At 62.1% G+C, this 113,067-nt stretch carries 94 protein-coding genes, 6 tRNA genes and 8 pseudogenes (2 of these 108 running past the window's edge); 63 read left to right on the top strand and 45 right to left on the bottom strand.

Annotated features, from left to right (window positions below; translation table 11 throughout):
- The 3 genes from fdhF to C4Q26_RS03005 all read left to right on the top strand — a co-directional run.
- Positions 1 to 1,142 carry the 3' end of a formate dehydrogenase subunit alpha gene (fdhF, locus tag C4Q26_RS03015; protein WP_104882702.1) on the top strand. It extends 1,738 nt beyond the left edge of the window, so 1,142 of the gene's 2,880 nt are visible here — the last part of the coding sequence; its start codon lies beyond the left edge, outside the window; the stop codon is at positions 1,140 to 1,142.
- Complete coding sequence (locus C4Q26_RS03010; RefSeq protein WP_023379609.1) at positions 1,139 to 1,342, top strand: formate dehydrogenase subunit delta; 204 nt, start codon at positions 1,139 to 1,141, stop codon at positions 1,340 to 1,342. Before fdhF ends, C4Q26_RS03010 begins: the two co-directional genes overlap by 4 nt.
- A gap of 163 nt (positions 1,343 to 1,505) precedes the next feature.
- Complete coding sequence (locus tag C4Q26_RS03005) at positions 1,506 to 3,317, top strand: ABC transporter ATP-binding protein/permease (RefSeq protein WP_104881985.1); 1,812 nt, start codon at positions 1,506 to 1,508, stop codon at positions 3,315 to 3,317.
- Positions 3,318 to 3,350: 33 nt separating this feature from the next.
- Here the strand turns inward: C4Q26_RS03005 and C4Q26_RS03000 are convergent, their stop codons facing one another.
- Positions 3,351 to 3,980, bottom strand: a complete 630-nt coding sequence (locus C4Q26_RS03000) for an SOS response-associated peptidase family protein (protein ID WP_104882701.1) — start codon at positions 3,978 to 3,980, stop codon at positions 3,351 to 3,353.
- Positions 3,981 to 4,082: 102 nt separating this feature from the next.
- On the bottom strand, positions 4,083 to 5,312 hold the full coding sequence (locus C4Q26_RS02995) for an MFS transporter (RefSeq protein ID WP_104882700.1): 1,230 nt from the start codon (positions 5,310 to 5,312) through the stop codon (positions 4,083 to 4,085).
- 364 nt (positions 5,313 to 5,676) lie between these two features.
- Between C4Q26_RS02995 and C4Q26_RS02990 the strand changes: the two genes are divergently transcribed.
- The 5 genes from C4Q26_RS02990 to C4Q26_RS02970 all read left to right on the top strand — a co-directional run bounded on the left by C4Q26_RS02990 (position 5,677) and on the right by C4Q26_RS02970 (position 10,834).
- A complete protein-coding gene (locus C4Q26_RS02990; protein WP_104882699.1) occupies positions 5,677 to 7,917 on the top strand; it encodes a TonB-dependent siderophore receptor in 2,241 nt (746 codons plus the stop codon).
- 115 nt (positions 7,918 to 8,032) lie between these two features.
- On the top strand, positions 8,033 to 8,320 hold the full coding sequence (locus tag C4Q26_RS02985) for a hypothetical protein (protein ID WP_023379614.1): 288 nt from the start codon (positions 8,033 to 8,035) through the stop codon (positions 8,318 to 8,320).
- Positions 8,317 to 9,837, top strand: a complete 1,521-nt coding sequence (locus C4Q26_RS02980; RefSeq protein ID WP_023379615.1) for a PepSY domain-containing protein — start codon at positions 8,317 to 8,319, stop codon at positions 9,835 to 9,837. Before C4Q26_RS02985 ends, C4Q26_RS02980 begins: the two co-directional genes overlap by 4 nt.
- Complete coding sequence (locus C4Q26_RS02975) at positions 9,834 to 10,166, top strand: DUF3325 domain-containing protein (RefSeq protein ID WP_104882698.1); 333 nt, start codon at positions 9,834 to 9,836, stop codon at positions 10,164 to 10,166. The genes C4Q26_RS02980 and C4Q26_RS02975 overlap by 4 nt, the downstream gene beginning before the upstream one ends.
- Positions 10,167 to 10,294: 128 nt before the next feature.
- On the top strand, positions 10,295 to 10,834 hold the full coding sequence (locus tag C4Q26_RS02970; RefSeq protein ID WP_027906782.1) for a histidine phosphatase family protein: 540 nt from the start codon (positions 10,295 to 10,297) through the stop codon (positions 10,832 to 10,834).
- A 15-nt stretch (positions 10,835 to 10,849) separates the two neighbouring features.
- On the opposite strand, the gene C4Q26_RS02965 is transcribed toward C4Q26_RS02970, so the two are convergent.
- The 4 genes and pseudogenes from C4Q26_RS02965 to C4Q26_RS02955 all read right to left on the bottom strand — a co-directional run bounded on the left by C4Q26_RS02965 (position 10,850) and on the right by C4Q26_RS02955 (position 14,734).
- The gene (locus C4Q26_RS02965; RefSeq protein ID WP_023379618.1) at positions 10,850 to 11,635 is read right to left on the bottom strand and encodes a sulfite exporter TauE/SafE family protein; all 786 of its coding nucleotides are present in this window, start codon (positions 11,633 to 11,635) and stop codon (positions 10,850 to 10,852) included.
- Between the two features lie 190 nt (positions 11,636 to 11,825).
- On the bottom strand, positions 11,826 to 12,566 hold the full coding sequence (locus C4Q26_RS28650; protein ID WP_371919410.1) for a methyl-accepting chemotaxis protein: 741 nt from the start codon (positions 12,564 to 12,566) through the stop codon (positions 11,826 to 11,828).
- A 162-nt stretch (positions 12,567 to 12,728) separates the two neighbouring features.
- Positions 12,729 to 13,712, bottom strand: a pseudogene (locus C4Q26_RS28645) (cache domain-containing protein); the annotation flags it as partial.
- Positions 13,713 to 13,855: 143 nt separating this feature from the next.
- Complete coding sequence (locus C4Q26_RS02955) at positions 13,856 to 14,734, bottom strand: LysR family transcriptional regulator (RefSeq protein ID WP_023379620.1); 879 nt, start codon at positions 14,732 to 14,734, stop codon at positions 13,856 to 13,858.
- 102 nt (positions 14,735 to 14,836) lie between these two features.
- Between C4Q26_RS02955 and C4Q26_RS02950 the strand changes: the two genes are divergently transcribed.
- On the top strand, positions 14,837 to 15,265 hold the full coding sequence (locus tag C4Q26_RS02950; protein ID WP_023379621.1) for a PACE efflux transporter: 429 nt from the start codon (positions 14,837 to 14,839) through the stop codon (positions 15,263 to 15,265).
- A 16-nt stretch (positions 15,266 to 15,281) separates the two neighbouring features.
- Here the strand turns inward: C4Q26_RS02950 and C4Q26_RS02945 are convergent, their stop codons facing one another.
- From C4Q26_RS02945 to C4Q26_RS02925, 5 genes are all read right to left on the bottom strand, one after another.
- The gene (locus C4Q26_RS02945) at positions 15,282 to 16,331 is read right to left on the bottom strand and encodes a hypothetical protein (protein WP_023379622.1); all 1,050 of its coding nucleotides are present in this window, start codon (positions 16,329 to 16,331) and stop codon (positions 15,282 to 15,284) included.
- Positions 16,332 to 16,460: 129 nt separating this feature from the next.
- The gene (locus C4Q26_RS02940) at positions 16,461 to 17,141 is read right to left on the bottom strand and encodes a GntR family transcriptional regulator (RefSeq protein ID WP_023379623.1); all 681 of its coding nucleotides are present in this window, start codon (positions 17,139 to 17,141) and stop codon (positions 16,461 to 16,463) included.
- A 16-nt stretch (positions 17,142 to 17,157) separates the two neighbouring features.
- Positions 17,158 to 17,862 (bottom strand): FadR/GntR family transcriptional regulator, encoded by a 705-nt coding sequence (locus tag C4Q26_RS02935; RefSeq protein WP_104882697.1) that lies wholly within the window; start codon positions 17,860 to 17,862, stop codon positions 17,158 to 17,160.
- A 44-nt stretch (positions 17,863 to 17,906) separates the two neighbouring features.
- Complete coding sequence (locus tag C4Q26_RS02930) at positions 17,907 to 19,217, bottom strand: C4-dicarboxylate transporter DctA (protein WP_027906784.1); 1,311 nt, start codon at positions 19,215 to 19,217, stop codon at positions 17,907 to 17,909.
- Positions 19,218 to 19,464: 247 nt separating this feature from the next.
- Complete coding sequence (locus C4Q26_RS02925) at positions 19,465 to 19,779, bottom strand: helix-turn-helix domain-containing protein (protein WP_027906785.1); 315 nt, start codon at positions 19,777 to 19,779, stop codon at positions 19,465 to 19,467.
- A 265-nt stretch (positions 19,780 to 20,044) separates the two neighbouring features.
- On the opposite strand from C4Q26_RS02925, the pseudogene C4Q26_RS28640 reads away from it, so the two are divergent.
- The 3 genes and pseudogenes from C4Q26_RS28640 to C4Q26_RS02915 form a co-directional block, all read left to right on the top strand.
- Positions 20,045 to 20,326, top strand: a pseudogene (locus C4Q26_RS28640) (PAS domain-containing protein); the annotation flags it as partial.
- Positions 20,327 to 21,118: 792 nt separating this feature from the next.
- Positions 21,119 to 21,610, top strand: a pseudogene (locus tag C4Q26_RS28635) (methyl-accepting chemotaxis protein); the annotation flags it as partial.
- Positions 21,611 to 21,622: 12 nt separating this feature from the next.
- Positions 21,623 to 23,311 (top strand): bifunctional diguanylate cyclase/phosphodiesterase, encoded by a 1,689-nt coding sequence (locus tag C4Q26_RS02915; RefSeq protein WP_104882695.1) that lies wholly within the window; start codon positions 21,623 to 21,625, stop codon positions 23,309 to 23,311.
- On the opposite strand, the gene C4Q26_RS02910 is transcribed toward C4Q26_RS02915, so the two are convergent.
- The 4 genes from C4Q26_RS02910 to folD all read right to left on the bottom strand — a co-directional run bounded on the left by C4Q26_RS02910 (position 23,312) and on the right by folD (position 31,009).
- Entirely contained in the window at positions 23,312 to 23,803 is a 492-nt protein-coding gene (locus C4Q26_RS02910) for an Lrp/AsnC family transcriptional regulator (protein WP_104884021.1), read from the bottom strand.
- Positions 23,804 to 23,896: 93 nt separating this feature from the next.
- On the bottom strand, positions 23,897 to 24,961 hold the full coding sequence (locus tag C4Q26_RS02905; RefSeq protein WP_023379630.1) for an ornithine cyclodeaminase: 1,065 nt from the start codon (positions 24,959 to 24,961) through the stop codon (positions 23,897 to 23,899).
- Between the two features lie 203 nt (positions 24,962 to 25,164).
- Entirely contained in the window at positions 25,165 to 29,997 is a 4,833-nt protein-coding gene (locus tag C4Q26_RS02900) for a dermonecrotic toxin domain-containing protein (RefSeq protein WP_104882694.1), read from the bottom strand.
- Between the two features lie 157 nt (positions 29,998 to 30,154).
- Complete coding sequence (folD, locus tag C4Q26_RS02895) at positions 30,155 to 31,009, bottom strand: bifunctional methylenetetrahydrofolate dehydrogenase/methenyltetrahydrofolate cyclohydrolase FolD (protein ID WP_023379632.1); 855 nt, start codon at positions 31,007 to 31,009, stop codon at positions 30,155 to 30,157.
- Positions 31,010 to 31,265: 256 nt separating this feature from the next.
- On the opposite strand from folD, the gene C4Q26_RS02890 reads away from it, so the two are divergent.
- The 12 genes from C4Q26_RS02890 to C4Q26_RS02835 all read left to right on the top strand — a co-directional run bounded on the left by C4Q26_RS02890 (position 31,266) and on the right by C4Q26_RS02835 (position 41,280).
- A tRNA-Arg gene (locus C4Q26_RS02890) sits at positions 31,266 to 31,342 on the top strand.
- Between the two features lie 42 nt (positions 31,343 to 31,384).
- A tRNA-His gene (locus C4Q26_RS02885) sits at positions 31,385 to 31,460 on the top strand.
- Between the two features lie 55 nt (positions 31,461 to 31,515).
- Positions 31,516 to 31,600, top strand: a tRNA-Leu gene (locus C4Q26_RS02880).
- A 55-nt stretch (positions 31,601 to 31,655) separates the two neighbouring features.
- Positions 31,656 to 31,731: transfer RNA gene (locus C4Q26_RS02875), tRNA-His, on the top strand.
- A gap of 57 nt (positions 31,732 to 31,788) precedes the next feature.
- Positions 31,789 to 31,873, top strand: a tRNA-Leu gene (locus C4Q26_RS02870).
- Between the two features lie 395 nt (positions 31,874 to 32,268).
- Positions 32,269 to 32,568: a DUF6388 family protein gene (locus tag C4Q26_RS02865; protein ID WP_027906792.1), complete on the top strand. Its 300-nt coding sequence runs from the start codon at positions 32,269 to 32,271 to the stop codon at positions 32,566 to 32,568.
- Between the two features lie 247 nt (positions 32,569 to 32,815).
- The gene (tig, locus tag C4Q26_RS02860) at positions 32,816 to 34,126 is read left to right on the top strand and encodes a trigger factor (RefSeq protein ID WP_027906793.1); all 1,311 of its coding nucleotides are present in this window, start codon (positions 32,816 to 32,818) and stop codon (positions 34,124 to 34,126) included.
- Positions 34,127 to 34,217: 91 nt separating this feature from the next.
- Positions 34,218 to 34,859 carry an ATP-dependent Clp endopeptidase proteolytic subunit ClpP gene (gene clpP / locus C4Q26_RS02855; protein ID WP_003259400.1) on the top strand — a complete coding sequence of 214 codons (642 nt, stop codon included), beginning with the start codon at positions 34,218 to 34,220 and terminating at the stop codon, positions 34,857 to 34,859.
- A gap of 108 nt (positions 34,860 to 34,967) precedes the next feature.
- On the top strand, positions 34,968 to 36,251 hold the full coding sequence (clpX, locus tag C4Q26_RS02850) for an ATP-dependent Clp protease ATP-binding subunit ClpX (protein ID WP_023379635.1): 1,284 nt from the start codon (positions 34,968 to 34,970) through the stop codon (positions 36,249 to 36,251).
- A 152-nt stretch (positions 36,252 to 36,403) separates the two neighbouring features.
- Positions 36,404 to 38,800: an endopeptidase La gene (gene lon, locus C4Q26_RS02845; RefSeq protein ID WP_023379636.1), complete on the top strand. Its 2,397-nt coding sequence runs from the start codon at positions 36,404 to 36,406 to the stop codon at positions 38,798 to 38,800.
- A 151-nt stretch (positions 38,801 to 38,951) separates the two neighbouring features.
- On the top strand, positions 38,952 to 39,224 hold the full coding sequence (gene hupB / locus C4Q26_RS02840; protein WP_011533117.1) for a nucleoid-associated protein HU-beta: 273 nt from the start codon (positions 38,952 to 38,954) through the stop codon (positions 39,222 to 39,224).
- Positions 39,225 to 39,408: 184 nt separating this feature from the next.
- Complete coding sequence (locus C4Q26_RS02835; RefSeq protein ID WP_027906794.1) at positions 39,409 to 41,280, top strand: SurA N-terminal domain-containing protein; 1,872 nt, start codon at positions 39,409 to 39,411, stop codon at positions 41,278 to 41,280.
- A 109-nt stretch (positions 41,281 to 41,389) separates the two neighbouring features.
- Here C4Q26_RS02835 and C4Q26_RS02830 read toward each other — a convergent pair whose 3' ends face one another.
- Positions 41,390 to 42,430, bottom strand: a complete 1,041-nt coding sequence (locus C4Q26_RS02830; protein WP_023379638.1) for a patatin-like phospholipase family protein — start codon at positions 42,428 to 42,430, stop codon at positions 41,390 to 41,392.
- Positions 42,431 to 42,596: 166 nt separating this feature from the next.
- Here C4Q26_RS02830 and C4Q26_RS02825 point away from each other — a divergent pair, with 166 nt between their 5' ends.
- The 3 genes from C4Q26_RS02825 to C4Q26_RS02815 all read left to right on the top strand — a co-directional run bounded on the left by C4Q26_RS02825 (position 42,597) and on the right by C4Q26_RS02815 (position 44,544).
- Positions 42,597 to 42,875 (top strand): hypothetical protein, encoded by a 279-nt coding sequence (locus C4Q26_RS02825; RefSeq protein WP_023379639.1) that lies wholly within the window; start codon positions 42,597 to 42,599, stop codon positions 42,873 to 42,875.
- 14 nt (positions 42,876 to 42,889) lie between these two features.
- The gene (locus C4Q26_RS02820) at positions 42,890 to 43,660 is read left to right on the top strand and encodes a CHAD domain-containing protein (protein ID WP_256583366.1); all 771 of its coding nucleotides are present in this window, start codon (positions 42,890 to 42,892) and stop codon (positions 43,658 to 43,660) included.
- A gap of 86 nt (positions 43,661 to 43,746) precedes the next feature.
- Positions 43,747 to 44,544, top strand: a complete 798-nt coding sequence (locus tag C4Q26_RS02815; RefSeq protein ID WP_027906796.1) for an acyl-CoA thioesterase II — start codon at positions 43,747 to 43,749, stop codon at positions 44,542 to 44,544.
- Between the two features lie 37 nt (positions 44,545 to 44,581).
- Here C4Q26_RS02815 and C4Q26_RS02810 read toward each other — a convergent pair whose 3' ends face one another.
- From C4Q26_RS02810 to C4Q26_RS02800, 3 genes are all read right to left on the bottom strand, one after another.
- Positions 44,582 to 44,950 carry an Mpo1-like protein gene (locus C4Q26_RS02810; RefSeq protein WP_023379643.1) on the bottom strand — a complete coding sequence of 123 codons (369 nt, stop codon included), beginning with the start codon at positions 44,948 to 44,950 and terminating at the stop codon, positions 44,582 to 44,584.
- A gap of 75 nt (positions 44,951 to 45,025) precedes the next feature.
- Positions 45,026 to 46,504: a methyl-accepting chemotaxis protein gene (locus C4Q26_RS02805; RefSeq protein ID WP_023379644.1), complete on the bottom strand. Its 1,479-nt coding sequence runs from the start codon at positions 46,502 to 46,504 to the stop codon at positions 45,026 to 45,028.
- An 88-nt stretch (positions 46,505 to 46,592) separates the two neighbouring features.
- Positions 46,593 to 47,390: a TatD family hydrolase gene (locus C4Q26_RS02800; RefSeq protein WP_104882693.1), complete on the bottom strand. Its 798-nt coding sequence runs from the start codon at positions 47,388 to 47,390 to the stop codon at positions 46,593 to 46,595.
- 159 nt (positions 47,391 to 47,549) lie between these two features.
- Here C4Q26_RS02800 and C4Q26_RS02795 point away from each other — a divergent pair, with 159 nt between their 5' ends.
- From C4Q26_RS02795 to greB, 4 genes are all read left to right on the top strand, one after another.
- On the top strand, positions 47,550 to 48,956 hold the full coding sequence (locus tag C4Q26_RS02795) for a transglycosylase SLT domain-containing protein (protein ID WP_104882692.1): 1,407 nt from the start codon (positions 47,550 to 47,552) through the stop codon (positions 48,954 to 48,956).
- A gap of 112 nt (positions 48,957 to 49,068) precedes the next feature.
- The gene (locus C4Q26_RS02790; RefSeq protein ID WP_023379647.1) at positions 49,069 to 49,506 is read left to right on the top strand and encodes a DoxX family protein; all 438 of its coding nucleotides are present in this window, start codon (positions 49,069 to 49,071) and stop codon (positions 49,504 to 49,506) included.
- A gap of 203 nt (positions 49,507 to 49,709) precedes the next feature.
- Positions 49,710 to 50,018, top strand: coding sequence for a hypothetical protein (locus tag C4Q26_RS02785; RefSeq protein WP_023379649.1), 309 nt, complete (start codon positions 49,710 to 49,712; stop codon positions 50,016 to 50,018).
- A gap of 78 nt (positions 50,019 to 50,096) precedes the next feature.
- Positions 50,097 to 50,573, top strand: a complete 477-nt coding sequence (gene greB / locus C4Q26_RS02780; RefSeq protein WP_023379651.1) for a transcription elongation factor GreB — start codon at positions 50,097 to 50,099, stop codon at positions 50,571 to 50,573.
- A 50-nt stretch (positions 50,574 to 50,623) separates the two neighbouring features.
- On the opposite strand, the gene C4Q26_RS02775 is transcribed toward greB, so the two are convergent.
- A complete protein-coding gene (locus C4Q26_RS02775; protein ID WP_104881975.1) occupies positions 50,624 to 53,131 on the bottom strand; it encodes an ABC transporter permease in 2,508 nt (835 codons plus the stop codon).
- Positions 53,131 to 53,814 (bottom strand): ABC transporter ATP-binding protein, encoded by a 684-nt coding sequence (locus C4Q26_RS02770; protein ID WP_023379655.1) that lies wholly within the window; start codon positions 53,812 to 53,814, stop codon positions 53,131 to 53,133. The genes C4Q26_RS02775 and C4Q26_RS02770 overlap by 1 nt, the downstream gene beginning before the upstream one ends.
- A gap of 10 nt (positions 53,815 to 53,824) precedes the next feature.
- On the opposite strand from C4Q26_RS02770, the gene C4Q26_RS02765 reads away from it, so the two are divergent.
- The 3 genes from C4Q26_RS02765 to C4Q26_RS02755 all read left to right on the top strand — a co-directional run bounded on the left by C4Q26_RS02765 (position 53,825) and on the right by C4Q26_RS02755 (position 55,854).
- Positions 53,825 to 54,430: an arylesterase gene (locus tag C4Q26_RS02765; protein WP_023379656.1), complete on the top strand. Its 606-nt coding sequence runs from the start codon at positions 53,825 to 53,827 to the stop codon at positions 54,428 to 54,430.
- A 58-nt stretch (positions 54,431 to 54,488) separates the two neighbouring features.
- Entirely contained in the window at positions 54,489 to 54,770 is a 282-nt protein-coding gene (locus C4Q26_RS02760) for a hypothetical protein (RefSeq protein WP_023379658.1), read from the top strand.
- A gap of 106 nt (positions 54,771 to 54,876) precedes the next feature.
- On the top strand, positions 54,877 to 55,854 hold the full coding sequence (locus C4Q26_RS02755; RefSeq protein WP_023379660.1) for a L,D-transpeptidase family protein: 978 nt from the start codon (positions 54,877 to 54,879) through the stop codon (positions 55,852 to 55,854).
- 137 nt (positions 55,855 to 55,991) lie between these two features.
- Here the strand turns inward: C4Q26_RS02755 and oprI are convergent, their stop codons facing one another.
- A complete protein-coding gene (gene oprI, locus C4Q26_RS02750) occupies positions 55,992 to 56,243 on the bottom strand; it encodes an outer membrane lipoprotei OprI (RefSeq protein ID WP_003259780.1) in 252 nt (83 codons plus the stop codon).
- A 506-nt stretch (positions 56,244 to 56,749) separates the two neighbouring features.
- On the opposite strand from oprI, the gene C4Q26_RS02745 reads away from it, so the two are divergent.
- On the top strand, positions 56,750 to 57,031 hold the full coding sequence (locus C4Q26_RS02745) for a GNAT family N-acetyltransferase (protein ID WP_023379662.1): 282 nt from the start codon (positions 56,750 to 56,752) through the stop codon (positions 57,029 to 57,031).
- Positions 57,032 to 57,095: 64 nt separating this feature from the next.
- On the opposite strand, the gene C4Q26_RS02740 is transcribed toward C4Q26_RS02745, so the two are convergent.
- Entirely contained in the window at positions 57,096 to 58,172 is a 1,077-nt protein-coding gene (locus tag C4Q26_RS02740; protein WP_023379664.1) for a 3-deoxy-7-phosphoheptulonate synthase, read from the bottom strand.
- Between the two features lie 236 nt (positions 58,173 to 58,408).
- On the opposite strand from C4Q26_RS02740, the gene C4Q26_RS02735 reads away from it, so the two are divergent.
- The 3 genes from C4Q26_RS02735 (at position 58,409) to cysB (ending at position 61,062) form a co-directional block, all read left to right on the top strand.
- A complete protein-coding gene (locus C4Q26_RS02735; protein ID WP_104882691.1) occupies positions 58,409 to 59,356 on the top strand; it encodes a putative 2-dehydropantoate 2-reductase in 948 nt (315 codons plus the stop codon).
- Positions 59,357 to 59,460: 104 nt separating this feature from the next.
- Positions 59,461 to 59,958, top strand: a complete 498-nt coding sequence (locus tag C4Q26_RS02730) for a universal stress protein (protein WP_023379668.1) — start codon at positions 59,461 to 59,463, stop codon at positions 59,956 to 59,958.
- Positions 59,959 to 60,087: 129 nt separating this feature from the next.
- A complete protein-coding gene (cysB, locus tag C4Q26_RS02725; RefSeq protein ID WP_023379669.1) occupies positions 60,088 to 61,062 on the top strand; it encodes an HTH-type transcriptional regulator CysB in 975 nt (324 codons plus the stop codon).
- A gap of 53 nt (positions 61,063 to 61,115) precedes the next feature.
- Here the strand turns inward: cysB and C4Q26_RS02720 are convergent, their stop codons facing one another.
- From C4Q26_RS02720 to C4Q26_RS02700, 5 genes are all read right to left on the bottom strand, one after another.
- Positions 61,116 to 61,850: a phosphoadenylyl-sulfate reductase gene (locus tag C4Q26_RS02720; protein WP_023379671.1), complete on the bottom strand. Its 735-nt coding sequence runs from the start codon at positions 61,848 to 61,850 to the stop codon at positions 61,116 to 61,118.
- A 131-nt stretch (positions 61,851 to 61,981) separates the two neighbouring features.
- Positions 61,982 to 63,325, bottom strand: a complete 1,344-nt coding sequence (pabB, locus tag C4Q26_RS02715) for an aminodeoxychorismate synthase component I (protein ID WP_104882690.1) — start codon at positions 63,323 to 63,325, stop codon at positions 61,982 to 61,984.
- A gap of 184 nt (positions 63,326 to 63,509) precedes the next feature.
- On the bottom strand, positions 63,510 to 64,490 hold the full coding sequence (locus C4Q26_RS02710) for an alpha-L-glutamate ligase-like protein (RefSeq protein ID WP_023379675.1): 981 nt from the start codon (positions 64,488 to 64,490) through the stop codon (positions 63,510 to 63,512).
- Positions 64,490 to 66,025, bottom strand: coding sequence for an inactive transglutaminase family protein (locus C4Q26_RS02705; RefSeq protein ID WP_023379676.1), 1,536 nt, complete (start codon positions 66,023 to 66,025; stop codon positions 64,490 to 64,492). The genes C4Q26_RS02710 and C4Q26_RS02705 overlap by 1 nt, the downstream gene beginning before the upstream one ends.
- Positions 66,026 to 66,030: 5 nt before the next feature.
- Positions 66,031 to 66,567, bottom strand: coding sequence for an ATP-dependent zinc protease (locus C4Q26_RS02700; RefSeq protein WP_027907724.1), 537 nt, complete (start codon positions 66,565 to 66,567; stop codon positions 66,031 to 66,033).
- Between the two features lie 293 nt (positions 66,568 to 66,860).
- Here C4Q26_RS02700 and C4Q26_RS02695 point away from each other — a divergent pair, with 293 nt between their 5' ends.
- The 6 genes from C4Q26_RS02695 (at position 66,861) to prpD (ending at position 75,186) form a co-directional block, all read left to right on the top strand.
- Positions 66,861 to 67,577, top strand: coding sequence for a GntR family transcriptional regulator (locus C4Q26_RS02695; RefSeq protein WP_023379680.1), 717 nt, complete (start codon positions 66,861 to 66,863; stop codon positions 67,575 to 67,577).
- Positions 67,574 to 68,464 (top strand): methylisocitrate lyase, encoded by an 891-nt coding sequence (gene prpB, locus C4Q26_RS02690; protein ID WP_023379682.1) that lies wholly within the window; start codon positions 67,574 to 67,576, stop codon positions 68,462 to 68,464. Before C4Q26_RS02695 ends, prpB begins: the two co-directional genes overlap by 4 nt.
- Positions 68,465 to 68,565: 101 nt before the next feature.
- Positions 68,566 to 69,693, top strand: a complete 1,128-nt coding sequence (gene prpC, locus C4Q26_RS02685) for a 2-methylcitrate synthase (RefSeq protein ID WP_023379683.1) — start codon at positions 68,566 to 68,568, stop codon at positions 69,691 to 69,693.
- 85 nt (positions 69,694 to 69,778) lie between these two features.
- The gene (gene acnD / locus C4Q26_RS02680; RefSeq protein ID WP_104881972.1) at positions 69,779 to 72,367 is read left to right on the top strand and encodes a Fe/S-dependent 2-methylisocitrate dehydratase AcnD; all 2,589 of its coding nucleotides are present in this window, start codon (positions 69,779 to 69,781) and stop codon (positions 72,365 to 72,367) included.
- Between the two features lie 75 nt (positions 72,368 to 72,442).
- Positions 72,443 to 73,633, top strand: a complete 1,191-nt coding sequence (prpF, locus tag C4Q26_RS02675) for a 2-methylaconitate cis-trans isomerase PrpF (RefSeq protein ID WP_104882689.1) — start codon at positions 72,443 to 72,445, stop codon at positions 73,631 to 73,633.
- Positions 73,634 to 73,701: 68 nt separating this feature from the next.
- Complete coding sequence (gene prpD / locus C4Q26_RS02670; RefSeq protein ID WP_023379689.1) at positions 73,702 to 75,186, top strand: 2-methylcitrate dehydratase; 1,485 nt, start codon at positions 73,702 to 73,704, stop codon at positions 75,184 to 75,186.
- 143 nt (positions 75,187 to 75,329) lie between these two features.
- On the opposite strand, the gene acnB is transcribed toward prpD, so the two are convergent.
- On the bottom strand, positions 75,330 to 77,939 hold the full coding sequence (gene acnB, locus C4Q26_RS02665) for a bifunctional aconitate hydratase 2/2-methylisocitrate dehydratase (RefSeq protein ID WP_023379691.1): 2,610 nt from the start codon (positions 77,937 to 77,939) through the stop codon (positions 75,330 to 75,332).
- 404 nt (positions 77,940 to 78,343) lie between these two features.
- On the opposite strand from acnB, the gene C4Q26_RS02660 reads away from it, so the two are divergent.
- Positions 78,344 to 78,823, top strand: coding sequence for a DUF1289 domain-containing protein (locus tag C4Q26_RS02660; protein WP_023379692.1), 480 nt, complete (start codon positions 78,344 to 78,346; stop codon positions 78,821 to 78,823).
- A 103-nt stretch (positions 78,824 to 78,926) separates the two neighbouring features.
- Here C4Q26_RS02660 and queD read toward each other — a convergent pair whose 3' ends face one another.
- Complete coding sequence (gene queD, locus C4Q26_RS02655; RefSeq protein ID WP_015269720.1) at positions 78,927 to 79,283, bottom strand: 6-carboxytetrahydropterin synthase QueD; 357 nt, start codon at positions 79,281 to 79,283, stop codon at positions 78,927 to 78,929.
- A 54-nt stretch (positions 79,284 to 79,337) separates the two neighbouring features.
- Complete coding sequence (locus C4Q26_RS02650) at positions 79,338 to 80,417, bottom strand: patatin-like phospholipase family protein (RefSeq protein WP_023379694.1); 1,080 nt, start codon at positions 80,415 to 80,417, stop codon at positions 79,338 to 79,340.
- Between the two features lie 199 nt (positions 80,418 to 80,616).
- Between C4Q26_RS02650 and C4Q26_RS02645 the strand changes: the two genes are divergently transcribed.
- The 5 genes from C4Q26_RS02645 to C4Q26_RS02625 all read left to right on the top strand — a co-directional run bounded on the left by C4Q26_RS02645 (position 80,617) and on the right by C4Q26_RS02625 (position 84,597).
- Positions 80,617 to 80,925: a PepSY domain-containing protein gene (locus C4Q26_RS02645; RefSeq protein ID WP_023379696.1), complete on the top strand. Its 309-nt coding sequence runs from the start codon at positions 80,617 to 80,619 to the stop codon at positions 80,923 to 80,925.
- Positions 80,925 to 81,239: a PepSY domain-containing protein gene (locus C4Q26_RS02640; protein WP_023379697.1), complete on the top strand. Its 315-nt coding sequence runs from the start codon at positions 80,925 to 80,927 to the stop codon at positions 81,237 to 81,239. Before C4Q26_RS02645 ends, C4Q26_RS02640 begins: the two co-directional genes overlap by 1 nt.
- Complete coding sequence (locus tag C4Q26_RS02635) at positions 81,240 to 81,908, top strand: response regulator transcription factor (RefSeq protein ID WP_027907729.1); 669 nt, start codon at positions 81,240 to 81,242, stop codon at positions 81,906 to 81,908. It abuts the gene before it with no gap.
- Complete coding sequence (locus C4Q26_RS02630) at positions 81,905 to 83,236, top strand: sensor histidine kinase (protein WP_104882688.1); 1,332 nt, start codon at positions 81,905 to 81,907, stop codon at positions 83,234 to 83,236. The genes C4Q26_RS02635 and C4Q26_RS02630 overlap by 4 nt, the downstream gene beginning before the upstream one ends.
- 215 nt (positions 83,237 to 83,451) lie before the next feature.
- A complete protein-coding gene (locus tag C4Q26_RS02625; RefSeq protein ID WP_104882687.1) occupies positions 83,452 to 84,597 on the top strand; it encodes an HPP family protein in 1,146 nt (381 codons plus the stop codon).
- Here the strand turns inward: C4Q26_RS02625 and C4Q26_RS02620 are convergent.
- Entirely contained in the window at positions 84,571 to 85,437 is an 867-nt protein-coding gene (locus tag C4Q26_RS02620; RefSeq protein WP_027907730.1) for a LysR family transcriptional regulator, read from the bottom strand. The two genes, C4Q26_RS02625 and C4Q26_RS02620, sit on opposite strands and share 27 nt — an antisense overlap.
- 180 nt (positions 85,438 to 85,617) lie before the next feature.
- Between C4Q26_RS02620 and C4Q26_RS02615 the strand changes: the two genes are divergently transcribed.
- Positions 85,618 to 87,507, top strand: a complete 1,890-nt coding sequence (locus tag C4Q26_RS02615) for a propionyl-CoA synthetase (protein WP_104882686.1) — start codon at positions 85,618 to 85,620, stop codon at positions 87,505 to 87,507.
- A gap of 177 nt (positions 87,508 to 87,684) precedes the next feature.
- Here the strand turns inward: C4Q26_RS02615 and zapE are convergent, their stop codons facing one another.
- Positions 87,685 to 88,764, bottom strand: a complete 1,080-nt coding sequence (gene zapE / locus C4Q26_RS02610; protein WP_104882685.1) for a cell division protein ZapE — start codon at positions 88,762 to 88,764, stop codon at positions 87,685 to 87,687.
- A gap of 182 nt (positions 88,765 to 88,946) precedes the next feature.
- On the opposite strand from zapE, the gene C4Q26_RS02605 reads away from it, so the two are divergent.
- Positions 88,947 to 89,372 (top strand): DUF1810 domain-containing protein, encoded by a 426-nt coding sequence (locus C4Q26_RS02605; RefSeq protein WP_023379705.1) that lies wholly within the window; start codon positions 88,947 to 88,949, stop codon positions 89,370 to 89,372.
- A 180-nt stretch (positions 89,373 to 89,552) separates the two neighbouring features.
- Positions 89,553 to 89,627, top strand: a tRNA-Gln gene (locus C4Q26_RS02600).
- 74 nt (positions 89,628 to 89,701) lie between these two features.
- Here the strand turns inward: C4Q26_RS02600 and C4Q26_RS02595 are convergent.
- The 3 genes from C4Q26_RS02595 to C4Q26_RS02585 are packed head-to-tail and all read right to left on the bottom strand — an operon-like array spanning position 89,702 to position 94,824.
- Complete coding sequence (locus C4Q26_RS02595) at positions 89,702 to 92,089, bottom strand: hybrid sensor histidine kinase/response regulator (protein WP_104881967.1); 2,388 nt, start codon at positions 92,087 to 92,089, stop codon at positions 89,702 to 89,704.
- 13 nt (positions 92,090 to 92,102) lie between these two features.
- Positions 92,103 to 92,564, bottom strand: a complete 462-nt coding sequence (locus C4Q26_RS02590; protein WP_023379707.1) for a response regulator — start codon at positions 92,562 to 92,564, stop codon at positions 92,103 to 92,105.
- 13 nt (positions 92,565 to 92,577) lie between these two features.
- Positions 92,578 to 94,824 carry an ATP-binding protein gene (locus C4Q26_RS02585; RefSeq protein ID WP_023379708.1) on the bottom strand — a complete coding sequence of 749 codons (2,247 nt, stop codon included), beginning with the start codon at positions 94,822 to 94,824 and terminating at the stop codon, positions 92,578 to 92,580.
- A gap of 279 nt (positions 94,825 to 95,103) precedes the next feature.
- Here C4Q26_RS02585 and C4Q26_RS02580 point away from each other — a divergent pair, with 279 nt between their 5' ends.
- The 7 genes from C4Q26_RS02580 to C4Q26_RS02550 all read left to right on the top strand — a co-directional run bounded on the left by C4Q26_RS02580 (position 95,104) and on the right by C4Q26_RS02550 (position 101,445).
- Positions 95,104 to 95,631, top strand: a complete 528-nt coding sequence (locus C4Q26_RS02580; protein ID WP_027907733.1) for a spore coat U domain-containing protein — start codon at positions 95,104 to 95,106, stop codon at positions 95,629 to 95,631.
- 28 nt (positions 95,632 to 95,659) lie between these two features.
- On the top strand, positions 95,660 to 96,196 hold the full coding sequence (locus C4Q26_RS02575) for a spore coat U domain-containing protein (RefSeq protein ID WP_023379710.1): 537 nt from the start codon (positions 95,660 to 95,662) through the stop codon (positions 96,194 to 96,196).
- 18 nt (positions 96,197 to 96,214) lie between these two features.
- A complete protein-coding gene (locus tag C4Q26_RS02570; RefSeq protein ID WP_023379711.1) occupies positions 96,215 to 96,745 on the top strand; it encodes a spore coat protein U domain-containing protein in 531 nt (176 codons plus the stop codon).
- A 3-nt stretch (positions 96,746 to 96,748) separates the two neighbouring features.
- On the top strand, positions 96,749 to 97,252 hold the full coding sequence (locus C4Q26_RS02565; RefSeq protein WP_023379712.1) for a spore coat U domain-containing protein: 504 nt from the start codon (positions 96,749 to 96,751) through the stop codon (positions 97,250 to 97,252).
- Between the two features lie 39 nt (positions 97,253 to 97,291).
- The gene (locus C4Q26_RS02560) at positions 97,292 to 98,068 is read left to right on the top strand and encodes a molecular chaperone (RefSeq protein ID WP_023379713.1); all 777 of its coding nucleotides are present in this window, start codon (positions 97,292 to 97,294) and stop codon (positions 98,066 to 98,068) included.
- 78 nt (positions 98,069 to 98,146) lie between these two features.
- Positions 98,147 to 100,474: a fimbria/pilus outer membrane usher protein gene (locus tag C4Q26_RS02555; protein WP_371919597.1), complete on the top strand. Its 2,328-nt coding sequence runs from the start codon at positions 98,147 to 98,149 to the stop codon at positions 100,472 to 100,474.
- Positions 100,471 to 101,445, top strand: coding sequence for a spore coat U domain-containing protein (locus C4Q26_RS02550; protein WP_023379715.1), 975 nt, complete (start codon positions 100,471 to 100,473; stop codon positions 101,443 to 101,445). Before C4Q26_RS02555 ends, C4Q26_RS02550 begins: the two co-directional genes overlap by 4 nt.
- Before the next feature lie 63 nt (positions 101,446 to 101,508).
- Here the strand turns inward: C4Q26_RS02550 and C4Q26_RS02545 are convergent, their stop codons facing one another.
- Together C4Q26_RS02545 and C4Q26_RS02540 are read right to left on the bottom strand one after the other, a co-directional pair.
- Positions 101,509 to 102,657, bottom strand: coding sequence for a M14-type cytosolic carboxypeptidase (locus tag C4Q26_RS02545; protein WP_023379716.1), 1,149 nt, complete (start codon positions 102,655 to 102,657; stop codon positions 101,509 to 101,511).
- Positions 102,658 to 102,751: 94 nt separating this feature from the next.
- A pseudogene (locus C4Q26_RS02540) lies at positions 102,752 to 103,009 on the bottom strand (hypothetical protein); the annotation flags it as partial.
- 1 nt (position 103,010) lies between these two features.
- On the opposite strand from C4Q26_RS02540, the pseudogene C4Q26_RS02535 reads away from it, so the two are divergent.
- Positions 103,011 to 103,521: pseudogene (locus tag C4Q26_RS02535) on the top strand (transposase); the annotation flags it as partial.
- Here C4Q26_RS02535 and C4Q26_RS02530 read toward each other — a convergent pair.
- The 7 genes and pseudogenes from C4Q26_RS02530 to C4Q26_RS02500 form a co-directional block, all read right to left on the bottom strand.
- Positions 103,518 to 103,928 (bottom strand): Imm44 family immunity protein, encoded by a 411-nt coding sequence (locus C4Q26_RS02530; RefSeq protein WP_023379718.1) that lies wholly within the window; start codon positions 103,926 to 103,928, stop codon positions 103,518 to 103,520. The pseudogene C4Q26_RS02535 and the gene C4Q26_RS02530 sit on opposite strands and share 4 nt — an antisense overlap.
- Before the next feature lie 372 nt (positions 103,929 to 104,300).
- Positions 104,301 to 106,634, bottom strand: a pseudogene (locus tag C4Q26_RS02525) (RHS repeat-associated core domain-containing protein); the annotation flags it as partial.
- A gap of 28 nt (positions 106,635 to 106,662) precedes the next feature.
- On the bottom strand, positions 106,663 to 108,216 hold the full coding sequence (locus C4Q26_RS02520) for an IS66 family transposase (protein WP_104882684.1): 1,554 nt from the start codon (positions 108,214 to 108,216) through the stop codon (positions 106,663 to 106,665).
- A gap of 18 nt (positions 108,217 to 108,234) precedes the next feature.
- Positions 108,235 to 108,594: an IS66 family insertion sequence element accessory protein TnpB gene (gene tnpB / locus C4Q26_RS02515; protein WP_230384521.1), complete on the bottom strand. Its 360-nt coding sequence runs from the start codon at positions 108,592 to 108,594 to the stop codon at positions 108,235 to 108,237.
- 576 nt (positions 108,595 to 109,170) lie between these two features.
- A complete protein-coding gene (locus C4Q26_RS28050; RefSeq protein ID WP_177429818.1) occupies positions 109,171 to 109,752 on the bottom strand; it encodes a DUF1963 domain-containing protein in 582 nt (193 codons plus the stop codon).
- Between the two features lie 398 nt (positions 109,753 to 110,150).
- Positions 110,151 to 110,909, bottom strand: a pseudogene (locus C4Q26_RS02505) (RHS repeat-associated core domain-containing protein); the annotation flags it as partial.
- A 159-nt stretch (positions 110,910 to 111,068) separates the two neighbouring features.
- A pseudogene (locus C4Q26_RS02500) lies at positions 111,069 to 111,287 on the bottom strand (type VI secretion system tip protein VgrG); the annotation flags it as partial.
- Between the two features lie 436 nt (positions 111,288 to 111,723).
- On the opposite strand from C4Q26_RS02500, the gene C4Q26_RS02495 reads away from it, so the two are divergent.
- Together C4Q26_RS02495 and C4Q26_RS02490 are read left to right on the top strand one after the other, a co-directional pair.
- A complete protein-coding gene (locus C4Q26_RS02495) occupies positions 111,724 to 112,278 on the top strand; it encodes a helix-turn-helix domain-containing protein (protein ID WP_104882683.1) in 555 nt (184 codons plus the stop codon).
- Positions 112,279 to 112,305: 27 nt separating this feature from the next.
- Positions 112,306 to 113,067, top strand: the 5' portion of a protein-coding gene (locus C4Q26_RS02490; RefSeq protein ID WP_027907633.1) for a glutamine synthetase family protein. It continues 585 nt past the right edge of the window; only the first 762 of its 1,347 coding nucleotides appear in the window; the start codon lies at positions 112,306 to 112,308; the stop codon falls past the right edge of the window.

The raw sequence follows: 113,067 nt of genomic DNA, 5'->3' as shown, positions 1-113,067 counted from the left end.
TGCAGGGCTCGTGCGACATGGGTTCGTTCCCCCACGAGTTGCCCGGTTACCGGCACATTTCCAACGAAACCGTACGTGCCGAATTCGAGCAAGCCTGGGGCGTGACCTTGCAACCCGACCCCGGGCTGCGCATTCCCAACATGTTCGAGGCCGCGCTCGACGGCAGCTTCAAGGCGCTGTACTGCCAGGGCGAGGACATTGCCCAAAGCGACCCAAACACTCAGCACGTCACCGCCGCGCTGCTTGCCATGGAGTGCGTGGTGGTGCAGGACATCTTCCTCAACGAGACGGCCAAGTTCGCCCATGTGTTCCTGCCGGGCAGTTCGTTCCTCGAGAAGGACGGTACCTTCACCAATGCCGAGCGGCGTATCTCGCGGGTGCGCAAGGAGATGGAGCCGCTGGCCGGCAAAGCCGACTGGGAGGCTACCGTGGCCCTGGCCAATGCCCTGGGCTACCCGATGAACTACCGCCACCCGTCCGAGATCATGGACGAGATCGCCCGCCTCACGCCGACCTTCCACCGCGTCAGCTACACCGAGCTCGACCGCCACGGCAGCCTGCAGTGGCCGTGCAACGAGGCAGCGCCCGACGGCACGCCGACCATGCACATCGACCAGTTCGTGCGGGGCAAGGGGCGCTTCATGCTCACTGGGTACGTGCCTACCGACGAGAAGGTCAACAACCGCTATCCGCTGCTGTTGACCACCGGCCGCATCCTCAGCCAGTACAACGTTGGCGCCCAGACCCGGCGCACCGCCAACGTCGCCTGGCATGATGCCGACCGTTTGGAAATTCACCCTACCGATGCCGAGAGCCGGGGCATCGTCGAGGGTGACTGGGTTGGCATTGGCAGTCGTGCGGGGCAGACGGTGCTGCGTGCCAAGGTCAGCACACGGGTAGCGCCCGGGGTGGTCTACACCACCTTCCACTTCCCCGAGTCTGGCGCCAACGTGATCACCACCGACAACTCCGACTGGGCCACCAACTGCCCGGAATACAAGGTTACGGCGGTGGAGGTGGTGAAGGTGTTCCAGCCGTCGCAATGGCAGAAACGCTACCAGGACTTCAGCGAGGAGCAGCGTCGTCTGCTCAAGGAGCGCCGCGCCGCGGAACAACCGGAGAAAGCCGAGGTACGTCGATGAGTAGTGAAAACCTGGTGAAGATGGCCAACCAGATTGCCCATTACTTCGACAGCGAACCGGATCACGCCCTGGCGGTACAGGGCGTTAGGCAGCATCTGAAAAGCTTCTGGACACCGGCCATGCGTCGGCAACTGAGCGAGTGGAACCAAGCCCATGGGGGAGAGGGCTTGGACCCGAAAGTGCGGGAGGCTCTGGCCTAGGGGAGGGAGTGCTGGTCCTGTCGCCGGCAACCCGGCTACTACAGAGGGTGTGCCGGGGTGGGGGTGGTGCGAAGATGAAATGTCCGTAATGTTTTTCTGTCGAGTCCTGGGGTAATGCTACGCTCGCGAAAACAACCCCATGCACTCGTTACGGAATTGCACCATGGACATGAACTGGCACCAGGCCTTGCAGGAGAGCCTGAGCTGGCTTGCAATCGCCTCGTTCATCACCCTTGCCTGTTTCACCGCTGCGGCCGCGCTGGCAGTGCGCTATACCCGTTGGGGCAGCCAGTTCTGGCAGTTGGCCGGCCCTTACTTCAGTTTCCGGCGCAGCTGGCGGCCTCTGCTTGGGTTCGCGCTGCTGCTGGTGCTGACCTTGTTCGCGGTGCGCCTGAACGTGCTCTTCTCGTTCTGGTACAACGGCTTCTACAGCGCGTTGCAGGCCCTGGACCAGACAGCGTTCTGGTACTTGCTCGGGGTATTCGCGGTGCTGGCCACCATCCATGTGCTGCGCTCGCTGTTCACTTATTATGTGACTCAGGCTTTCAACATCCATTGGCGAGTCTGGCTGACCGAGCGCCTGACCGGTGATTGGATGCATGGCGACGCCTACTACCGTGGGCAGTTCCTCGCCGAGCCGGTGGACAACCCCGACCAGCGTATCGAGTTGGACGTCAACGCCTTCGTGACCAATTCGGTGTCTCTGGCATTGGGTGCGGTCAGCGCGCTGGTTTCGCTGGTCGCCTTCACGGGCATTCTCTGGGGGCTGTCGGCGCCGCTGTCGGTGGCTGGGTACGAAATCCCGCGGGCGATGGTATTCGCCGTCTACGTGTATGTGATCGTCGCCACCTGGATCGCCTTTCGCCTCGGGCGTCCGCTGATTCGCCTCAACTTCCTCAACGAAAAACTCACGGCCAACTTCCGTTATGCATTGATGCGTCTGCGCGAAAACGCGGAGAACATCGCGTTCTACCAGGGCGCTCAGGTGGAGCGAGGCACGTTGCTCGGCCGCTTCACCGCGCTGATCGGCAACGTCTGGGCGTTGGTGTTCCGAACCTTGAAGTTCAGCGGCTTCAACCTGGGTATCAGCCAGGTGGCCGTGGTGTTTCCGTTCATCCTGCAGGCGCCACGGTTCTTCAGCGGTGCAATCAAGCTTGGCGATGTGATGCAGACCTCCCAGGCCTTTGGCCAGGTGCAGGATTCGCTGTCGTTCTTCCGCGAGTCCTACGATACCTTCGCTCAGTACCGCGCCACCCTCGACCGTCTGACCGGTTTTCTCGATGCCAACCAGCAGGCCAGCGAACTGCCGCAGGTCACCACGCAGGACCAGGCACACGCGCTGGACATCAGCCGGCTGCAAGTGCTGCGCCCCGACGGCCACCCCTTGATCGCCGACTTGAATCTGAACCTTCAGGCCGGCCAGGCGCTGTTGATCAAGGGGCCGTCCGGCAGCGGCAAGACCACCTTGCTGCGCGCGCTGGCAGGGCTATGGCCCTATGCCGAAGGCTTGGTCCGCAGACCCCTGGGCAATCAGGCGCTGTTCCTTTCGCAGCGCCCATACCTGCCACTGGGCGACCTGCGAACCGCCATCGCCTACCCGGCGAGCAGCGGTGCGGCGGACGATGCGCGCATGCAGCAGGCGTTGCGTCAAGTCAACCTGCCCCACCTGGCCGAGCGGCTGGACGTCAGTTGCGACTGGTCGCACATACTCTCGGTTGGCGAGCAGCAGCGCTTGGCGTTCGCCCGGGTGCTGTTCAACCGGCCCCAAGTGGTGTTTCTCGACGAGTCCACTTCAGCCATGGACGAGGGGCTGGAGCATGCGCTGTATTCATTGTTGCGCAATGAGATGCCTGACACCTTGCTGGTCAGTGTCGGCCACCGCAGTACCTTGGCCAGCTTCCACTCCCACCGCCTGGAAGTGGATGGCCATGGCGGTTGGTCGTTGATCGAACAGGAGTTGCTACCCGTCGGCTAGGGCGTGCACCTGTGGGAGGCGCCTGCCTGTAGTTCAGCGCCGCACTTGCGCTGGGTCGGTTACGGCGGACCACTCGAACTGGTCTGGCGCCAGGCACTGCACCTGCTCCGCCGGCAGCTGCGAATCGAGCCACGACCGCGCGTGTTCCGGCGCCAGCACCAGGGGCAGGGCGGTGCCGGCTCGTGGATCATGGTCCTGCGTCAGGATCACGAAACCATCGTCCTCTTCTGGCGCCAGCCCTATACGAATCTGCGTCAGCGCGGCGACGAAGATCGGAGCCCCGCTTTTCAGGCGAACGAAGTGGCACCGTCGCCCGTTAGGTGCCTGTGCATCGTCCGACCAGGCGTACCATCCGTCCGCCATCACCAGCGCTCGGGTCTGTGGCCACAAGGCATGGAAGGGCAGGCAGGCGCTGATGATCTGCAGTGGCGCGCTGATCGATGCAGGCTGGCGCTTGCCCGCCCACAGCGGTGTCCACCCCCACGGACGTGGCGTCAAGCGCAGGCCGGTGTCGCTGTCGTGCAGGATCAGCATACGAGTGCCCGGCTCGATGGTGGGGTGGCCAGGGGGCTCGTTGCTGGCGCTGTCGAGCACAGGCTGTTCGGCGCCCAGCACTCGCAGGTAGTCGGCAGGGCCCTGGTATTGGGCGAAGCACTCACACATGGGCGTTACTCCCTGAGGCGGGTGGAGCGAAGCTGGAAGGCTCCGGGGTCTGTGGCACGTTACCTCGCCGACAGTGAAGCGTTGATGATCTATGCAGCGTTTTCACTGTGAGCGCACCTGGCTGCTGAAGTGGGGCAACAGGGCCAAGCCGACCAGCGTGGCGCCGGCGAATGCGGCGCCGACCAGGAATGTGGCCCGAAAACCTGCGCCGTCCCATAACAGGCCAGCGACCACGCTGGCACCCAGCAGCGCCGCGCCGGTGAGCAGGTGGAACAGGCCAAAGGCCGTCCCACGCAGTCTGGCCGGGGCACTGTCAGCGATCAACGCACTGAATATGCCCTGCGTGAAGCCCAGGTGCAGCCCCCAGGCCACCACGCCGAGTGCCAGCCCGATCCAGCCCGGACACAGCGCCAGCAGCAGGTCGGCGATCAGCAGCAATGCCAGCCCCAGCATCAGCACCACGCGGCGGCCGCGCCGGTCGGACAGCGTACCTGCAGGGTAGGCCGAGATCGAATAGGCCAGGGCCAGGAGCACCAGCACCGCCGGTGCCCACTGCGCGGCCAGGCCCATGTCCTGAGCGCGCAGCAACAGGAAGGCTTCGCTGAAGCGGGCCAGGGTGAACAGCGTGGCCAGGATGATCAGCCGCCAGTAAGCAGACCCTAGCCGCACCAACTGGCGCAGGGCAAGCGGTGAGCGTACGGGACGCGTCTTGGGCAGGGTGTCCGGCTCGCGGACGAAGGCTATGAGGATGAACACTGCCAGGAACGCAGGCACCACCGCCACCCAGAACACCGTCTGGAAGTGACTGGAAGTCAGCCACATCACCCCGATCGCCAGCAGTGGCCCGAGCAAGGCGCCGACCGTATCCAGCGCCTGACGCAAGCCGAATGCTGCACCGCGCAGCTCTGGAGGGGTCACATCCGCCACCAGCGCGTCCCTGGGCGCCCCGCGAATACCCTTGCCGATGCGGTCGACAAAGCGCGCACCGGTCAGCCACTCAAGGCCGGTCGCCAGCGGGAATACTGGTTTGGTCAGGGCCGCGAGGGCATAGCCCAGCACCGTGAGCAGCTTGCGTTTGCCCAGCCGGTCGCTCAAGGCACCGGAGAACACCTTGGTGATCGATGCGGTGGCCTCGGCGATACCCTCGATGAAACCCACCGCAACGACCGAGGTACCAAGCACGGTCACCATGTACAGCGGCAAAAGGGCGTGGATCATCTCCGAGGAAATGTCCATGAACATCGACACGAAGCCCAGCGCCCAGACACTGCGGGGAATTTTCGGCAGTACCCGGGTGGGTCCTGAGCGTTCGGATTTTTCGGCGGCGCGCATGGTTGGCCTCGGCTTCCTACCTTCGAAACTGTAGGAGTCATTGGGCAGGTTGCAACATTGCTGGTGTGCCGGGTTGTTCATGCCAGCCGACCCGCTTTGCCGGCGCTGCGACAGTGCCCGAAAAACGTCTGGGGGCGACGCGGCGACCGTGCTCCCACTCCTGAAGCGAACATACCGAACCCCCGCTTGGCGAAGTTCCGTCACAAACATGTAAATTTCGTAAATAAGATTTAAACACATTTGAGAATCATTATATTCACCATCCCTGTTGGCCCCACACAATGCTTGCCGGGCCGAAGGGCGAGGGGCCCGTCGGCGCGCAGGCCGGGCCGTGCCTTTGCCCATGACCGCAGGAGAAGTGTCGATGCAATCCAGAACCTCACCCAACAGCCTGGCCCTGGCGTTTGTCGCGCTGGCGTCGCCGGCCATGGTGGCGACTGCGGCCGAGGCCGAACAGCAACACACCGGTGAGGTGGTGGAGGTTCCGATGGCCGACCCTGCGCTGGTGATCCAGGACACCTTGGTGACCGCCGAGCGTGAGGCACGCCAGGCGCTGGGTTCGTCGATCATCACTGCTGAAGATATCCAGCGTCACCCACCAGCCAATGACCTGTCCGACATCATTCGCCGCGAGCCGGGGGTCAACCTCACCGGCAACAGTGCCAGTGGCGCGCGGGGCAACAACCGCCAGATCGACCTGCGGGGCATGGGGCCGGAAAACACCCTGATCCTCATCGATGGCAAGCCCTCCAGTGCACGCAATGCGGTGCGTTATGGCTGGAACGGCGACCGCGACACCCGTGGCGAAACCAACTGGGTGCCGGCCGAGGCTGTCGAGCGCATCGAGATTCTTCGCGGTCCGGCTGCATCGCGCTACGGCTCCGGCGCCATGGGCGGGGTGGTCAATATCATCACCAAACGCCCCACCGAAGCGTTCAAAGGCAACGTCAACCTGTACACCCAACTGCCCCAGGACAGCGCCGAAGGGGCTAGCCAACGGACCAACTTCAACCTCAGCGGCGGGCTGACCGAAAACCTGGGGGGGCGGTTGTACGGAGGCCTGGCCAAGACCGATGCCGATGACCTGGACATCAACGCCAGCCATGCCAACAGCGCTTTGGTCGCTGGCCGTGAAGGGGTGCGCAACAAAGACATCAATGGTCTGCTGAGCTGGAAACTCAATGATGAGCATCGCCTCGAAGCCAGCGCAGGTTACAGCCGCCAGGGCAACATCTACGCTGGCGATACCATGAACAGCAACGGTGGCAGCAATGTCGAGCTGATCTCCAGCCTGTATGGCCACGAGACCAATGTCATGCAACGGAGCACCTACGACCTGACCCACCTGGGTGATTTCACCTGGGGCACCAGCAAGACCTCCCTGGCCTACGAGTACGTGCGCAACTGGCGTCTTAACGAAGGCCTGGCCGGTGGGCCTGAAGGGGCGATCAACGACACCGGGGCGGCTATGTCGCGCCTGCGCAACACCCGCCTGAGCAGCGAAGTGAACCTGCCGTTCGCCACGGGCAGCACCGAGCACGTGCTGACCCTGGGCGGTGAGTACCTCTACGAGTCGCTCAACGACCAGGGCTCGTTCCGCCCGCAGAGCTTCGACCCCAGTGGCGCGGGCAACAACGTCATCAGCGGTTTCGACCGCAGCGACTCGAAGATGACCGCCAAGAGCTATGCGCTGTTCGTCGAGGACAACATCGTTATCGGTGACACCACCGTCACCCCTGGCCTGCGTTTCGACCATCATGAGACCTTTGGCGACAACTTCAGCCCGAGCCTGAATGTGGCGCACAAGTTGACTGAGTCGTTGTCGCTCAAAGGGGGGATTGCCCGCGCCTACAAGACGCCGAACCTGTACCAGTCCAACCCTAATTACCTGCTCTACAGCCGTGGCAACGGCTGCAGCGTGCAGCAGACCAACGCCGGTGGCTGCTACCTGCAAGGCAACGCCGACCTGAAGCCGGAAATCAGCGTCAACAAGGAAGTCGGCCTGCTGTACGACCGTGGCACCTGGCGCACCAGCGCGACCTACTTTCGCAACGACTACAAGAACAAGATCATCGGCGATACCGATGTGCTCTACACCATCAACAGTGGCCGTCGTGTGACCCAATGGGAAAACGCCGGCAAGGCGCGGGTCGAGGGTATCGAGGGCAACCTGTTCGTCGAGCTGAGCCCGACGGTGGACTGGAACACCAACCTGACCTGGATGCTCGACAACGACAACCGCGAAACCGGCGAGCCGCTGTCGGTGATCCCCGAGTACACGGTCAACACCACGCTGGACTGGCGTGCCACCGACAAGCTGTCGTTCCAGGTCGCCGGCACTTACTACGGCAAGCAGAAATCGCCGACCTACAACTTCCGCACCCAGGAAGACTACGACGAACAGGCGCAGCAGGATGTCGAAGCCTACGGGTTGGTGGATGTCAGTGCCGGGTACACGTTCAACGCCAACTACAACGTGCGGGTAGGGGTGAACAACGTGTTCGACAAGCAGATCCTGCGCGGCGGCAATGCCAGCAGCTCGGGCGCCAACACCTACAACCAGCCAGGGCGCGCGTTATTCGCTTCGTTGAACATCTCGTTCTGATCATCGCCAGCAAGCCGGCCCCACACGACCCTTGTGGGAGTCGGCTTGTGGTGGTGACGAACCGCAGCGATGGGGCTGCACGCAGCCCCCTAGGAAAAACACCAAGGACCACTCGATGATCAGAGTCCCCGCCTGGCTGCAGATCCTCTCCCGCAGCTGCGCCGCGTTACTCGGCGGCTACGCCTTCAGTTACTCGGCCACCGCTTGCCTTGCCCGTCTGCTGCCGCTATCGCCCGCCGACGCGGTGATCGTCTCGACCCTGCTGGCATTCGTCCTCTACACCGGCGCCATCCTCTGGGCCTTCGCCAGCCGTGACGCCTTGCGCGCCTGGGCGCCGCTCGTCCTGGCAGCGCCGCTGGCGCTCATCGGGTTCTGGCCCCAGACACTGGAGTGGCTGGCATGAAAAACACGTTCACTCAATCCATGGCCTGGCTGCACACCTGGGCCGGGCTGATCTTCGGTTGGTTGCTGTTCGCCATTTTCGTCACCGGCACGTTGGCGGTGTTCGACGAGGAACTCAATCACTGGATGAAGCCTGAGATCCCGACCCGTAGCGTTTCCCAGGCCGATGCTGCCCGACAAGCGGTGGCCTTTTTGCAGGCGCATGAGCCGACAGCGAGCCACTGGGGTATCAGCTTGCCCACCGAGCGGGCGCCGGGGCTGCGGGTGTCCACGGGGGAGCGCCGCCATGGCGGTGGGGTGCAACTGGACCCGGCAACCGGCGAAGTCATCGAGGTCCGTGACAGCGTCGGCGGCAACTTTTTCTTCCGTTTCCACTTCACCCTCGACCTGCCGCGCAATTGGGGCATCTTCGTGGTCGGAGCCCTGGCCCTGGTGATGCTCGCCGCGCTGGTGACCGGTATCGTCATTCACAAGAAAATCTTCAAGGAGTTCTTCACCTTCAGACCGAACAAAGGCCAGCGCTCCTGGCTGGATTTTCACAACGCCAGTGCAGTGCTGTTGCTGCCGTTTCACCTGATGATCACCTACACCGGGCTGGTGATCTTCATGCTGATCTACATTCCCGCGGGCGTCGATGCGCTGTTCGATGGCAACCACCGCGCTTACTTCCAGGCCCAGGGCAATGCGCGGCTCGAACAACCCCGTGGGTTGACCAGGCAACCCGGCGAGCTGGTGGACATCGCACCCTTGCTGGCCCAGGCCGAGGCCCAGCTCGGCCCGATTGCTGGCTTGAGCATCCGTAACCCCAACACGGCCGGCGCACGTATCGAGATCCGCCCGGAGCTGGGCAACCGCATCGCCCTCAGCAAGGGCCAGGCGATGGTGTTCGATGGCGTCAGCGGCAAGCTGCTCAGCGATGTGCCTGAGCTGCGCCCTGCGCCGTTGACCCAGCGGGTGATGGTCGGCCTGCATTTCGCTCAATTCGGGGGCTACCCGATGCGCTGGCTGTACTTCGCCTGCGGGCTGGTCAGCTGCGCGATGATCGCCAGCGGCCTGGTGCTGTTCTGCGTCAAGCGCGGGCGCCAATACGCCAACAGCGGTGCCGAAGCACGCGGGCTTGGTGGGTACCGGGTTGCCGAGGTGTGCAACATCGGCTTCATCACCGGCCTGCTGCTGGCCTGCATCGGCTTGCTGTGGGCCAGCCGCTTGCTGCCAGTCGAACTGGCACTGCGGGAGCAGTGGGAAGTACGGGCGTTCTTTGGCGTGTGGTTGCTGGCGCTGCTGCATGCGGGTGTGCGCCCGGCCAAGCGCGCTTGGGTCGAGCAACTTGGCCTGGCCGCGCTGCTGTGCGCAGGCTTGGCCTCGCTCGGGGGAGTCGGCGATGCCATCCGTCTTGGCGTGGTGGTCACGGCGCTGGTGCTGGGCGGGCTTCTGGGGGCGGCGGCGTGGCGGGTGCAGCGTAAGCCGTCGGCGCCCAGGCAGGCAAGGGCAGGGCGCCTGAGGGAGATGCAAGCATGATCATGCTGGTCACAGGCGGCTTGCTGTGCGCCTACGCTGGAATGCTCGGGCTGTGCCAGGGCCTGGAGCGCCACTACAAGCAGGTCTGGCAGCGCACCTGCCCCCGGTCGCTTCGTCTGACCCTGCGCAGCGCAGGTTGGCTGGCCTTGCTGGCGAGCCTGTGGCTCTGTGCCCAGGCCTGGGGTTGGGCCATGGGACCGGTGGCTTGGTTCGGTGCGATGTCGCTGGCCGGGATGGCACTGCTGATGCTGCTGCCATACTGGCCACGGCTGGCGGTTGCGTTGGTTGCGCTGGTGCCGGTCTGGGGGCTGCTGCAGCTGTGCTTTTGAGCCGGACGCGAGGCTGCAAGCCAGTCCCTGGCGCGCTGACGCTGCCTTCCGTCACCCTGGCGGTTGCGGTAAAACATCCACAGACGTGCTAAACCAGTCTGCTCAACTCGACCCTCAAGAGATTCCCGGTGAAAGCTGTACGCCTCACACTCATTTGTCATGCCCAGACCGCGGCTCAGCGAGCGGGGCGTTTGCATCGTGCGCAGGATGGCATTCTGGACCACGCCGATCGGCCATTGACCCCTATGCCCGATGTGCGCGTGTTGACGGCACCAGAGGCACGTACCAGGGAAACGGCGGCCTGGTTGTCGGGCGCGCCTCAGGTCGAGGTCGGCCTGGCCGATTGCGACCTGGGTCGCTGGCAGGGCATGACGCTGAAGCAGTTGCAGGCCGAGCAGCCCGAGGCGCTGGCGCAGTGGCTGGAGGACCCTCGCAGCGCACCCCATGGGGGCGAATCCTTTGCCGAGGTGTGCCAGCGGGTGGGCGGTTGGCTGGAGGCGTTCGAGGGGAAGGGGGACTGGTTGGCAGTGACGCACCCTATGGTGATCCGGGCAGTGATCGTTCACCTACTGGGGTGTCCGCTGACAGCGTACCAACGCATCGATGTGTTGCCGCTGTCGCGTCTGGCGTTGAGTTACACCGGGCAATGGCGCCTGCGTCTGGCGTGACGCAGGCGCGTCAGCTCAGAACGCCAGCTTGTAGCCGATCAACAGCAGCATGCCGGCCAGGCAAGGCCGCAGCACGCGGTCGGAGATACGCCCGGTGAGGTGGCTACCCAGGTAGATGCCTGGCAGCGAGCCGAGCAGCAGGTAACCCAGCAGCGACCAGTCCATGTTGCCCATGCCCGCATGGCCTAGGCCGGCAACCAGGGTCAGCGGCACGGCGTGGGCGATCTCGGTCCCCACCAGACGGCGGGTAACCAGGAACGGGTAGAGCAGGAACAACGCCACCGTGCCCAGGGCCCCTGCACCGATGGAAGTGAGCGTGACCATCACGCCCAGCACCACGCCGGTGAGCACGGTGAGGATATTCAGGCTGCGATCGCTCAGATGGTAGTGGTCACCGGCATGGCGATTGGCGAAAGCCTGCAGGCGCGACTTGAACAGGATCGCCAGCGCGGTCAGGATCAGCACCACCGCCAGGCCTTGTTTGATCACCGCATTGAGTGCCGAGGTGTCGGTGTGCAGGGTGCTGAGAAACCACAGCGTCAGCGCGGCGGCAGGCACGCTGCCCAGGCTGAGCAGGCCGGTGATCTTCCAGTCGATGTTCCTGTTGCGGCCATGCACCCAGACACCACTGGCCTTGGTGATGGCGGCGTACAGCAGGTCGGTACCCACGGCGGTGGCCGGATTGATGCCGAACCAAAGAAGAATGGGCGTCATCAGCGAACCGCCACCGACGCCGGTCATGCCGACGATGAAACCTACAACCAGTCCGGCAATGGTGAAACCAAAAGAACCTACATCCATACGCTACTCGACTGCCCAGCTTGCCCGTTTTCGGATGCTGCCCAGCATATAGATTTTTTTATAGCCAAATAGACTTGTTCGTTATTAGGTTATAACTGCGCTGATGCAGCGGCATCCCGATGATGCAGCAAACGCCGGCAAGCCGGACCCTCGTCGAAGGGGGAGCCGCCTTGCCAGCGATGGGGCCGAATCAGATTCGGAAGCTACCCACCAGTTGCTTCAACCGCCCGGCCTGCTGGGCCAGCGCATCGCAGTGACGCAGGGTTTCATTGAGGTTTTCCACCCCTTGCTGGTTCAGTGCGTTGATCTGGGTGATGTCCAGGTTGAGGCTCTCGACCACGGCGGTCTGTTCCTCGGTGGCGGTGGCGACGGATTGGTTCATGCCGTCGATCTCGCCGATACGCTGGGTCACGCTGGCCAGCCGCTCGCCCGCCTGGTTGGCCACCTGCACGGTCTGCTCGCTGGACACCTGGCTGGTGTTCATGGTGTGGACCGCCTCGCGGGAACCGACCTGCAGGCTGGTGATCATGCGGTGGATCTCTTCGGCCGACTCCTGGGTGCGGTGCGCAAGGTTGCGCACTTCATCGGCCACCACCGCGAACCCACGTCCGGCCTCACCGGCGCGGGCGGCTTCGATGGCGGCGTTGAGTGCCAGCAGGTTGGTCTGCTGGGAGATGCCTTTGATCACATCGAGGATCTTGCCGATGTCGTCGGTACTGGCGTTGAGCGCTTCGATCTGCTCGCAGGATTCGCTGATCCGTTGCGACAGAGCGGTCATGGCGTTGATCGCTTCTTCGACCACTTCGCGACCGCCATGGGCCTGTTCGCTGGCACCGCTGGCATGCTGCGAGGCATCGGCGGCGTTGCGGGCAATTTCCTGGGTGGCGGCACCGAGCTGGTTGATCGCGGCGGCAACGCTGTTGGTGCGCATGCTTTGTTCTTCAGAACCGATGATCGAGGCGTTGGAGGCGTTGACCACCTTTTCCGACAAATCGTGTACCAGGCGAGTTGCCGAAGACACTTCGCTCATGGACGCGTGGATACGCTCGACGAAGCGGTTGAACGAGGTCGCCAATTCGCCGAATTCGTCCTTGTGTTGCACGGTCAGGCGGCGGGTCAGGTCACCTTCGCCCTCGGCGATGTCACGCATGGCGCGGCCCATGGTGGTCAGCGGGCGCATCAGCACCGGGATCAGCAGGCCCAACAGGCCGGCGATGGCCGCTACCGCGATGATCATGGCGATGACCGCCGAAGTGCGGAACTGGCCAAGCGCGGCATAGGCCTTGTCCTTGTCGATCGACAGGCCGATGTACCACTTCGCCGAGGGCAGGCCGCTGACCGGGGCGAAGGAAATCAGTCGTTGCTGACCATTGAGCGTGACATCCTGCATACCGGTGGTGACCCGCAGGCCGCTGCCGGGATAGATGTCTTTGAGGTTCTTCATCGCCTGGTCTTTGTCCGGGCTGACGATCACCTGGCCTTCGCTGTCGACGAGGAAGGCATGACCGATACCGCCGAAGTCGACCGAGTTGATGATCTGCACCAGGGTATCGAGGGTCAGGTCGCCGCCAACCACGCCCATCAGCTCGCCGTTGCCCTTGCGCTTGACCGGGGTGGCGATGGTGACCATCAGGCCACCTACGGCGCCCTGGTAGGGGGCGGTGAGGACGGTTTGCCCGGCGCTGACCGCCGCGCCGTACCAGGGGCGCTGGCGTGGGTCGTAGCCGGCAGGCATCTGTGCGTTGGGACGCTGGGTGAACGCGCCGGTAGCCTGGCCCAGGTAGGTGAAGAGGAAATTGCTCGTGTAGGACGGTTGCTCGATCAGCCCGGCCAGGTTGTCGCCAGCGCCTTGCTCGGCGATGTCCTGGGCCAGGTTCTCCAGCACCAGGATGCGCCCGCTCATCCAGTTCTGCACGCTGCTGGCAGTCAGCGCACCGGACTGTTGCACGGACGATTCGATGTTTTGGGCAATGGTGTTGCGTTGCAGGTAATCGTTGTAAAGCGTGAACAGAGCGAAGGCCAGCACCACGACGGCGCAGGCGCTGAGCAGGATCTTATGGCGGAATTTCAGGTTCATGTTTCGAGACCTTGAGCCAGTGATGGGAGGGCGCTGCGCGCTTGTGACGGGCGTGCGGACCTTTCACCTTTCATATCGGCGTGCTGGGTAAAAAATTGAAACAGTAACAGTGACTTATTGATCCTCTGTCGACGGACGGCAGGTCAGCGTGTGGCCAAGTGTTCGATCAGCATGCGAGCAGCCTGGCGCAGCGGCTGTTGCTTGCGCCAGAAGGCATGGATCGGCAGCTGCAGCTCATTGTGCGTGTTGCGAAAATTCAGGCGCACCAGGCGTCCGGCTTCGATCAGCGGGGCGACCCGGCTGAGCGGCAGATCACCCCAGCCATGGCCGGCTTCGACCATCTGCAGGGCGAGGTCGAAACTGTCGGTGTACCAATGGGTGGCACCGATCGAGGCACGCGGGTCGGCCAGCGGCAGGTCGCGGCTGCGCACCAGGATCTGGCGTACGGCAACCAGGTCCTCAAGATAATGGATGCGCTCGTCGAGCATGGCGCGATGGTTGGGAGACAGGGTCGCCACCAGTGTCTCTGTGCCGATGTGCTGGAATCCTCGTTGGGGGTCTACGTGCAGACCGGCGAAGGCCAGGCAAAGGTCCGCCCGCCCATTGTCGAGCAGCTGCAGGGCATCCTCTTGAGGGGCGCTGAGCAGGGCGATGTCCAGCAGCGGATAGCGCTCGCCCAGGTGGGCGATGGCGGCCAGCAAGGGACGGTGGTCGATGTCCGGGACCACGGCGATGCACAGGCTGCTTTCAAGCCCTTGGGACAGCTCAAGTGCATGCACCTGCAGAAGGCCTAGCTGCTCGGCAATCAGCCGGGCGTGGGGCTCGAGGGCCAAGGCACGGGGGCTGGGCCGCACTTCGCGCGGGCCGCGCTCGAACAGGGTATAGCCCAGTTCGGCTTCGAGGTTGCCGATGGCCATGCTCACCGCCGAGGGTACCCTGCCCAAGGCGCGCGCAGCGGCAGAAAACGAGCCATGGTCGAGCACGGCGAGGAACAACTGGATGTTATCGCTGGAAAAGTTCATGGGCAGCCTCCTGTCAGTCAATCTGAAAGCTGTTGACTTTGCCTGTCAATAAAAATGAATCATCCTTGCGCCCATCGCTTTTGTCATTTGAGGTAACCCCTGGTGCAGGGACTGAAACGCAAACTGGTCTATGTGACCTTCTATGAACTGATCGGCCTGTGCATGTCGACCGTGGGGCTGGCCTACCTGTCGGACACTCAGGCATCGCACACCGGGCCACTGGCGGTGATGATCACCACCATCGCCATGCTCTGGAACCTGATCTACAACAGCCTGTTCGAGTACTGGGAGAGCCGCCAGGCCAAGCGCGGTCGCAGCGTGGCGCGGCGGGTGGCGCATGCCGTGGGTTTCCAGCTGACCTTGGTGGTGTACCTGATACCGCTGATTGCCTGGTGGCTGGACATGAGCCTGGTCGAGGCGTTCCTGGTGGACCTGGCGTTCATCGTTCTGGTGCCTTGCTACACCTTCGTCTACAACTGGGCGTTCGACCGGATCTTCGGCCTGCCGACCTCGGCGATGGCCGTGGCCTGACGCCGCCCAGCCAGCCTCAGGGCGGCAGGCGTATCAATAATGGCTCCTGGCGCTGCTGCACTTCTTGCTCCCTCAGCTGTGGTGCGCTGGCCAGCAAGCTGTCCTCGACCTGGCCGGACAAGTAGTACACCCCCGCCATGGCGCCACTCTGGCGGTTCTCCATCAGCGCCTGCCATTCCTGGTTGAGCGCCACGTTCAGGATCACCCGCAACTGCTCGACCATCTGCGGATGCTCGCGGTCGTGGGTGATCATCCCGTAGCCGGCCGAGACGATCGAAATCATCGCCCCGGCCACCTTGCCCACGGCACTGGCCACGGCACTGGCTATGCCGCGTGGCGCCAGGGTGGCCCCGAGCTTCTCGCTGGCGCGGTCGGCAACCGTTGACAAGCCAATATCGGTTTGCCCAGGGCCTTTTGCTGCTTGCAGGTGCAGGTGCTGGCGCAGGGCCTGCCAGGCGGGCTGCTGTTCCAGTGGCTTGGCGCGCAGCAACTGATAGAGGCTGGCATTGCGTGCCTCGGGCGGGCCCAGGGCGATGGCCGGGATGCGATTGAGGCGCTGGCTGAACTGCTCAGGCGGCGCACGATAGCGGGCGATGATGGCTGGCAGTTGCTGGCCGAGCAGTTGCACGTACAACTCGCAAGCCCGATCACGGATGCCTTCGGGGTTGATCTGTTCGGCCACTGGTTCGATCACCCGTTCGTGATACTGCTCCTGCAGGTACAGGGCCAGGCGCTTTTCCGCAGGCTCCCGACCTTCGCCACTGTCGAGCTTGTACCAGGCGACCTTCAGGGTCAGCCATTGCTGGGTCCAATAGCCGGTGAACCAAGGGATGAAGTCGCTCTCGGTACGCTGCTGCACTTGCTCTTTCCATACCCGCATCGACCGCCGGGCATAGTCATTGGCCGAACCGGCGGCGCCTACCGAAGCCTCGATCAGTTCCTGGTCGATGCGTTGCCAGATGGCGGGCGTGAGCGCCACGGGCGGCGGTGGCGGCGCTGGCTTGCTGGCGCAGCCGCCGAGGGCCACCAGCAGGCAGATCAGCAGTGAGGGAATGCGCAGCGTCATGCGAGCGCCTCCCTGATAAGTGAAGGGGGTTCAACGAGTATAGGGGGCGCATTCTGTGCCTGCCTTGCAGCCCATCGCGACGGCGCGTCGCCGCGACGAGCAGCGGCGATGGCGCAAAGGCGGTGTGGATCACTCGAGTTCGAGCTTGTCTTCCAAACGGTCGAGGTGCTGGTGCATCAGGGTCAGCGCTGTTTCCTCGTTGCCGGCTTCCACGGCGTCGATGATCGCGGCATGTTCCTCCCAGGCGCAGTGTTCGCAGCACGGTGATTCGTAGCGCGCGATGATCAGCGAGGTCATCGGTACCAGGCCGTTGAGAAAGCGCGCCAAGGGGGCGTTGGCGGCCACTTGCGCGAGTTTAAGGTGGAACTCGCCCCCCAGTCGAATCGCCGCACAGCGCTCGCCACGCTCGTGGTGCAGGCGTTCGCGCTCCACCAGCGAGCGCAATTGGCGAATGTGCGAGGGCTTGGCGCGCTGGGTGGCCAGGGTGATCAACGTCGTCTCCGCCAGGCGTCGGGCGCTGAGCACCTGGCGTGCTTGCTCAGGGCCAGGTGCGGCCAGGTGGGCGGTGTGGCTTGGGCGCTGAACCACCACTTGCTGATCCGACAGGCGCCCCAGCACCCGGCGAATCACCGTGCGGCTGACGCCGAAGGCATTGCCCAGCGCTTGCTCGGGCAGCAGGCTGCCCGGTGGCAGGCGCTGCTCGAGAATGGCGTCGAACAGCCGGGGGTAGATCTGATCGGCCGACAGGCGCGTCTCGCCAGCGGCGAGCAGGGCAGGCAACTGAGGGGCGGCTTGGGCGCAGGCGGTCATGGTCGCTCTCCTGGGGTCATTGGCTGTGATGTTCGTCCGGGATGTTCAGCTCGATTCCCATGCGCTGGCCTTCGGCCAGGATGTGCCGGCGCATCTGGGCGCTGGCCTGGGCGCTGTTGCGATCACGGATGGCCCGCACCACGGCTTCGTTCTCCTTGAGTCGGGCGGCCAGGTGCTCGGGGGAATTGCGTAGCATGTCGGCACTTTGCTTGAGGGCATTGCTGGTCTGCTGTACCACGCTTTGGAAGATCGGGTTGGTGGTCAGGGCGAACAGCGCCTCGTGGAAGGCAATGTAGGCTTTGACACCGGCTTCGCTGTCATCGGCCTCGAGGGCCTCGCGCATGTCCATCAGGGTCAGGCGCAATTGGCCAATGTCCTGGCTGTTGGCCGATTGCGCCACCAGGCCGACGATGAAAGGTTCGAGGGTGTAGCGCAGCTCCAGCACGTCGGCCAGGCTGGCCGGTGCCGTGGAATCGGCACCGGGCTCGGTCACCATCGCCTCGGCATCGAGTACCAGAACCCCCTTGCCCGGCATGGCGCGCACAAGGCCCAGGGTTTCCAGCACGGTGACGGCTTCGCGCAGGCTAGGGCGGCTGATGCCCAGTTGCTCGGCCAGCTCGCGTTGGCCAGGCAACATGTCGCCGGAGCGCCACTGGCCCCGTGCAAGCGCCTGGCGCAGTTTTTCCACCACTGAGTTGACGACGGTCGATGAGCTGATCACGGTTCGCTCCTGGAGGGGCCGGCATCATTGCCGGCCACACTCGGTCAAAATTCCTGTTGATGGGCGTTGGGCTGCTTGCGTGGGGTGTGGGCGAAACCCGGCTTGCCATCGAGCACATTCTGCGCACGTTGCATGTCGATGTCCTTTTCCCATCGGGCGATGGCCACGGTAGCCACGCAGTTGCCGATCAGGTTGGTCAGCGCCCGGCCGATGCCCATGAACCAGTCCACCGCCAGCACCAACACCAAGCCCACTACTGGAATCGCCGGTACGGCGGTCAGGGTGGCAGCGAGGATGACCAGCGCCGAACCTGGGATGCCGTGGGCTCCCTTGGAGGTCACCAGCGACACCAACAGAATGGTCAGCAGGTCGGTCATCGCCAGCGGTGTGCCGGTAGCATTGGCAATGAACACGATGGCCAGGGTCAGGTAGATGGAGAAGCCGTCGAGGTTGAACGAGTAGCCCGTCGGAATCACCAGGCCGACGGTGGAACTGCCGATGCCCAGGTGTTCGAGCTTACGCATGATCTGTGGCAGCACGGCGTCGGAGGAGGCGGTGCCGAGTACGATGGTCAGCTCTTCGCGCAGGTACTTGATGAACGGCAGCAGCTTGAGGCCCGACAGGCGCATCACGGTGCCGAGGATGATCAGCACGAAGCCCGCGCAGGTCAGGTAGAACAAGGCGACCAGCCCGCCCAGGTGCTGCAGGGATTCCAGGCCGTACTTGCTGGTGGTGAAGGCAATGGCGCCGAACACACCGATGGGGGCCAGGCGCACGATCATGCCCATGATGCGGAACACCACATGGCTCAGCTCATTGATCAGCCGCGAGATACCCGCCGCCGAGTCGCCCACCAGGTTCAGGGCACTGCCGAACAGCACCGAGAACAGCAGCACCTGGAGGATGTTGTTATCGGCGAAGGCACCGACCACCGACGTCGGGATGAGGTCCATGAAGAACGCCGTGGCGCCATGGATGTGCTGGCCACGTTCGGCCAGGCTGCTGGCGTCGGCGCTGGACAGCTGCTCGAGGTGAATGTTGGCGCCGCTGCCGATGCCGCTGGTGAAGGCGAAGACCAGGCCGATGACCAGGGCGATGGTGGTCAGGATCTCAAAATAGATGACGGACTTCAGGCCGATTCGCCCGACTTTCTTCAGGTCGCCGGCGCCGGAGATTCCACTGACCACCACGCAGAACACGATGATGCCGATGAGCATCTTGATCAGCTTGATGAAGCCGTCGCCGAGGGGTTTGAGTTGCAGGGACAGGTCGGGGAAGCTGAGGCCGCAGGCAATGCCGAGGGCAAGGCCCAGCACCACTTGCAGAAAGATCGAACGCGAGCACCATTTGAGCATGGGAGGGGTCTCTGATCGGTGTCCTTGCTTCGATGCCGCGAGGGCGAAAGAGCGCAGGACTTAATTATTGTGGTCTTACCGGTTTGTTCAGTGCAGGGTCATAAAAGCGCGAAAAATCCGACTTTGCAAGGAAATTCGGCCTTACCGGTCTGACCAGTTATGGGGCATTGTGGCCTCACTGGCTCTAGTTCGGTGCACATAGCGTTGCGGGCCTGGTGGGGCGCCCGCGCGGATGAGGCGAAAGAGTTCAGGATTTGGCCAATGCCTGATCCACTGCTGCAATCAGCTTGCCAAGCGCCTTGGGCGGGGCCTTGTGAATCACATCGAACAGGTACGCTCGCTGCTCGTCTTCATCGTCAGGCTCGCAGAAGAAGACCTTGGGCTTGATGCCCAGAACGTCGGCGAAGGTTAGCAGGGCGTCGATGCTGGGGGTGTAGGTGCCGGTCTCGAAGCGGCTGATGGTCTTGGGGTCGAAGCCGGTCTGCTCGCCGAATTGTGCCTGCGTCAAGCCTGCCAGCTTACGGTAGCGGCGCAGGGCAAATCCCAGAGCTGATCTCTTCATCAATTAATTCCCATTTATAATCAGGAACTTACCGGTATAGTTTGGTGTAAGGCAACGCTGCTTTGGATCACATTTGCTTGATTTATGTGATGGTATTCGTAGAATTCGCACTTTGACCGGCCAGTCATTATCGGCTCTCGCTCTATGCTCGACCCGAGGCTGCAAGGGGCTCAGGTGCTCTGGAGCGTTGGAGCCCCACGATGTGAAGCGGTTCCGGTGTGTCCGATGAGCGCGGCGCCGGTTTTCTTGTGAATGGAGTCCCATCGTGCGTGTCAACCTGCCGGTTACACCGGTCGAGCAGCGTTTCCCCGAAGATCAGCGACTGATATCGGCCACCGATACGGCCAGCCTGATCACCTACTGCAACCCAGAATTCGCTGCCATCAGCGGCTACAGCGAAGCCGAGCTGATCGGCAGCCCGCATAACCTTGTGCGGCACCCGGACATGCCTGAGGCGGTGTACGCATTGATGTGGCGTTACCTCAAGGCCGGTAAAAGCTGGATGGGGATCGTCAAGAACCGCTGTCGCAACGGCGATTTCTACTGGGTCAATGCCTATGTCACGCCGATCCTGGAAGATGGGCGGGTGGTCGGTTACGAGTCGGTACGGGTCTGTCCGACCCGCGATCAAGTGCGTAGGGCCGAGGCGTTGTATGCGCGCTTGCGCCAAGGCAAGTCGGCGTTGTCGACCGGCCGTCGCCTGGCATTGCTGGGGCAGGCGCTGGCACTGCCGATGCTCGGTGGTGCCCTGGCAGTGGCGGCCAACCAGTGCTTGCCTGGTGCGCTGGGCAAGGGCGTGACCTTCGCGCTGTTCGTGGCCTACGGCCTATGGGGACGCAACGATTTGCGCCGGCAGTTGCAGCGTGTGATCCAGGGCGCAGACGGTACCTTCGCGGACCCGATCGCAGCCTTGACCTACAGCGACCTGCCGGGCGCTGCCGGGCAGTTGCAGTTGATCCTGGTCGGTGAGCATGCGCGACTCAAGACAGCGCTGACCCGCCTGAGCGATCTTGCCGCGCAGATGGCCGTGGCCGCCGCGCAGGCGGGGCAGTTGTCCCGTGGCACTGAAACCGCCCTGCTCAAGCAGCGCGCCGAAACCGACCTGACCGCCACCGCCATGACCGAGATGGCCGCCTCGATCGGTGAGGTTGCCAGCCATGTGCAGTTAACGGCCAGTGAAGCCCATACCGCCCATGGGCTCGCCGAGCAGGGGAACCGGGTCGCCGACTCGACCGGTACGGCTATTCGCAACCTCGCGGCCACCGTTGGGCAGATCAACCGGGCGGTCACTGACCTTGCGGACCAGACCGACGCCATCTCCGAGGCGGCCGGGATGATCCGCGCCATCGCCGAGCAGACCAACCTGCTGGCACTGAACGCGGCCATCGAAGCGGCCCGTGCCGGTGAGCAAGGGCGTGGGTTCGCGGTGGTGGCCGATGAGGTTCGGGCGTTGGCCGACAAGACCCGCCAGTCGACCCTGCACATCCAGGGCGTCATCGACACGTTGCGCGAGGGCGCCGAGCAGGCCGTGGCCATCGCCAGCCAGGGCATCGAAGGGGCCGAGCACGGTGTAGCCCAGGTGCAGGAGGCGCAACAAGCGTTGCAAGGTATACGCGAGGCGGTGCAGCGAATCAGCGACATGAGCCAGCAGATGGCGACGGCCTCGCAGCAGCAGTCTTCGGTAGCCGAAGAGGTGTCCCGGCAAATCAACGGGGTCGCTGGCATCGCGCAGCAAAGTGCCCATAGCGCCAATGCCGCCGCCTCGCGCGGCGCCGAGCTGGAACAGGTGTGCGCCGGATTGCGCGCCCTGGTGGAGCGCTTCAACCGTTAAAGGCAGGATGCTATGGACGATATCTATCGCGCGGCCGTGGACGCGGCCGCGATCTTTTCCGAGACCGACCTGCGCGGGCGAATCACCTACGTCAACCAGCAGTTCTGCAGTATCTCTGGCTATAGCCGTGAAGAACTGCTCGGTGCCAATCACCGTATTCTCAATTCAGGCCTGCACGAGCCGGAGTTTTTCCTAGGCATGTGGCGGGCCCTGGTCGCAGGGCGGGTGTGGAAAGGCGAGATCTGTAACCGGGCCAAGGATGGCTCGCTGTACTGGGTGGACAGTACCATGGTGCCGCTGATCGACCCCAAGACTGGCAAGGTGCACAGGTACGTCTCGATCCGCTTCGATGTCACTGAAAAACGCCAGTTGCTGCACACCCTGCAATGGCGTGTCGGACACGATGTGCTCACTGGGTTGCCCAACCGCGCGTACTTGTCCGAGTTGCTCAACCAGGCCCTGGCGTTTTCCCGTCGCGAGGACATTCCGTTGGCGGTGTGCATGCTCGACCTCGACGGTTTCAAGGCGGTCAACGATGGCTACGGACATGCCGCGGGCGACTTGCTTCTGGTCGAGGTGGCCCAGCGGTTGAGGAGCATCCTGCGCGGCGGTGATGCAGTGGCAAGGCTGTCGGGCGATGAATTCGTGCTGATCCTGCGTCATGTCGATGGCAGTCAACAGTTGCATGCCGCCTTGCATCGGATACTGCACGCCCTGGCTGCGCCTTATGTCATTCGCGAGCAGCGCCTGGCGCTCAGTGCCAGCGTTGGCGTGACGTTGTTCCCACAGGATGACGAAGATGCCGATACGTTGGTACGCCATGCCGATCAGGCCATGTACGTGGCCAAGCAGCGCGGGCGCAACCGGTATCACATTTTCGATGTTTCCCAGGAACTGGAACTCAAGGCGACGCACCAGACGGTCGCGCAGGTGCGCCGTGCGCTGCGCCAGGGCGAGCTGTGTCTGTATTACCAGCCCAAGGTCAACCTGCACAGCGGCCAGGTGCTGGGTTTCGAGGCCCTGCTGCGCTGGCAGTGCCCAGGCCGTGGACTGGTATTGCCAGGCGATTTTCTGCCCTTGGTCGAACAGACCGACCTGATCGTGGAGATTGGCGAGTGGGTGATCGAGCAGGCGCTGCACCAACTGCGTCGATGGCAACGCGAAGGGCGTAACTGGTCGCTGAGTGTGAACATCGCCGCCCGACATCTGCAGCGCAATGACTTTGCCGCGCGGCTGGCGCAGTTGCTGGCCGAGCACCCAGGCATTGACCCCACTCGGTTGGACCTGGAGATCGTCGAGTCGGTGGCGCTGGATAATCTCCAGCACGTCAGCCGTTGCTTGGACGCGTGCCTGGCGCTGGGGGTACGTTTTTCGCTGGATGACTTCGGCACCGGCTATTCGTCCTTGAGCTACCTGAAGCGCCTGCCGACTCAGACCATCAAGATCGACAAGTCGTTCGTGCGCGACATCCTCCATGACCAGGATGACCTGGCGCTCACCGGGGCGGTGATCGGCCTGGCACGGGCCTTTGGCCGCGAGGTCATCGCGGAGGGGGTGGAAAGCGTCGAGCATGGGCGGGTGCTGATGGAGCTTGGTTGCGCACTGGCGCAGGGGTATGGCATCGCTGCCCCGATGCCAGTGGGCGAGGTGGCGGCATGGGCGCAGGCCTATCGACAACCGGAGCCATGGCGCTCGGCCTGATCACGGCAGTGGGGCCATGCTCTTGACCGCCGCCAGCTCCGGGTGCGCCACCAGTTTGTCGATATGCAGGGCGTCATCGTTCATCCAGTGTTCGGTAAGGACCCGGTAGTGCTCCATATCCCGACAGCGCATGCGCAGGCTGTAGTCGAAATGGCCGCTGATCAAATGACACTCGTACACTTCGGGGCAACTGCGCATGGTGGCCTCGAAGGCCTTTTGTGCAGCGCGGCCGCTCTGGTTGGAGAGTGCCACCAGTACCAGCAACGAGAGCCCAGGCGATACTTTCTGCAAGTCGATGATCGCTCCGTATCCACGTATCACCCCACGTCGCTCCAGTTTGCGCACACGCTCCAGGCAGGGGCGTGGGGTGAGGTGAACAAGGGTGGACAGCTTCTCGAAAGTGATGCGGCCATCGTGCCGTAGCACGTCGATGATCGCCTCGTCGATGCGGTCCAGGGGGGGTTGGAATCGGCCTTGGTGTCCATGCGCAATGGCTTCATTCAGCGGGAGGCATGGACAGGTTAGGCGGTAATTCCGCAACTGTCGCTGCAGGGAAAAGAGGGGCCGTCGTGCGGCCCCGCAATATCAGGCGATTGCGCAGCTGGCTGGGTGTGCCGCTCGAATGCCCACCCTGCGCGGTTGCAGCAGTGCGTATAGATCTTTTGGGTTCTCCAGGGTCGGTACCAGCTCGATGTCCTGCCCGATGTCCAGAGCTTGGGCGCAATCCAGTACGTAACGCAGGGCCGCGTAATCCTCCAGGGCAAAGCCGACCGAGTCGAACAGTGTCACCTGACGGTCATGTTCGCGGCCAGGCACCTGGCCCGTCACCACTTTCCAGAATTCGGTGACGGGCAGGTCTGCCGCCGCCTGCTGGATCTCGCCTTCGATCCGGCTCTGTGGCTCGTACTCGACAATCACCCGCGCCGCTTCGACGATGGCCCGGTGCAACTCAGTCTTGCCCGGGCAGTCACCGCCCACGGCGTTGAGGTGCATGCCCGGTTCGATCATTTCCGGGGTAAGGATGGTGGCGTAGGCTTTGTCGGCAGTCACCGTGGTCACGATGTCGGCGCCGCGCACGGCCTCGGCGACCGAGCCTGCCACGGTCAGCTTCAGGCCGGGACGATCTGCCAGGTTGGCCACCAGCTTGGCGGTGGCGGTCGGGTCGATGTCGTACAGGCGAATCTCGTCGATACCCAACAGTGTTTTGAAGGCAATGGCCTGGAACTCGCTCTGTGCGCCGTTGCCGATCAAGGCCATGCTGCGGCTGTCCTCGCGGGCCAGGTAGCGGGCGGCCAGGGCCGAGGTGGCTGCGGTGCGCAGTGCGGTGGTCAGCGTCATTTCGCTGAGCAGCACCGGGGCGCCAGTGTCGACGCGGCTCAGGGCGCCGAACGCCATCACCGTCAGCAGGCCGTCGCGGGTGTTCTTCGGGTGGCCGTTGACGTGTTTGAAGGCATACAGGTTGTGATCGGAAACCGGCATCAGCTCGATCACTCCGTCCGGCGAGTGATTGGCCAGGCGCGCGCATTTTTCGAAGTCCTGCCAGCGCAGATAGTCCTGGCGAATGTACTCGGCCATTTCCACCAGGCAGGTCGACAGACCTTTGCGATTGACCAGGCGGGCGAGGTCTTGCACATCGATATAGCGGGTCATGGGGTTCTCCGTACAGCGGCGCACCTGAGCGTCGGGTGGGCTCTCAGGGTGGGCTGTAGGTATATTTTCCGACAGGCACTGTGCAAAAGCTGGCTGTGCGCAGGGCGGGGCTCAGCCGCAACAGCTGAAATCAAGCGCCAGGCAGCCGAATCGGCTGTGGGCGGCCCTGGCGCGAAGCTCGCCCAAGGCCTGTGCAGGGAACCTCACTGCGTGTTGAACATTGTCATCGCCAGCTGTCGATACAGGGCGTCTTGGGCGTCGCGACGGGTGCTGAGCAGCAATCGGCCAGCCCGTTCGTACAGCTCGCTTTCGCCGCTGTACCGTCCTGATACCAGGTCGATACGTTGCAAGATGCCTTCAATCCGCCACCTCAAGCCCTGTACTGCGGAGGTCTCCCGCTCCAGGGCTTCGATGAATCTCGGTGGCACGGCCGGTCCGGTGTAGGGCGCGATTGCCGAGGTCGGCTCGGTCAAGTCGGTGTAGTACTCCGAAGCCGCCTGCCACTCCCGGGCCAGTGCCTGGAAGGCCTCAGGGTAAAGCCGTTGCACCCAGGCGCGCCAAAAGGGTTGCTCGCTTGCCCAGCGCGCCAGGAAAGCCCCATCCACCTCGGCCAGTACCGCCTGGGCAAGGTGCTCCAATGTGCCCTCGCTCAGTTGCGCCAGGTAGCCGAAAGCGATCTGCGCCGGTTGATCGGGTAGGCTCAGACGTTCACGCAAGGCGATGCGTGCGACCAGGGCTATTTCGATTTCGTCGGGAGGGAGTTGAGGGTCGGTCAGTCGCTCATCGCTCATGTCATCGTCGGCCAACAGCGCTGGAGCGGCCTGGCGCGCGGCCTCGTCCTCGGCTGCGCTCAAGGCTTGGCGTCGCGCCCGGCGGGCGTTGTACAGGGCGCCGACCCGTTCATCGAGACATGCTTGGCGTGCCAGGCTGGTGACCACGGAGACAGCGACAGCCTCGTCCGATGCTCCGGTGTGGGAAGTGGCTACGCAGCGCCACACCGCGACTTGCGTTTCCACTCGCTGGAACAGCAGGCTGGCCTGATCCACGCAGGCCTCGGCGGCATCGTTGATCTCGGCGGTGACTTGTTCGAGCAATTGCGCGCGTCCCCAGCCAGTTTCCCCATCGACAAGATCTTCGGCGGTCAGGGTGCTCAGCACATGGACGATTCGCTCGCGGGTGAGGGTTGGGTTTGACTGATAGTCCGGTGTTTGGACCATGCGCTCGACCAGGCGATACAGCGCGGACCAGGCGGGGTCTTCGGCATGGGCTTGACGGTGCGCGTCGAGTTCGGCGGGAAGCTCGAGGGCCCAGGGTTCTTCTTCCAGGACGTCGAGGTCAGGGATGGCTTGGAGCCCGGCATTGACCAGCCTGAGCTGGGCCTGTTCGTCGAAGGGGTTGTCGTCGAAGTCATAGTAGGTGCCTTCCTCGCCACTGCGAATGGCTTCGGCGAAGGCTGTGTCGCGCAGTTCGGGCGCGTCAACCAGGCGGTTGCCGCTAAGGTCTAGCGAACGCAGCACCAGGGGGCGCTGATCCATCAAGCCGACGAGTCCCACGGGCCACTGCGTGATCTCGACGCGGTCGAGGTCGAGGGTGTGCAGTCGCTGCCACCCGGTCACGTCAGGCGCGAGGCGCAGCGGGTTCTCGCCCAGGCGCAACGACTGCAGGTGATTCAGGCGTGCCAGCGCGGTGCGGCTTTCCGGGGTCAGGGTGATTTCGTTCGACCCCAGGCTCAGCTCGGTCAATGCAGGCCAACCTTGCAGGGCATCGAAGTGTTCGGCCTGCAGCACCAGATTGTTGAGGTCTGCCTGTAACGAGTACAGGTGCTGCAACTGACCGAGCCGTTCCAGGGCCTGGGTGGGCAAGTCTTCTAGCGCGTCGGTGAGGTTCAGGCGTTGCAGGCGAGGAAGGTGCGCCAGAACGTCGAGGTTGCGAGGCGTGTCCAGAAGCAGGAAGTTTTCCGACAGGTCCAGGGACTCCAGCTGAGTCATCTGGGTCAAGGGTTCAGGCAGCCAGCGCAGCAGATTGCTGGAAAGATCCAGATGGCGTACGCCAGGAAACGCCTGCAGGAATCCATCCAGATTGGCAGCTTCACCGGCGCGTGAACCGACCACGATCAGCCAATTCACGTGCGTCAGGCGTACCGGCAAGGTTGGCAGAGAGCCCAGGTGTTGCGCCTCGAGCACCAATTCGACCTGATCGACTTGCGGGCTTTCCCGTCGCCATGCCTGGCGTATGCGACAGGCCGCCTCGGTGCGAGCGATGCGGCGCTGTTCGATGGCGCCCACCATAAGCCCTTCTGCGTCATTGACCCAGGTGTCGAGCGTAGTGCCAAGGCGTTGGTACTCTGTTCGCAAGCCTTCGAGCAGCCTGGTGAACGCGCCGGGTGCGTCTCCGGCCGCCTGGCGCAGGCGATAACGCAACCATTCGCGATCGCCTGGCTCGCGGCTGGGAAACAGCATGTCGAACAACGCGTCGTCATTCGCCCAGCCTTGGCCGCGGCCGCTGAGTGGATAGCCTATGCGTCCTGTTTCCAGAAGGCGCGTGGGTAATTGGTAGAGCTTGCGTACCGGAGCCATGCCCAGCAGGCGGGCAGCATTGTCGCGGTCGGCGGCGGCTTTTTCGAACAATGCATCGCGTAATGGCAGGGGGTCGTGTATCTGCAGGTTCAGCGCTGTCCGCTCGCTGTCCGGCAAGGCATCGAGCAGGGCTTGGTAAAGGGTCCTGTGACCGGACAATGATTCTGCGTGCTCGTCATAGGGTTGGTAGCTTTGTTCATGGCGCACCAGGGTCTTGACCGGTCGACCGCGCGGGCCGGCAGCGTTGATAAGCCGGCCGTGCAGACTGCCTTCGCGCAACTCGATACGTACCGCGTTGCTCCAGCCAGGTAACTGCTCCAGGCAACCCAAGGCCAGGGCATCGCGATCCTGCCAGGGGCCGCTGTCCTGGTAAAAACGCAGCAAGGCCCGGTTGATGCGAGCTTCGCGCAGGTACAGGCGAGCTGTCTGTGCAATGGCGATAGGCAGGCGGCCACTGCGTTGCAGATGGTCCAGGTCGCGGTTGCTGGCTTTGGCAAGGATCTCGGACTTGGCCCTGAGACTCAGGGAAGGAAAATCGCGTCCGAGGACGACCATGCCGGTGTTTGTCGGCCCAGGTGTTGCGGCATCCGTTGCGCCAAGTGCCTGCAGGTTGTCGAGCAGCAGGGCTGGGGCGGCTTCCTGATCGACCACCACGCGGCGCACGGCTGCATCGCTGAAACTGCTGCTGCGCAGGGCCCGTAGCAGGGTTTCGTCACTCACCGCGACGCCACTGTTGCCGATTCGGCGCATGAGCCTGGCGGTGGTCCAAGCCAGAGGCTGCTCGTGTTCGAGCAGCCAAGGACTGTGGCCGTTGCCCAACAGGCGAGGCTGATACTGGTGGCCTCTGGCGGTTGCGAGACGCCAGCCATGGGCTGCTGTTTTTTCGAGCGGAAGGTGGTTGCCTTCCAGGGTGAGCCAGGGACGGCCCTGATGATGATGCAAGCCTTTGGTTGCCGGAGCGCCTGGTGGCCAGGGCGCTTCTCGGCTGAAAGGCAGCAGGTCTGCATGCCAGAGGCGTTGGCCAGAGGGGCCTGGAATGCGTGTCCAGTTCTCCAGCGGGCCAGTCAGACCGATTGCCGCATGAGCGGCGCCCAGTACGGCAATCTGCACCAGATTGTCGAACACATCGAACAGATGGCCGATGGCCGCATCGGTTTCTCCCTCGTTGAGTGCATGCACGCCTTCGAGAAACGCGTTCACGATCTGCGCGCCGCCGACCACCAGCATCAACTCGCCCAGCGCCGGCACGAACAAGCTCGCCACATTCAGTGCGGTCAGGCCCACGCCCAGCCAGCCCAGCAGGCGTGCCTGCCCGATCGCAGCGTCGAAACGCGCCGTGGGTACGACCAGCGTCACGGCATCGGTCAAGGCGACCTGCACCTGGCTGCTGGCTCGCTGTTCGAAACAGTCACCTGTCCAGGGCGTGAAGGTCAGCGTCAGGCGGGCATTCTTGTCGAGGGTCTCCTGCCATACGTCGTGGGGGGAGGGGAACAGCCGTTTGATCCAACTTACCGACTCGCCTTTTTCCAGCACAGGTGGCGTTGGGTAGAGCAGTGCGTAGGGGTAACGAGGGTAGAGTCTTTGCCGCAGTCGGGCAGCGAAGGCGGGTTGTTGCGCGTGGCTGACGAAGCGGTTGAAGAACAGTCGGAAGTCCTCCTGCCATAAACGGTGGGTAAGCGCTGTGCCGGCAGCCTGCAGGGAGGGGTACTGGCGTACTGCGCCCGAGGGGTCTGCGGGCAAGTAGAGCAGGCAGGGCTCTTGCTCGTCGCGTGGCTCCAGTCGCACCAGCAAAGGCCCGCTCAGGGGGACGCCGAGAACGCTCAGGTAGCCACATTGAAGGCGTCTTGTACCGGTCAGTGAGCGCACTTCGTGCGAGCCTGCGAGCGCGGCTTCGCCCAAGGATTCTCCGCGGCTGTCGATCCGTCCTTGCAGGCGAGCGTAGGTCAGTTCCGCCGCGAAGGCTGCGTGGTCCTGCCCGCGAAGCAGGGCGCGAAAGTCATCCGTGTCGATGTGTTGCTGCAGGTGGTTCAGGTAGCGTTGGCCAAGGTCAAGATTGCGCACGCCTTTGACGAACAGCGTGGTGTCTACGGCCATGGGCTCGAGGGCGTCTTCGGAGGCATAAAGGCGGATGGGCGTGTCGTCGGCCATGTTCTGCATGGCGGCTTCCAGCCAGGACATCATGCGTCGATGAGCGGGCGTGCGGTCGGTCAGCACGGCCGTATCGGGTGAAGGGAGCGGTATGTCCGGATACCAGCGGGCGAGGGCTTCGTTGAGCAAGGGGCGACAGAAGGCTTCCACCGATTCGAGGGGAGTCATGGCCTCGTGCAGTTTTCTCGTGGCCTTGTGGCTGTGCTGCACGCGCTTGCGCAGGATCTGGCGTTGCTGTTTGGTGGCCTCGGTCAGCCAGTCGGGCAGGCGCTGCTGAATCAGCGCCAGGTGGTGAGGTTGCAAGGTCTGCATGGGCTGCTCCTGATGGGGGGGGAGCAGTGAGGCTAATGGCGATGCGGCGAATGCCTTGCGTACAGTGTTAGCACCAGGGGCCGGGTTTGGCGCGGTAGGGCTCGCCAACGAAAACGGCACCCTCTGGGTGCCGTTTCACGTCGTGCGCCACGTGTGCTTACTTGTGCAGTTCTTCCGCTGCGTACAGCGTGTTCTCCAGCAGGCACGCCCGGGTCATCGGCCCGACACCGCCTGGTACCGGGGTGATCCAGCCTGCGCGGGGCAGGGCGGTCTCGTAGACCACGTCGCCGACCAGCTTGCCGTCGTCCTGGCGGTTGATGCCGACGTCGATGACGATGGCGCCTTCCTTGATCCACTCGCCCTTGACCAGGCCCGGCTTACCGGCGGCCACTACCACCAGGTCGGCACGGCCAACGTGGCCGGCGAGGTCCTTGGTGAAGCGGTGGCAGACGGTGACGGTGCAACCGGCCAGCAGCAGTTCCATGGCCATGGGGCGGCCGACGATGTTGGAGGCACCGACGATCACCGCGTTCATGCCGTAAAGGTCCTGGCCGGTGCTGTGCAGCAAGGTCATGATGCCTTTGGGCGTGCATGGGCGCAGCAGCGGGATACGCTGGGCCAGGCGGCCGATATTGTAGGGGTGGAAACCATCGACATCCTTGTCCGGGCGGATCCGCTCAAGCAGCAAGGAGGCGTCAAGGTGTGCGGGCAGCGGCAGTTGCAACAGGATGCCGTCGACGGCCGGGTCGTCATTGAGGCGGTCGATCAGGTCGGTCAGGGCTTGCTGCGTGGTTTCGCTGGGCAAGTCGAAGGCCTGCGAAATGAAGCCGACCTCTTCGCAGTCCTTGCGCTTGTGCGAGACATAGACTTGGGAAGCGGGGTCGGTGCCGACCAGGATCACCGCCAGGCCTGGAGTGCGCAGGCCTTGCTGGCGACGCTCCACGACACGTTGAGCGATCTGCTGGCGCAGGTTGGCGGCGATCGCCTTGCCGTCGATTAGGTGTGCAGTCATAGACGCGTGATTAACCATCGAGAAAGGAACATTAAAGAGGGCGCATTCTCGCACGACATGGCCAAAGGGCAAAGGCGGGTGGTCGGGCAAATCCCCTAACCCCTTAAATAATTTAAATTTTTTAGAAAAAGGTGTTGACGGTATTCCCGCTCGTCTATAAGATTCGCCGCACTTGTCGGGTACGACCTAGCACGGGTTGGCAAGGTCGGGCAGAATGAGTGGTTTGTTGGCTCGTTCGGTCAGGCACACTGCTTATGCGCCCGTAGCTCAGCTGGATAGAGCATCCGCCTTCTAAGCGGATGGTCGCAGGTTCGAGTCCTGCCGGGTGCGCCATTAGGCTGCTTGGGCGAGCAAGTAAGGCTGTATAGCGATATGGTGGGCGTAGCTCAGTTGGTAGAGCGCTGGATTGTGATTCCAGTTGTCGTGGGTTCGATTCCCATCGTCCACCCCATATTCTTCAGAGGCGCCTTGATTGCATGATCTGGCGCCTTTGTTTTAAGCGCTACGCGGACGTGGTGAAATTGGTAGACACACTGGATTTAGGTTCCAGCGGCGCAAGCTGTAAGAGTTCGAGTCTCTTCGTCCGCACCATGCTTCTGTAAGGTTGTAACACGGTTGTAATGTAGTACCGCAAGACCGCAATATGGTGGGCGTAGCTCAGTTGGTAGAGCGCTGGATTGTGATTCCAGTTGTCGTGGGTTCGATTCCCATCGTCCACCCCATATTCTTTAAGGGCGCCTTGATCGAATGGTCGGGCGCCTTTATGTTATCTGCTGTATGCGGACGTGGTGAAATTGGTAGACACACTGGATTTAGGTTCCAGCGGCGCAAGCTGTAAGAGTTCGAGTCTCTTCGTCCGCACCATCTTTTGCATTGAAAAGCCGCTTATTGCGGCTTTTGTGCCTTTTGGGGCGTGTCTTGAGTTGTTGGCTGGTGCGGGTATCGAGCGCCGCCCACGCGGCGCATCGCGAGCAAGGCTCGCTCCTGCGTCTGTTTCGGGCCGGTACCGCCAGTGACAGACGCGCGCGACCGCCTTGTTTGACGACGCGATATCGCGTCGAGTGCCGAAGCGTTTGAGCGCAAATCTCGCAGGAATGATTGGCCCGAAACGAACGTAGGAGCGAGCCTTGCTCGCGATGCGCCGTGCGAATTGCTGGATTCCCTCCCCCCTTGCAATCCTCTGGTGGCGCCCCAATAAAAGCTGTTAGATTTCAGCCGGTTGAAACACCGGACCATCTGGCCGGCAGAGGAGCAACCCAATGATTGCAAAAGAAGCCCGTCAGGCCCTGGCGCTGCAGCGCTTCGCCGAAGCCAATCCGCAGCTGCTCGAAGAGATTTGCGAGCTCGATGCCCGTGAGCAAGCCCAGCAGATCGAATGGGCCTTCGAGGATGCCGCCGAGGAGCAGGGTATCGAGCCCTGGGAGCTGGCGCTGCAGTTGATCGCCGAAAGCCCTGAGCAACTGCAGGCGATGCGCCTGGAGACCCATCGCGAAGTGGCCGAGGCGCTGGGGATGGAGTGGGAAGAGTACTGCCAGTTCAACGAGATCGACCCTGAGTAAACAGTGTCGCTTGCCCTGGCAGTTGTTTGACAAGGTATTTCGGTTGTGTGCCGCCCAAGGCGTCGCGCAGCCTCCTTATATAGAAGGGCCCGGCGGTGCGCCGTGCGGGCCTTGCAAGTTAATCGACCGGCGTGGTTTTCCGTCGTCCCGGGTGGGGTGACTTCTGGTGCGCGACTCACTAGAATGTTTGCCCTTGATTCTGGAGTCGGGCTATCGCCGGCTAACGTCTGTGCAACGAGGAATATCCATGCAAGTTTCTGTTGAAAACACTTCCGCTCTCGAGCGCCGCATGACCATCGCCGTTCCGGCCGAGCGCGTCGAGAACGAAGTCAACAAGCGTCTGCAGCAGACTGCCAAGCGCGCCAAGGTCGCGGGCTTCCGTCCGGGCAAGGTGCCAATGAGCGTGATCCGCCAGCGCTTCGAGGGCGATGCCCGTCAGGAAGTCTTCGGTGACCTGGTCCAGGCTTCCTTCTACGAGGCGGTTGTCGAGCAGAAGCTGAACCCGGCTGGTGCTCCGTCCGTTGAGCCGAAGTCCTTCGAGAAGGGCAAGGACCTGGAATTCGTCGCTGTCTTCGAAGTCTTCCCAGAGTTCACCGTTGCGGGCCTGGAGTCGATCAAGGTCGAGCGCCTGAGCGCCGAAGTGGCTGACGCTGACCTGGACAACATGCTGGAAGTGCTGCGCAAGCAGAACGTGCGCTTCGAAGCCGTCGAGCGCGCCGCCGAGAAAGACGATCAGGTCAACATCGACTTCGTCGGCAAGATCGACGGTGAAGCCTTCGCCGGTGGTTCGGCCAAGGGCACTCAGCTGGTGCTGGGCTCCGGCCGCATGATCCCAGGCTTCGAAGATGGCCTGGTAGGCGCCAAGGCTGGCGAAGAGCGCGTTGTCAACGTGACCTTCCCAGAGGACTACCAGAACCTGGACCTGGCTGGCAAAGCCGCCGAGTTCACCATTACCGTCAACGCCGTTGCCGCGCCTCAGCTGCCAGAGCTGAACGAAGAGTTCTTCGCCCAGTTCGGTATCAAGGAATCGACCCTGGAAGGCTTCCGCGCCGAAGTTCGCAAGAACATGGAGCGTGAGCTGCGTCAGGCGATCAAGAGCAAGGTCAAGAACCAGGTCATGGACGGTCTGCTGGCCGCCAACCCGATCGAAGTGCCGAAAGCCCTTCTGGAAAACGAAGTCAACCGCCTGCGCGTCCAGGCTGTTCAGCAGTTCGGTGGCAACATCAAGCCTGAGCAGCTGCCAGCCGAGCTGTTCGAAGAGCAAGCCAAGCGCCGCGTTGTGCTGGGCCTGATCGTCGCCGAAGTGGTCAAGCAGTTCGAGCTGAAGCCGGACGACGTCAAGGTTCGCGAGATGATCGAAGAAATGGCTTCGGCTTACCAAGAGCCTGAGCAGGTCATCGCCTGGTACTACAAAAACGACCAGCAACTGAACGAAGTCCGTTCGGTTGTGCTGGAAGAACAAGTTGTAGATACTGTTCTGCAGAAAGCGACTGTGACCGACAAATCGGTCTCGTACGAAGAAGCGGTAAAACCAGCACAGGCTCCAGCCGCTGAGTAATACGTTTCTCTCGTAGGAAACCCCCACAAGCCAGCCTTCGCGCTGGCTTGTGCGTATTCAAGCCATGACTATTTGGGAGTGAGCGCAGGACATGTCCCGCAATTCTTATATTCAGCAGAGCTCTGACATCCAGGCCGCAGGCGGTCTGGTCCCGATGGTTATCGAGCAGTCCGCCCGTGGCGAACGTGCCTATGACATTTACTCGCGCCTGTTGAAGGAGCGAGTGATCTTCCTGGTTGGCCCTGTAGAGGACTACATGGCGAACCTGGTGGTGGCGCAACTGCTGTTCCTTGAAGCGGAAAACCCGGACAAGGATATCCATCTGTACATCAACTCGCCGGGCGGCTCCGTGACTGCTGGCATGTCGATCTACGACACCATGCAGTTCATCAAGCCGGACGTCTCGACCATTTGCATCGGCCAGGCCTGCAGCATGGGCGCCTTCCTTCTGGCGGCCGGTGCCAAGGGCAAGCGTCACTGCCTGCCGAACTCGCGTGTGATGATCCACCAGCCGCTGGGCGGCTTCCAGGGTCAGGCCACCGATATCGAGATCCACGCCCAGGAAATCCTCAACATCAAGGCGCGCCTGAACGAGCTGCTGGCCTACCACACTGGCCAGGACCTGGAGACCATCAAGCGCGACACCGAGCGTGACAACTTCATGAGCGCCTCGCGCGCGGCCGAGTACGGCCTGATCGACTCGGTATACGACAAGCGGCAACTGGCCTCCTGAACCCAGGTGCCAGAGCAGGTAGGTGCCGAAAGCGCCTACCTGCGGACTTGAAAAAGCCCGCAATTGCCTTCATCTTGTGTTGCAAGCCTACCGGATTGGATCGATCGAATGACTGACACCCGTAACGGCGAGGACAGCGGCAAATTGCTCTATTGCTCCTTCTGCGGCAAAAGCCAGCACGAAGTGCGCAAATTGATTGCCGGGCCCTCGGTATTTATCTGCGACGAGTGCGTCGACCTGTGCAACGACATCATCCGTGAGGAGGTGCAGGAAGCCCAGGCCGAAAGCAGCGCGCACAAATTGCCTTCGCCGAAAGAAATCAGCGGCATCCTGGACCAGTACGTAATTGGTCAGGAGCGCGCCAAGAAGGTGCTGTCCGTAGCGGTGTACAACCACTACAAGCGCCTGAACCAACGTGACAAGAAGGGTGACGAGGTCGAACTCGGCAAGAGCAACATCCTGCTCATCGGGCCAACCGGCTCGGGCAAGACCCTGCTCGCCGAAACCTTGGCACGTCTGTTGAACGTACCGTTCACCATCGCTGACGCCACGACCCTGACCGAAGCCGGTTATGTGGGCGAGGACGTCGAGAACATCATTCAGAAGCTGTTGCAAAAGTGCGACTACGACGTGGAGAAGGCCCAGATGGGTATTGTCTACATCGACGAAATCGACAAGATTTCACGTAAGTCGGACAACCCGTCGATTACCCGCGATGTATCGGGTGAGGGCGTGCAGCAAGCGCTGTTGAAACTGATCGAAGGCACCGTCGCCTCCGTACCGCCGCAAGGGGGCCGCAAGCACCCGCAACAGGAATTCCTGCAGGTTGATACCCGCAACATCCTGTTCATTTGTGGTGGCGCCTTCTCGGGCCTGGAAAAGGTCATCCAGAACCGCTCCACCAAAGGTGGCATCGGTTTCGGCGCGGAAGTGCGCAGCAAGGAAGAAGGCAAGAAGGTCGGTGAGTCGCTGCGTGAGGTCGAGCCGGACGATCTGGTGAAGTTTGGCCTGATCCCCGAGTTCGTTGGCCGTCTGCCAGTGCTGGCGACGCTCGACGAGTTGGACGAGGCTGCACTGATGCAGATCCTCACCGAGCCGAAGAACGCCCTCACCAAGCAATATGCCAAGCTGTTCGAGATGGAAAGCGTGGACCTCGAGTTCCGCAGCGACGCCCTCAAGGCCGTCGCCCGCAAGGCCCTGGAGCGCAAGACTGGCGCCCGTGGCCTGCGTTCGATCCTCGAAGGCGTGCTGCTCGACACCATGTACGAGATTCCTTCGCAGAAGGATGTCAGCAAGGTGGTGATCGACGAGAGCGTCATCGAAGGCACTTCGCAGCCGCTGCTGATCTACGAAAACAGTGAGCCGCAAGCCAAGGCCGCACCTGACCTCTGAGTCGGGCGATGGCAACAAGCAAGAAGGGGCCTACGGGCCCCTTTCTGCTTTTCCTTCTCCAGCGCTTGTAATTTGCCAAGCCTGCCCCCACATTAGGTCCAAGCATAATTTCCACCGGTTTCCGGCCATAAGGCCGCTGTAGAGGCGAAATCATGAAGACCACCCTCGACTTGCCTCTTTTGCCATTGCGCGATGTCGTTGTTTACCCGCACATGGTTATCCCGCTGTTCGTGGGGCGCGAAAAGTCTATCGAAGCCCTCGAGGCCGCGATGACGGGCGAAAAGCAGATTCTCCTGCTTGCCCAGAAGAACCCAGCCGATGACGATCCGGGCGAAGACGCCCTGTATCGTGTCGGTACCGTTGCCACCGTGCTGCAACTGCTGAAATTGCCTGATGGCACCGTGAAGGTGTTGGTCGAGGGCGAACAGCGCGGCGCGGTCGAGCGTTTCACCGAAGTTGAAGGGCACATCCGTGCCGAAGTGTCCCTGATCGACGAAGTCGACGCCGCCGAGCGCGAGTCGGAAGTCTTCGTGCGTACCCTGCTGTCGCAGTTCGAGCAGTACGTCCAACTGGGTAAGAAAGTCCCCGCCGAGGTGCTGTCGTCGCTCAACAGCATCGAAGAGCCGGGCCGCCTGGTCGATACCATGGCTGCCCACATGGCGCTGAAGATCGAGCAGAAGCAGGAAATCCTTGAGATCGTCGACCTGCCGGCCCGTGTCGAGCATGTGTTGGCGCTGCTGGATGCGGAAATCGACCTGCTGCAGGTGGAAAAACGCATCCGCGGTCGGGTCAAAAAGCAAATGGAGCGCAGCCAGCGCGAGTACTACCTGAATGAGCAGATGAAGGCCATTCAGAAGGAGCTCGGTGACGGCGACGAAGGCCACAATGAAGTCGAAGAGCTGAAGAAGCGCATCGAAGCCGCCGGCCTGCCCAAGGACGCACTGGCCAAGGCCCAGGCCGAGTTGAACAAGCTCAAGCAGATGTCGCCGATGTCGGCCGAGGCCACGGTGGTCCGCTCCTACCTCGACTGGCTGGTGCAGGTGCCGTGGAAGGCCCAGAGCAAAGTGCGCCTGGACCTGGCCAAGGCCGAGGAAATTCTCGATGCCGACCACTATGGCCTGGAAGAGGTCAAGGAGCGCATTCTCGAGTACCTCGCCGTACAGAAGCGCGTAAAGAAAATTCGCGGCCCGGTGCTGTGCCTGGTCGGTCCGCCTGGCGTCGGCAAGACCTCGCTGGCCGAGTCGATCGCTGCCGCCACCAACCGCAAGTTCGTGCGCATGGCCCTCGGTGGCGTGCGTGACGAAGCCGAGATCCGGGGTCACCGTCGTACCTACATCGGTTCGATGCCGGGTCGTCTGATCCAGAAAATGACCAAGGTGGGTGTGCGCAACCCGCTGTTCCTGCTCGACGAAATCGACAAGATGGGCAGCGACATGCGTGGCGACCCGGCTTCGGCGCTGCTGGAAGTGCTGGATCCGGAGCAGAACCACAACTTCAACGACCACTACCTGGAGGTCGATTACGACCTCTCGGACGTGATGTTCCTCTGCACCTCGAACTCGATGAACATCCCGCCGGCGCTGCTCGACCGCATGGAAGTCATCCGTCTGCCGGGCTACACCGAGGACGAGAAGATCAACATCGCGGTCAAGTACCTGACCCCGAAGCAGGTCAAGGCCAACGGTTTGAAGAAGGAAGAGCTCGAGATCGACGTCTCGGCCATCCGCGACATCATTCGCTACTACACCCGCGAAGCCGGTGTGCGTGGCCTTGAGCGGCAGATCGCCAAGGTATGCCGCAAGGTGGTCAAGGAACATACCGGGCAGAAGCAGGTCAAGGTCAAGGTTACCAGCGAGCAGCTCGAGCACCTGCTTGGCGTGCGCAAGTTCCGCTATGGCCTGGCCGAGCAGCAAGACCAGATCGGCCAGGTTACCGGCCTTGCCTGGACCCAAGTGGGCGGCGAATTGCTGACCATCGAGGCCGTGGTGATTCCGGGCAAGGGCCAGTTGATCAAGACCGGCTCGCTGGGCGATGTCATGGTCGAGTCGATCACGGCCGCGCAGACCGTGGTTCGCAGCCGTGCCCGAAGCCTGGGCATTGCCGCCGATTTCCACGAGAAGCACGACGTGCACATCCACATGCCAGAGGGGGCAACGCCCAAAGACGGGCCGAGCGCGGGTATCGGCATGTGCACTGCGCTGGTGTCGGCACTGACCCAGATTCCGGTGCGCGCCGATGTTGCCATGACCGGTGAGATCACCCTGCGTGGCCAGGTTCTGGCTATCGGCGGCTTGAAGGAAAAACTGCTGGCGGCACACCGTGGCGGGATCAAGACGGTGATCATTCCGGAGGAGAATGTTCGCGATCTGAAGGAGATTCCGGAAAATATCAAACAGGATCTTCAGATCAAACCCGTCAAATGGATTGACGAAGTCCTGCAAATTGCGCTGCAATACGCCCCGGAGCCCTTGCCAGATGTGGCTCCGGAGATAGTCGCGAAAGATGAAAAGCGCGACGGCGATGCTAAGGAAAGAATCAGCACGCACTAGTAGTTTTTAGCTGGGGGGCTTTCCTTGACAGTTTTTTCGGGGCCTTGCTATAAAGCGGCACGCTATTGTCAACAAGCCGCCCAGCGCACGTTTCATAAGCTTTTCATTACATACTTAGAAACAAACTCAATAGAGAATAAGGGGACTTAGAGTGAACAAGTCGGAACTGATTGACGCTATCGCCGCATCTGCTGACATCCCGAAAGCTGTAGCCGGCCGTGCGCTGGACGCAGTCATCGAATCCGTCACCGGCGCCCTGAAGCAAGGTGACGATGTGGTACTGGTTGGCTTCGGTACCTTCTCGGTCAAGGAGCGCGCCGAGCGCACCGGCCGCAACCCACAGACCGGCAAGGCTATCAAGATCGCTGCCGCCAAGGTTCCAGGCTTCAAGGCTGGTAAAGGCCTGAAAGACGCCGTCAACTAAGTCGTCTCTTTCAGCCGGTCCTGGCTTGGCCAGGTCCGACCGCGTGGCGGTGGGGCGCAAACGTTCCCGCCGAGCACGCCCGCTTTGAGAAGGCGCATCCACCGGATGCGCCTTTCTTCATATCAGGACTCTACCCACGCTCCGCGGTTGTCGACGCAGTGGTACAACCGTTTCTGGGGGACGCATGCTGCAAAATATCAGGGACAATTCACAAGGTTGGATTGCCAAGACCATCATCGGCCTCATCGTCGTGCTGATGGCGTTGACCGGGTTCGAGGCCATTTTTCAGGCCGCCACTCATTCGCAGGACGCCGCCAAGGTGAACGGCCAGACCATCAGCCAGAACGAGCTGAGCCAGGCCGCGGACATGCAGCGTCGTCAGCTGATGCAACAGCTGGGCAAGGATTTCGACCCTGCGCTGCTGGATGACAAGATGCTGCGCGACGCCGCGCTCAACGGGCTCATCGAACGCAAACTGCTGCTGCAGGGAGCCGAGGACGCCAAGTTTGCCTTATCCGAGGCAGCGCTGGATCAAGTGATCCTGCAAAGACCGGAATTCCAGGTCGACGGCAAGTTCAATGCCGACCGTTTCGACCAGGTCATCCGCCAGATGGGCTATGGCCGCATGCAGTTCCGCGACATGCTCGCCGAAGAAATGCTCATCGGCCAACTGCGTACCGGCCTTGCCGGCAGCAGCTTCGTCACTGACAAGCAGGTGGAGGCATTCGCTCGCCTGGAAAACCAGACCCGTGACTTCGCTTCCCTGACCTTCAAGGCCAACCCGGCTGTGGTCAAGGTCAGCGACGAAGAGGTCAAGGCGCATTATGACGAGCATGCCAAGGAGTTCATGTCGCCGGACCAGGTGGTCATCGACTACATCGAGTTGAAGAAGTCGGTGTTCTTCGACCAGGTCAAAGTGACCGATGACGAGCTCAAGGCCCAGTACGAGAAAGAAATCGCCAACCTGGCCGAACAGCGCCATGCCGCTCACATCCTGATCGAAGTCAACGACAAGGTCAGCGATGCCCAGGCCAAGGCCCGCATCGAGGAAGTCGAGCAGCGTCTGGCCAAGGGTGAGGATTTCGCCGCCCTGGCCAAGGAGTTCTCCCAGGACCCTGGCTCGGCCAACAGCGGTGGTGATCTCGGTTTCGCTGGCCCGGGCGTCTATGACCCCGCCTTCGAGGATGCGCTGTACAAGCTCAAGGACGGTCAGGTATCGGCTCCGGTGCGCACCGAGTTCGGCTACCACCTGATCAAGCTGCTGGGCGTGCAGGCGCCGGAAGTACCGAGCTTTGCCAGCCTCAAGGACAAGTTGACTCGCGACCTGAAGCTGCCGCTGGTCGAGCAGCGTTACGTCGATGCCGCCAAGCAGTTGCAGGATGCCGCTTACGAGGCGTCCGACCTGGTTCAGCCGGCCCAGGACCTGAACCTGAAGGTGCAGACTTCGGCACCGTTCGGTCGTGAAGGCGGCGAAGGTATCACTGCCAACCGTGCGGTGATCCAGGCGGCATTCTCCGAAGAAGTGCTTGAGGAGGCTGCCAACAGCACCGCCATCGAGCTCGACCCGGAGACCACCGTGGTGCTGCGCGTCAAGGAGCACCGCAAGCCTGAGCAACTGCCGCTGGAGGCCGTGGCCAAGAACATCAGGGAGCACCTGGCCAAAGAGAAGGCTACCGCCGAGCTCAAGGCCAAAGCCGACAAGCTGATTGCAGGTCTGCGCGATGGTTCCATCGCCGCGGGTGCTGCATACGAAGGGCAGGGGTGGACTGCACACGAAGCCGTTACCCGTGGCCAGGACGGTATCGACCCGGCCGAGTTGCAGGCGCTGTTCCGTCTGGCCAAGCCGCAAGCCAAGGACAAACCGGTGTTCGGCAGTGTGGTGCTCAATGACGGCAGCCTGGTAGTGCTGCAACTCAAGGGCGTGAACGAAGGCGCCGCCGCTAGCGACGAGGAGAAGCTGCAGATCCGCAGCTACCTCGCTTCGCGGGCCGGTCAGCAGGACTTCGCGGCCTACCGCAAGCAGCTGGAAGCCAAAGCGGACATCACTCGTTACTGAGTGGTTGCTGCAAACCGAAACAGGCCGCTCATGCGGCCTGTTTCGTTTCTGCGGCTTGGGTTGGCCTCATCACCGGCAAGCCGCTACCGCGGGGTAAGGGGGCGGAGGTCTAACGCTTCTCACCCTCGTAGTTATCGAGGGTATCCCGGGCAATCTCACGCCCCAGTGCGATCAGCTCAGGCGCCTTGTAGAACTCAAAGAACCGGCATACACGTTTGGGCACGTTGATCAGCACATCCGGCGGGTACCCTGCGATCTTGTACTGCGCCAGCGAGGTTTGCATCACTTCGAAGCTCTGGTTGATCAGGTCTAGCAGTGACGCCGGACCGACGTTGTCGATGATGAACGAGCCGGTGGCTGACTTGGGGGCACCTTCGCGCTCCGGAGCTGCCGCAGGCTGCTGAGCTTCGGGGTCGGCGACGTCGGCGAGCCAGGGGTTGGGGGGCGCGAGCCCCTCGGCGACGATCTCCTGTTCGATACGTATCAACTCTTCTGCGGGCTTGCGCCGGAACGGCAAGCGCGACCCCAGCGAGGTCAGCAGCGCGTCGAAGCGCATCTTGAAGGCTGCCGGGCGCTCGATGACAGGCAACTGATACTGTTTCTGGTTGGTGGCGTTGAGATTGACCGCGATGATCAGATCGCAGTGGCTGGATACCACCGGCACGATTGGCAGCGGGTTGAGGATGCCGCCGTCGACCAGCATGCGATTGCCCTGCATCACGGGCGTGAACAGGCTCGGAATGGCCGCCGAAGCACGCATGGCCTGGTGCAGGCAGCCCTCCTGGAACCAGATTTCCTGCTGGTTGGTGAGGTCGGTGGCCACCGCCGTGTAGGGTATGCGCAACTGTTCGATGTTGATTTCGCCGACGATCTTGCGAATCTGGCCAAACACCTTGTCGCCGCGAATGGCGCCAAGGCGGAAGCTGACATCCACCAGGCGCAGCACATCCAGGTAATCGAGGCTTTCGATCCAGTTGCGGTAGTCGTCGAGCTTGCCGGCGGCGTAGATGCCACCAATCACCGCGCCCATGGAGCAACCGGCAATGCAGGCGATATCATAACCGCGCCGTTCGATTTCCTCGATCACGCCAATGTGGGCGTAGCCCCGAGCCCCACCCGATCCCAACACCAGCGCTACACGTTTGTTCATGATCGTTCCCCGGCTTGTGCAACCATTGTCCAACAATGCACGCTTTGATGCCTGTGCTTCAATGTAGACCGCGCTGGACTACTCTAAGCAAGGCATATCGAGCAGGGCACTTTTCAGCGGACCGTGCGTCGAACAGCCACACTTATTTTCTTTTGAGGTAACACTGATGAAAGCCTGGATCTGCCTTCCTCTGATTGCCCTGGCCCTTGCTGGCTGTGCGGGCAAGACGGCCTACCGTGACAGCTGTGCGACCCAGTTGGATGCCGCCTGGAAGGAGCTCGACCTGGCCAAGGCCGAAGGCTTTGCCGGTACCGTCAGTTACTCCAAGGCGCTGTCGCTGTTGACCGGGGCCAAGACCCAGCAACAGTTCGAAGGCTTCGAAGGGTGTACCCGCAAAGCCGAGAAGGCACGCTTCTATATCCGTGAGTCCCGCGCCGGGCGCTGACCGGGGAGCGTCATATGTCCACCACCATGCTCGATCATGTCGTTGCCCAGATCCTGAACCTGCAGGTGCGACTGTTGGCGAGTCGCGAGCGTCTGGCTGCCGATACCGACAGCGAGGCGCTGCATGATCTGCGCACCAGCCTACGGCGCTTGCGTAGCCTGTTGCGGCCGTTGCGCGGGTTGCCTGGGGTGGAGCAACTGGAAGATGCCGCCAGGGCGTTGGGTAGCCTGACCACGCCATTGCGAGACCGTGAGGTGCTGGGTACAGAGCTGGTTCGCCGTGGCATCGTCCAGGCGGGGAAGCGGCGTCTGGAAGGGCGGGGCAATACCTTCGCCAGCGTGGCGAACAGCGCGCAACTAGGCCGGGTGCTGGCCATTCTCGATGCGTTTCCCTTGTTCCTGCGTGCGGCTGATCGCGAGGGGCTGACCAAGTCGCTCGACAGGCGCATCGACAAGCGTCTGGACAAGCAATGGCGCAAATTGCGCAAGGCGCTGGCCGACCCTGCCCATGACCGGCATCGCTTGCGTTTGCTGATCAAGCGAGCCCGTTATGGTGATGAAGCCTATCCGCAACTGGGGCATACGGGGAAGAAACTGCGGCGTCTGCTCAAGCGTGCGCAGGGTGACCTGGGCGACTGGCATGATCGGCTGCAATGGCTGATACAGGCTCGCGAGCAGGCGGACCTAGCCTCCTGCGGTGCGGACTGGGAGCAGGAGTTGCATGAGGCCGAGCGTCAGTCCGATGTCACCTTGGATGCCCTGCAGGCGGCGCTTGAGCACAGATAGCCCTGCAAATGACCGAAATGCGGGCTGATGGCTCGTGGCAGGGCCTTTAGTATGGCCTCATATGCCTGCCCGAGGAGCCTTGCCCCGTGAACTTCGATCAATTGCTCAATGCTGTAGGAGCGCAATCCGAACCCATCAGCATCCCACCTGAGTGGGCCCAGGGCCGCGCTGTGTTCGGTGGCCTCATGGCGGCCATGGTCTACAAGGCCATGAGCTTGAAACTGCCTGACGATCGGCCGGTGCGTTCGCTGGCCATCAGCTTCGTTGCCCCGGCTGCCCCCGATGTACCGATACGCTTCGAGGCCGAGGTGCTGCGCGAGGGCAAGGCGGTTAGCACGCTGCTGGGCCGAGCCGTGCAAGGTGGTCAGGTCGTCACCCTGATCCAAGGCAATTTTGGTGCGGGGCGGCCTTCGGTGGTCGACGTGCCAGCACAGCCTGCGATCCCCATGAAGGCGCTCGAAGCGTCTGCCCCGGAGCTTCCCTATATCAAAGGAGTCACCCCGGAGTTCATGCGCCATGTGGCCCTGCGCTGGGCGATCGGTGGTCTACCGTTCAGCGGCAATGCATCACGGCAGATGGGGGGCTGGGTGCGACTGCGCGATGTTGCACAGGCGCAGGTCAACGTAGCTCACCTGCTCGCCCTGGTCGATGCCTGGCCGCCCAGCCTGATGCCCTTCCTGAAACAGCCGGCGGCGGGCAGTACCCTGACCTGGACCATCGAGTTCATCCAGCCGACGCCGAAACTGTCGACCTTGGACTGGTGCCGCTATTGCGTCGAAACCGAACATGCCCGCGATGGCTACGGACACGCGGCGGCAGCCCTGTGGACGGCCGACGGTGAGTTGCTGGCGCTGAGCCGGCAAACGGTCACGGTATTCGCCTAGCGGGTGCGAAGCAGGACGCCCACAGGAGGGAGGAGCTTCAACGCCGATGTTTGTGTCGCTCTCGCCAGGCACGCCACCAGGCGCCGCTGAGCACGAACCGCGGAAAGGTGATGAACTGCTCGGTCAGCAGGCGTTTTACGGCATCCTTGCGGTTGGCGAAGGGTTCCGGTTGCTCGGCTTCCAGGCGATGGCCTTGGCGCTGCATGCCAAGGCCTGCGATCAGGGCGATGACACCGACTGCGATCTGGCCCAAGTCCAGCGCGACGATACCCGATAGCACCAGTAGCGCGCCCAGGATGAACAGCGGCACCGCGATCAGGTGGAGCACCAGGTTGGTGGGGTGGCGGTGGTTGTGATGGTAGCCGCGCCATTGCCAGGCGGGCAGATTGGGCAGACGTTTGCTCATGGGCATTTCCTCTCGGTCATGCCCAAAGCTTAGTGCCGCCGAGGATCGGCAGCCAATCGACGCTGGCTATGGTGACTATAGCTTGAGTTGGCCAATAGCCTTGTTCAGTTCCCCGGCCAAGGTCGCCAGTTCGCTGCTGGTGGTGGCCGAGCCGACGGTCTGCTGCACGGTTTCTTCGGTCACGTCGCGAATGCTCACCACCGCGCGATTCATCTCTTCGGCGACTTGGCTTTGCTGCTCCGCGGCCACGGCGATCTGGGTATTGCTCTCGCGCATCTGCGCCACGGCGTCAGTGATCTCTGCCAGGGCGATGCCGGCTTCCTGCGCTTGCTTGACGCAGTCGTCAGCCTTGTACGAGCTCTCTTGCATGAACTCGACGGCATCGCGGGTGCCGGACTGCAGCGCCGCGACCATGGTGGTGATTTCGTCGGTGGAGGTTTGTACGCGCTTGGCCAGGTTGCGCACCTCGTCGGCGACCACGGCGAAACCGCGGCCCAGGTCGCCGGCGCGGGCGGCCTCGATAGCGGCGTTGAGTGCCAGCAGGTTGGTCTGTTCGGCAATGCTGTGAATGACGCTGACCACACCGTTGATCTTCTGGCTGTCATCAGCGAGCTGGCGGATCATTTCGGCGGTTTGTTGCACGCCGCTGGACAGCCCGGAGATCGAATCCTGAACCCGGTTGACGACATCCTTGCCGCTCCCGGCCAAGGTATCAGCGGTCTGCGAAAGGTCGCGGGTGGCGCCGGCGTGCTGGGCGATGTGATGCACGGTGGCCGACATCTCGTTGATGGCCGTGGCGGCCTGGTCGGTTTCGCTCTGTTGGCCAAGCATGCCGTGGCGCACCTCGTTCATGCTCGCTGCCAGGCGCGCAGCGCCGGAGTCCAGTTGCGCGGCGGTACGTGCCACGGTGCTGACCACGCGGTGATAGGTCGACTGCATGGCATTGAAGGCACCGGCCATCTGGCCGACTTCATCGCCACAGGCCAAGGGGACCCGCGCCGACAAGTCGCCGGTTTTCTCCACGTGCAGCATGACGTCCTTGAGGGTGTTGAGTTGGCTCAGCAGGAAGCGAATCAACAGTTGCGACGCGCAGAGCATCGCCAGCATCAGGATCAGCACGCACACTGCATAGTTGGTGAAACGGTCAAGGAACACCTGGCGCAGGCTCGGCGAAGCGGCCAGCACCGCAACCTGCTGGTTGCCATGGCGCAGTACTTGGGCGCCACGTAGCGGGTTGTCGCCGAGGATCCAGGCGGCGGGTAACTCGACCCAGCCCTGGGCATCGCGCAGGCCTTCCACGGGTTCGCCGGCATAGGTTGGAGTTTGCCCGGACTGCCAGGTGATGACATTGGCCTGCACGGGCAGGGCTTGCCCGGTTGGCCAGGCAGCCAGTAGCGCTGCCTGGGCGGATGCCTGGCCCTGCGCGGCTTCCGCCCGGGCGCGTTGCTCCAGGTGCACGGCGTACAGCACCAGTAGCAGGGTCGTGACGAAGGCCACCGCGTTGACGGCCCAGAACTTGTACTTCAGGGAAACATTGCTAATCCAGGCACCCATGGGCAGGTCTTCTCTGAGTTGAGCGGGAACATTGTTGGCAAGGTGCCATCATTGTGCCCGGGCAAGCCAGCGCCTGTGTTGATATGCGTCAACGGAGCCCGAAGAAGGCCCGTGCCGTTGCCGTGGTGTGGGCGGCGGTGTGCTCCAGCGATTCGCCACGATGCAAGGCCACCTCGCGCAATACTTCGGGCAGGAACGCTGGCTCGTTGCGTCCATTCTTCGGTTTTGGCCGTAGGCTGCGCGGCAGCAGATAGGGCGCATCGCTCTCCAGCATCAGCCGGCCTTCGGGGATGTTCCCAATCAGAGGGTGCAGGTGGGTTCCCCGGCGTTCATCGCAGATCCAGCCGGTCATTCCGATATGCAGGTCGAGGTCCAGGTAGCTGAACAGCGCCGCGCGCTCGCCTGTGAAGCAGTGCACCACAGCGGCAGGCAGGTGGTCGCGGAAGTCCTTGAGCACCGCCAGCAGGCGTTCGCTGGCGTCGCGCTCGTGCAGGAACACCGGCAGGCGCAATTCGGCGGCGAGCGCCAGCTGGGCTTCCAGGGCTTTTTCCTGCAGCGGGCGAGGGGAGAAGTCGCGGTTGAAATCCAGCCCGCATTCGCCGACTGCACGCACCCTTGGTTCGTTCAGCAGTTGGCGCAACTGGCGTTCGCTGTCGGCATCCCAGGATGTGGCGTCATGGGGGTGCACACCGGCGGTGGCGAACAGGTGGCGGGCGTCTGCATCGAGCTGCTGACACAGGGCCAGGGCCTGTTCGCTGATTTCCAGGCTGGTGCCCGTCAGGACCATCTGCGCCACACCGGCCTCGATGGCGCGTTCGACAATGGCCGCCTGTTGATCATGAAAGCTGCTGTTGGTCAGGTTGACGCCGATATCGATCAGTTGCATGGTGCTACCTCGTGCCGCGGGGCGGCCAGCATAGCAAAAAGCGCGATATTCGGAAAAAAGCCAAGAACTTCAGGCTGTTGCCGTGGTCTTCTGCCGCCGTTTATTACGAGCTGCCTGTGCCACATGGATGCCGCCTCCCGACCTCGGACACGTTCTAGCATGCTGCGATACCTGCTCATCTTGCTGCTGACGCTTGGGCTGCTCACGACCGGCCAGGCCCAGCCGCGTCTGCCTGGCCCTCAGCAGAGCGTGCCGCCTGCCAATGTCCGTGATCTGGAACACGTCCGCGCCAGTAAAGTGTTGCGGGTCTTGGTCAACCAGAGTCGCAACAGCTCGGGCGAGGTCAAGGGCGAGCCGGTTGGCCTGGAGTATTATCGCCTGCGTGCGCTCGAGCATTACCTCAACGCCCGCGCGGGTGACGGCCAGCAGATTCAGCTCAAGCTGATCCCCAGGGCCAAGGAGCAATTGCTGGGTGCACTGCAGCGTGGCGAAGGAGACCTGGCCGCGCCGGGCGAGTTGCTCGACCCCTCCATGGTGCGCGGCGTCGACACCAGCGCTCCGGTGCTGGACCTGGTGCCGCTGGTGCTGGTGGGGCGCAAGGGCGAACGCAGCTTCAGCCGGGTCGAGCAACTGTCGGGTCGCACCGTGGCATTGACCAGTGCCAGCGCCGCCGGCCCGGTGATCGAACAGCTCAACCAGCAGTTGGCGTTGCGCAAGCGGCCGCCGATCAAGGTGGAGTGGGTCGATGCGACCCTGGCGATCGAAGACGTGCTGGAGATGGTCCAGGCCGGCATCTACCACCTGACCCTGGTCGAGCGGCCCATTGCGCAGCGCTGGGCCAAGGTGATGCCGCGGCTTCGTCTCGACACCCGGGTGCAAGTGGGCAGGCCGCAGGCCATACGGTGGTATGTCCGGCGCGATGCACCGCAGCTGTTGACCACCGTCGACCGTTTCCTGCAGGTCTACCGTGCACCGGACAACCAGGATGCGGCATTCGAACGCATCTATCGACGCCAGTACCGTGTGCACGACCCGTTGGCCAAGAAGGACCGCCAGCGGTTGGCCTCGCTGCGCCCGGTGTTGCAGAAGCACGGCCAGGCCCAGCAGATCGACTGGTTGAACCTGGCCGCGCTGGCGTTCAAGGAGTCCACTCTGAACCCAAGTGCCCGTGGCAGTGGAGGGGCCCACGGGCTGATGCAGATCACACCCTCGGCGGCGCAGCGGGTGGGGGTGAGCAATACCGCGACCGTCGATGGCAACGTCCAGGCCAGTGCCCGCTACCTGGCGATGATTCGCCGCAAGTTTTTCGCCAGTGCGCAGATCAACGAGCGTGAACGCATGGCCTTCGTACTGGCAGCCTACAACCTCGGGCCAGAGCGCGTCCAAGCCATGCGTGCCGAGGCTCGGCGCCGAGGCCTCAACGGTAACCAATGGTTCTTCCAAACCGAGCGCATCGCCATGGAGCAGGTGGGGATGGGGCCGGTCAACTTCGTCAACAGCGTTAATAAATACTTCCTGGCGTTCAATCGCGAGCGTGCGGTGTTGGAGCGAGTGGCCAAGCGTTAAAGTATCGAATATATCGATAGTGGTTAGCGTTATTTTGCGATTTTACTATCCGTTAATTTGATTAAGATGGCGCCCATCCCAACACACACCGCTTACTCAAGGAAGTCTCGAAATGAACACCACCACTCTCAACGCCCTGTTCTCCACCCGTGCCGGCGCAGGTCTTAGCGTCATTCGCATTCTGGTCGGCATCATCTTCATGGCCCACGGCGCGCAGAAACTGTTCGGCCTGTTTGGCGGCTACGGCCTGGAAGGCACTGGCCAATGGATGGAAAGCATCGGTCTGGCACCTGGCTACCTGATGGCCCTGCTCTCGGGGAGCGCAGAGTTCTTCGGCGGCCTGGCATTGGTGATCGGCTTGTTGGCCCGTCCTGCTGCATTGGCACTGACCGTGACCCTGATCGTGGCGATCTTCTCGGTGCACATCGGCAACGGCTTGTTCATGTCCAACAACGGCTACGAGTTCGCCCTGGCGCTGCTGGCCGGTACCGTGGCGGTGCTCATCGAGGGCGCGGGTCGCTTCTCGCTGGACCGTTTGATCGCCCGCTGAAATCGGTCTGCGGCAAGCTGCGATGAAGGTCTACTTGCAGCTTGCCGCTTCTCGCTCTAGGATACCGCCTGCGCCGATTTAAACAGCTACTTGCGGGGCGCGGGATAAGCCCCCTCCGGGTCATCCGAAATACCGCTAAAGCGCTGGTTCGGTGACGCCTCCCACCGCTGCCCAGCGGGATTCGCGAGGCGGAGAGATGCTCCATGAGTTGTCCACGTACCAGTGTCTGCTTGACCCCACTGCCTGCCAACCAGGCGTCCCGTACCCCGCGCATCCTGCTCGGCGGCCAGCATCAGCCCACGCTTTTGCGTCATCTCGAAGGCTTGTCGCGCCGTAAAGGCCAGGCCCGTGCGTTTCTCATCCAGTTCGCCGAATCCTGCTTCGACCTCGAACAGTACGGCAACGACCGCTTCGACCTTGCCGTGATCCAGGCACCCACAGCCCAGGATGCCGGCCAGGTCATCGGCCACCTCACCCGCATTGCACGCCAGGGCCTGATCACCCGCCGCTGACAGCGGTTCAGGCACTGATGGATTGTTGTATGCTTGGCCCCGGACTGTTCGTTGATCAGACGTTGTCGGGGGTCAGAGTTGCCAACAAACATCATCACCCGCCATGGCTTCGAGTCCTTGAAAGGTGAACTCGACCATTTGTGGCGAGTGTATCGGCCGGAAATTACCCAGAAAGTGGCATGGGCAGCGTCGCTGGGTGACAGGAGCGAGAATGCCGATTACCAGTACAACAAGAAGCTGCTTCGGGAAATCGACCGCCGCGTACGCTACCTGCGCAAGCGCCTTGAAGATGTAAAGGTGGTGGATTACTCGCCAGAGCAGGAAGGGCGGGTATTCTTCGGAGCCTGGGTCGAAGTGGAGGACGTCGAGGGCGACACCAAGGCATTCCGTATCGTCGGCTACGATGAAATCTATGATCGCAAGGATTACATCTCCATCGACTCGCCGATGGCCAGGGCACTGCTGAAGAAGTCCGAGGGCGACGAGGTGGTCGTCGCGACGCCGGCTGGCGAAGCTGTCTGGTACATCACCAAGATTACCTATTCCACCCCCTGACGTGGGTCCGCTATGGCCAGCAGCGGACCTTGCCGTGGGCATCCGGGGTTTCAACTTTCTCTGAGGACGGCCAGCGGGCTGGCGTTCAATGCCCGTCGCGTGCCCAACACGCCCGCGCCACCCACCAGCAGCGCGCCGGCCAGCGGTAGCACCAGCAGCCAGGGGTGCGGGCTCCATTGCAAGTCGAAGGCATAGCGATACAGCACCAGCGTGATCAGCTCGCACCCCAACGCCGCGAGCGTGCCACTGACAGCGCCCAGCAAGCCGAACTCGATGCGCCGGGCCTTGACCAGCAGCGGTCGCGGCGCACCCAGTGCACGGAGCAATGCACCCTGGCGGATGCGCTCGTCCAGGGTCGCCTGCAGCCCGGCGAACAGCACTGCCAGGCCCGCCGCCAGCACGAACGACAGGACGTATTCGACTGCCAGGGTGACTTGGGCAAGGATACTGCGTAGCTGCTCAAGCAAGGCATCGACCTGGAGAATGGTCACCGCCGGAAATGCCCGTGACAGTGCCACTACTTCAAGGTCGTGGCCAGGCCCCAGGTAGAAGCTGGTCAGGTAGGTGGTCGGTAGCCCTTGCAACGTGCCAGGCTGAAAGATCATGTAGAAGTTCGGCTGGAAGCTGTCCCAGTGCACGCTGCGCAGGCTAGTGACCCGGGCCTGGCGCTGCTGGCCGCCGATGTCGAAGGTCAACAGGTCGCCCATGAGCAGCTTGAGGCTGCTGGCCAGTTCGGCTTCGACGGAAACACCAGGAATCTGGTCGACGGGCGGCGGAACCTGCCACCAGTTGCCGGCGGTCAGCGTATTGCCCTCGGGCAGTTCGGCGGCCCAGGTCAGGCTAAGGTCGCGTTGTACCGCGCGCTCGCCCGCCGAGTCCTTGCTGACGACCTGCTGCACGGGTTGGTCGTTGATCCGGATCAGCCGCCCCGGCGTGACCGGGTAGAGCGGCGCTGTGCTGGCGTTGACCTGACGCAGACGTTCGGCGAACGGTTCGCGATCGTCCGGCAGGATATTCAGGGCGAAATGGTTGGGCGCGTCCTTGGGCAATTGCGCTTGCCAGGTGTCGAGCAGTTCGGCTCGCAACAGTGCGACCAAAGCCATGGCCAGCAGAATCAGGCCGAACGCCAGGGCCTGGCCGGCGGCGGCCATGGGGTGGCGCAGCAGTTGGCCCAGCCCCAGGCGCCAGGTCAGGGGGGCACCGGCCAGCAGCCGCCTGAGGCTGCGCAAGCCCAGCAAGAGCAAACCGCCGAGCACCAGTGCGGCAAGCAGGCCACCGCCCAGCAGGGCGAACGTCAGCAGCAGGTCGAGGCTCAGGCGCCACATGATCAGACCCAGTGCGAGCAAGGCCGCCCCGTAGACCAGCCAGCTGCTCGGTGGCACGGGCAGCAGGTCACGACGCAACACCCGCAAAGGTGGCACTTGGCCGAGAGCGGCGATCGGGGGCAGGGCGAAGCCGGCCAGGGCCACCAAGCCGGTGCCGATTCCCGCTAGCGCTGGCGTCAAACCACCGGGTGGTACAACGCTCGGTAACAGACCTTCGAGCAGGCGGAACAGGCCTAGCTGCGCCAGCCAGCCGAGCAGGGCGCCAGCCAGGGCTGCGGCAAGGCCGAGCAGGGCCAGTTGCACGCAATACAGTCCCAGGGCCTGCCGGCGGGAAAGCCCCAGGCAGCGCAGCAGCGCGCTGGCGTCCAGGCGTCGTGCCGCGTAACGGCTGGCCGACAAGGCCACCGCCACGCCAGCCAGCAGCACCGCCACCAGGCTGGCCATGTTCAGGTAACGTTCGGCCTTGCCCAGGGCGCCGCCGATCTGCTGGTTGCCGTCGCGGGTATCGCGCAGTCGCTGGTTAGCCGCCAGCCCGCCTTCGAGGGTCTGGCGATACTGCGCCAGGGCCGGGCCTTCGCCGCGCCACAGGTCGCGATAGGTCACCCGGCTGCCGGGTTGGATGACCCCGGTGGCGGGCAGGTCCGCGAGGTTCATCATCACCCGGGGTGTCAGGCTATAGAAGTTGTTGGCGCGGTCTGGCTCGTAGGTGAGTACGCGGCTCATGCGCAAGGGTTTCATACCCACGTCGATACTGTCCCCAATCGACAGCCCAAGTGCCGCCAGCAGACGCGGCTCGACCCAGGCTTCACCGGGGGCAGGGCCGCCACCAGGCGCTTCTTGCGCATAAGGCGCAGCGGCACTGCGCACCTGCCCTCGAAGCGGATAGGCGCTATCGGTGGCCTTGATGCTGGACAACTGAATGCCGGCGTCACCGCCCACCACACTGGTGAACTCGACCACCTGCGCATGGCTCAGTCCCAGAGATCGCCCGGCGTCTATCTGGTCCTGGCGGGCGGGCGAGCTACCCTGCAACACCAGGTCTGCGCCCAGGAACTCGCTGGCGCGCAACAGCATGGCGCCGTTGAGGCGGGCACCGAAGTAGCCAATGGCCGTGCTGGCGGCCACGGCGACCAGCAGGGCGAAGAACAGCACGCGCACTTCACTGGCGCGGGCGTCGCGCAGCAGTTGGCGCACGGCCAAGCCGCACAGGCGGGAAAAGGGCATGTGGGTCATCAGACCTCCGCAGCGGCCACCAGGCGGCCAGCGTCCAGGCGGATCTGGCGGCGGCAGCGCTGGGCCAGGCGCTCGTCATGGGTGACCAGCACCAGGGTGGTGCCGCGTTCCTTGTTAAGCTCGAATAGAAGATCGCTGATGCGCTCGCCGGTATGGCTGTCCAGATTGCCGGTCGGCTCATCGGCGAACAGTACCGCCGGATGCGCGGCAAATGCCCGGGCGATGGCTACCCGTTGCTGCTCGCCACCGGACAGTTGGCGAGGCGTGTGGCTCAGGCGCTTGCCCAGGCCGACGCGTTCGAGCAAGGTGCGGGCTTGTTCGCGGGCATCGCGACGACCGTCGAGCTCCAGCGGCAGCATCACGTTTTCCAGGGCGTTGAGGCTGTCGAGCAACTGGAACGACTGGAACACGAAGCCGACATGCTCGGCACGCACCCGTGCGCGCTGGTCCTCGTCCAGTGGCCCCAGGTCCTGGCCTGCGAGGATGACCTTGCCGGCGCTGGGGCGGTCCAGCCCGGCGAGCAGGCCGAGCAGGGTCGACTTGCCCGAGCCCGATGCACCGACGATGGCCAGGCTGTCGCCCTGGGCGAGATCAAGGGAGAGGGCGTGGAGGATGGTCAGGTCACCTTCCGCGCTTGGGACCACTTTGCTAAGGTTCTGCGCAACGAGAATGCTGGGGCCCATGGAGAATCCAATGCGAGTGTGGTGGTTGAGTGCCGGTCTGGCGCTGTTTTGCCTGGCCCAGAGCGCGGCAGCGGGAACACTGCTGGTTGTTGGCGATAGTATCAGCGCCGGTTTTGGGCTGGATAGCCGCCAAGGTTGGGTTTCCCTGTTGCAGCAACGCCTGAAACGCGAGGGTTTCAACGATCAGGTGGTCAACGCGTCGATCAGTGGCGATACCAGTGCCGGAGGCCAGGCGCGGCTGCCGGCGCTGCTTGCAGCGCATAAGCCGACCCTGGTGGTACTGGAGTTGGGCGGTAACGACGGGCTGCGTGGTCAGCCTCCGCAGCAATTGCAACAAAATCTTGCCTCGATGATCGACCAGTCCCATGACGCGGGCGCCAAGGTCGTCCTGCTGGGCATGCGGTTACCGCCCAACTACGGGGTGCGCTATACCACGGCCTTCACTCAGGTATACGAGCAATTGGCAGCGCAAAAGAAGGTGTCGCTGGTGCCGTTTTTCCTCGAAGGTGTGGGGGGTGTACCGGAGATGATGCAGGCGGATGGCATCCACCCGGCCCAGGGCGCCCAGACACGCTTGCTGGAAAATGCCTGGCCGGCGATAAAACCCTTGCTGTGACGCTTTTAACGGGGCCGGCTTTCGGCTAATGTTGCGCCCCCCGTTTCGAGAGCCCCCAATGCCGCGTCCTGCCTGGTCCTTGTATGCCTACCAACTGATCGAGCCCGACGAACAGCTCGACCTGTTCGCGTGCCAGGAAATCCGCGTTCATCTGGTGGCCCGTCAGCTCGAGCTGGGGGTGCCCGTGGATCGCACACTGTGTGGCGGTTTGCTGCCGGCGCAACCACGCTGGTCGGGTGTGCAGCGCTCGATCTATCGCGACAACCGTCTGTGCACGTTGTGCCGGGCAATTCTCGAGGCCCAGCGGCGGGGGATGCGCCCCGTGTGGCCGGAACTCTGAGCACCTTTCATCATCTGAAACGCATGCAGCTCGTCAATGCCTCCCGTTCCCAACAGGGCGGGTGTACAATCGACTGTCTTGACCCATCTTTCGAAGGATTTACCGGATGTTGCCGCGCTTTCCCGCCGTCACCCGTAGCCTGTCCCTGGTCGCCCTGCTGGTAGCTGGGCCCGCCGTCGCGCTGGAGCTGCCCTTGCCGCCACCCGGTGAAGACGTCGTCGGTCAAGTGCAGGTCATCAAGGCCAAGTACGAGGACACCTTTGCCGACATCGGCACGGCCAACGACCTCGGCTACCTTGAAATGATCGCCGCCAACCCGGGTGTCGACCCGTGGCTGCCGGGCGCCGGTACCGAAATCATCCTGCCGACCCGTTATGTGCTGCCGCCAGGCCCGCGTGAAGGGATCGTCATCAACCTTGCCGAATACCGCATGTACTACTTCCCGAAAGGGCAAAACGTCGTGCACACCTTCCCACTGGGTATCGGCCGGGAAGGTTGGGGGTCGCCGATCGCCAACACCAAGATCACCGCCAAGACGCCCAACCCGACCTGGACACCACCTGCTTCGATCCGTGCCGAGCACGCTGCCGATGGCGACATCCTGCCTGCGGTGGTGCCAGCAGGACCCGACAATCCGCTGGGCCCGTTCAAGTTCACCCTGGGCGTGCCGGGTTACCTGATCCACGGTTCGAACAAAAAGTTCGGTATTGGCATGCGTACCAGCCATGGTTGCTTCCGCATGCTCAACAACAACGTGTTGGAGTTGTCGAAGATGGTGCCGGTGGGTACGCCGGTTCGTATCATCAACGAGCCTTACAAGTTCGGTATCAGTGGTGGCAAGGTCTATCTGGAGGCTCACACGCCGTTGGACGATCATGGCAACCCATCGGTGGTCGACAAGCACACCGCGGTCATCAACGCGTTGCTCAAGCGTGAAGACCTGGCCAACAACCTGCGCATGAACTGGGACATGGTGCGTGACGTAGTCGCCGCGGAAGATGGCATGCCGGTTGAAATTGCAGTGCCGGTCAACAACCAGGGTGCGGCACCGATGGTGTCGAGCATCCCGGCTGAACTGCAGTAAAGCCGTTTCGCGATGCCTTTAGGGCCTGCCTTAGTGCAGGCCTTTTCGTTTCTGCCGCAGACAGGCAGGTAAAAACGACAGGCAATAAAAAAGCCGACCCACAAGTGGGTCGGCTTCTCAACAATCCGTGAGGATTATTACTTGCGGCTGGCTTTGTCCAGCATACGCAGAGCGCGCTCGTTGGCTTCGTCAGCGGTCTGCTGAGCCTTCTGAGCGGCTGCCAGTGCGTCGTCAGCCTTACGGTAGGCTTCGTCAGCACGAGCTTGAGCGCGAGCTGCTGCGTCTTCAGTCGCAGTCAGACGAGCTTCGGTTTCTTTGGATACGCTGCTGCAACCGGTAGCCAGAACTGCGGCCAGAGCCAGAGCAGAGAATTTCAGAACGTTGTTCATCGTGTTCCCCTTCAAGGACTTTCTATTAAATAGCCATCTCTCGGAAAAGAGAAACTGGCCGGCGTACATAGTACCCATTACTTGTAGTAAGTAAACTGACTAAGCGCAAGAACTGCAAAAAAAATGTTGGCGAAGGGGTAGCCGACAAGATTTGTAGGGGATTTGTGAAAAAACCGTACAGGTGACGCAAGCGTTTGTAGCGTGGGAACTTTTTTGTTGAACTAACGGTGACTTTAACTGTCGGTTGACGTCTTAAGCCCAAGAGCATCCGGCTGCTGTTCCGGAGTCCAGGGTGGGTGGTTCGCCGTGGAGTTCCGAGCTTTTTAATCGCTCCCACCTTGAGCAATCCTGCCTGCGGCGCCTACTATTTGTGAGTGCCCAGCCGACCGAACGATTGCAATCGCCTCGAGGTCCAAGGGGCAAATGGTGGCGTAGAGGTTCCTCCGCCGGATAAACCATCATCGGTTAAGGTAAGGGCCTGCCATAAAGGCCTGTGAGGAGTAGTGATGAGTGAAGCGCTGACTATCCACCATGACCAGGCCGGTCATCAGTTCGAGACCAATGTGGACGGTCACCGTGCCTACCTGACGTACATGGACCTGGGCAAGCAGACGCTGGACATTTATCGCACCTTCGTGCCGAACGCCCTGCGCGGCCGCGGTATTGCCGCAGCGCTGACCGAGAAGGCCCTGGAGTACGCCGATCAGATGGGTTACACGGTGATCCCATCGTGCTCTTACGTCGAGCGCTACATGGAACGCCAGCAGCGCCATTCGAGCAAAGTCTGATACCGGCGCTGGACGCCAGATACGAAAACGCCGGGCGATGCCCGGCGTTTTCATTGGGCGTGGCTTAACCGCGTTTGCGCTGCGGCAGCACATCCTTGAGTTTGGCGCGCATGCTGCGCAGGGTCTTCTCGGTGGCACTCCAGTCGATGCAGGCATCGGTGATCGAGACGCCGTACTGCAATTCGCTCAGGTCTTTCGGGATCGACTGGCAGCCCCAGTTCAGGTGGCTCTCGACCATCAGGCCGATGATCGACTGGTTGCCTTCGAGGATCTGGTTGGCGACGTTTTCCATCACCAGAGGCTGCAGGGCCGGGTCCTTGTTGGAGTTGGCATGGCTGCAGTCGACCATGATGTTGGCCTTGATCTTGGCCTTGGCCAGGTCCTGTTCGCACAAGGCGACGCTGACCGAATCATAGTTCGGCTTGCCGTTGCCGCCGCGCAGTACCACGTGGCCGTAAGGGTTGCCCTTGGTGGTGACGATGGATACGCCACCTTCCTGGTTGATGCCGAGGAAGCGGTGAGGCTTGGAGACCGACTGCAAGGCGTTGATGGCCACGGTCAGGCCGCCATCGGTGCCATTCTTGAAGCCCACTGCCGAAGAGAGGCCCGAGGCCATTTCGCGGTGGGTCTGGGACTCAGTGGTGCGGGCGCCGATGGCCGACCAGCTGATCAGATCCTGCAGGTACTGCGGGGAAATCGGGTCGAGCGCCTCGGTGGCGGTCGGCAGGCCCATTTCGGCCAGGTCCAGCAGCAACTGACGACCAATGTGCAGGCCATCCTGGATCTTGAACGAGTCATCCAGGTACGGGTCGTTGATCAGGCCTTTCCAGCCGACGGTGGTGCGTGGCTTCTCGAAGTACACGCGCATGACCAGGTACAGCGTGTCGGAAACCTCTTCGGCCAGGACCTTCAGGCGCTCGGCATATTCATGAGCCGCCTTGATGTCATGGATCGAGCAGGGGCCTACCACGACGAACAGGCGGTGGTCCTTGCCGTCGAGGATATTGCGCACCACTTCGCGGCCGGCAGTAACGGTCTGCAGGGCCTTGGCGCTGAGGGGGATTTCCTTCTTGAGCTGATCAGGGGTGATCAAGGTCTCGTTGGAGGCAACGTTTAAGTCATCGATCGGTAAATCAGCCATCGTGTTACTCGTCAGGTCACGGGTGCCGGCCGCCAGCAATCCCCGTGCGGCCCAGCAGCAAGAAAATTCGCAGCGGGGAGCCGAACCTTAGCGCGTTAAGGGGGGCGCGACAATGGGCTGAGTCCCGTCGTTGCGGGGTTTTTCCCCAAAGCCCTGGGCGCCTGATGGTGAATCAGGTGCTTCGCATCGACAAACCGGTGTAAAAATGCTCACCGTCCTTTACCTGGAGTCCCCCTATGCATTCTCGCAAACCGCGTATCGGCATCATCGGCAGTGGCGCCATCGGTGGCTTTTATGGGCTGATGCTGCTGCGCGCCGGCTTCGATGTGCACTTCTTGTTGCGCAGTGAATACGACGTGGTGCGTCAGCAGGGGTTGAGGCTCGACAGTGCGGTACACGGTGAGGTGCGGATGGAGGTTCAGGCCTATGCTGACGTCGCGCACATGCCGCAGTGCGATTGGCTGCTGGTGGGAGCCAAGGCAACCAGCAATCTCGAGCTGGCACCGCTGATCATGCAGGCAGCTGCGCCGGGCGCCCGCGTGGTGTTGCTGCAGAATGGCCTTGGGGTTGAAACGCAGCTGCGCCCGGCTCTGCGCGACGACCTGCACCTGCTGGGTGGCTTGTGTTTCATCTGCGTCAACCGACAGGCACCGGGGCTGATCCGACATCAAGCCCTGGGGGCGGTCCACCTGGGCTATCACAGCGGGCCGGCCACGGACGGCGGCGAGGCGATCGTCGAAGAGGGCGCCGGATTGTTCCGTACAGCGGGAATCGACTCCAAGGCCATGAGCAACCTTGACCAGGCGCGTTGGCAGAAGCTGGTGTGGAACGTGCCCTACAACGGCCTGTCGGTGCTGTTGCGGGCCAGCACTACGCCACTGATGGCCGACGCCGACAGCCGGGCATTGATTCAGGCGCTGATGGCGGAAGTCGTCCTGGGCGCAAAAGCGTGCGGGCATGCCTTGCCTGAAGGTTACGCTGAACAGCTGTTTCGCATGACCGAGCAGATGCCTGATTACTGGCCCAGCATGTATCACGACTTTGCCCAGCGCCGCCCGCTGGAGTTGCAAGCCATCTACGCCGAACCGCTGGCCCAGGCGCACGCCGCCGGCTGCCGCCTGCCGAACATGGAAATGCTCTATAAGGCCCTGGCATTCATCGACCGCGACAGTCGCCGCACCTGAGCCTGCCCAGGCGTGCAGCCCCGGTGCGCCGGGCGGCGAAGCGAGGCTGCCCGGCGCTGCTAAGCTGTAGCTTGCTCTGCCTTAGCGGCAGTCGAGGAGGTCGAATGATTCGTTCCATGTTGTATGCCACCGACCTCGGTGTTTACGCGCCATTCGTCATGCAGCATGCCCTGGCCCTGGCGCGAACTTTCAACGCGGAGCTGTACGTGATCCATGCAGTGGAGCCGATGGGGCAGTTCGCCGAGTCGCTTCTGCAAAGCTACCTCGACGAGCAGACCCTGGATGAGCTGCACAGCGAGGGCGTCAATACGGTCATGGCCAACATCGAGCAGCGGGTGCTGGAGAATTTTCGCGAGGAACTGGGGGAGGCGGCGGACCTGGCGGTGATCAAAAACGTCAGGGTGCGCCAAGGTGATCCGGCCCAAGTGATACTCGACCAGGCGCAGCGCCTGGCGGTCGACCTGCTGATTTTCGGTAGCCACAGCCAGGGGGCAGGTGTCGATGTGCCCCTCGGGCGCACGGCGGTTCGCTTGCTGCAGTTGTCGCCGGTGCCGGTGTACATGGTGCCGCTGGCTCAGCATTTGGGGCGTAGGAAATCGTGACCGTGACGGTAGGAATCTTTCCTGAGGCGTGTAACAAAATAGTTCTAGATTTATTTCGAGAACCACTAATATAGTTATATCTCGTCGCTGCCTGCTGCCGGTGACTTACCGCTGATCCGAGGGAAACCTATGAAGCTTCAACAACTGCGCTACATCTGGGAAGTGGCGCACCATGACCTCAACGTCTCTGCGACGGCACAGAGTCTGTATACCTCCCAGCCCGGGATCAGCAAGCAGATCCGCCTGCTCGAGGATGAGCTGGGTGTCGAAGTCTTCGCCCGCAGCGGCAAGCACCTGACCCGCGTTACGCCCGCAGGTGAGCGCATCATCAACACTGCAGGCGAAATCCTGCGCAAGGTTGAGAGCATCAAGCAGATCGCCCAGGAATTCTCCAACGAGAAGAAGGGTACGCTGTCCATCGCTACCACTCACACTCAGGCACGCTATGCGCTGCCGCCAGTGATCAGCAGCTTCATCAAGCAGTATCCGGAAGTTTCCCTGCACATGCACCAGGGCTCGCCCATGCAGATTGCCGAGATGGCCGCCGACGGCACCGTCGACTTCGCCATCGCCACCGAAGCCCTGGAGCTGTTCGGCGACCTGATCATGATGCCGTGCTACAAGTGGAACCGTTGCGTGGTGGTGCCGCAGGGCCACCCGCTGGCCAAGTTACCGAAGCTGACCCTGGAAGCCGTTGCCGAGTATCCGATCGTCACCTACGTATTTGGTTTCACCGGCCGCTCCAAGCTGGACGAAGCGTTCAATCACCGTGGCTTGACGCCGAAGGTGGTGTTCACCGCCGCTGATGCCGACGTGATCAAGACCTATGTACGATTGGGGCTGGGCGTGGGTATCGTGGCCAAGATGGCTGTGGACAGCAAGCTCGACAGTGACCTGGTGGCTCTGGATGCCAGCGAGTTGTTCGAGGCCAGCATCACCAAGATTGGCTTCCGTCGTGGCACCTTCCTGCGTGGCTTCATGTGCGACTTTATCGAAAAGTTCGCCCCACACCTGACCCGCGAGGTAATGGCCAAGGCCATTCAATGCCATAACAAGCAGGAACTCGAAGAGCTGTTCGACGGCGTCGAGCTGCCCGTGCACTGATAGCGACAGGCAATGAAAAACCGGCTCAAGGGCCGGTTTTTCTTTGCCTGTGGTTAGGCCTTGCTGATCAGGTTGCCAGCGTGCAGCCCGCATTCCTTCTGGGTCGACTCTTCCCACCACCAGCGGCCTTCGCGTTCGTGCTGGTTCGGCAGCACTGGACGGGTGCAGGGTTCGCAACCGATGCTGATGAAGCCGCGCTCATGCAGGCTGTTGTAGGGCAGCTCCAGCATGCGGATGTAGCCCCAGACTTCCTCGCTGGTCATCTGTGCCAGCGGGTTGAACTTGTACAAGGTGCGCTCGGGGGTGGAGAACGCCGTGTCGATTTCCACTACCGCCACCTGGCTGCGGGTGCCGGGGCTCTGGTCGCGACGCTGGCCGGTGGCCCAGGCGCTCACTGTGGTCAGCTTGCGTCGCAGCGGTTCGATCTTGCGGATGCCGCAGCACTCGCCATGGCCGTCCTTGTAGAAGCTGAACAGACCTTTTTCCTTGACGAACGGATCCAGTTTGGCGCGGTCTGGGCTGAGAATCTCGATCGGCAGGTTGTACTGTTCACGTACCTGGTCGATGAAGCGATAGGTTTCCGGGTGCAAGCGGCCGGTGTCGAGGCTGAACACCTTGACCTGCTTGTTCAGCTTCCAGGCCATGTCGACCAGGACCACGTCCTCGGCGCCGCTGAAGGAGATCCACAAGTCGTCGCCAAAGTGTTCGAAGGCAAGCTTAAGGATGTCCTGGGGGGACTTGTTGGCATAGGTCGCGGCCAGGGCGGCGACGTCGAAGGGTTGGCTCATCAGGCGGTTTCCATCTTGGCTGTGGCGCTGTGCGCTCGTAGTGATGTGATGGTAACAAAAAACGGCGGGGCAGACGTCCTGCGTGACAGCCGTCCTGGTCACGTCGCTGATGGGCGAAAGCGCACGCACAATTACATCCCTTGCAGGGTCTGCATCAGTACCCGCACCTTGGCGATCGACTCTTCGTACTCCGACTGCCAGTTCGAATCCGCCACGACGGCGCCGCCGCCCCAGCAACAGGCTTGGCCGTCCTTGATCAGCAAGCTGCGAATGGCGATGGAGCTGTCCATTTCGCCGCGCACGTCCACATACAGCAGTGAGCCGCAATACAGGGCGCGGCGGGTGGGTTCGAGTTCGTCGATGATCTGCATGGCGCGGATCTTCGGTGCGCCGGTGATCGAGCCGCCGGGGAAGCTGTCGCCAATCAGGTCCAGGGCATCTTTGTCGTCGGCCAGGCGGCCGGTGATGCTGCTGACCAGATGGTGGACGTTGGGGTAGCTCTCCAGGCTGAACAGCTCGGGCACGTTTACCGAGCCGATCTGGCAGGTGCGGCCCAGGTCATTGCGCAGCAGGTCGACGATCATGAGGTTTTCCGAGCGGTCCTTGGGGCTGTGACGCAGCTCTTCGGCGTTGCGCAAATCTTCGGCCGGGTCGGCAGAGCGCGGGCGGGTGCCCTTGATTGGCCGCGTTTCGACCAGTCCTTGGCTGACCCGGATGAAGCGCTCCGGAGAGAAGCTGAGCAATGCGCTGCCGTCGGCCAGTTGCTGGAAACCGGAGAAAGGCGTTGGACAGGCTTTGCGCAAGGCTTGATAGGCGCGCCATGGATCACCCTGGCAGGGTGCACGGAACCGTTGGGTCAGGTTGATCTGATAGCAATCGCCAGCCTGAATGTACTGCTGGACCTGGTCGAAGGCAGCTTTGTATTGCACTGGGGTCAGATCGCCGGCCATTGGGGCGAGCAGCTTGAATTCGGGGTGCTCGATGCCGGCAGGGGCTTGGAACAGGTCCATCAGCCGGTCCCGCTCGCCAGGCGCCAGGCTCGGGTGCAGGACCAGTTGGCTGGTGCCAAGCTGGTGGTCGGTGACCAGTGCCCAGGCGTACAGGCCCAATTGGGCATCGGGTAGGCCCAGGTCGTCGCGGGCCTTGGCGGGCAGGTGCTCCAGGCGACGGCCAAAGTCGTAGCTCAGGTAACCGATCAGGCCGCCGGCGAACGGCAGTTCGACACCTTGGGGCAACTCGGCCCGACCCAGTCGTGCCAGTCCGGCACGCAGGCGCTGCAGGAAGGCGCGTCCCGTCTCGTCAGGGTGTGCTTGCAGGTGCTGCATGGGCCAGGCACTGATCAGGTCAAAGCGACCGCGTTCGGCACCGGGGCGGGCGCTATCGAGCAGGATGGCACCGGGCGCCTGTCGCAGACGTGCGAAATAGGCTGCGGGGTCGGGCTGATAGGGTAGGGGATGTAGCGTACAGGTCGGCATCAGGATGGACGGCGATGACAAAGCGAGGAGGGCGATTGTAGACCTGAGTGGGGTATGCGCCTAGCGTTGGTGCGGCATTTGTGTGGCGTGTCGCGGCCGCATCGCCGGCAAGCCGGTTCCGACAGGCACCGCGACGATCGCGGAGCGCTGTGGGAGCCTGCTTGCCGGCGATTGGCTGGTGCCGTCAACGCTGATGAACGTGCCCGAACAGCCCTTGGGCAACGCGCACGCGCTGCTCGGCATCTTCGGTTTCGCCATTCTTGGCCAGCGCTTCCAGGTGCGCCTCGATGGCGTGGGTGCGCTGGGTCAGGCCGCAGTCGTTGGCGATCTGGATGTTCAGGCCAGGGCGGGCGTTGAGTTCGAGAATCAACGGCCCCTTGTCCTGGTCCAGCACCATGTCTACGCCGATGTAGCCCAGGCCGCACAGTTCATAGCAACTGGCGGCCAGCTTCATGAAACCGTCCCAGTTCGGCAACTGCACGCCGTCTACCGCGTTGGTGGTATCGGGGTGCTTGCTGATGATCCGGTTCAGCCAGGTGCCGCGCAGGGTCATGCCGGTGGCCAGGTCCACGCCTACACCGATGGCGCCCTGGTGCAGGTTGGCCTTGCCGCCGGACTGGCGGGTCGGCAAGCGCAGCATGGCCATCACCGGGTAGCCCATCAACACGATGATGCGAATGTCCGGCACGCCTTCGTAGCTGATGCTTTTGAAGATCTGGTCCGGGGTCACCCGGTACTCGATCAGCGCGCGGTCGCGGTGGCCACCTAGCGAGTACAGGCCGGTCAGGATGCTGGAAATCTGGTGTTCGATTTCCTCATGGCTGATGATCTTGCCCGAGACCGTGCGGTAGTTGTCCTCGAAACGGTCGGCAATCACCAGGATGCCGTCACCGCCGGCGCCTTGCGCCGGCTTGATGACGAAATCGTTGCGCTCGCCGATGATCTGGTCGAGCTTCTCGATTTCTTTTTCGGTTTCGATGATGCCGTACATTTCCGGCACATGGATGCCGGCGGCCAAGGCACGTTCCTTGGTGATGATCTTGTCGTCGACGATCGGGTACAGGTGGCGCTTGTTGTACTTCAACACGTAGTCCGCGTTGCGCCGGTTGATACCCATGATGCCCCGGGCCTCCAGGGCTTTCCAGGTCTTGATCAGGCCGAACATCAGGCGTCAGCCTTCTTCAGGAAAGCCTTGAAGCGCACGAGCTCGGTCAGGCGGTAGCCGCGGTAGCGACCCATCGCCAGCATGAAGCCCACCAGGATCAGCAGTACCGCCGGGAAGGTGAAGACGAAGTACACCAACTCAGGCACGGTCATCAGCAGGTGCGCGAGCGAGGCCGCGAACAGAGTGCCGATGGCGACTTTCATGGCATGGCCGCCGCCACGCTCTTCCCAGGTGATCGACAGGCGCTCGATGGTCATGGTCAGGATCACCATCGGGAACAGGGCGACCGACAGGCCGCGTTCCAGGCCCAGCTTGTGGCTGAACAGGCTGATGGCGGCAATCAGCACCACCACGAAGGTCAGTACCACCGACAGGCGCGGCAGCATCTGCAGCTTGAGGTGTTCGAGGTACGAGCGCAGCGACAGGCCCAGGGCGGTAATCACCGTGAACAGGATGATACCGAAGCCCAGCTGGGTCTCCCGGAAGGCCAGGGCGATCAGCACTGGGGTGAAGGTGCCCAGGGTCTGGATGCCGATCAGGTTGCGCAGCACCAGGATCACCAGCACACCGATCGGAATCATCACCATGATCATGAAGGTCTGCTGGGTCTGCAGCGGCAGGCCGTAGAGCGAGTATTCGAGGAAGTCGGCGTCGGTGTTCTCGTCGGTCAGCTTGGCCAGGCGGATGGCGTTCATCTCGCTGTTGTTCATGCTGAAGGTGACGTTGGCTTTCTTGCCGCCATCGACGGTGATCAGGTTGTCATCGCCGGTCCACCACAGCAGACGGTCGCTGGGCAGGCCCTGCTCACCGGTGTCCGGATTGAAGTACAGCCAGTCGGTGCCGTTGAAGCTGCGCAGCCACAACTCAGGAGTTTGCGGGGTATCGGCGACCAGGCGGATGGTGTGTACCTTTTCGATCGGCACGTGGGCGATCGACAGCAGCAGGTCGATGACCTGGGCTTTCTTCATCGCCGAGGTGTCGCCGGCAAGCAGCAACTTGACGTTGTCGTCGTTGAGGTTGTTGACCCGTTTGATGGTCTCGCTGACGAAGGTCTCGACGTCGGCCGAGTGCTGGCGGATCGGCGCCATCAGGGCTTCGGCGGCGATCTTCTCAGGGCCCTCGACGGCCAGGCTGTCACGGAAGGTAGGGCCTTTTACCGTGGTTTTCTCTTTGCTATAGCGCTTGGTCAGCACCAGGCGGTAGTAGAGCGTCTGGTTGCCACTGGCGCGGCGGGCCGACCAGGTGACCTTGCGGTTGCCATCGGCCCGGTTGACGCTCACCCCATAGTTGTTGGAAATGAAGCTTTCATTGAGGCTGACGTAGTCGCGGTTCAGCGGCGGCACGAACATCTGGACCTTGACCGGGTCCTTGGCGCTGGCCACGAACTCGACCTTGGCGTCGATGTTCCAGAGGTCATCGGTTTCGTCCTCGGTCACCGGTATGCCGAGGAAGAAGATCTGATAAGCCGTGACCGCCACGCCCAGCAGCACCAGCACGGTGATCAGGACTTTCAAATGGAGGGTAAGAGAGCGCATCGGGATTACTCTGCTTTAGGAGCTTCGGTGGCACAGGCAGGTTTGCCGGCCGCGTATTTAAGGCTTGGGTCGACCAGTGCGTCGAAGTGCTTGAGCGCCTCGGAGCCGATCAGCAGCGGGAACTGGAAGGCGCTGCGGTCGGTGAGGTTGACTTCGATGGTGCGAAGGGTCTGGCCCATGCAGATTTCGAGTTCGATGACCGGGCGGGCCGTGTAGGCCTTGCCGGAGTCTGCATCATAGTCGCCGGCACGGCGCTTGATCTTGCTGACGCGGGCCAGGGGGCGCTCGATCGGGTGCGAGTGGGCGGCATCGATGGCCAGGTAGAAACGCACCCAGCTTTCGCCATTTCGCTTGAAGCGCTTGATGTCGCGCGCGCTCAAGGATGCGGTCTTGGCGCCGGTGTCGAGCTTGGCGGCCACTTCCAGGTCGAGGTCGCCCAGGCGGGCGTATTCGTTCAGACCATACACGGTCTTGCCTGCCGCCTGGCCAAGGGCCGGCAACAGGGTGAGGCATGACAGCAATAAAACGGGTGTAAGTCTCATAGTCCTGGCGCGGTGCTGTGCAGGGTTCGGTGTAAGGCGACTGGCAACTACGGCGCAAGCTTCCTCGTTCATCTGTCAACAACATGAATGGATGACAGACACGCAATCCATACTCCGTTGGAGGCGCGGCATTCTATCACGACGATGTCTTGACGCCAGCGCGTCGCAATCAGACAGCACTGGGCTTGGGTAAGTTCGTTCTTAGACGATTGTCGACAATATTCATTTTGTCTTTGACTGCTTGCGCCTGATTCGCTAGTTTCTGGCGAAGTGACTAGCAAGGTGTCAACAATATGCTGGACCTTTCCATCGACAGCCCGGCAGTGAGCGACGAAACGGAAACCTTGTCCGAGAACGTCTTCCGCCGTATCCAGGCCGCGATCGTCAAGGGCGAGATCGCCCCTGGCAGCAAGATCTCCGAGCCTGAACTGGCGCGTACCTATGGCATCAGCCGCGGTCCGCTGCGCGAGGCCATCCACCGTCTGGAAGGCCAGCGCCTGCTGGTGCGTGTGCCGCACGTGGGGGCGCGGGTGGTTTCGCTCAGTCATGCCGAACTGATCGAGCTTTACGAAATTCGCGAATCCCTGGAAGGCATGGCCTGTCGCCTGGCCGCCGAGCGCATGAGCCGGGCCGACATCGAAGAGCTGCGTCGGGTGCTCGACACCCACGAGCGTGACGCCGCGTTTCAGGCGGGGCAGGGCTATTACCAGCAGGAAGGCGACTACGACTTCCATTACCGGATCATCCAGGGCAGCGGCAACCAGACCCTGGTGAAGATGCTGTGCGGCGAGCTGTACCAACTGGTGCGCATGTACCGCATCCAGTTTTCCGCTACGCCCAACCGGCCGCGCCAGGCCTTCGCCGAGCACCACCGCATTCTCGACGCCATCGCCGACCGAGACGGCGAACTGGCCGAACTCCTGATGCGCCGTCACATCGGCGCGTCCAAACGCAACATCGAGCGTCACTACCTGGACGCCAACAACAACAGCCCACGAGGTGAGTCATGACTGTGAAGAGCACCCCCGGTCAGCGTTTTCGCGACGCCGTTGCCGCCGAACATCCGCTGCAGGTGGTCGGGACCATCAACGCCAACCATGCCCTGCTGGCCAAGCGTGCCGGTTTCAAGGCCATCTACCTGTCTGGTGGCGGTGTTGCTGCAGGTTCTCTGGGCCTGCCGGACCTGGGCATCACCGGGCTGGATGACGTGTTGACCGATGTGCGGCGTATCACCGACGTCTGCGATCTGCCGCTGCTGGTGGATGTCGACACCGGCTTTGGCGCTTCAGCCTTCAACGTGGCGCGTACCGTGCGCTCGATGATCAAGTTCGGCGCCGCGGCCATTCATATCGAAGACCAAGTGGGCGCCAAGCGTTGCGGGCACCGTCCGAACAAAGAGATTGTCAGCCAGCAGGAGATGGTCGACCGCATCAAGGCTGCGGTGGACGCCCGCACCGATGACAGCTTCGTGATCATGGCACGTACCGACGCCCTGGCCGTTGAAGGCCTGAACGCTGCGCTGGAGCGCGCCGAGGCCTGCATCGAGGCGGGCGCCGACATGATTTTCCCGGAAGCCATCACCGAGCTGTCGATGTACAAGACCTTCGCCGATCGAGTGAAGGCGCCGATTCTGGCCAACATCACCGAATTCGGCGCCACGCCGCTTTACACCACCGAAGAGCTGGCCTCGGTCGACGTGTCGCTGGTGCTGTACCCGCTGTCGGCGTTCCGTGCCATGAACAAGGCCGCCGAGAACGTTTACACCGCGTTGCGCCGTGACGGGACCCAGAAGAACGTGATCGACACCATGCAAACCCGCATGGAGCTCTACGATGCCATTGGTTACCACGCCTTCGAGCAGAGCCTCGATGCATTGTTCGCCCAGAAGAAAGGTTGAGCCTGTGCCCGCGCCGAACCGGTAGGCGCGACGGGGCAGCAGAGTGACCTGAGAAATTAGCCAGACCGCTTCAATAACAATTTCAAGAAAGGAGAAAAACCATGGCCGAAGCAAAAGTACTCAGTGGCGCAGGCCTGCGTGGCCAGGTAGCCGGCCAGACTGCATTGTCGACAGTTGGCCAGGCCGGTGCCGGGCTGACCTACCGCGGTTACGACGTCCGTGACCTGGCCGCCGGCGCCGAGTTCGAGGAAGTCGCCTACCTGCTGCTGTACGGCGAGCTGCCGAGCAAGGCTGAACTGGCCGACTACAAGCGCAAGCTCAAGGGCCTGCGCGAACTGCCGCAAGCGCTGAAGGAAGTCCTGGAGCGCATCCCGCGTGATGCCCACCCCATGGACGTGATGCGCACCGGTTGCTCGGTGCTCGGCACCCTGGAGCCCGAACTGACCTTCGAGGCCCAGCGCGAGAAGACCGACCGCCTGTTGGCGGTGTTCCCCGCGATCATGTGCTACTGGTACCGCTTCACCCATCACGGTGTGCGTATCGACTGCACCAGCGACGAAGACACCTTGGGGGGGCACTTCCTGCACCTGCTACACGGCAAGAAGCCAAGCGAGCTGCACGTCAAGGTCATGAACGTCTCGCTGATTCTCTACGCCGAGCACGAGTTCAATGCCTCGACGTTCACCGCTCGAGTTTGCGCCTCGACCCTGTCGGACCTGTATTCGTGCATCACCGCGGCCATCGGTTCGTTGCGCGGCCCGCTGCATGGCGGCGCCAACGAGGCGGCGATGGAGCTGATCGAGCGCTTCCAGAGCCCGCAGGAAGCCGTGACCGAGCTGCTCGCCATGCTCGAGCGCAAAGACAAGATCATGGGCTTCGGCCATGCCATCTATAAAGAGTCCGATCCACGCAACGAGGTGATCAAGGGCTGGTCGAAGCAGTTGGCCGACGAGGTGGGCGACACAGTGCTGTACCCGGTTTCCGAGGCCATCGACAAGACCATGTGGGAGCAGAAGCGCCTGTTCCCCAACGCCGACTTCTACCATGCCTCGGCGTATCACTTCATGGGTATCCCGACCAAGCTGTTCACCCCGATTTTCGTCTGCTCGCGCCTGACTGGCTGGGCGGCGCATGTCTTCGAGCAGCGTGCCAACAACCGCATCATCCGTCCGAGCGCCGAGTATGTCGGCGTCGAGCAGCGCCAGTTCGTGCCGATCGACCAGCGCTGATCGTGGAAGACGCCGGGGGCGCACTGCGCCTCTGGAGGTCCACGCCGCACCTGCCCCGAACACCGTGACCGAGCCTGATAACGATATGAACACTGCATTTCGCAAGCACCTGCCAGGCACCGACCTGGACTACTTCGATGCCCGCGCGGCGGTCGAGGCGATCAAGCCCGGCGCCTACGATGGCCTGCCTTACACATCCCGCGTTCTCGCCGAAAACCTGGTGCGCCGCTGCGACCCGGCCACCCTCGACGCTTCGCTGGGGCAGTTGATCGAGCGCAAGCGCGACCTCGACTTTCCCTGGTTCCCGGCCCGTGTCGTGTGCCACGACATCCTCGGCCAGACCGCGTTGGTCGACCTGGCCGGGTTGCGCGATGCCATCGCCGACAAAGGCGGTGATCCGGCACAGGTCAACCCGGTAGTGCCGGTGCAGTTGATCGTCGACCACTCCCTGGCCGTCGAGTGCGGTGGTTTCGACCCGCAGGCGTTCGAGAAGAACCGCGCCATCGAAGACCGCCGCAACGAAGACCGCTTCCACTTCATCAACTGGACCAAGAAGGCGTTCAAGAACGTCGATGTGATCCAGCCGGGCAACGGCATCATGCACCAGATCAACCTGGAGAAGATGTCGCCGGTCATCCACAACGACCGTGGCGTGGCCTACCCGGACACCTGTGTCGGTACCGACAGCCACACACCTCATGTCGATGCCCTGGGTGTGATCGCCATCGGTGTGGGTGGCCTTGAGGCCGAGAACGTCATGCTTGGCCGCGCCTCCTGGATGCGCCTGCCGGAGATTGTCGGTGTCGAGCTGAGCGGCAAGTTGGCGCCGAACATCACCGCCACCGACCTGGTCCTGGCCTTGACCGAATTCTTGCGCAAGCAGAAGGTGGTGGGTGCTTACCTCGAGTTCTACGGTGAAGGTGCCCGCGCCCTGACCCTGGGCGACCGTGCCACCATCTCCAACATGGCCCCGGAGTACGGCGCTACTGCCGCGATGTTCGCCATCGACCAGCAGACCATCGACTACCTCAAACTGACCGGTCGCGAAGAACAGCAGGTCAAGCTGGTGGAGACCTATGCCAAGGCGACCGGCCTGTGGGCCGACGCACTGGCCAAGGCCGAGTACGAGCGCGTGCTGCGCTTCGATCTGTCGAGTGTCGTGCGCAACATGGCAGGGCCGTCCAACCCGCATGCCCGCGTGGCCACCAGCGACCTGGCGGCCAAGGGTATCGCCGGAGCCTGGGAGGAAGTCCCGGGCCAGATGCCGGACGGCGCGGTGATCATTGCCGCCATCACCAGTTGCACCAACACCAGCAACCCGCGCAACGTGATCGCCGCAGGCCTCTTGGCGCGCAACGCCAACAAACTCGGCCTGATGCGTAAACCCTGGGTCAAGTCGTCGCTTGCCCCGGGCTCCAAAGCTGTTCAGCTGTACCTGGAAGAAGCGGGTCTGGAGAAGGAACTGGAACAACTGGGCTTTGGTATCGTCGCCTTTGCCTGCACCACCTGCAACGGCATGTCCGGCGCGCTGGACCCTGTGATCCAGCAAGAGATCATCGACCGCGACCTGTACGCCACCGCCGTGCTGTCGGGCAACCGTAACTTCGACGGGCGGATCCACCCCTACGCCAAGCAGGCTTTCCTGGCCTCGCCGCCTTTGGTGGTGGCCTATGCCATCGCCGGCACCATCCGCTTCGACATCGAGAAAGATGTGCTGGGTGTGGTCGACGGCAAGGAGATTCGCCTCAAGGACATCTGGCCGAGCGATGAAGAGATCGACGCGGTGGTGCGTGCGGCGGTCAAGCCGGAGCAGTTCCGCAAGGTCTACATTCCGATGTTCGCCATCGAGGAAGACCGTGGGCCGAAGGTGGCACCGCTGTACGAATGGCGCCCGATGAGTACCTACATTCGTCGTCCACCCTACTGGGAAGGCGCCCTGGCGGGTGAGCGCACCTTGCGTGGCATGCGCCCACTGGCGGTGCTGCCGGACAACATTACCACCGACCATCTTTCGCCCTCCAACGCCATCCTGCTCGACAGCGCGGCGGGCGAGTACCTGGCGAAGATGGGCCTGCCGGAGGAGGACTTCAACTCCTACGCCACCCATCGTGGCGACCACCTCACCGCGCAACGTGCCACCTTTGCCAACCCCAAGCTGTTCAACGAGATGGTGCGCAAGGAAGACGGCAGTGTCAGGCAGGGATCGCTGGCGCGCATCGAGCCGGAAGGCAAGGTCACCCGGATGTGGGAGGCGATCGAGACCTACATGGAGCGTAAACAGCCGCTGATCATCGTTGCCGGGGCCGACTATGGCCAAGGTTCATCTCGCGACTGGGCGGCCAAGGGCGTACGCCTGGCGGGTGTCGAGGCCATTGTCGCCGAAGGTTTCGAGCGCATTCACCGGACCAACCTGGTGGGCATGGGCGTGTTGCCGCTTGAATTCAAGGCAGGCACCGATCGCAAGACCCTGGCGCTGGACGGCAGTGAGACCTATGACGTGCTGGGCGAGCGCAAGCCGCGTGCAACCCTGACGCTGGTGGTGACGCGCAAGAATGGCGAGCGCGTCGAGGTGCCGGTGACTTGCCGCTTGGATACCGCCGAGGAGGTATCGATCTACGAGGCCGGCGGGGTGCTGCAGCGCTTTGCCCAGGACTTCCTCGAAGCGACCGCCTAATCAGGAGCAGCGCGGTCCCTTGTGGGCGCGGGCAAGCCCCGCGCCCACAAGGGCTGTGCGAGACAGGAATTGAACATGGCCCATGTACCGCAAGTGAAGATCCCCGCCACCTACATCCGTGGTGGCACCAGCAAAGGCGTGTTCTTCCGCCTGCAAGACCTGCCCGAGCAAGCCCAGATTCCCGGCCCGGCCCGCGACGCATTGTTGCTGCGGGTCATTGGCAGCCCCGATCCTTACGGCAAGCAGATCGACGGCATGGGGGGCGCGACCTCCAGCACCAGCAAGACCGTCATTCTTTCGCCCAGCATCAAGCCGGAGCACGATGTCGATTACCTGTTCGGCCAGGTGTCGATCGACAAGGCCTTCGTTGACTGGAGCGGCAACTGCGGCAACCTGTCCGCGGCCGTTGGTGCGTTCGCCATCAGCAGCGGCCTGGTCGACCCAGCGCGCATCCCGCGCAACGGCATCGCCACCGTGCGTATCTGGCAGGCGAATATCGGCAAGACCATCATCGCCCATGTACCGATCACCGAAGGTGAAGTGCAGGAAACCGGTGATTTCGAGTTGGATGGCGTAACATTCCCGGCGGCCGAGGTGCAGCTGGAGTTCCTCGATCCGGCAGCTGACGAGGATGGCGACGGTGGTGCGATGTTCCCCACTGGCAACCTGGTGGACGACCTGGAGGTGCCGGATGTCGGTACCTTCAAGGCGACGCTGATCAATGCCGGTATCCCGACCATTTTCGTCAACGCGGCCGATATCGGTTATACCGGCACCGAACTGCAGGATGCCATCAACGGTGACCCGCAGGCCTTGCTGCGCTTCGAGACCATTCGCGCCCATGGCGCAGTGCGCATGGGGTTGATCGACAACGTCGATCAGGCTGCCGGGCGTCAGCACACGCCGAAAGTCGCCTTCGTCGCGCCACCAACCACCTACACTGCGTCCAGTGGCAAGACGGTCGCGGCCGGCGATGTCGACCTGCTGGTGCGTGCGTTGTCGATGGGCAAGCTGCACCATGCGATGATGGGTACTGCAGCCGTGGCAATCGGCACCGCTGCCGCCATTCCGGGCACCTTGGTCAACCTCGCCGCAGGCGGGGGCGAACGCAGTGCCGTGCGTTTCGGTCATCCCTCGGGCACATTGCGCGTCGGGGCCGAGGCGCGACAGGTGGGCGGCGAGTGGACGGTGACCAAGGCAATCATGAGCCGTAGTGCTCGCGTGCTGATGGAAGGCTGGGTGAGGGTGCCTGGCGATAGTTTCTGACGCACCACCGGCGCTTGGCTTTGAATGAGTAGGGCCGCCCTGCGGCCCCGAATTCACAGGAGCTGCAAATGAGCGCCAACGTGGATCTGAACGAGCGCCCCGATTATGACGGCGTGCTGCAAACCCTCGCCGACTATGTCCTGACCTACCGGGTCGATTCACCCGAGGCCCTGGATACCGCGCGCAACTGCCTGATGGACACGCTGGGTTGCGGCTTGCTTGCCTTGCGCTTCCCTGAATGCACCAAGCACCTCGGCCCGCTGGTCGAGGGCACCGTGGTACCCAATGGCGCGCGCGTGCCCGGCACCAGCTATCGCCTTGACCCGGTGAAGGCCGCCTGGGACATCGGCTGTACCATCCGCTGGCTGGACTACAACGACACTTGGCTGGCCGCCGAATGGGCGCATCCCTCTGACAACCTCGGCGGTATTCTGGCAGTCGCCGATCATCTGTCGCAAAAGCGCGTGGCCACGGGCGAGCGACCGTTGTTGATGCGTGATGTGCTCGAAGCCATGGTCATGGCCCATGAGATCCAGGGTGTACTGGCGCTGGAAAACGCCTTCAACCGCGTTGGCCTCGATCACGTGATTCTGGTCAAGGTGGCTTCTACAGCTGTGTGCGCCAGGCTGATGGGGGCCAACCGCGAGCAGATGCTGAGTGCGTTGTCCCATGCTTTCGTCGATGGTCAGGCACTGCGCACCTACCGTCATGCACCCAACGCCGGTTCGCGCAAGTCTTGGGCTGCCGGGGATGCGTCCAGTCGGGGCGTGCGCCTGGCCGATATCGCCTTGCGCGGCGAGATGGGTGTACCAGGGGTGCTCACTGCGCCGCAGTGGGGGTTCTACGACGTGCTGTTCAGCCATACCAACAAGGACCTGGCGCTCAAGCCTGCCGGCCAGCAGGCGTTGCGCGTGCCTCAGGCATTGGGCAGCTACGTGATGGAAAATGTGCTGTTCAAGGTCAGTTTCCCCGCCGAGTTCCACGCCCAGACCGCCTGTGAGGCAGCCGTGATCCTGCATCCCCTCGTGCGTAACCGCCTGCACGAAGTCGACCGAATCGTCATCACTACCCAGGAGTCGGCGATCCGTATCATCTCCAAGAGCGGGCCGCTGGCCAATGCCGCCGACCGCGACCACTGTTTGCAGTACATGGTGGCGGTGCCGCTGATCTTCGGCCATCTGGTGGCCGAGCATTACGAGGATGCTTTCCACGCCAACCACCCGAGCATCGACCGCTTGCGCGAAAAAATGGAGGTAGTGGAAGACCCTCGCTTCAGCCGCGAATACCTGGAAGCGGACAAGCGCTCGATCGCCAACGCCGTGCAGGTGTTCTTCAAGGATGGCACCAGTACCGAACAGGTAGTGGTGGAATACCCGATCGGGCATCGGCGGCGGCGCGGGGAGGGCATTGCGTTGCTGGAGGCCAAGTTCAGGGAGAACCTGGCGACGCGTTTTGCGCGGCAGCGGTGTGGTGAGATTCTTCAGGTGTGCAAGGACCAGCAGCAGCTGGAACAGATGGCGGTGCATCGGTTTGTCGATTTGTTCGTGATCTGAGGTTGCTCGTCGTCCTGCACAACCCTCGAAAACTGTGCGGTCCCTGTAGGAGCGGCTTCAGCCGCGAAGAGGTCGGCACAGGTTGAAACAAGAAAGCCCCGGTATTTCTACCGGGGCTTTTTTTTTACATCTTACAACTCAGCTTATGCCTGGACCACTGGGATCTTGGCGTTGGCTGCCGCTTCGCGGAACTCGGCGATCTGGTCGAAGCTCAGGTAGCGGTAGACGTCGGCAGCCATGCTGTCGATGTCTTTGGCGTACTGCATGTACTCTTCGACGGTCGGCAGCTTGCCGATGATCGAAGCGACAGCAGCCAGCTCGGCCGATGCCAGGTACACGTTGGTGGCGTCGCCCAGACGGTTCGGGAAGTTACGGGTCGAGGTGGAGACCACGGTCGAACCGGTCTGCACACGTGCCTGGTTACCCATGCACAGCGAGCAGCCTGGCATTTCCATGCGCGCGCCAGCCTTGCCGTAAATGCCGTAGTAGCCTTCTTCGGTCAGCTGGTGAGCATCCATCTTGGTTGGCGGAGCCAGCCAGAGGCGGGTCGGGATGCCGCCCTTGACTTTGTCCAGCAGCTTGCCGGCAGCGCGGAAGTGACCGATGTTGGTCATGCACGAACCGATGAACACTTCGTCGATCTTCTCGCCTTGTACCGAGGACAGCAGGCGGGCATCGTCCGGGTCGTTCGGCGCGCAGAGCACAGGCTCCTTGACTTCGGCCAGGTCGATTTCGATGATTTCGGCGTATTCGGCATCGGCGTCGGCCGACAGCAGCTCAGGCTTGGCCAGCCAGGCTTCCATCGCCTGGGCACGGCGCTCCAGGGTACGGGCGTCGCCGTAGCCTTCGCCGATCATCCAGCGCAGCAGGGTGATGTTGGACTGCAGGTACTCGGCGATGGCCTTCTCTGGCAGCTTGATGGTGCAACCTGCGGCAGAACGCTCGGCCGAGGCGTCGGACAGCTCGAAAGCTTGCTCGACGGTGAGGTCGTTCAGGCCTTCGATCTCGAGGATGCGGCCAGAGAAGATGTTCTTCTTGCCCTTCTTCTCGACGGTCAGCAGACCCTTCTGGATGGCGTAGTAAGGGATGGCGTGAACCAGGTCACGCAGGGTGATGCCCGGTTGCAGTTTGCCCTTGAAGCGCACCAGTACCGACTCAGGCATGTCCAGCGGCATGACGCCGGTAGCAGCAGCGAAGGCTACCAGGCCGGAACCGGCCGGGAACGAGATGCCGATCGGGAAGCGGGTGTGCGAGTCACCACCGGTACCGACGGTGTCCGGCATCAGCATGCGGTTCAGCCAGCTGTGGATGATGCCGTCGCCTGGGCGCAGCGACACGCCGCCACGGGTACGGATGAAGTCTGGCAGGGTGTGATGGGTGGTGACGTCGATCGGCTTCGGATAGGCCGCGGTGTGGCAGAAGGACTGCATGACCAGGTCGGCGGAGAAGCCCAAGCATGCCAGGTCTTTCAGCTCGTCACGGGTCATCGGGCCAGTGGTGTCCTGGGAGCCGACGGTGGTCATCTTCGGTTCGCAGTAGGCACCTGGGCGTACGCCTTGGCCTTCTGGCAGACCGCAAGCGCGGCCGACCATTTTCTGGGCCAGGGTGAAGCCCTTGCCGGAATCGGCAGGCTGTTCTGGCTTCTTGAACAGGTCCGAAGCACCCAGGCCCAGTTCGGCACGGGCTTTCTCGGTCAGGCCACGGCCGACGATCAGCGGAATACGGCCACCGGCACGAACTTCGTCGAGCAGCACTTCGGTTTTCAGTTCGAAGGTGGTGACCAGCTCGTCGCTACCGTGACGGCGTACTTCACCCTTGAACGGGTAAACGTCGATGACGTCGCCCATGGCCAGGTTGGTGCAGTCGAACTCGATCGGCAGGGCGCCGGCGTCTTCCATGGTGTTGTAGAAGATCGGGGCGATCTTGGTGCCGAAGCAGAAGCCACCTGCGCGCTTGTTCGGCACGTAAGGGATGTCGTCGCCGAAGAACCACAGCACCGAGTTGGTGGCGGACTTACGCGAAGAACCGGTACCGACCACGTCACCGACGTAGGCAACTGGGTAGCCCTTGGCCTTGACCGCTTCGATCTGGGCCAGCGGGCCGACCGAACCAGGCTGCTTCGGCTCGATGCCGTCACGGGCCATTTTCAGCATGGCCAGGGCGTGCAGCGGGATGTCAGGGCGAGACCAGGCGTCTGGAGCAGGGGACAGGTCGTCGGTGTTGGTTTCGCCAGGCACCTTGAACACGGTCAGGGTGTACTTCTCGGCGATGGCCGGGCGGGAGGTGAACCACTCGCCGGCAGCCCAGGATTCCAGGACGGCCTTGGCGTGAACATTGCCGGCCTTGGCCTTTTCGGCCACGTCGTGGAAGGCATCGAACATCAGCAGGGTGTGCTTGAGCTGTTCGGCCGCGACGGCGCCCAGCTCGGCGTCATCCAGCAGCGTGACCAGCGTTTCGATGTTGTAGCCGCCCTGCATGGTGCCCAGCAGCTCGGTGGCGTGCTTGCGGTCGATCAGTGGGGACTTGGCTTCACCCTTGGCGACAGCGGAGAGGAAAGCGGCCTTGACGTAGGCAGCTTCGTCGACTCCTGGCGGAACGCGGTGGGTGATCAGGTCTACGAGGAAGGCTTCTTCGCCGGCCGGCGGGTTTTTCAGCAGCTCGACCAGGCCTGCAGTTTGTTCGGCGTTCAGCGGCTGGGGGACGATACCCAGGGCGGCACGCTCTTCGATGTGTTTGCGGTAGGCTTCAAGCACAGTTATTACCCTCATCAGTGGTCCCTAAAGGGAGTCCGGGACGCTCATCCAGCATTCCCTGCACCCATGCGCGGAGCACGGCTTTTTGAGCCGTCCAGCCAGAGTCGCAGAGAATCCTTACAGAAGCTGCTTTCAAAGTTTTACGCCTGTAGAACGGAAGGCTGATGAGGGCTGGCTCGGGCATGTGGGTACATGGCCCGGGCCAACGCCGTTCTACCGGATGAACTGTGCTCGTGACGCTTTGAAAACAGCTTCCAACGGACATTGTTGCCTTGAAAAGGCGGGATGATTCTACGGCAAAAAAAGCCTGAAGGTAAGGCGGCGAATGTGACTTTAACGAGTGACCCTGGTTAGACAAAGGGCTAACATGGGCCAGTGTTCCATCGCCAAGCCGTTGTTTTTCCATGTCCAATCACGCCATCAAGACCCCTTGCGTCGGCCTGTGCTCCACGGTTTACGGAGACACGGTGTGCCGTGGCTGCAAGCGTTTCCACCATGAGGTGATCCACTGGAACGGCTACGACGACGAGCAGAAGCGCGCGGTCTGGATGCGTCTGGAGCAACTGCTGGCGCAGGTGATGATGGCCAAGCTGGAGGTGTTCGACAAACACCTGCTGCGCCAGCAACTGGTGCAGCGTTCGATTCGCTTCGTCGAACAGCAGTCGGAATATTGCTGGGCGTATCAGCTGATCGCGCGTGGGGCGCGGATGATTCGTGACGTCGAGGCCTACGGGATGGTGTTGCTGCCGGAGTTTCGCGACTGGGAACTGCCGCAGTTGCGCGATGCCATCGACCGGGAGTTCTTTCTGCTTTCCGAGGCGCATTACCAGCGGTACATCGCCCCAGGTTTCCTGCGTGATGCGCTAGAGGGCGGACAGGGCTGAAGCCGTGCAGTGAAGCTGCCTGATACATCGCCAGCAAGCCAGTTCCTACGAGGGGGCGCGTTTGTCCCGCAGGAGCTGGCTTGCCAGCGAAGGGGACGCCAGGTCAGTCCCCGGTATATTCGCAACCGCTGGTGCAGGTTTCGTGGATGCGTACCTTGGACAGCTCTGGCAGCAGCGGCTTGACCTGGTCCCAGATCCACTTTGCGATCACTTCGCTGGTCGGATTTTCCAGGCCTGGAATATCGTTCAGGTAGTTATGATCCAGTTGCTCGTAGATCGGCTTGAAGACCGCCTTGATCTCGGCGAAATCCCGGATCCAGCCGGTGTGCGGGTCGAGTGGGCCGGTCAGGTGCAGGCCGACCTTGAACGAGTGACCATGCAGGCGCCCGCACTTGTGCCCGGCAGGAACGTGGGGCAGGCGGTGGGCCGATTCGAACGTAAACTCTTTGAAGATTTCCACGACTGTCATAACTCTGTGTGAATCGATAATGCGCGCAGTCTACCAGCATGGCCGCTACAAGGCTTGCAGCTGTTCATGCAGCCGCCCGGTGGCAATCAGCTCCAGCAGTTCGTCGCCCAGGCGCTGGCTTTCGGCGATGGCCTTGTACCAGTAGCGCTTGCGGCTTGGCGCATCGCCCATGAAGCGCTTGAAGTCGTTACGGTCCGGCAGCTTGCCGTAGGGCAGCGCTGCCAGGTACTGCGGCGAGGGTGTCATCAGCAGTACGTTTTGCAGGCGCGTGCGGTCGCCCTTGCGCCAGGGCAGGACCTTGTCGAACCAGCCGGGCACCACCTTGTCGGTGAAATGGGGGTAAAGCACCAGGTCGTCGCCGCGGTAGGGCAGGTCCAGATGGTAGTCGAGCAGGCCGCCGTCGCGGTAGGTGCCGGTTCCGGCGCCGGGGATGTCGCGTACACCCTCCATGACCATCGGGATCGAGCCCGAGGCCAGCAGCGCATGGCGCAGGTTGCCCAGGTCGAGCGGCAGGCAGCGTGATGGGAAGTCGGTGAGCGCATCGAGCGGGGGTGTGGCGCGGCCATCATGGAGGATCACCCGCTCGAAGTGTCGACCCAGTCGCGAACGCCCGAGCAGATTGTCAGCGATGACCGACGACAGCCCCATCCCCAATCGACCACGGTGGTCATAAGCGAGCTGGCCGTGGCTTTTGACCACCAGGATATTCAGACGGTAATGCGGGTTGGCGAGAATCTGGCCATCACGCCCCTGCAGCAGGTCATCGAGCATGCGCTGGCAACTGCGGCTGATCTGGGCCGGGGTGACGCCCTTGGCGAAGTCCTGTTCGGTGTACAGCTCGCCCAGCAGGCGCAGGCCCGCGACCGGGTCGTCCAGGCAGGCACTGGCGAAGCGCCACGAGCCGATCGACGCACCGATCAGCGACCGCTGGCGCGGCGCCGAGGGCAGCCACTGGCCGAACAATGCCAGGTCCAGCCCCTGGATACCCAGAGGTTTCGGGCCACCCGCGGCGCCGGGCAGCACGCCGACATCGGCCGCCTGCAAGCCACGTTCGCGGATCTGCCGCAGGGCACGGGTGCCGGCCTTGAAGGTCAGGGCGGGGTACTTGATGTGGATGGCGCTCATTGAGGTTCTCGCTGGCAACAAGCGGGTCATTATAGAACCATCGCTCGCAGGTCCGGCGCTTTCCCACACCGGCTCTGCATCCGCGGGGCGCAAGGGGAAACATGCGCTATCATGGCGCCAGCTGTTTTCAGGTTGAATTAAGGACCGCTGGGTAATCTTAACCCCGTAGACAACTTGAACATCTCCAAGGAGAGAAACGATGAAAACCTTGACTGCCCTGTTCGCCGCCGCTGCCCTTGCCCTGGGCGCCAATGCCGCCTTCGCCAAGGACGTTCAGCCTGACGAAGTGGTCAAGCTGGTTAGCGAAAAGACCATCAAGTCGCTGGATGAACTCAAGGCAGCTGCCGTTGCCAAGCATCCAGGCGCTACCGTGACCGACTCCGAACTGGAAAACGAGTACGGCCGTTACATCTACAAGGTCGATCTGCGTGATGCGCAGAACGTCGAATGGGATGTCGACCTGGATGCCAAGACCGGTGAAGTGCTGAAGGACGAGCGGGACAACTGATGATCGCGTTACCGCGGCCGGCGCGTTACCTGGCGCTTTCGCTGCTGGCCGTCTGCTCCCTGGCCGTTGCCCGGGATCTGGATCAGGACGAAGCCCTGGAGCTGCGCCAGAAGGGCATCATCCTGCCGCTCGAGCGACTGCTCGAAACCGCCCTGGGGCGTCACCCCGGGGCGCGTTTGCTGGAGGCCGAACTGGAAGAAGAGGACGACCGCTACGAGTACGAGGTCGAGCTTTTGACCACCGAAGGCGTGGTGCGTGAAATCAAGCTCGATGCCACCTCCGGCGCCCTGCTCAAAGACGAGGAAGACGACTGAATGCGCCTGTTGCTTGTCGAGGACAACGTACCGCTGGCCGATGAACTGATCACCAGCCTGCAACGCCAAGGCTATGCCGTGGACTGGCTGGCCGATGGCCGTGACGCGGTGTACCAAGGCCAAAGCGAGCCTTACGACCTGATCATTCTCGACCTTGGCTTGCCAGGGTTGCCGGGCCTTGAAGTACTGGGCCAATGGCGTGCCGCTGGCCTGGTCACGCCTGTGCTGATTCTAACCGCCCGGGGTTCCTGGGCCGAGCGTATCGAGGGCCTGAAGGCTGGGGCCGACGATTACCTGAGCAAGCCGTTCCACCCTGAAGAATTACAGCTGCGCATCCAGGCCCTGTTGCGTCGTGCCCGTGGCCTGGCCAACCAGCCCACGCTCGAAGCGGCCGGCCTGCACCTGGACGAGAGCCAGCAGTGTGTGAAGCGCGATGGGGTGGATATCCCGCTGACCGCAGCGGAATTCCGCTTGTTGCGTTACTTCATGTTGCACCCGCGGCAGATCCTGTCCAAGAGCCACTTGGCCGAGCATCTGTACGACGGTGAAACCGAGCGCGATTCCAATGTGCTGGAAGTACACGTCAATCATCTGCGGCGCAAACTGGGTCGCAGTGTGATCGAGACCCGCCGTGGCCAAGGGTACCTGTACGCCGGGAGCGCCGAGTGAAGTCGATCCAGGCGCGCCTGAGTCTGGGCCTCGTAGCGGTACTGGTGGTGGTGGGCGTGGCGCTCGCTCAGTTGACGCTGTGGCTGTTCGAGGTGGGGCTGCAGCGCTACCTGGAGGCGGGCCTGCGCAAAGAAAGCGAGAACCTGCTGGTGGCGATGGTGCGCGGGCCGTCCGGCTTGCAGCTCGATGAACGACGTATTTCCGCTGCTTACCAACGGCCATTTTCCGGCTACTACTTTCGTATCGACTTCGACCAAGGCACCTGGCGCTCGCGCTCGCTGTGGGACCTGGACATGCCCAAGCCCGCTGCGCCGGGTCTGTCGGACAGCCATGCGCTAGGGCCAGAAGGCCAGCAACTGCTGGCGTTGCGTGCGGATTATCGGCGCCTTGGACAGGACGTCTCCATCAGCGTGGCCCAGGACTATTCCCCGGTGCGCGAGGGCTTTCGGCGAATGCAGCAGATCGGCCTGGGCATTGGGCTGGTGGCGCTGGTGCTGATCCTGGTGTTGCAGCGGGTCACGGTCACCCGGTCGCTGCGACCGCTGGAGCGGGCACGCCAACAGATCGCCCAGCTGCAACAGGGCCAACGTACGCAGCTGGATGCTGAAGTGCCCACCGAGCTGGCGCCGCTGGTCGACCAGATCAACCACTTGCTGAGCCACACCGAGGACAGCCTGCGCCGTTCGCGCAACGCCCTGGGCAATCTGGGGCATGCCTTGAAAACGCCGCTAGCGGTGTTACTCACCTTGGCGTCCAGCGAGCGCTTGAAGGATTTGCCCGAGGTGCAGGCGCAGATGCGCGAACAACTCGAGCAGATCCAGCAGCGTCTGGCCCGGGAGCTAAACCGGGCGCGCCTGGCCGGGGACGCACTACCGGGTGCGCAGTTCGATTGCGATGCCGAGCTGCCAGGGCTGCTCGGCACGCTGGCCATGATCCATGGCGAGGGTTTGTCGCTCGTGCATGAGGTGCCGCCTGGGCTGCTGTTGCCGTGGGACCGCGAGGACTTGCTGGAGCTGCTGGGCAATTTGCTGGACAACGCCTGCAAATGGGCCGACAGCGAAGTCCGACTGTCGATTGCGCCGACGCCTGAGGGGTATCGGATCTGCATCGACGACGATGGCCCTGGGATTCCCGAAGGGCAGCGCCAGCAGGTGTTGGAGCGGGGTTCGCGGTTGGATGAGCAGGTCGACGGGCATGGCCTGGGGCTGGGGATCGTGCGCGACATCATCGAAGCCTGGGGCGGGCAACTGGCCTTGCTGGAGAGCCCCCTGGGCGGGTTGCGGGTCCGCCTCGAACTACCACGCAAGACAGCGCTGATAACCGGCTGACGCGCCTGCAGGTATCAGCTTGCCGAGCGTGGGGCCGTATCAGCACTGCAAAAAAATTGCAGTACAGCCGCATTTTTTTGAATTGGTCCAACCCCTGGGCATCCCTGCACAATGAAACGCTGCAGTTTCCATCTCTCCATGGATGGCTTCCAGGGCCCAGGCCGCTGCGGCTGGGCTTCCTTTTCAACCCAAAAAACATGACCCCCATTACCTGAATGTCTGCCTCGTCTTCTGAAAGCCGTCTGAGCAGGCTGTTGCCTGCTCCCTTGAACATTCCTCCCCAAGAGTGGTTGCGCGCCGCCTTCGGTGCACTGCTTGGCCTGTTCCTCGCCGGTTGGTTGACCAGCCTGGCCTATGGCCCTGGGATTGCCTTGCACTTGCTTGGGCCCTTGGCCGCCTCGGCGGTACTGGTATTCGCCGTGCACTCCGGGCCCTTGGCCCAACCCTGGTCGGTGGTGGGCAGCTATGCCCTGGCGGGTGCCGTGGGTCTGGCCATGCGCCAGGGCTTGGGTAGCGAACTGTGGGTAGCGGCCGTCGCCCTGGGGCTGTCGTTGGTGTTGATGTGCTTGCTGCGTTGCCTGCACCCACCGGGTGGTGGCGTGGCGGTGAGCGCAGTGCTGGCCGACGCGGGATTGGCCGCCCTGGGGGATCATCTGCTTGAGCCGGTGCTGCTCGATGCCTTGATCCTGGTGACGGTGGCGGTGATCTACAACCGCATGACCGGTGTGCGCTACCCCAAGGGTGCAGCACCGCGCAATGAACCGCACCACACGCACGACCCGCTGCCCAGCCAGCGTGTCGGCGTCAGCAGCCAAGACCTGGACCAGGCACTGGACGAATTGGGCGAGTTCGTCGACGTCACCCGCGACGAACTGCAACGCATCATTCTCGCCACCGAGCAAAACGCCTTGCAGCGCAGTCTTGGTGGTATCACTGCCGCCTCGGTGATGTCCCGTGACGTGCAGTTCGCCACACCCGACACCACCCTGGAGCAGGCCTGGGCCATGTTGGCCAGTCACCACTTGAAAACCCTGCCCGTACTGGAGCGAGGCAAGCTGGTGGGCATCGTCAGCCTCAGTGACCTGGTCGGCCCGGCCATGCAGCGCGGGCGGTTCGGTTGGCAGGGACTGTTCGGTCGCAAAACCGTGCGTATGGCTCAGGTCATGAGCCGTCGTGTGGTCAGCGTGAGCGGGCAACACCCTCTTGAGCGCCTGCTGCCACTGCTGTGTGAGCAAGGCCTGCATTGCTTGCCAGTGCTCGAGGGGGAGCGTCTGGTGGGGGTGGTCACCCAGACCGATCTGATCGCCGGCCTCAAGCGCCAGATTCTCAACGGCTCAGATCAGCGGGTCCCAGCGTTGTGACCAATCGCTGGCGCCGGCAGCCACCAGCCGGCGCAGCAGCGCGAAGGACTGCTGCAGGGCTTCGCTGTCACGCTTGCGCGGGTACACCAGGAATGTCGGATAGGTGAACTCCGGTGCCTGAGGCACCCGCTCGAACACCCCGCTGTCCAGGTAGGCCTGGACCACGCGCGTCCGGAAGTAGCCGCTGCCACCCTGGTCGAGAATGAACTGCAGGGCCAGCGGCCCCAGGTTGAAACTCAGGGCTGGGCGCGCGCAGTCAGGCAGGGCGGCATCATGCTGGCGGCGGAAGGCTTCGCCCCAGTCGATGTAGATGTAAGGCTCTGGCCGATCGACGCGACGCACGCGGATCAGCTTCTCTTCCATCAATTGCTCCACTTGCAGCCCTGGGCCGTAGGTCGGCTGGTACACCAGGGCCGCGTCGAGCAGGCCCATTTCAACCTTGCGCAGCAACGACTCGCCGTCGCTGACCTCGCTGTGGATGGCATGGCTGGGCAGCTCACGGTGCAGGGCGCTGACCCAATCGAGCAGCATCGGGTTGCCCAGACTTACCTCGGCACCGATATGCAGCACCTGTTGGCAGCCTTCGGGTAGCGGCAGGTCGCGCCGCGCCGCCTCCCAGGTCTGCACCAGTTGGTTGGCGTAGCTGACGAAGGCTTCACCGTCGCTGGTCAGGCTGGCACCGGTTCGGCTACGCACGAACAGTTGGCAGCCCAGTTGTCGTTCCAGGCGCTGCACCCTCGCGGTTATGGCCGTCTGCGACACGAACAGGCGTTCGGCAGCGGCCACCAGACTGCCGCACCGCACGATTTCCAGAAATGTTCGGGCCTGATCGATATCCATGGGCTGCTCGGTGACTGAAGGGGCGGCCTATTCTAGAGGCTTTGCACTGTTATGGGGCGCAATTGCGTTGTCTGCAAATTTGCAGGTCGGTTGTGACTTTAGTCCCATGGCGGCCCCGGCGCGCGGGTCCATACTCAGTATCCGCCCTTCAATAACAACAAGTACCGGGTTTCCTTCGCCATGACTTACCAGCACAGCTACACCCACTCCATTTCCGACCCTGCTGCTTTTTGGTCCGAACAGGCCGAACGGCTGGCCTGGCACCGCAAGCCTTCCCTAACCCTGCAACAGAACCCTGATGGCACCCATCGCTGGTTCGCCGACGGTCGCCTGAACAGTTGCTACCTGGCCCTGGACCATCAGATCGAGCAGGGCCGGGGCGAGCAACTGGCGCTGATATACGATTCGCCGGTCACCGGCGTGAAGCAAAGCTTCACCTACAACCAGTTGCGCGATGAGGTGGCACGCCTGGCCGGACTGCTGCGTGAGCTGGGCGTGGGCAAGGGTGACGGCGTGATCATCTACATGCCCATGGTGCCGCAGGCGGCCATGGCCATGCTCGCCTGTGCGCGTATCGGCGCGGTGCACTCGGTGGTGTTCGGTGGCTTTGCCGCCAATGAACTGGCCTTGCGTATCGACGATGCCCGGCCAACGTTACTGCTCACGGCCTCGTGCGGATTGGAGTTCGATCGGGTGATCGAGTACAAGCCGCTGGTCGATCGTGCCTTGCAACTGGCCAGGCACCAGCCCAGGCAGGTGTTGGTGCTGCAACGTCCGCAAGCGCGTGCCGAGCTTCAGGCAAGGCGCGATCTTGACTGGAACCAGGCCCTTGTCGACGCCAAGCCGGTGCCCCCGGTGGAGCTGGAAGCCGGCGACCCGCTTTACATCATGTACACCTCCGGAACCACTGGAAAGCCCAAGGGCATCGTGCGCGAGAACGGTGGCAATGCGGTCGCCTTGTGCTACGCCATGCGCCATATCTATGGCATGCAGGCTGGCGATGTGTGGTGGGGCATCTCCGACGTGGGTTGGGTGGTGGGCCATTCGCTGATCGTCTACGGCCCGCTGATGAATGGCTGCACCACGGTGTTCTATGAAGGCAAGCCGATTCGCACGCCGGATGCTTCGGCCTACTGGCGCGTGGTCGAGGCGTACAAGGTCAACGCCTTGTTCTGTGCGCCGACGGCGATGCGTGCGATCCGCAAGGAGGATCCGGACGGAGAACTGATCCGTCGTCATGACCTGAGTTCGCTGCGCCACCTGTTCCTGGCGGGTGAGAAGCTCGACTCCAGTACCCACGAGTGGCTGGAACGGGTCAGCGGAAAACCAGTGCACGATCACTGGTGGCAGACCGAAACCGGCTGGCCGGTGACCGCCCCCTGCGTGGGCCTGGAAGGCAGCGCGGCGCGGCCTGGATCCAGCAACCGAGCGGTACCCGGCTACAACGTCCGCGTGCTGGATGACGAAGGGCGCCTGCTTGGGCCGAATCATCAGGGCTCGATCGTCATCGCATTGCCGCTGCCGCCGGGTTGCAGCCAGACGCTATGGGGTGATCACGAACGTTACCTGCAGGCTTACCTACGGACTTATCCGGGGTATTACCACACCGGTGATGGCGGCTATCTGGACGATGACGGCTTCGTCTACATCATGGGGCGCACCGATGATGTGATCAATGTCTCCGGGCATCGCCTGTCCACTGGCGAGATGGAGGACCTGGTGGCACGACATCCCGCAGTGGCCGAATGCGCGGTGATCGGCGTGCATGACGAGATCAAGGGCCAGGTGCCGTTGGCGCTGGTGGTGCTCAAGGACGGGGAGGGCATTGCCGAGTCGCAGCTGCTGGTCGAGCTGGTCGGCAGTGTGCGTGAAGAGATTGGCGCGCTGGCGTGCTTCAACCGGGTACGCCTGGTCAAGCGCTTGCCTAAGACGCGTTCAGGGAAAATCCTGCGGGCGGTGCTGCGCAAGATCGCCGATGGCCAGGACTATGTGCCGCCGTCGACCCTGGATGACCCAGCGGTGCTGGGGGAGATCGAAGCAGTGCTGGCCGACTTGCCACGGGCTGGTTAGATGCTATCGTGCCGCAGAGCCCTGGCTTCGGTGTCACGATGGCTGGGGCTCTGCGCAGCTCTTTCGCGACGCGGGGCCGCGTCCACATGGACCGGGTGCCGGGTCGGCCTTGGGTGACCGGTGCACTAGCAGCAGCTGGCTTGCACGCGGTAGGGTCAGCGAGCGCAACACAAGAAGCTAGTCGCGATCCGGTCCGACTTGATGCAACTGCCCCAGGCGGCTACGCGTGCGCATCAGGTCGGCGAGCGTGCCACCGAGGCTGTCGGCCAGTGGTCGCTGGCCGATGACCGTCAGTTGCTTGTCCTGGTCATACAGCACATCCACCAGGTTGGCGAAGCGTTGCTGCGCGGCCAATGAACACTCCGACAAATCATCCAGCCGGTCGATGATCCATTCATCGTACTGTTGCGTCAGCACCAGGTAGTCGATGACCGCTGTGGCGTGCTCGCACAAGTCCTCGAACGCGAACATCACTTGTCGGCCTGCTGTGGCTAACGCGCGCAGGGGGCGTTTGTTGACCTCCAGCATGATCGGTTGCAGCGCTGGCACGTTCAGCAGCCGGCGTTGTGCAGCATCGCCAGGCCATACAAAACTGCCGTAGGTGAAACGCTGGTGCTCGCGGTTGGCCGGCAGGCTACGAAAATCGGTATCGCCACTGACTTCCAGCACCTGCATTCGGCTGTTGATCAGGCGGATCACCGGCAGGAAACGTTCATGGTACAGCGGGTTGGGCAGCAGGCCCTCCGGCGCATAGTTGGAGGTTACCAGCAGGAAAATTTCGCGCTCGAACAAGGCGCTGAACAAGCGGGTGAGCAGCATGGCGTCGCCGATGTCGTGCACATGGAACTCGTCGAAGCACAGTACCCGGCAATCGCCCAGGAGCTCGTCCAGCGTCGCGCCCAGGGCGTCATCCAGGGCCCTGTGGCGATGCATGCCTTGGTGCAAGCGGGCGAAGAAATCGTGGAAATGCAGGCGCCGCTTGGCCTGCACCGGCACGGCCTGGAAGAAACCGTCGAGCAGCCAGCTTTTGCCACGGCCCACCGAACCATGCAGGTACAGGCTGCGAGGCTGGCCTTGCGCCAGTCGGGCCAGTTGCTCGGACATGCACTGGATGACCCTGCGTTGCCCCTCGCTGAGCTGGTAGCCACGGGTACTGGCCTTGTCTTCGAACCAGGCAAGCAACTCGCTGTCATTGGACATACCGGCGCGCAGGCGCTGGCCGAGCTGACGCAAAGGGGACGGAATCCAGGCGGGCAAGACGAAGCCTCCTTGGGCTATGGCAGGGCAGGGTGCAGTCTGCGGGAAGCCGTCTATTTTGACTAATAAAGAAACTTGGAGGCAATCATCGTTGCAGGCGATGTATCGGATTGAGCTGAGGGGGATCGCTGAGCGCTCAGGGTTGCGGTGCAGCCCCCATCAATTGCAAGCGAGGTGCCCAGATGAGCGATGACTTTCAGTTGTCCCGCTTCGTGGACGCGCAGGAGCAGGTGTTCCCGCGTGTGCTGAGCGAACTTGTGGCTGGACACAAGACCAGCCACTGGATGTGGTTCATCTTTCCGCAGCTCGATGGCCTCGGGCACAGCGCCATGGCCGAGCGCTACGCGATTTCCGGTTTGGCCGAAGCGCGGGCGTACCTGAACCATCCGCTGCTGGGCGCCCGCTTGCTGCAATGCATCGATGCGTTGCTGCCCCACACCGATAAGACAGCTCGCCAGATCCTTGGTCGGCCTGACGATCTGAAGCTTCGTTCCTGCCTCACGCTGTTCGCCCAGGTCGACCCGCATGACAGCGTGATCGACCAGGCGCTTTTGCAGTTTTATGCCGGGGAAGCCGATCCAGCTACCCTCGACTTGCTTGTGCGGTAGCTGGCGTTCGAATACCGAAAAACACTAACTCGCTGTTTTACTGCAATTTTTTTTGCACTAGGGGCTTCCCAGGTACGAATAATGTTGTTAAAGTGCCGCGCATTCCAAGACAACAACCCAGTTGTCACTCACTTGGAATTGTCAAAGTAACATCAAGTTAATGATCGTTACTTCCGATACAGGGGCGTCGCCAAGCGGTAAGGCAGCAGGTTTTGATCCTGCCATGCGTTGGTTCGAATCCAGCCGCCCCTGCCATTTTTCCCGTAGAACATTCAAAGCTCAGTGCGGAGTCGATCGGCGCTGGGTAAAGTCGTTTCTGCGCATCATGCCTATCCTGGCATGCCGAGCAATTCCTTCAATATCCGCGCCAATTCCTCGGCCTGCACCGGTTTCTGGATCACCAGGCTGCCCGGCAACTCCAGGCCTTGCAGTTCGGCATAGCCGGTCAGGAACACCACCGGCAGGCGCGGGAAGCGCTCACGCACGGCCACGGCCAGCTGGGCACCATTGAATTCAGGCATGGCGAAGTCAGTCAGCAGCAGGTCGATGCCTTCGTCCAGTTGTGCCAGTGCCTGCTCTCCGTTGTGCGCTTGGCGCACCTGATAGCCGTACTGGCGCAACACATCGCCGATCATGTCGCGTACCAGATGGTCATCATCCACCAGCAGCACGGTTCGGTCCCGGCCGCTCTCGCTGACCGATGGTGCGATGCTGGCCACGATCGGCCTTGCCTCGACTTCTTGCTTGACCGCCGGCAGGTAGACCGCGACCTGGGTGCCGCGCCCTGGCTCGGTGTCGATGCGCACGCCACCGCCGGATTGCTTGGCGAAACCGAACACCTGAGCCAGACCCAGACCAGAACCCTTGCCGATGTCCTTGGTGGTGAAGAAGGGTTCGAAGACCTTGGCCAGCACCTCTTCACTCATGCCGCAACCGGTGTCGCGGATACTCAGCATCACGTATTCGCCAGGCTCTGGGTCTTCCGGACGTTGGGGACGTGCCTTGATCCGGGTGTTGCGGGTCGAGAGCGTCAACTGGCCGCCGTCGGTCATGGCATCGCGGGCATTGATCGCCAGGTTGAGGATGATCATCTCGGTCTGGGTCGGGTCGGTCAGCGCCTGCCAGAGGTTGGTGTCCAGGTCCAGGCGCACCGCGACATTGCCGCCCAGGGTGCGGCGCAGCAGTTCCTCCAGCCCGGCCAGTGTCTGGTTGAGGTTCAATGGGACAGGTTCCAGACGTTGACGGCGAGAAAATGCCAGCAACTGCGAAGTCAGCTTGGCGCCACGCTCCCCGGCTTCACGGATGTGGGTCAGGCGAGAGCGGGCTTTATCCATGTCGGCCTTGGCCAGGTCGCGCTCGAGGAAGGAGGCGCCGGTGAGAATCACCGTCAGCAGGTTGTTGAAGTCATGGGCGACCCCGGCGGTGAGCTGGCCGACCGCCTCCAGCCGCTGCATCTGCTGCAGTGCGGCCTCGATGCGCTCACGCTCGGTGATCTGTTCGCGCAAGCGGGTGTTGGCTTCTGCCAGACCCAGCGCGGACTCACGTTCGCTGGTGATGTCACGGGCTACCACATACAGCAGGGTGTCTTCAGGCACCACCACCCAGGACAACCAGCGCTGCTGTCCGCCAGCATGCTGGATGCGGCTGACGAAGCGGGCACTGGTGCGACCATGGGCCAGGGCCGCCAGCTCGGTGAGCAGGGTTTCCTGGTCGGCCTCGGGAAGCAGATGCAACAGCGAAACCTGGCTCAGACGCTCGCGGGAAAACCCCAGGCTGGCCTCCCATGCTGGGTTCAGCGCGACGGGGGTGAGGTCCTTGTTGAGCACTGCCAACAGGTCCTGGGACAGCTCCCAGGCGCGGTCGCGCTCGCGAGTGCGGCGTTCCACCCGCTCGCCGAGCATCTCATTGAGTTGCTTGAGCGCCTGGGTGGCCATGCGCTGGGTGTGGATGTCCTGCAGCACACCAGAAAAGCGTACACACCGGCCATCGACCCATTGGCTCTGGCCGCTACTAAGCAACCAGCGGGGCTCCATGCCGTTGCGCAGGGCGATTCGGAATTCGACCCTGTAATGCCCGTCGCTGTCCGTGCAAAGGGCCTGGTTGACGGCGTCCCGGACCATTTGCAGGTCGTCGGGGTAGATGCCGGCGTAGAACACCTCAAGGTTCATCTCGGTGTCGGTGGGCAGACCGAACAGGGTCTTGCAACGGTCATCCCACAGCAGCACGTCTTCCTGGGGTCGATAATCCCAAGTGCCCATGCCTGCCGCGTTGATGGCGATGCGGGCCCGTGCCTCGACATCGGCCAGCGCTTCTTCGGCGCGACGCCGACGCTGGCGCTCCTGCACTTCGGTCATGGCCCGGCGAACCGCCTTGGGCAGCAGTGGCAGGTTCTTCTTCAGCACGTAGTCGGTGGCACCCAGGCGGATCATTTCCACCGCATGCTCTTCACCGTAGATGCCAGACAAGAAAATGAACGGCACATCCGGCGCCAGGCGCTGGGCGATGGCCAGCACTTCGGTGCCCGATGAGCCGGGTAGCACGCAATCGCAGAGAATCAGGTCGTAGTCGTTTTCGCGCAGGGCATGTTCAGCCTCGGTATGGTTGAAGACCAATTGCGATTGCACCTGTAGCCCACTGCGTTCAAGGCGCACCAAGGTCAGCTCGGCATCCATCGAGCTGTCTTCGACCATCAGCAGTTTCAGCGGAGTCGGCAGCATGGTTGCGCTCGCCTCAATTGTTGCCACGGCGGTTCAGTCTCAGTGATCCGGGAGGTGGCTCGTTGAGCACGGCCCAGAACACGCCAAGGTCGGAGATCGCGGCAACGAACTCCTTGAACTCCACCGGTTTTACCACGTAGGCGTTGACTCCGAGTTCGTAGGCACGCAACAGGTCGGGCTCTTCCCGCGAGGAGGTCAGCATCACCGTGGGAATGCTGCGCAGCTCCGCGGTGGCGCGAACTTCCTTGAGCACTTCCAGGCCGTCGACCTTCGGCAGCTTCAGGTCCAGCAACAAGACGGCCGGGTTGCCATCGTCGCGCCCGGCATAGGCATTACGGCGCAGCAGGTAGTCAAGGGCATCGGCGCCATCGCGCAGGACAATGACTTCGTTGGCCAACTGGCTGCGCTCGAGGGCCAGAAGTGTCAGCTCCAGGTCACGGGGGTTGTCTTCGACCAGCAGGATAGGCTTGAGCATGGTTTCAGGTGCCTCAATAAATCGAGGGGTCACGTGGAAGGGTGAAATGGAATGCAGCGCCGTGGTCGATCTGGCCTTCGGCCCACACCCGGCCATCGTGGCGCTCGATGATGCGTCGCACACTCGCCAGGCCGATGCCGGTACCTTCGAAGTCTTCCATGCGGTGCAGGCGCTGGAACACGCCGAACAGTTTGTTGGCATAGGCCATATCGAATCCTACGCCATTATCACGAATGCAGATCTCGATTTCTGTCGGGTGTTGCACAGCACTGATCTGGATTCGGGCCGGCGCTCGCCCGCGGGTATACTTGATGGCGTTGGCGATCAGGTTCTGCAAGGCCATGTTGATGAAGGCGGGGTCGGCGTGCACCTTTGGCAAATCGGCGATGTCCCAGACGATTTCCCGGTCTTTGTAGTCCGGCGCGAGATCGCTACGAATGGCGGTGATCAGGGCGTTGAGGTCAACGTCCGACAGGCGCAAGGCAGAGCGGCCCATCTGCGAGAAGTTCAGCAAGTTGTCCACCAGGCTGCCAGCGAACTGCGCTGCCTCGCCGATGTGCTGCAAGAACCGCCTGCCACGTGGGCTGAGGACTTCACCTTCGATTTCCCCAAGCAGTTCGCTGTACCCGGCAATGTGGCGCAGCGGCGCCCTCAGATCGTGGGACACACTATAGGAAAAGGCCTCCAGTTCCTTGTTGGAGCGACGCAGTTCGTTCGCCAGTTGTGCCAGCTCTTCAGCCTTGCGCAGGACGATGCCCAGCACCGCGGTGCGCAGCTCGACGACGCCTTCGATGAGCAGTGGGTCCCACGGTTCGCTGTAGCCACGCACCTCTTCCTGCCAGCGTTCGAAGCTGTGCCGCGGGTCGAGATTGCCCTGCGGGCCGATATGTTTTTCAGGGCGCCCGGCCCATTGCACGGTGCGAACCTGCTCGGTCCGGAACCACAGCAGGTAATGCGAATGGATCTGCGAAATCGCCACGGCCAGCACACCTGCGACGTGACGGGTGAGCTCGGGAAGTTCGTCGATGTCGCGGCCCACGTTGTCGCTATGGAATACCACTTCGTCATCCCGGGACAGCCAGTGCACCAGTGCAGTCACCTGCGCGACTGGTGGTGTCTGGCCGATGAGCTCGCAGCGTTCGGCGGAGATGACCGCAGCCCCGGTTGCACCGGCAAAGTCCAGCAGTACCTGCGGCAGTTGGTGCAGGCCCTCGCTGACACTGTCATGGTCGGCCATCGACGAAATCATCTGCACGATATGCTGGCGCAGGTCGAGCAGCATGCGGGTACGGGCATGGGATTCGCGTGACTCGATCTGCAGCGACAGCACGCTGGCCAGCAGTTCGCAGGCGGTGCGGGTGCGCAAATCCACGGGACGCGGCTGCGCATGGTGGCACGAAATCAGGCCCCACAGCTGATCATCGACCACGATCGACAGCGACATCGACGCCAGGGTGCCCATGTTGCGCATGTACTGCAGGTGCACCGGCGAAACGCTACGCAGGGTGGCGAAACTCATGTCCAACGTCTTGCCCGTGCGCGGGTTGGCGGCGGGAACCAGGTTTGCCGGCTGATAATGGGCGTCCTCGATCACCCGAATCCGGTTGACCCGGTACAACTCGCGGGCCTGGCGCGGAATGTCCGAGGCCGGGAAGCATAGGCCCAGGTAACTCGGATAACCGTCATCCGCCACTTCGGCCAGTACCTCGCCATTACCCTCGCCATCGAAGCGGTAGGCCTTGACCCGACCGAAGCCGGTGATGCGCTTGATCTGCTCCACCGACTGTTGCAGCAATGCCTGGAGGCTGCCGGCTTTGTGCAGGCTACCCACGAAACCCCGAACCAGCGGATAGTAGTCACCATGGGCTTCGAGGCCCTGCGGCGTGCGCAAAGGCTCGAACTCGGTAATCAGCACCTGGTCGTGACGATGGACCAACAAGCGCAGGACGTCGCCGTAGGGTGAACCAGGGCGCAGGCGCACATCGCCTATGTGAAACGGGAACACTTCCTGCGCAGGCAGCCGCGCAAGGTGCCCGCGCAGGTCGAAGGATCCGCTCATCAGGTCGGCGAACAGGCTGCCCAGCAGCTCCCTGGCCGGCACGCCCAACCAGCGTTCGGTATTGTCGCTGGCCTGAAGGACGCGCAGATCATGCTCGTCCAGCACCAGCAAAAACCCATGGGGCTGAATGCTGCCTGGGACCTGGATCGGCTCCTGGGCGCACCGCTCGAGGGCTTCGGCAAGCGCTTTGTCTAAAGTCATCGATGAAAACTCCTGTCCTTCTGCGCCCATGCATCGTGCATGCGTCTGATACAGGCTGTTGAATGGTGGTTAACGTAACAGAATGTAGGCCGCTTTACCGGCCCAATAGCTATTTGAGGCATGGGAAGCGTCGCGGGTTCGGTGTATGGGTAAATTTTCTTACTCATTTGGCACCACGTCGCGCGTCAGAGTTAATACAAAAGAGTGGCTCAAAGCCATCACGGGAACTGCATTCCGCTGCTACGCTGAAATCCAGCACATAAATACAAGGATAAAAGAGTGACGGAACGCCTTCTGGCCGCGCTGTTGGGCCTGCTGTTGAGCGGCAATGCCGTGGCGACTGACTTCCTTGTGGAAGTGCGGGTTCAGGTAGAGCGCGGTTGCATGCTGGTCAACCAGCAACGCGACGCCGGCGCGCAGGCCTTGGGACGAATCGATCTGGGGGCCGCCGCACGCCTGGACGGCCCAGGCACACCGTTGAGCGGCGTGCTGATCAGCCGGCGCCCCCCGCGCCTGGAATGCAATCCTGATACGCCGTATCAGGTGCGGGTCGATGGTGGCCAGCATGGCGGAGTCGGCGAGCTACGCTACCTGGCGAGCAACGACGGCAAGTCCCGTCCGATTCCTTATCGTCTATACCGGGATGCCGCTTGGCGCGAGCCGGTAGCGGCGGGTGTGCCGCACTCGGCACGGGTGCCTGACAGCGGCTCGGTGGCGCTTCCGCTCTACGCCCGTATCGACAGCCTGGCCTGGGTCCCGCGAGCGGGGCTTTACGCTGACATGCTCAAAGTCACAGTGACTTGGTAGGAAGCCCCATGACCAGGGACGCGACGCCATGAACCGAACCTCGATCTTGTTGCTTAGCCTTGGTCCACTGCTGTTGCCCAGTGGCATAGCCCATGGCACCACCACCGGGTTCATCCAGGCGCGCCTGGTCATCAGCACGGCCTGTCAGATCAGCAACGGTACCGATCAGCCCGCTACCCTGGCCAATCCGGGGGTGATGGATTTCGGCGCGCGCGGGCCGAGCTGGGACCAGCCGTTACGCGGGCGGGTGGACGAAGTGGGCGGTGAGGGCAGCCTGAGGATCAGCTGCACGCCTGAAGTCAGGGCATTCAACGTGCGAATCAATGGTGGCCTCAACGGTAGCGATGGTGTGCGTCGGCTCAGCAACGGCCGCGAAACCATCCCTTACCAACTGGCCTTGGACCCGGGTGGCAATAGCCACTACGGCATTGGCCAGGCACGCGCGTTCACCATCAGCAGCGCCCAGCAGATCCCGATTCCCATCTACGGCGTGGTGGTAGCGCAATCGCGCGCGCTGCCGGCCGGGCTGTATCGCGACACCCTGAGAGTGACTCTGGACTGGTAATCACGCAAGGAGACTCCGATGCGCACGACAATCACCCGTTGTATCCTCGCCGGCCTCGGATTGGCGCTGGCGTACCAGGCTCAGGCCGCCACGGTGACTGGCACCATCAGTGCGACGCTCACGCTGACTGCCGCGTGCCAGGTCAACGGCACTTCAGGCGACTCGGGGTTGAACTTCGGCTCCCTCAACTTCGGCAGCCAGGAAGCCCTGTTCACCAGCGCCAACGCGCAGGTGCTCGGTGGCGCCTCCGCGATGAGCATCCTCTGTTCGGCAGGCACCGTGCCGGTGATCAAGGTGCGCACGGGCACTCATGATGGCCAGTCCAGTGGTGGGACGCGAGCCTTGTCCGATGGCAATGGCAATTTCGTGCCTTACGACTTCTATACCGATGCCGGGCGCACCACGCTGCTGCCCATCGACGGCACCATAACCTTACCGACCAGCACAGGCGTGGCCCAGTCCGTCAACCTGTACGGTCAGGCACGGGGCAAGGCTGGCCTGCCGGCGGGGGTATATACCGACACCGTGGCGGTCGAGCTGTCGTTCTGAGTCATGCGTCCATGGACGAACATCTGCCTCGCGGGGGCGGGGGCGCTGCTGGCCGCGCCTTTGGATGCGGCGACCAGCAGCACATTCCAGGTTTCCGCACAAATCGTTGCTGGCTGCCTGGTGATCGGCGGCGCGACCAACTATGGCCTGCTGGATTTCGGTACCCAGTCGGCGTTGTCGACCAGCACCCTGAACACGTCCCTGGGCGGCACCACGGTGACGTTCCAGTGCACCCCGGGGGTGACCCTGAGCATGAGCCTGGACGGCGGCCAGAACTCCGCCAGTGGTACACGCAACCTCAAGCGCAGCGGTGGAAGCCAATTATTGGCGTATCAACTCTACAGCGATGCCGCCTACAGCCAGGTGCTGGGGATTGGGGCGAGCCTAAACGTCAGCTACGCCGACCCCACCGCGATCAAGTTACCGGTCTATGGCCGGACGCTGTTGAGCGGCACCTTGCCAGCCGGCATCTACACCGACGTGGTGCAGGTGACGGTGACCTGGTGATGCAGCCGGCAACCATGACAAGCAATCAAGGAGAGCAGTATGGCGTCAGGCGCGAAGTGTGCGCGAGGATTGATCGGGGGGTTGCTGCTGGTCTGTTTGCCGGCTGGGGCGGCCACCTCGGTGCTGATCTGGCCGATCGACCCGGTGCTGGAAGCGGGCCAGAAAGCCGGTGCGCTGTGGTTGGAAAACCGCGGGACGGCGCCGGCAAGCCTGCAGGTTCGAGTATTCGCCTGGCGCCAAGGCGATTACCAGGAGCAGTTCCAGGCCCAGCGCGACATCATCGGCAGCCCGCCCGTGGCCACCATCGCGCCGGGGCAGAAGCAACTCGTACGACTGACCCGCACCGGCAGTTCACCTGCCGGCCAGGAGCAGGCATACCGCATCATCATCGATGAAATCCCTTCGCCGCTGCCCACCGACAATGCCAGCCAAGGCACCACCGCGGCCATTCGCCTGCAGATGCGCTATTCGGTGCCGTTGTTCGTCTACGGCGAGGGTTTGTGGGGCAAGCCAGATCCCGAGGGCAAGCGCAGCGTCGACAGTGTCGGCAAGCCGCAACTGAGTTGGCGTGCGGTCACGATACAGGGCAAGCCCTATGTGGAGTTGCGCAACACTGGCCCTGTCCACGCACGCCTGACGGATGTGGTGGTACAGCAGGGCAGTCAGGCCAAGCCGCTGGCCGAAGGCTTGCTGGGCTATGTGTTGCCGGGTGCCAGCATGCGTTGGCCGGCACCACTGGCGCCGAACGCTGGCAGTGTGCTCAAAGGGCGGATCAATGGCCAGGAAGTGGCCGAGGCTATCCGTCAGGGCCAATGAATCTTCAGCTGATTGCTAGGCAGTGGCCAAGGGGGCCCCGGCAATGGTTGGAAACCGTGCGTGAAATGGCTGTCACTGATGGCGCGTCCATGGTGCCTGGGGGCTGCTGTGTTAAGCCCCAACCTCGGCGTGGCCGACGACCTGCCGCCGCCTCCCACGGAGATGGCTGCCGTCGCCGACGCCACGTTGTACCTCGATGTATGGGTGAACCAAGTGCCCAGGGTTGAACTGGTACCGGTCCAGCAGCGCAACGGACGTCTCTATCTGGAAAGCGACGTGCTTCGCAGTGCGGGTATCGACTTGCCGGGCAACCCCCAAGGGGAAGTGGAGCTGGATGCCGTGCAGAGCCTTCACGTCGATTACGACAGTCAGAACCAGCGCCTTATGCTGCAAGTGCCCCCCGCATGGCTGCCAGACCAGCAGGTCGGCGATCGCAACCTGTATCCACCCAGCGACGCCCGCAGCAGCTTCGGCGCATTGTTCAACTACGACCTCTACCTTAATGATACCGATGAGGGTGGTACCTACCTCGCTGCCTGGAATGAACTGCGCTTGTTCGATAGTTGGGGCTCGTTTGCCACCACCGGCCAGTGGCGTCAGTCGTTCCAGCGCATGCCAGGCGATGACAGCCGTCAGGGTTTCCTGCGCTATGACACCCTATGGCGCTACACCGACGAACAGCGCCTGCTGACCTACGATGCCGGTGACCTGGTCACCGGTGCTTTGCCCTGGACCGGATCGGTGCGCGTCGGCGGTGTGCAGGTGTCGCGCGACTTCGGCGCCCGGCCGGACCTGGTCACCTACCCACTGCCGGCATTTGCCGGTGAAGCAGCAGTGCCGACGTCGCTGGACCTCTTCATCAACGGCTACAAGAGCAGCACCACCGAGCTGCAACCGGGCCCCTACACCTTGACTAACGTGCCTTTCATCAACGGTGCGGGTGAGGCCGTGGTAGTCACCACCGACGCACTCGGCCGTCAGGTTTCCACCACCTTGCCGTTCTATGTCACCAGCACCTTGTTGCAGAAAGGCCTGTCGGATTTTTCGGTGGCGGCTGGCAGCTTGCGCCGTGACTATGGCGTGCGCGACTTCAGCTATGGCCCAGGCGTCGCCTCAGCCAGCCTGCGCCATGGCGTTTCCGACAGCTTCACCCTGGAAAGCCATGTCGAGACCGCCGAATCGCTGTTGCTCGGTGGCTTGGGCGGGAACATGCGGCTGGGTAACTTCGGCGTGCTCAATGCGGCCCTGGCCCAAAGCCAGTTCGAGGGGGAAAAAGGCCATCAGGTCGCGTTCGGCTATCAATTCAACAGCCAGCGGCTGGGCTTCAATTATCAGCGCTTGCAGCGTCACGGCGGCTATGCTGATCTGTCACGGGTCGATACCCCGGACATGCAGTTGAGTCAGCGCAGCGAGCAGGTCACCGCGAGTCTGAACCTGAATCGGTACGGTAGCCTCGGTGCCGGCTATTTCGATGTGCGCGCCGGCGATGGCACACGGACCCGCCTGCTCAACCTGAGTTGGAGCAAGCCGCTTTGGGGCAACAGCAGCCTGTATCTGTCGGCGAATCGCGAGATAGGCGACAGCCAGTGGGCAGTGCAGGCCCAGCTGGTGATCCCGTTCGACCTGCACGGAACCCTGGCCCTGAGTACCGAGCGCAGTCAGCAGGGCGAAGACCTGCAACGCGTGAACTATAGCCGCGCCGTGCCATTGGGCGGTGGAGTTGGCTACAACCTGGGGTACGCCACGGGCGGTGACCGCGACGCCTACCGCCAAGCCGATGTGACCTGGCGCCTGCAGTCGGTGCAGTTGCAGGTCGGGGCCTACGGCAGCAGTGGCGCGATGACCCGCTGGGCAGATGCCACCGGTTCCCTGGTGTGGATGGACGCCGGCCTGTTCGCCGCCAACCGCATCGACGATGCCTTCGTAGTGGTCAGCACCGGCGGTTATGCCGATATCCCCGTGCGCTACGAAAACCAGGAGGTGGGCCGTACCGACCGGAACGGCCACCTGCTGGTGCCCTATGGCAGCGGCTACTACCGCGGCAAGTACGAGATCGACCCCATGAACCTGCCGCCGGACATCCTGGCGGCAGAGGTGGAGCAGCGAGTAGCGGTGCGGCGAGGCAGCGGCTATTTGCTGGAATTTCAGCTCAAGCGGGTGATGGCGGCGAGCATCGAACTGGTCGATGTTGGCCAGCAGGCACTCAAGCTGGGCAGCCGTGTGACCCACCAGCAAAGCGGTGGACAGGCGGTGGTCGGCTGGGATGGCCTGGTGTACCTGGAGAATCTGTCGCCGCACAACCGCCTGCACGTCGACCTGGAAGGGGGCGGGCAATGTCAGGTCGAATTCGATCTGCCTGAAGGGGAGGGCTCGATTCCACTGATCGGCCCACTGGTGTGCCGATGAAGGTGAGACTTGGCGGCTTGCTGTCGTGCGCACTGGTGTCGACCGGGCCTGCCTGGGCGGGATGCACATTGGTATCGACCGCGCCCGCTGCTTTCGGCACGGTCAACTCGACCCTGGTACGCACCGTCGTGCAGAGTGCCTCCACAACCAATGCCGGGCTTCAATGCACGGGCTCTTTGTTGGCGCTGCTGTCGACCACTGACCATTTCTATCTCACGATCACATCGTCGACGACCGGTCTGGTTGGGCCGACGGGGGATGTCATCCCCTATACGATCTATGGCGATAACACTACGTCCTATCCCATCAGCCGCGGCACACCAGCGTTCGACTTCGCACCCAAGGGCATCCTCGAAGCACTCGGGCTGCTTGGCAGCACTGCGCCCAAAACCGTGCCGCTGTACTTCAGGACCCAGATCGGCAGCAATGTGGCGGCAGGCTTGTACCAGGAAACCCTGACCCTTTCCTGGAACTGGGATTATTGCGTGGGGGTCGCCGTCGGCGGCCTGTGCCTGGCGGGGCGAGATTCCGGTAGTGGCAGCAGGTCGCTCAATGTGAGCCTGACCGTGAGCAACGACTGCCAGATCACCACACCCAACATCAGTTTCGCCAGCGCGCCGGTGGTGAGTGGGTTTGGCACGGTTAGCCAGAGCGTGAGCTTGTCCTGTACCAAGGGCAGCAGCTACACGGTAGGGTTGGACGACGGGCAGAACGTATCGGGCGGACGGCGCCGGATGAAATCCAGCGCCAACAATTACCTGGCGTACGACATCTTCAAAAGTGCCGGTGCGGTGCGCTGGGGGGCGTTGAGCAGCGCCCGGCGTTCGAGCAGCGATGCCGACATAAACCCGGGCAATGGGACTGGTACCGGGAGCCAGGTCTTCAACTACAACGCTAAGGTATACACCGACCAGGCCACACCGCCGGCGGCGACTTACATCGATAATGTGGTGCTGGACGTGCAGTTCTGACACCGCTGTTGCGGCCCCCACAGCCTCGTGGGAGCCGGCTGGCCGGCGAGGACGCCGACAACCTCAACGCAAATCATCGACCATCTTCGACAATGTCTCCAACACTGCCCCGGCCAACGCTTTCGACCGCGCCCCCGACCATCCGGTCTCAGGGTTGGGCGCATCGTCATGATCCTTGAACGGCATCTCCAGGGTCAGCGACAGGCAGTCATGGGCCATGCCCACCGCATTGCACGCCAGGGTCGTATTGGCCTGCCCCGGTTCGTCACGGGTATAGCCATATTCGGTCTGAAAGTCTGGCGTCACCCTGCACAGCGTGCTGCGGAACTGCGCCTCCAGCTTCGCCAGCCGCGGCGTGTACCCTGGGTTGCCTTCACAGGCGGCGGTGAACACATGCGGAATTTCCTCATCGCCATGCACGTCGATGAACGCATCCACGCCGTACTGTTTCATCTGCGCCTGGGCGAAGAACACTTCTGGGCTGAGCTCGACGCTGGCGTCTTGCCAGGCCCGGTTGAGGTCCTTGCCCTTGAAGTTGGTACGCAGGTGGCCGAGGACGGCGCCGTCGGGGTTCATGTTCGGGATCAGGTACAGGTCTGCCTTGGCCAGCAGTTGCTGCACCACCGCGTCGTTGGCTTGCAGGCGGTCGATCACACCCTCCATGAACCACTCGGCCATGTGCTCGCCCGGATGTTGCTGGGCGATCAGCCACAACTTGCGTTTGTTTGCAGCGCCATCGCCTGCGCGCAGCAACGGAATATCGCGGCCCTGCACGCTGCGGCCGCTAGCCAGCAGCTCGACTCCCGGAATCTGCCGGGCGCGTTCGATCAGCTGGTTGTGACGGGCGCGGGGGTAGGGCTCGAAATAAGCGAACCAGATCTGCTCCTGTTCGGCCTTCACTTCGAATGACAGGGCCTTGCCATCGAACTGGCTGGGGACCCGGAACCAGGATTGCTGGTCGTAGGACGCCACCGCGTTGTAGCCACTCCAGGCGTTCTTGTAGGAAGACTGCGAAGCGTTGTCCAGGCTGAAGCGATGGACCTGGCCGGGCGTGAGACCGCTGACCTTGAAGTGGAACCACTGGAAATGGCCGCTGTGCGTGTCCGGGCGGATGGCCAGGTGCACCCGGCTCGGGTTGCTGGCATCCAGTACCTGGATGTTGCCGGAATCGAAATCGCAGTCGATTTTCAGGGGGGACAGCGTTGCGGTCATTGTCAGGCTCCTGGGATTTTCGTGGGGGTACTGTACACCGCCTTGGGGCTCGGCGTGCACCAGCGTTTAGGTTGAGTTCCTAGGTCTTCTGGCCCAGCAGGTTGCCCACCGGGTCGTACTGATAGGCCAGGTGACCACGGCGGGTGTCGTGGATGTCGGTCAGCTGGCCGACGGCATCGTATTGATACTGGCGCTTGAGCAACGTGGACTTGCCGTCGTGGCTACCCAGCCATTGCGCCTGCAGGCGACCCGCCGGGTCCCACGCCTGGGTCTGCATCAGCTGGTTGCCCTGATGCTGGACCACCTCACGGTGCAGAGCATCGCGCTCGTAGGCCAGCAGCTCATGCTGGTCACGCCTGATGCTCGATGGTGTGCGCTGGGTGCTCTGCTTGGGGGCTGCGTGGCGAGATGTTCCGGAGCGCTTCGGCCCAAGGTCAACGGTGTATCAACGGTTTCGAGGCTGGCGTCATCATGGGGCATTCGATCAGATGCTCAAACGGTTACATCTGAGATTGAATGAGCAAGGGTTGATCGATTTGCAAACCTGGATAGTCGACTCAACCGCAGTACGCGCAACCCGAGTCTCATCTGGCGCTCGGAAAAAGGGGGGCTGACGAGCCTACCGGTCACGCTCTAGGCCGCAGTCGCAGTGGAATGAAGCGCAAACCCAAACCTGGCCTACCCAGACTGTTTGAAAGGCCCAAGTACCGACAACGCAACCTCATCGAGCGCATGTTTGGCTAGCTGAAAGAAAATAGGCGCATCGTGACACGTTTCGACAAGCTCGCAAAAAGCTAAGAAGCCACGGTCTCGCTGGCTTGCTCCATGCAGTGTTTGCGACATCTCTTTTCGTCCAGCGCCTAAGTAGGATTTAATTCTAAACGCGCCCTTTCAATCACTTCCTTTAACAAATAGTAATCCTCATATTTTAGCTTTAAATTCTTCATTTCACCCATCATATCTACAGAGCGCAACAGTGCGTCTAGCAGTAGGTTGACCTGCTGGTTTTCATCAGCATCTCTAAACTCAGAAAATGGCAACTGCACTCGCAGCTCTACATCTTTTTTTGCCTTATGATAGCGTTTCAATTCCGGATAACTTTCCAACCACTCATCGCGCATAATTATAAAAATAACACTCCACTTCTCGAGGTCGCCGACCAAATTAACCTTGTCTAAAATTCGATTTATTACAGGCTCGATTTTGTTACGAGCAGCGTGCTCAGCCTTACCTACCAGCGCTTCCTTCTCGCTCGACATCCAAACTTTCATAAGCCACTCCTAGAAATCGCTTTTATTCAAAGGAGGCCTACCCCCTCCGTTATGAGCCTTATAATCCAAGATCTGCCGATGCTGCCAAGCATGCATCTCCCTTTTCGTGCCAGAAACTTCGATCTGCATATTCACGTTATTTTTATCGAGATATGCTTTTGTATACCGTCTTGTGCCCATCGTCGTTTCGCCAAACTTCATAATTTTTTCATCATCATTACGATCTCTCAGCGTGTAACCAACTGCTAAAGCAGTAGTATTTAAGTTATTGCCATGAACTTTTTCTGAGGTCTCGGTCTCACACGGACACGGTATCGAAGGATCTTTCCCTGCCCCAAACCGCCCATTCGACTGACGCGGCTGTCCTTTCCACAGCCCCAACGGGTCAATCCACTCCACAGGGTTCGGCGCATAGGCAAACAGGTTTAAACCGCCGCCGTAGCTAATCGGGTCCTGGCTCACAAACCGCCCAACCCTCGGATCATAGTACCGATACCGGTTGTAATGCAGCCCGGTCTCATGATCGTGGTACTGCCCCTGGAAGCGAATCGGGTTGCTCATCCCAACCTGCTTGGCCCACTCCGAACGCTCCTCGCGCACGTCACCCCACGCCTTGTACTGCCCCGCCCACGCCACCTCTCCGTGGTGGTCGGTCAGCTCCATCGGCGTGCCCAGGTGATCGCACTGGTACCAGGCAATCGCATCGATCGGCGGCGGTTTCACTTCGTGTTGCCACAGCGGGTCCTGGTCGATGTCGTATTCGCGTCCACGCCAGTCCGGCTGCCGTAACAGGCGAATCGGTGCCTTGCGCAGCGCCTGCGCAACGGGCACGAAGCTGTCCGGTTCGTACAGGTAATGCACGGTCCGCCCGGTTTCGCCTTCGTCCTGCGGCGGCGAGCTTTCCCAGGCGAGGTTGTCGCCATCCCAGCCGTACAGGGTGTAACCGCAACCCAGTTCGCGCTGGCGCTTGGCGCGTTGCATCTGGTTCCAGCCACTGCCCGCACGGGGATCGTCGTAATGATGCGCGGTCGAGTGTTTGTGCAGGCGACGGCCCAGCGCGTCGTAGCTGTATGCCACGCTGAGCTTGCCATCGTCGAAGCGGACCAGACGGTCGAACAGGTCCCAGGTCAGGCGGGCCTTGTCGCCGTTGTGCAGACGGTGGATGAGGTTGCCGCGTTCGTCGTACTGGTAATGCGTGCCGGCGTACTCGCGCAGCAGGTTGTCCATCAGCTTGTTGCGACGCGGGTCGCTTTCCAGCGGGCGGTTGAGTTCCTGGGGCTTCTGGTCCAGCAGGTTGCCAGCCGGGTCGAAGGCGAAGGTCTCGACACCCAGGCGACTGGTGGCTTGCAGCAGGCGGCCCACCGGGTCGTACTGATAGGCCAGGTGACCACGGCGGGTGTCGTGGATGTCGGTCAGCTGGCCGACGGCATCGTATTGATACTGGCGCTTGAGCAACGTGGACTTGCCGTCGTGGCTACCCAGCCATTGCTCCTGCAGGCGACCCGCCGGGTCCCACGCCTGGGTCTGCATCAGCTGGTTGCCCTGGTGCCGCACGACCTCGCGGTGCAGATCATCGCGCTCGTAGGCCAGCAGCTCATGCTGGTCGATGGTCATGCCCAGCACGTGACCGCTGCCGTAGGTGAGCGTGCTGACCTTATGGCCATCGGGGCGAATCGTCGCCGTGCGCAGGTTCAGCGCGTCGTACTCGTGCCTCCACACCGCGACCATCGGCACAGCGGTCTTGAGGTAGTACTGATGCTCGCGAGTGAGGTTGCCCGCTTCGTCATGGAACCATTGCAGCTTGCTGTCGGCATTGACGGCCTGGATCAGCTTGCCGTTGCCGTCGTAGGCAAAGGTTTCTTCCTGGCGCTGGTCGCCCTGGCGGGCGACTCGGGAAACGATCCTTCCCACGGCGTCGAAGGACACCTGGGTAAGACGCTGACCGACCTGGGTGCTGGCCAGTCGACCGCTGTCCGGGTCGTACTGGTAGCGGGTGACCAAACCATCGAAGCCCTTTTCTTCCAGCAGGCGACCGACCGGGTCGTACAGGAACGTGGCCTTGCTGTCGTTCTCGTTCTCCAGCCCGATCAGGCGGCCCAGCTTGTCCCAGCGGTAGCGCAAGCTGTGCTCGTTGGCGTCGACCCGTTCGACCAGTTTGCCGGCCGCGTCGTAGGACCAGGTGGTGCAGCGGTCCAGCGCGTCGGCGTGGGCCAACAGGCGGCCTTCGGCATCGCGTTCGAAACGCTCTTCGGTGTTGTCGGGGTGGGTGACTTTCGCCAGCTGACCGGCCTTGTACGCGTAGGTGGTCTTGTTGCCCGCCGCATCGGTGAACAGCACCAGACGACCGACGTCGTCGTACTCCCATTGACTGGTCTTGCCCGAGCAGTCGGTGTACTCGATCAGCTGGTCCGCCGCGTTGTACGCCAGCTTCTTCTCGTTGCCGTTGGCATCCTTGATCGCCTTCACCAGGCCCGAAGGCGTGTAGGCGAATTCGGTCTTGTTGCCCAGCGGGTCGGTGGTTTCGACCAGGTTGCCTTTCCGGTCGTAATCACGCAGCCACAGGCCGCCTTCTGCGTCGCGGATCTTGATCGGGTGACGACGGTCGTCGTAGGCAAAGTGCGTCTTGCTGTGGTCGGCACGGATATGGCGAATGACGCTGCCTTGATCGTCGTAGTCGTAGCGGTCTTCGGTAAGCGATCCATGAACCCCACCTACCGCGAATAGGAAGTCGCAGTTACCGTGGCATTTCCGGCGAGCAGTTCCACGGAAGTAACGCTTCATAGTCCGCTACGGTCTGCGCGTGGGGCAGTCGCTCCAGTACGTGGCGCAGCCACGTATAAGGCTCTTGGCCGTTGATCTTTGCAGTCTCGACCAAGCTGTAGATCTGGGCACTGGCCGTGGCGCCCTTGGGCGTGTCGCTGAACAGCCAGGCCTTGCGACCGATGACAAACGGCTTGATCGAGCGTTCGGCCAGATTGTTGTCGATCGGCAAAAAACCAGTCTCGACGTAACGCACCAATCGGCTCCAGTTATTCGCGAGATAATTCACGGCCTTGCCCAGCACGCTTTGCGGCGTGACTTGGGACTGGGCCTTGTCCAACCAACTTTTCAACTGGCTCAGGACTGGCAAGGCTTGCGCCTGTCGCGCGACAAAACGCTGCTCGTCACTGGCATCTTTCAGTTCGCGCTCGATGCCATACAGCTTGTTGATCATCGTCAGTGCGGCATCGGCCCGTCCGGTTTTGCCTTTAGGCTGCACTTTCTGAGCGTCGACGAATTTGCGCCGGGCATGCGCCATGCACGCCAACCGTTCTACGCCAGGCTGCAGCGCCAACGCGTTATAGCCGGCGTAATCGTCCGTCATGACATACCCGCGATAACTTTCCAGCAGGCGCAACGGCACTTCCTGCGCCCGGCTGGAGCTGTAGTCGAACAGCACGACTTTTCGGTCAGGCGGCCCGCTGACTTGCACCCACATCCAGGATTGGCTGGTCGGGTCTCGATCCGGTTCTTTCAGTACCTGGACACGGGTTTCATCGCAATGAATGACCGGACTTTCCAGCAATCGCTCACGCATCAGATTCAACAGCGGCTGGACATGTTCGCTGCATTGGATAATCCAGCGCGCCAGTGTCTGTCGTGGAATGTCGATACCGTGCCGGCTCAGGACACTTTCAAAACGGTGCAGCGGCAAGCCATCGACATACTTGGTCGTCAGCAACATCGCCAACACGCTCGGGCTGGCCATGCTCTTCTCTATCAGTTGAGCCGGTTTGTCTGCCGTGACCGGGGCAACTTCACAACCCCGGCAGCCGTAGACCTTACGGACATGTTTGAGCACGCGGATCTGCATCGGCACGATATCCAGTTGCTCACTGATTTCCTCGCCGATCTCATGCTTGAGGCAACCGCAGGCACAGGTCAGTTCGTGTTCAGGCAGCTCGTGGATGACTTCGATACGTGGCAGATCAGCCGAGAGTGGCTTGCGTTTTCCCCGGAGTGGCGCTGGCGTGACGACTTCTTCATCCGGCGTCTCCACCGTCAACAGAGGTTCGCTTTCTGCCTCGTTGAACATCGCCAGTTGCGGCGTGTTGGGGTCGATGGCCTGCTCGGACTTGCGGCCGAAAAGACGATCACGCAGCAACTTGATCTGTTCTTTCAGATCAACGATGTGAGTGGCGTAGGCTTCTTTGACTTCCTGCTCACGCGAGCATGCTGCGTAAGCCTCAAGGAGCATTTGCTTGAGCAGGACAGGGTCATCGGGAAGGTCATCGGGCATGGGATTCATGCCGAGGATTATACCGATTCAGGCAACGAAACGAGGGGTCAAAACCTGATGCGGACGGTTGCGCCAGAGGTCGAAGCCGTCAAGTAGCCAGTTCAGCTCCTGAACAGTCAGGACAATGGCTTCATCAGTGATGTCGGGCGAGGTTTTGAAGCGTTCTGATTCCAGGCGCTTGAGCCAGAGACAGAAACCGTTGCGCTCCCAATAGAGGATCTTCACGCGATTGCGCGGCTTGTTGAGGAACACGAAAAGAACCGGGTCGAACACGGCCACCTTGATATCCAGTTCAACCAAGGCTGCGAGGCCATCGATGGATTTTCGAAAGTCGACGGGCTTGGGGTAGAGATAGACTTTTTCGACTTTGGCGTCGGGGCGCATCATCGTCGGCAGGCTCCAGAAAGAAATCGGGAGCACAGCATCAAGGATCAGGTAAGCGCTTTGAATGTGGGGTTCATGGAGCGCTTACGGTCTTCGCTGCCATCGGCGTGCACGTGGCGCAGGAGCTTCTTGCGCTCATCGCGGAACAGCCACTCGGAGCGTTCGTCCGGGTAGCGGATGTGATACAGATGGCCCTGGATATCGTAGTAGTACCAGGTACTTTTGGCCTAAAGTCCTGCGGAAACGAGAAAGATCAATGTACTCCCGAACACTCTTAAAATCACCACCCAAAAAAGCACATTGCTTTTTCGTGCAAATGCATAGTGATAGACTTCAAGAAGTCCGCTAAATATATTGTAGCCTATCTTTTTTTGCGTAATTCCTCACATATAGATCTGTCGAAAACAGAATTGCGCTATACATTCTGACGTGATGTTATGACCAAAACCCTTGCCAAGGATCCCTCGGTAGCGCAGCCCCTTCACGCATTAAATTCATATAAAGGGGCGCATTGACTCCAGCGACACCAGAATGGGAGACCTTATAATCCGACATCACCAAAGCCCGATTAAATAAACATCAAGTCGTTTGAACTATAAATCTACCTTGCACTTCGCCATCTAGCCTCCCGAGTAGCAGTGTCCCTATACCACCTACAAGAATTCCCTTATGTGAAGGAACCGCTTTATTCAAGCGGGAGCTATTAATCTGTAGGACATAGCTCATTCCTGGCGTAAATTCTTCATCCTGGAGCCAGCATGGAGTCCCACCAATCTTTGCGATCCCATTTTCATTACTGTCTTCGCCTTGATTTTTGACAACAGAAATCAATCTTGGCGGTAAAAAATCCGTACCATAGCCATAAATTGGCTGCGCGCCCGGAGAATAAATCAACACATCTCCTCCTTCCTCCATGACCTCATCAATATAGTCATCACTCATTTTAGAGTAGGGTACAAATACAGAGGCCAACTTAGCACCATCCAGCTTGACATCACTGTATTCAGCCAAAAAGGAAAGCGGAAAACACGCTAAGTGGAGCTTAGGGTTGCCTTGACGGTCTAAAGGCCAGCTTATGGAGCCTGGTAGGTGCGCCCCACCGCCTAGATAAGGTTTACGCAGATCAAATTCGCCCTCTTCAAAAGTCAATTCATTAAACATCCCACACCTCCAAATCAAATCGTACAAGGACAGTTCGACAAGAACTGCTCCGCTTCCTGCCTTAACTGCCGGGCTCGAGAGGCCGGCAGGCCTGATGTTCGCAACGCTCCCTGCCAAATATCCATCTGACGCCTACTAGGACGTCCGTTTGTATCATATTGAAACTCATCCCGGCCAAGCCCTAAGTGCTCAGCAGCAAGCTTGTTCTCATTTCTGTGAACTTGCTGATGTATGGTTTTTGGTATGGCAATTGAAGGATTCGCTTTATTTCTAACCCCCTCAGGCGTCAGACGCATTTGCTCCAGCAACTCATTCCTCACAAACTCATGGGCATCCAACTTGTCTCCTCTATTGGGTTTGCTGGTTAAACTCCCGTAAGTTCCAAGCTGGCAATCTCTTGCAAGCCCGAGCATGTCGCGCCAACCGATGGGGTTCGGTGCGTACTCAAAAAGATTCAACCCTCCACCGTAGCTGATCGGGTCCTGGCTCACAAACCGCCCAACCCTCGGATCATAGTACCGATACCGGTTGTAATGCAGCCCGGTCTCATGATCGTGGTACTGCCCCTGGAAGCGAATCGGGTTGCTCATCCCAACCTGCTTGGCCCACTCCGAGCGCACCTCGCGCACGTCACCCCACGCCTTGTACTGCCCCGCCCACGCCACCTCTCCGTGGTGGTCGGTCAGCTCCATCGGCGTACCGAGGTGATCGCACTGATACCAGGCAATCGCATCGATCGGCTGCGGCTTCACTTCGTGCTGCCACAGCGGGTCCTGGTCGATGTCGTATTCGCGTCCACGCCAGTCCGGCTGCCGTAACAGGCGAATCGGTGCCTTGCGCAGCGCCTGCGCAACGGGCACGAAGCTGTCCGGTTCGTACAGGTAGTGCACGGTCCGCCCGGTTTCGCCTTCGTCCTGCGGTGGCGAGCTTTCCCAGGCGAGGTTGTCGCCATCCCAGCCGTACAGGGTGTAACCGCAACCCAGTTCGCGCTGGCGCTTGGCGCGTTGCATCTGGTTCCAGCCACTGCCCGCACGGGGATCGTCGTAGTGATGCGCGGTCGAGTGTTTGTGCAGGCGACGGCCCAGCGCGTCGTAGCTGTACGCGACGCTGAGCTTGCCATCGTCGAAGCGGACCAGACGGTCGAACAGGTCCCAGGTCAGGCCAGGCGTCGAAGGCGGCGGCGCCGCGGCCCACGTCCTTGGCGTCGATGGTGTTGAGTGGGGCGACCGCGACTTGCGCTTCGCGTTGCTTGGTTTCGCCACTCATGCCAGCACCTCACTGCCCAGCGGGCGCTTGGCCGGGTTGGCGGGAGGGCTCAGGCCGTGCAGGCCACGGCCGCTGTCGTCGAGCTGGAGGAAGGCGGGTTTGTGCAGCAGGCGTTCCAGGTCCAGCGAGGGGCGCTCGCTGACCAGCTCGAGGTCGATGGCGTAGGGTTGGCTGATGGCTTCCGTGCCGTCGAAGGCGAGGACCTGGAAATCGTGCTCCAGGCCGTCGATGTGCAAGCTGAAATGGGTCTGGTTCGCGGCGGCAAACATCCCTGTCCTCCTTTGGGAAAACGTAGCGAAAACGACTGCTGTCCGTCGCGCGAACACGGCAGGGAACGGAACCGAAGTCCGGGAAATGGGCTGGTTAGGCGCGAAGCCTGCGCCGTGGCAATCACTGGAAACACTACGGGAAAGGGATTCCCAGGTATGTCAGACGCGGGTCGACACGACTCGTAGGATTGGGACTACAGCGGGTGGAAGGGCTAAACGTCGCACTTGCTCGGCATTCTCTCTGCGATGCCTGTTGAGCTTTGCGGCAAAGGTTGCACTGCGCATCAGTGTCGGGCTTCTTGCCGGCAAGCCGGCTCCTACAGGATTGGAGTGGGCTTGCCCTTGGCCAGAAAATGACACGTCGCTTGACTCGTGAATTTTTTCGTGTATTTTTTCATGAAAAATAAGTCTAAAAAATTCACGGTGGTTCTAAGCGATGAAGATGCACGAAGAGGTTGAGGCCCTGGCGATCCTTATTCACGACCTGCGCAAATTCAAGAACCTGTCGTTGAGCGAACTGGCTGAGCGCGCTGATCGTTCGGTGGGCTACCTTTCCCAGGTCGAGCAGGGTGCTACCCGTCCCACCGTGGCGGACCTTACCGCAATCAGCGAAGCGCTCGGCGTTTCCACCGCATACTTCTATAACCTGAGCAAGCCTCGCGCCGTCAGTTGGGTGACTCGCCCTCATGAGCGACGCACGGTGTACTTCGGCTCGGGCATTACCGATGCGCTCGCTTCGCCCACTATCGCTGGCGCCTTCTCCATGCTCGACAGCCTTCTCGAGCCGGGTGCGACCAGTGGCGAGCAGTACCTGAGCGACCGTTCGGAACAGGGCTGCTTCGTGCTCGAGGGTGACCTGACGGTGTGGTTGGACGACAGCGACGCCGTGACACTCCATGCAAACGACAGCTTCCAGCTGCAACCCCACGCGCACTTGCGTTACGCCAATCTGACGGACAAGCCCACCCGCGTGCTTTGGGTATTCAATTGAATTCGTTCACATCACAAGGATAAGAAGATGAGTCTCATCTTTCCGGATCTGTTGACTGAAGTGCGCTCGTTCCGAGCGGAACACCCAGAAGTACGGTATGTCGACCTGATTGCACTGGATATTCCCGGGCACTTTTATGGCAAGCGATACCCAATGGACATGCTCGAGAAAGTCGCAGCCGGCGCCCCGCTGAAGGTGCCGCAGAATTGTGTACTGCTGGGCACCCAGGGTGGCCTCTACCCGATTGGTGACTACTGCTTTGCCGATGGAGACCCGGATGCAGCACGGCGCCTGGTGCCTGGGACGTTGAGACCGGTGCGCTGGGAAAAGGAAGTGATCGCACAGATGCTGATGACTTCGGACGGCACTGCAAATCCTATCGAGTTCGAGCCCCGTGAAGTGCTGGCCCGTGTGGTCGAACGTCTTGCCAAGCGCGGCATCCGCCCGGTCGTGGCCTTCGAGCTTGAGTTCTACCTGTTCGATCGCAAGCTCAAGGACGGCCTGCCGCGGTTCCCGCGCGATACCGCGACTGACGATGAAGATGATCAGCCGAACATGCATATCGAACGGTTGTCGCGATTTTCGTCCGTACTGCATGAGATGGTCGATGTCGCTAACGAGCAGGGCGTGCCGGCAAACGTCATCACGGCGGAGCTTGGCCCTGGCCAGTTCGAAATCAACTTCTCCCACAGCGACGATGCGCTGAGCGCGGCGGACTGGTCGGCGCTGTTCTGCCGCAGCACTCGCGGTGTCGCGATGAAGCATGGCTATCGTGCAAGCTTCATGAGC

Origin of the sequence: Pseudomonas sp. SWI44 (assembly GCF_002947915.1) — a bacterium.
Classification (GTDB): Bacteria; Pseudomonadota; Gammaproteobacteria; order Pseudomonadales; family Pseudomonadaceae; genus Aquipseudomonas; species Aquipseudomonas taiwanensis.
Note: the sequence above shows the minus strand (reverse complement) of the source record. Positions and strands in the feature narration are given on the sequence as shown.

What these genes read in the sequence shown, in the direction of transcription:
- C4Q26_RS03010 (WP_023379609.1), top strand. Translation starts at nt 1,139, where the DNA reads ATGAGTAGTGAAAACCTGGTGAAGATGGCCAACCAGATTGCCCATTAC.
- C4Q26_RS03005 (WP_104881985.1), top strand. Translation starts at nt 1,506, where the DNA reads ATGGACATGAACTGGCACCAGGCCTTGCAGGAGAGCCTGAGCTGGCTT.
- C4Q26_RS03000 (WP_104882701.1), bottom strand. Translation starts at nt 3,980, where the DNA reads ATGTGTGAGTGCTTCGCCCAATACCAGGGCCCTGCCGACTACCTGCGA.
- C4Q26_RS02995 (WP_104882700.1), bottom strand. Translation starts at nt 5,312, where the DNA reads ATGCGCGCCGCCGAAAAATCCGAACGCTCAGGACCCACCCGGGTACTG.
- C4Q26_RS02990 (WP_104882699.1), top strand. Translation starts at nt 5,677, where the DNA reads ATGCAATCCAGAACCTCACCCAACAGCCTGGCCCTGGCGTTTGTCGCG.
- C4Q26_RS02985 (WP_023379614.1), top strand. Translation starts at nt 8,033, where the DNA reads ATGATCAGAGTCCCCGCCTGGCTGCAGATCCTCTCCCGCAGCTGCGCC.
- C4Q26_RS02980 (WP_023379615.1), top strand. Translation starts at nt 8,317, where the DNA reads ATGAAAAACACGTTCACTCAATCCATGGCCTGGCTGCACACCTGGGCC.
- C4Q26_RS02975 (WP_104882698.1), top strand. Translation starts at nt 9,834, where the DNA reads ATGATCATGCTGGTCACAGGCGGCTTGCTGTGCGCCTACGCTGGAATG.
- C4Q26_RS02965 (WP_023379618.1), bottom strand. Translation starts at nt 11,635, where the DNA reads ATGGATGTAGGTTCTTTTGGTTTCACCATTGCCGGACTGGTTGTAGGT.
- C4Q26_RS28650 (WP_371919410.1), bottom strand. Translation starts at nt 12,566, where the DNA reads ATGCGCACCAACAGCGTTGCCGCCGCGATCAACCAGCTCGGTGCCGCC.
- C4Q26_RS02955 (WP_023379620.1), bottom strand. Translation starts at nt 14,734, where the DNA reads ATGAACTTTTCCAGCGATAACATCCAGTTGTTCCTCGCCGTGCTCGAC.
- C4Q26_RS02945 (WP_023379622.1), bottom strand. Translation starts at nt 16,331, where the DNA reads ATGACGCTGCGCATTCCCTCACTGCTGATCTGCCTGCTGGTGGCCCTC.
- C4Q26_RS02940 (WP_023379623.1), bottom strand. Translation starts at nt 17,141, where the DNA reads ATGACCGCCTGCGCCCAAGCCGCCCCTCAGTTGCCTGCCCTGCTCGCC.
- C4Q26_RS02930 (WP_027906784.1), bottom strand. Translation starts at nt 19,217, where the DNA reads ATGCTCAAATGGTGCTCGCGTTCGATCTTTCTGCAAGTGGTGCTGGGC.
- C4Q26_RS02925 (WP_027906785.1), bottom strand. Translation starts at nt 19,779, where the DNA reads ATGAAGAGATCAGCTCTGGGATTTGCCCTGCGCCGCTACCGTAAGCTG.
- C4Q26_RS02915 (WP_104882695.1), top strand. Translation starts at nt 21,623, where the DNA reads ATGGACGATATCTATCGCGCGGCCGTGGACGCGGCCGCGATCTTTTCC.
- C4Q26_RS02905 (WP_023379630.1), bottom strand. Translation starts at nt 24,961, where the DNA reads ATGACCCGCTATATCGATGTGCAAGACCTCGCCCGCCTGGTCAATCGC.
- C4Q26_RS02900 (WP_104882694.1), bottom strand. Translation starts at nt 29,997, where the DNA reads ATGCAGACCTTGCAACCTCACCACCTGGCGCTGATTCAGCAGCGCCTG.
- folD (WP_023379632.1), bottom strand. Translation starts at nt 31,009, where the DNA reads ATGACTGCACACCTAATCGACGGCAAGGCGATCGCCGCCAACCTGCGC.
- C4Q26_RS02865 (WP_027906792.1), top strand. Translation starts at nt 32,269, where the DNA reads ATGATTGCAAAAGAAGCCCGTCAGGCCCTGGCGCTGCAGCGCTTCGCC.
- tig (WP_027906793.1), top strand. Translation starts at nt 32,816, where the DNA reads ATGCAAGTTTCTGTTGAAAACACTTCCGCTCTCGAGCGCCGCATGACC.
- clpP (WP_003259400.1), top strand. Translation starts at nt 34,218, where the DNA reads ATGTCCCGCAATTCTTATATTCAGCAGAGCTCTGACATCCAGGCCGCA.
- clpX (WP_023379635.1), top strand. Translation starts at nt 34,968, where the DNA reads ATGACTGACACCCGTAACGGCGAGGACAGCGGCAAATTGCTCTATTGC.
- lon (WP_023379636.1), top strand. Translation starts at nt 36,404, where the DNA reads ATGAAGACCACCCTCGACTTGCCTCTTTTGCCATTGCGCGATGTCGTT.
- C4Q26_RS02835 (WP_027906794.1), top strand. Translation starts at nt 39,409, where the DNA reads ATGCTGCAAAATATCAGGGACAATTCACAAGGTTGGATTGCCAAGACC.
- C4Q26_RS02830 (WP_023379638.1), bottom strand. Translation starts at nt 42,430, where the DNA reads ATGAACAAACGTGTAGCGCTGGTGTTGGGATCGGGTGGGGCTCGGGGC.
- C4Q26_RS02825 (WP_023379639.1), top strand. Translation starts at nt 42,597, where the DNA reads ATGAAAGCCTGGATCTGCCTTCCTCTGATTGCCCTGGCCCTTGCTGGC.
- C4Q26_RS02820 (WP_256583366.1), top strand. Translation starts at nt 42,890, where the DNA reads ATGTCCACCACCATGCTCGATCATGTCGTTGCCCAGATCCTGAACCTG.
- C4Q26_RS02810 (WP_023379643.1), bottom strand. Translation starts at nt 44,950, where the DNA reads ATGAGCAAACGTCTGCCCAATCTGCCCGCCTGGCAATGGCGCGGCTAC.
- C4Q26_RS02805 (WP_023379644.1), bottom strand. Translation starts at nt 46,504, where the DNA reads ATGGGTGCCTGGATTAGCAATGTTTCCCTGAAGTACAAGTTCTGGGCC.
- C4Q26_RS02800 (WP_104882693.1), bottom strand. Translation starts at nt 47,390, where the DNA reads ATGCAACTGATCGATATCGGCGTCAACCTGACCAACAGCAGCTTTCAT.
- C4Q26_RS02795 (WP_104882692.1), top strand. Translation starts at nt 47,550, where the DNA reads ATGCTGCGATACCTGCTCATCTTGCTGCTGACGCTTGGGCTGCTCACG.
- C4Q26_RS02790 (WP_023379647.1), top strand. Translation starts at nt 49,069, where the DNA reads ATGAACACCACCACTCTCAACGCCCTGTTCTCCACCCGTGCCGGCGCA.
- C4Q26_RS02785 (WP_023379649.1), top strand. Translation starts at nt 49,710, where the DNA reads ATGAGTTGTCCACGTACCAGTGTCTGCTTGACCCCACTGCCTGCCAAC.
- C4Q26_RS02775 (WP_104881975.1), bottom strand. Translation starts at nt 53,131, where the DNA reads ATGACCCACATGCCCTTTTCCCGCCTGTGCGGCTTGGCCGTGCGCCAA.
- C4Q26_RS02770 (WP_023379655.1), bottom strand. Translation starts at nt 53,814, where the DNA reads ATGGGCCCCAGCATTCTCGTTGCGCAGAACCTTAGCAAAGTGGTCCCA.
- C4Q26_RS02765 (WP_023379656.1), top strand. Translation starts at nt 53,825, where the DNA reads ATGCGAGTGTGGTGGTTGAGTGCCGGTCTGGCGCTGTTTTGCCTGGCC.
- C4Q26_RS02760 (WP_023379658.1), top strand. Translation starts at nt 54,489, where the DNA reads ATGCCGCGTCCTGCCTGGTCCTTGTATGCCTACCAACTGATCGAGCCC.
- C4Q26_RS02755 (WP_023379660.1), top strand. Translation starts at nt 54,877, where the DNA reads ATGTTGCCGCGCTTTCCCGCCGTCACCCGTAGCCTGTCCCTGGTCGCC.
- oprI (WP_003259780.1), bottom strand. Translation starts at nt 56,243, where the DNA reads ATGAACAACGTTCTGAAATTCTCTGCTCTGGCTCTGGCCGCAGTTCTG.
- C4Q26_RS02745 (WP_023379662.1), top strand. Translation starts at nt 56,750, where the DNA reads ATGAGTGAAGCGCTGACTATCCACCATGACCAGGCCGGTCATCAGTTC.
- C4Q26_RS02740 (WP_023379664.1), bottom strand. Translation starts at nt 58,172, where the DNA reads ATGGCTGATTTACCGATCGATGACTTAAACGTTGCCTCCAACGAGACC.
- C4Q26_RS02735 (WP_104882691.1), top strand. Translation starts at nt 58,409, where the DNA reads ATGCATTCTCGCAAACCGCGTATCGGCATCATCGGCAGTGGCGCCATC.
- C4Q26_RS02730 (WP_023379668.1), top strand. Translation starts at nt 59,461, where the DNA reads ATGATTCGTTCCATGTTGTATGCCACCGACCTCGGTGTTTACGCGCCA.
- cysB (WP_023379669.1), top strand. Translation starts at nt 60,088, where the DNA reads ATGAAGCTTCAACAACTGCGCTACATCTGGGAAGTGGCGCACCATGAC.
- C4Q26_RS02720 (WP_023379671.1), bottom strand. Translation starts at nt 61,850, where the DNA reads ATGAGCCAACCCTTCGACGTCGCCGCCCTGGCCGCGACCTATGCCAAC.
- pabB (WP_104882690.1), bottom strand. Translation starts at nt 63,325, where the DNA reads ATGCCGACCTGTACGCTACATCCCCTACCCTATCAGCCCGACCCCGCA.
- C4Q26_RS02710 (WP_023379675.1), bottom strand. Translation starts at nt 64,490, where the DNA reads ATGTTCGGCCTGATCAAGACCTGGAAAGCCCTGGAGGCCCGGGGCATC.
- C4Q26_RS02705 (WP_023379676.1), bottom strand. Translation starts at nt 66,025, where the DNA reads ATGCGCTCTCTTACCCTCCATTTGAAAGTCCTGATCACCGTGCTGGTG.
- C4Q26_RS02700 (WP_027907724.1), bottom strand. Translation starts at nt 66,567, where the DNA reads ATGAGACTTACACCCGTTTTATTGCTGTCATGCCTCACCCTGTTGCCG.
- C4Q26_RS02695 (WP_023379680.1), top strand. Translation starts at nt 66,861, where the DNA reads ATGCTGGACCTTTCCATCGACAGCCCGGCAGTGAGCGACGAAACGGAA.
- prpB (WP_023379682.1), top strand. Translation starts at nt 67,574, where the DNA reads ATGACTGTGAAGAGCACCCCCGGTCAGCGTTTTCGCGACGCCGTTGCC.
- prpC (WP_023379683.1), top strand. Translation starts at nt 68,566, where the DNA reads ATGGCCGAAGCAAAAGTACTCAGTGGCGCAGGCCTGCGTGGCCAGGTA.
- acnD (WP_104881972.1), top strand. Translation starts at nt 69,779, where the DNA reads ATGAACACTGCATTTCGCAAGCACCTGCCAGGCACCGACCTGGACTAC.
- prpF (WP_104882689.1), top strand. Translation starts at nt 72,443, where the DNA reads ATGGCCCATGTACCGCAAGTGAAGATCCCCGCCACCTACATCCGTGGT.
- prpD (WP_023379689.1), top strand. Translation starts at nt 73,702, where the DNA reads ATGAGCGCCAACGTGGATCTGAACGAGCGCCCCGATTATGACGGCGTG.
- C4Q26_RS02660 (WP_023379692.1), top strand. Translation starts at nt 78,344, where the DNA reads ATGTCCAATCACGCCATCAAGACCCCTTGCGTCGGCCTGTGCTCCACG.
- C4Q26_RS02650 (WP_023379694.1), bottom strand. Translation starts at nt 80,417, where the DNA reads ATGAGCGCCATCCACATCAAGTACCCCGCCCTGACCTTCAAGGCCGGC.
- C4Q26_RS02645 (WP_023379696.1), top strand. Translation starts at nt 80,617, where the DNA reads ATGAAAACCTTGACTGCCCTGTTCGCCGCCGCTGCCCTTGCCCTGGGC.
- C4Q26_RS02640 (WP_023379697.1), top strand. Translation starts at nt 80,925, where the DNA reads ATGATCGCGTTACCGCGGCCGGCGCGTTACCTGGCGCTTTCGCTGCTG.
- C4Q26_RS02635 (WP_027907729.1), top strand. Translation starts at nt 81,240, where the DNA reads ATGCGCCTGTTGCTTGTCGAGGACAACGTACCGCTGGCCGATGAACTG.
- C4Q26_RS02625 (WP_104882687.1), top strand. Translation starts at nt 83,452, where the DNA reads ATGTCTGCCTCGTCTTCTGAAAGCCGTCTGAGCAGGCTGTTGCCTGCT.
- C4Q26_RS02620 (WP_027907730.1), bottom strand. Translation starts at nt 85,437, where the DNA reads ATGGATATCGATCAGGCCCGAACATTTCTGGAAATCGTGCGGTGCGGC.
- C4Q26_RS02615 (WP_104882686.1), top strand. Translation starts at nt 85,618, where the DNA reads ATGACTTACCAGCACAGCTACACCCACTCCATTTCCGACCCTGCTGCT.
- C4Q26_RS02605 (WP_023379705.1), top strand. Translation starts at nt 88,947, where the DNA reads ATGAGCGATGACTTTCAGTTGTCCCGCTTCGTGGACGCGCAGGAGCAG.
- C4Q26_RS02595 (WP_104881967.1), bottom strand. Translation starts at nt 92,089, where the DNA reads ATGCTGCCGACTCCGCTGAAACTGCTGATGGTCGAAGACAGCTCGATG.
- C4Q26_RS02590 (WP_023379707.1), bottom strand. Translation starts at nt 92,564, where the DNA reads ATGCTCAAGCCTATCCTGCTGGTCGAAGACAACCCCCGTGACCTGGAG.
- C4Q26_RS02585 (WP_023379708.1), bottom strand. Translation starts at nt 94,824, where the DNA reads ATGACTTTAGACAAAGCGCTTGCCGAAGCCCTCGAGCGGTGCGCCCAG.
- C4Q26_RS02575 (WP_023379710.1), top strand. Translation starts at nt 95,660, where the DNA reads ATGAACCGAACCTCGATCTTGTTGCTTAGCCTTGGTCCACTGCTGTTG.
- C4Q26_RS02570 (WP_023379711.1), top strand. Translation starts at nt 96,215, where the DNA reads ATGCGCACGACAATCACCCGTTGTATCCTCGCCGGCCTCGGATTGGCG.
- C4Q26_RS02565 (WP_023379712.1), top strand. Translation starts at nt 96,749, where the DNA reads ATGCGTCCATGGACGAACATCTGCCTCGCGGGGGCGGGGGCGCTGCTG.
- C4Q26_RS02560 (WP_023379713.1), top strand. Translation starts at nt 97,292, where the DNA reads ATGGCGTCAGGCGCGAAGTGTGCGCGAGGATTGATCGGGGGGTTGCTG.
- C4Q26_RS02555 (WP_371919597.1), top strand. Translation starts at nt 98,147, where the DNA reads ATGGCGCGTCCATGGTGCCTGGGGGCTGCTGTGTTAAGCCCCAACCTC.
- C4Q26_RS02550 (WP_023379715.1), top strand. Translation starts at nt 100,471, where the DNA reads ATGAAGGTGAGACTTGGCGGCTTGCTGTCGTGCGCACTGGTGTCGACC.
- C4Q26_RS02545 (WP_023379716.1), bottom strand. Translation starts at nt 102,657, where the DNA reads ATGACCGCAACGCTGTCCCCCCTGAAAATCGACTGCGATTTCGATTCC.
- C4Q26_RS02530 (WP_023379718.1), bottom strand. Translation starts at nt 103,928, where the DNA reads ATGAAAGTTTGGATGTCGAGCGAGAAGGAAGCGCTGGTAGGTAAGGCT.
- C4Q26_RS02520 (WP_104882684.1), bottom strand. Translation starts at nt 108,216, where the DNA reads ATGAATCCCATGCCCGATGACCTTCCCGATGACCCTGTCCTGCTCAAG.
- tnpB (WP_230384521.1), bottom strand. Translation starts at nt 108,594, where the DNA reads ATGATGCGCCCCGACGCCAAAGTCGAAAAAGTCTATCTCTACCCCAAG.
- C4Q26_RS28050 (WP_177429818.1), bottom strand. Translation starts at nt 109,752, where the DNA reads ATGTTTAATGAATTGACTTTTGAAGAGGGCGAATTTGATCTGCGTAAA.
- C4Q26_RS02495 (WP_104882683.1), top strand. Translation starts at nt 111,724, where the DNA reads ATGAAGATGCACGAAGAGGTTGAGGCCCTGGCGATCCTTATTCACGAC.